Genomic DNA, 115,343 nt, shown 5'->3' on the forward strand with positions numbered 1-115,343 from the left:
ATTACCGCGCTCCCGAAAATTTATCATGAAGGGCCGAACTGTCGCACGTTGACAATCGAGAACATCTCAGTAAACGTTAAACGATAACGTTACAGCATTGCGTCACCGCCCGTTCAAGCACATTAAGTCAACGTTCAGAATAGATCGACGTCTTGTCCGTCACGATGGCGAAACATCGACTGTTAATCAACTTTAGTGTTTGTCGAATCAACGTAAGCATCCTTGACAATCGAATAAAATGATGTTACTTTATAAAACACAAGTTACTTTAAAAATAACAACAAGGATGGTCCTTAAATATGACAACATATGCAGTAACCGGAGTTACCGGTAAATTTGGTTCAGTGGCACTCAAAGTTTTAGCAGGGTTAGTACCAGCAAACAACATCATCGCCTTAGCGCGAAACGTTGAAAAAGCGCAAGCAAGTGTACCGGCTGGCGTGACAGTTCGACAAGGTGATTACACTGATGTTGAAGGCTTCAAACAAGCCTTAGCTGGTGTCGATAAGCTTTTGTTCATTTCATCACTTCCAGGCGGTGAAGTTTCTCGGCAAACCCAACACCAAAACGTGATCGATGCCGCAAAAGCAGCCGGTGTCAGCTACATTGCTTATACCAGTTACCCACACGCTGATACGGCTAAGTCACCATTATCCGAAGATCACAAGTACACCGAAAAGACACTTCAAGATAGTGGCTTAGCCTACAGCTTCTTACGCAACAACTGGTATTTGGAAAACGACGCCGGCGTGATTCAGGGGGCCTTTAAGGGTCAGCCATTCACTTACGCAGCTGGCGAAGGTAAAGTTGGTTGGGCACCAGAAGCGGATTACGCTGAAGCTGCCGCTCGGGTCTTAGCAACGGCTGATCCTAAAGCCATCTATGAGTTTGGTGGCCCGGCCATCACTTATGCGCAATTGGCTGAACAAGTAAAAGCCGTTTCTGACCAATCATTTGACGTTGCTTCGGTCAGTGAAGCTGATTACCAAAAGGGATTGGAAGCTGCTGGTTTGGATGCGACAACTGCTGCCGTGATTACCAGCATGCAAACCCTGATTCACAATGGGGATTTGGCCCAATCAGATGATACGTTAGCCACTGTTTTAGGTCGTCCAGTAACGCCGATTCAAACTGCACTTAAAGCGTTAAAGGCAAACTAGTGTCCACAAACCAAGCGCAATGCGTTAAACTGGAAGCACGATTAAGCGAGGTAAATTGATATGAAATACTCTCATAAATTAAGCGATGCCGTGCACGTCTTAGCCTACATTGAAATTTGTCAGGGCGAGTTTGACCTTTCCAGCAACGCGATTGCGCTCAGTATCAACTCTATCCGAGTCTGGTGCGCCGGCTCATGTCGTCGTTGGTAAAGGCAGGATTGTTAACGAGTCGGCCTGGGGTGGTTAAACCCAGTTTGGCCAAGTCGCCAGCCGACATCACGCTGTTAGACGTTTACTATGCGATCGATGAAGATCACAACCTGTTGCACATTGATGATAAAACCAACATGGATTGTCCGGTTGGTGCAAATATTCAAGGAACGTTAGAAGAGGCTTACGCCAAGGTTCAGGCGGATGCGGAACGCAGTATGGCCCAAATTACGTTGGCACAACTGGTTGACGATTTACGAGTACGGCGGGCGAAGTGGGAAATGGACACGCAGAGACGGACTCAAGAAACAGAATAACAAAGGGAATCATTAAAACGACTCTTCGTTGGCGATTTTACGCTGACGGAGGGTCGTTTTTGGGTTAGACTTATGGAAAGAATGGGAGTGATCGACATGGCTGATATGCGTAAATACAAGAGTCAACGTGATATTCAGGCGGCCCTGATAACTTGTTTGAATCGACGATCGTTTAATCAGATCACGGTTAATGATATTTGTCAGGAAGGATTAGTCGGGCGAAGTACGTTTTATCACCATTATCCAGATAAATACGCGGTTCTTAGTGAATTAGTTGAGCAGCAAGCAGCCCGTTTTGACGAACTACTGGATGCGCGATTGGTGGATCCGTTAGCTGATAGTGGGTTATTAGCACTCTACACGGCGTTATCGGAAGACGTTTTTATGATTTTACCGTTGTTGAAAGTCCATGAACCGGAAGGCGATTTAAGTGCGCGGTATTTAGCTAGTTTACGGCGACATGCAGCGCAATTATTACCTGAGGTATCGCAACCAGTACCGCAGGATTTTCTATTAGAAATTTACGCCTCTACTGCTTATACGGCAATCACTTGGCACTTCGGCGAGGAAGTGCGGATCAAATCTCAACCTTTATGAATGGACTGGTGAAATCGGTATTAACTGGTCAATCATAGGGTAATGATGTGAGGATCCGTTGTTGTATCGTGATTAGCCAGCGCTTCGATGCAGTTAGGGTCGTGGGCCTGTTCGCGTACCCAACCTAAACTAGTGATGGCGGCTTTTCGACTCGTACAAATCCCCGGTGTGAGCATCTCTTCCCAAGAGCGATTAGCGTAACCAACGTCAGCGGCCAAGAGAACATAGTGGCCAGCGTCATTTTGAATCAGAGTCGCCGACATGCCAGTGGCGTGCCCCGGTGTGTGAACTTGCAAGACACTGCCGTCACCGAAGACATCATAACTTTCACCAACGGGTCCGATACCGGAATCTTCGTACTGATAAGTGTCAACGTTAACGCCCCGCCATTCATGTGGCAGGTAGACTAGTGGGAGCCGGTTAGCGGTCTGCCATTCCGGTTGTGACACTAGGATTTGTTTGGCCTGGGCAACGTGCTTGAGGCCACTCACGTGATCGCAGTGAAGGTGACTGAGTAAGACTAAGTCGAGATCTTCTGGCTTGTAGCCGAGTGCGGCGAGTCGTTCGTCAACGGCCCAACCAGTTGGCAAGTAACCCGTATTGATTTGGACTTGGGGGCCCAGTTCCGCCCAATTACTTTGACGAACCTGTTTATGCCAACCGGTATCGACGAGAATTAGTCCCTTGGGATGTTCGATGAGGTAACTAGAAACGGGCAGGGTGACTTGGTTTTTATCGCTTCTGAAAAGGCCAGTAAAAGCAAGCGGGTTACGGTAGAGGCCATGAAAGGGAAGTGCCCGGTCGACTTTGACGAGACCAGTATGCATGACGTGAATTGTAATTTTAGCTGTCATTTTGGAAACCTTCTTTGTAATTGATGGTTCCAATCATAACGGGCTTGAGAGCGTTAGCCTAGAAGCAGTTTGAAACAGGCTGTATCTTAAGAGACACTCATTGGGAGAACTGTCTCTTAAGCTACAAAAATAATAAAGTTAATTGAAAAAGGACGTGACCACATGCTTCCCATCAACCTCCTCGTCACCGTTGACGAGCGATACATCCCACCATTGAAAACGATGCTGACATCACTGAAACGGCACGAAACCACTCCGGTTAAGGTTTGGTTGATCCATCGCCAACTCTCCGCTGATGTTTTAGCGGCTTTAGCAAGTTTTATCACCACCCAACTTGGTTTCAAGTTCCAAGCGATTCAAGCCGATGCGGCCAGTTTGGGCGACGTACCAGTAACCGACCAGTATCCGGTCGAAACTTATTACCGGTTGTTGTGCGGTGAGATTTTACCGAAATCAGTCCATCGCGTGCTCTACCTCGACCCCGATACGTTGATTTTAAATGCAGTGGCTGACCTCTGGCAATTACCACTAGCCGGCAAAACTTTCGCAGCCGTTGCGCACCAAGGCGACCAGAATAGCCGGGAACGGTTAGGGTTAGCGCAACCGTATTTCAACACTGGGGTCCTCCTGATTGATTTGGATCGTTTGCGGCAGTTAGTGGACGTTCAAGCTATCAACCAGTTCGTGGCCACGCATGACGCGTTACCATTAGTTGATCAAGACGTGTTAAATGGCCTGTATGGCGACCAAGTTGTTGAAGTTGATGACCGACTGTGGAACTTGGATGTGCCCAATTTTGCGCAGTATGAAGCGGCCGGCGTTACGGAAAATTGGGTCAAAACGCATACTAAGGTGCTGCATTATCAACGCCAACCAAAGCCGTGGCAAAGTAACTATCAAGGCCCATTGGCAACAATCTATCACGCAAATCAGTAGTAAAAAACGGTTGGGCCAGCGCCCAACCGTTTTTTAGTCCTGTAACTTTTTAAAAATTGTCTGAAGATTCGTTTCGATGCCATTTAATTCCTTCGCATAACCACGTAACTGATCGCCGTATTTAACGACCTTATCAGGATCAACGTCGGTTTTATAACGCAACTTGTGTTCCAAACTGGCCCACATATCCATGCCCACAGTTCGCAGTTGAATCTCAACCGGGGTGTCAACGGGACCGTCCGTCCGAAAGACCGGCACGGAAACGACGAGGTGTAAACTCCGGTAGCCACTTGGTTTGGGGTGGTTGATGTAATCCTTGCGCTTCAAAACGGTAATGTCGCTTTGACTCGTGAGCGCATCCGCCACGGTATCAATATCTGACAGATAGTTGGTGATCACGCGGATGCCAGCCACATCTAGAATGTGGTCGTGGATCGAATCGAACGTTTTGGGGAGTTGTTTTTTGTCCAGTTTTTTAAATAAACTAGCGGGCGCCTTCATCCGCGTTTCCATGTGGTGGATCGGGTTATGGTTATCGCGCATCTGGTATTCAGAATCGAGGTTATCTAACTTGGTGCCGATTTCGTTGGCACCAGCCTGACACTGCTGATAGTAGGCGATGAATTTACGAAATTCTTCGGTAGTTTCGGCCCCAACCAGTTCGCCCATCTGGCTAGAAATTTGGTCGAGGTTGGGAATGTTATCGCGTTGCAAAATCATAGGGGTTCCTCCAAGTTAAAACGGTAGTTAATACCCTTATCATACCTGTATCGGCAATGACAACCAAGTGACGATTCTGATAAATTCTCAGGACCTTCACCTTTTTAGCAAGTAGTTTCTCAGAAAAACACGCGTTATGATAGGCCCATCAAAACAACGAAGAAGGGAACCATTATGCGTGTTTTAAAACCAGAGGTGAACGAGGCAACGCTTCGACGCACCCGCTTTAAATCAGGGGTCGGGGACCTTGCCCCGGCACTCAGCTTCAGTCGGCTTGGTGTCAAAATGGGGGTCGCTAGCGTCCTCACATTGGCTGTGCTGGGACTAGTCTTTAGCTACTATCATGTGACGCCATTTGGTTCACGCAACCTATTGATTGGTGATATGTCGGCGCAGTACCTTCAATTTTTAACGTACTTTCGGCATGTCATTACAACGGGGCAGTTCGCAACGTATAGTTTTTCATTTGGGGTTGGGGAAAACCTTGTCCCGATGGTGGCGTACTACCTGTTGAGTCCGTTTAACCTGTTAGTTGGCTTATTTTCGGTCGGTCAGTTACCAATGGCCATTACGCTAATTTTGATGCTTAAAATTAGCGCTAGTGCGGCAGCCATGAGCTACTATTTAGCGCGACACACGCACCAGATGCGGTGGGGAATTGTCGCGTTTGCGATTGCTTACGCGCTATGCGGTTTTGTCACCGCCGATTTTGTGAACATCATGTGGCTTGATGGTTTGATCTATCTCCCATTGATTGCGGCCAGCATTGACCGGGTTCGGGATGGTCAGCGGTCACTTGGCCTGTTTGTTTGGCTAACGTTAACGATTCTGTCGAACTACTATGTCGGTTACATGACGGGGCTCTTTACGGTCATCTACTTCGGCTACGTCTTTTTGACGCGTCCCAATCCAACCGTGGCAACTGGCAGAATGCTGCTGACGTTCTTAGTCACTGAGGCCTGCAGTGTTTTAACCAGCATGATCGTCCTCATACCAACGGGACTGGGGATGTTGCTGACGTCGAAGTTATCGACCAATACCAACGAGTTTGCGATTCAACCGATGTATGGGCCAGAAATTTTGGCCCAACTCGGCCTCGGCGGCGAGAACTACACGAACCGACTGATTCACGCACCAGCACTTTACGCAACGTTGGTTGTGACCTTGTTAGTCATGAGTTACTTCGTTAATTCAAAGATTACTCAGCGCCAAAAATTGGGTGCAGCGGCAGTTTTCGGTATTTTACTCATCAGCATGTTTGTTCAACCACTAAATACAGCTTGGCACATGTTCCACCAACCTGCCGGCTCACCGTTCCGCTACGCCTTTTTGGTCAGCTTTATGGCAGTAATGATTGCCTATGAAGCTTGGTTAGCGCAACCACAGCAGTTAAAACGGTGGCAAAAATTAGCCATTCCAGCGAGTTTGATGGGGTTGCTAGTTGCTGGGTTCGGTTACTTACGGTTTGCTAAGCACAGCGTTGCACTAGCAGTCTTGACCCACCAATACCATCAACTACAACCCAATTCAGCGAAGATCTTACTCTTAAATCTGCTGATTATTGGGGTGGATGCCGCGATTATCTTCACCACGTTCCAACGTCACCAACTCATGACACTGGCGTTAACGGCTGCGTGATGGGTGAAGTGTCGCTTAACTTTGCCGACACCCTCCGGTCAGCACCGCTGGCGAGTCAGAGTGGTTATCAGACGGATGTGGCACAACAGACAAAATTGATTACGCCACAAACGTCACAACGGCAATTGTACCGTGTGAACTATGCGGGACCATCGTTGGCACAAACGTATGCCAAGACTGGCTATATGGGCTACAACGATGCCCAAATCTATAACTTCAATGGCATTAAACAGTATGATTCAACCATGAACGAACAAACCCGGGAAGCACTGATGGCACTGGGTCTATACAGCAAGAATGCTCGTCGAATCAGTAACCAAGGTGTGACGGCGATTTCGGAACTGCTGTTGGGCGTTAAGACGTCCGTTAATTCACAAACGGGCGCGAAGTCGAATCCGTACTACCTCGGCATGGGCTTTCCAGTCAACAGCCGATTCGTTCAATTTAAGCTACAACGGTTTGCGATTTTTACGAACTTGGAGACGATTTTGCAACGCATTCAGCCAATCAACGGGCGGTATTTACAACCCGCTACGGTAACGGCAACTCACCAGGCGGCAGCTTTGACTGCTTCTGGTCGTCACCGGTACCAGTTGCGGGTGACGACGCAAACGAGTGGACCGTTGTATTTGGAAGCGGCTGACAAACGAATTTCAACCGCAACCATTACCGTTAATGGGCAGGCAATCAAGAGCATGGTCACGAAGAATAACCACGATCTGATTCGTTTGGGTAACTACGCCAAGGGCGCGCACGTGGTGATTGGCATCTCTGCCCCAACTCAGGCATCAACGCATAAAATTCATCTATTGAGTTTGGATGCCGCCAAGCTCCAAGCACTTACCCAAGGGCGGCAACAACAAGCCTTCAAGCCAACAATCAGCGGGAACCAGGTCAGTGGCACAGTTACCAAAACATCGGCGACGAACAACTGGCTATACACGGCGATTCCGTACGATAAAGGTTGGGCAGCAACGGTTAACGGCAAAGCGGTTCAGACGCGTCAGGTACTGGGCAACTTTACGGCGGTACCATTGACCCAGAAGACGAATCACGTGACGTTGCAGTACCACGTGCCGGGATTAGCGTTGGGCGCAGGACTGTCAGTTATTGGATTGCTAAGTTTTGGTGGTTACGACTGGCTACGACGTCGTCGGCAACAGCGAACGGATGAGGTGGCTTAAATGACGGCTGAAAAAATGACGGGCGGTGAGACGCGGACAGCGGTGCGCCAACGACATCACGCGCAACGAATCGATTGGCTAGACATTGCGAAAGCTTACGGTATCATCGCGGTGGTGCTGGGTCATCTGCTAAGTGGCAGTATAACGGCCCACTTCGTTTATTGGTGGCACATGCCGCTGTTCTTCATTATCGGTGGGATTTTTTTAAAACCACTGCCTCATTTAGTAGACTGGCGTCGATTCTGGCGCCGGCGACTGCAGGGCGAATTGTTGCTGTACGTGGTGATGGGATTCCTACTGATCAGCGCCTACGTGGTGCTCCACCATCAAACGGTCCTGTTTTGGACGCAACACTTGATGGACCTGATTTATGGTGGTCGCACGCTAAACTTTTACACTAGTACCTTTTGGTTCATTAACGCTTACCTGATCACGATCGTTGTGGTGACGGCGGTGATCACGATTGTTCGCCAACCGCTGCTGCAGTTCGCAGTTGCGTTAGCCGGCTTACTGCTGGGCACGAGCTATCAGCAGGTGACCTGGATGCACATTAACGGGTTTGCGATGATGCCTTGGAGTCTGGATACGGTGCTGGTCACGGCATTTTACACGATGATTGGTTATCTGCTGTTTCATGCACACCTTAATTGGATTACGCATCCGGCAGCCATCATCGGCATTTTAACCAGTTCGGCGATGTTGATCTGGTGGCATTTTATGGGGGGCTTTACGTTCCACTTTTCGTTAAAATCCCACCTGATTCAAAGCTCATTACCCGCAGCGTTGACTTTAGCGGTGGTACCGGTATTGCTGACATTGGCGGTGATGGTGCTTGCCTACCTCACCTCGTTGATGCCGTTACATGGTTGGTTGACCGTTATCGGCCGCCACACGTTGGCAATTATGTATGGGCATAAGTTGTTCTTAGATGTCTGTCTGCTGGTTGGCATCGTCAATCATCCGGTTCTCCGGTTGATTATCGCGGTTGGCGGGCCGTTACTCATTGCGTTAGCGATTCAGTGGCTGTTACCGAAGTGGCACCGGTTCAGGCCGGTCAACGCAAAGTTAATGATTGGCTAAAGCGAGACTAAAAAACGGCTTCTTGGCAAGTTGCCAGGAAGTCGTTTTAGTGGTTGGTGAGTGATAATCGGGTCGTTTGCCGGAGCTGGCGGTCGCCCCAACCATCTAGATTCAGGAGTACTTGTTGAAAGTACTGCCCATCCAACGTGAGTTTGTACTGGTAGTCGCTGGTATCGGCGACCAGTCCGAGACGCGTTAAGGTGGCGAGTTTGATCAGTAGCTTAAAGGTGCCGATGCCGCGCACACTTTCACGCAGGGTCATAAACCTTGATAGTCGCCGGTTAGATTGAGTAAAATGAGGGCAGACCATTTGTCTGAGATAACGGCAAGACCGGCCTTGGTCCCCATATTGAGGTCACGCATGACCATTGTAGATCACGATCCTTTATTTTGGAGTCTGTTTTCCAAGTTTAAGGGCTTCGACGTTAAAATACCAGTAAAGACACTTCAACGAGTTTTAGAAAGGGGCGCAACGATGGAACTTCGGTTATTACACTACTTTTATACGATTGCGGAAACGGAAAACATTACCCAGGCTGCGGCCCAATTACACATTACCCAGCCAACGCTCAGTCGCCAGTTAAAGTCACTGGAACGCGAGCTTGGCACAACGTTATTTACCCGTGACCATAACCAGTTAGCGTTGACGGAAGCGGGGTTGTTTTTGAAGAGTCGGGCGGCTGAAATTTTGTCGCTGACCCAGCAAACCACTCAGGAATTTAACGACCGCCGGCAACAGCTTTTCAGCGGCCACATCGCGATCGGCTGTGTGGAGGCCGATAACTCCGACACGTTGGCGATGATGCTGGAGGATTTTGTAAGTGACTATCCGCAGGTGACCTTTGAGATTTTTAGTGGCACCAGCGACATTATTAAGGAACGACTGGAGAAGGGGCTGCTGGATGTCGCCATTTTATTGGAGCCGGTCAACACGGAAAAATACCATACGTTAACGTTGCCTAGAACGGAACGTTGGGGGTTGCTGGTTAGCAACGAAAGCTTTGCTGCCCGGAAGGCCGACATTGAACCCGCTGACTTGCCCGGCATGCCCTTGATGATTTCGGGGCGGCCTGAAGTGCAACAGCTCTTAGCTGATTGGGCTGGTGTAACACTGGATCAGTTAAACGTGATTGGTAACTTTAATCTGAGTTTTAACGTCATTCCACTGGTGGAACATCAAGTTGGCGCTGCCGTTAGTATTGAAGGGGCAGTGAGTGGCCGTCAACCTAGCGATGTGACGTTTGTGCCGTTAAAGCCTGCGATTCAGACCAGTTGTGTATTGGTTTGGCGCCGGGAACGGATGCTGACGCCGGTAGTTGGGGAGTTCATTCGCTACTTCCGGGAAGCCTTTGCTTAACTAAAAGTTGAACGAAACGGGATTCATGCTTATCAGGCATGAATCCCGTTTTTTTAGGTATTAGACGAATGCCAATGTCGGCCTTAAACTGAATCTTGTTAACTTAACCAGAACGGAGGTGATCGCGTGGCGGTCGTGGTTTACTTTTCACATCGGGGTGAAAATCTCGTTAATGGGCAACTTCAGTCGTTGACGGTCGGCAATACCGAATGGGTGGCGCGGACGTTAGCGGAGCGCTTAGCCTGTCCGTTAGTTCAGTTGGTGCCGCGAGAGCCGTATCCGATTAACTATGCGGCAACGGTGGCGCGAGTTAAAGTTGAACAGCAACGAAATCAGTTGCCGGCGTTTCAGCTGTCAACTTCACCGGCTGAGTTTGAGACGGCAACCCGAATTTTTCTGGGGTATCCCAACTGGAACGGCACGTTGCCACCGGTTGTGACGGCATTTTTAAAACAATGGTCGTTTGCGGGGTGTGAGATCTTACCGTTTTGCACCCATGAAGGTGGCGGCTTGGGGAATAGCGTTGCGTTGATTCAGCAATGTTGTCCGGATGCCAAGGTCCGAACTGGACTACCCATTCGGGGTTCTCGGGTGACACGATCGGAGCGCGCGGTGACCTACTGGTTAAGGCAGATTGAAGTCAGTACGAATTAAAAAGGAGATTAATTAAATGACAGTTCAAAATAAAGTAGTTGTAATTACCGGGGCCTCTTCAGGAATCGGCGAAGCGAGCGCCAAATTGTTGGCCGCGAATGGCGCCAAAGTTGTGTTGGGCGCGCGGCGTGAGGCCAAGTTACAGGCCATTGTGGATGCCATTCAGGCTGCCGGTGGCGAGGCGACCTACCAAGTAACTGATGTAACGAAGATGGCTGATGTCCAGGCGTTGGTTGCTAAAGCGAAGGCGACTTTCGGTGGTATCGATGTGATTTTCAACAACGCTGGCATCATGCCAACCTCACCAATCAGCGCGTTACACACGGATGAATGGGACGCCATGATTGATATTAACTTGAAGGGTGTGTTAAACGGCGTTGCAGCGGTAATGCCAGATTTCACCAGTCAAAAATCCGGTCAAATCATCACGACCTCATCCGTTGCGGGGATCAAGAGCTTCCCGGGGTCTGGTGTTTACGGTGCCACCAAGTTTGCGGTTCGCAATTTAATGGAAGTCATTCGGACCGAAAGTGCGCAGGAAGGCACCAACATCCGAACCGCAACGTTGTACCCAGCCGCCATTAACACGGAATTGTTGAGTACCATTACGGATCAGGACGCTTTGGCTGGCATGAACCAGCTTTACGATGCCGTTGGCATTACACCGGATGCGATTGCGCGGGTCGTGAACTTCGCTATCGATCAACCAGCGGATGTGAACGTCAATGAATTTACAATTTACCCAACTCGTCAAGCCTAAGGAGGCTGCTTAATATGACTAAAAACGAACAAGTACAACACGGTATCTTTGAAATGGGTCCCAAGAACGATGCCTACGCCAAATACTTTGTGGGTCAAAGTTACTTACAGGGCTTAGTGAACGATCCAGCCGTTAACGTTGGTGTCGGAAATGTAACTTTTGAACCTGGTTGTCGCAACAACTGGCACATTCATCACGATGGGTTTCAAATTTTATTAGTGACTGGCGGTGAAGGTTGGTATCAAGAAGACGGCCAACCAGCGCGCCACCTCGTACCTGGTGACGTTGTGGTGACTCACGATGGCGTTAAACACTGGCACGGCGCAACTAAGGATAGCTGGTTCTCACACATTGCCATCACTGCTGGCACGCCAGAGTGGTTGGAAGCCGTTAGTGACGACCAGTACGCTGCCGTTGAAAAGGAGTCGAAGTAATGGTGAAAAAACAAACTGCAGGACGCGATAACTTGGGCGAATTTGCGCCTAAGTTCGCGGCTTTAAACGATGATGTGTTATTCGGAGAAGTCTGGGCGCGTGAAAAGCAGATGTCAGCGCGTGATCGGAGCCTGATCACCTGTTCAGCACTCATGGCGCAGGGCCTCTTTCCACAACTAGAAGCCCACATGAAGATGGCTAAGGAAAACGGCGTGACGAAGGGTGAAATGGTGGAATTGATCACCCAACTTGCCTTCTATACCGGTTGGCCAAAGGCGTGGTCGGCATTTGGCATCGCTAAAGAAATTTTTACTGATTAAAATCACCGAACAATTGAGTTGCGTACTTAACGGTTGTGTCATCGACAACACAATTGAAAAGGAGCAACATCATGAATTTACTCAAACAAGGGTTATTGCTGTTGGGCATGTTGGGGGATTAGTGACTGAGCCGCTATCGAGTCGGGCTAAGTTGGTTACCCGAACAGAGTTTGCTCGAGGGCAGCTACCACGGATGACGCAGTGGTCGCAGTTTCAGTCAGCAGATCGGACAACCGACCGCGCGCCTTTAGCTGTAGGGCCGGTTTGGACGCCAGCAACGCAACGTTGGCAGCAAACGACGATCACGTACCGGTTAGCCCCGATGTCGGCATATTACCGTCAAATTTGGCGTTCAGCGGCGAGACATTGGAGTCGGGTGAGTTTAATTAACTTGGTTGAAACAAAGGCGAAATCAGCGGATATTACGGTTCAGACGAAGAAGCAACCGGCGCACGTTGCCCCAAGCATCGTGGGGATGACGACTTCGCGGCATTATAGTCGGACGAAGCTAGCCAATCTCAACGTACTCGCAACGGCGACCGCTACGTTATATCGAGATACAACGAAGGCCTTACGCTACACGCGACTACAACGGATTCACGTTGCAGAGCATGAATTTGGTCACACATTAGGCCTACAACATGCGCCATTTCAGCAAAGTGTGATGTACTACGTGACTAGGGACCGCACGATTACGGTTGCGGATATTCGTGGCATTCAACGCGCTTACGCAAATTAGGTTGAGTTTGCTGATTATTTTGAGATAAGTAATTGACAATTCTATAATTCGGCGTATCATATTTCTCAACTTATGACCGCTTGAAGGGAGCTGGGCACGTGAAAAGAACGTGGATGATTACCGGATTAAGCAACGGCTTTGGCCAAAAATTGATTCAAAATTTAATCAAGAAGGGTAAGCAAGCAACCACTAATGCTCAGCAAGAACTGAAAGTTAACAGTTCGCGCAATCAGGGTAGGGTGGATGTGTTAATTAATTTGCGCTAGAGTGCGGAACGAAACGGTTTGAGAGCGGCGTGTAAGGGTAATCCGGTGAAAGCCCCGGGCCTGGGGTTTTACCGGGTTACCCTTACACATAGCTCTCAGTTTCGTGGAGCACGTTTCGGCTCGAGGACAGCAACGAACCAAGCATAAAAAAATTGAATTTGAAAGAACTGTCGATCATATCGGCGGTTCTTTTTTTGTTGATGATAGTTGTACGTAACGGTAGAGGAAACGCGTAAATTTAACGTCACTTAAACAGTTATTTTCAAGATTCTTAAAACAACAGAAAATTACCAACCACGCGCTTTTCGACCATCGTTCCGCACGTTGTCACAACAGTAACTCAACCGTTTTCAATGAACAAAAAACCAAGTGATGTTGATTGACAAATCACCGATATGCTTGTATTGTAATCAGTTAGTTAGCTAACAGTGTCGGCTAAGTTGACACTGTTCAGTAAACGTTTTACGTTAATTAGGAAATTGGAATGAGAGAAGGCAGAAGTGGTGTTAGAAAAAACGGTTTATCGGCAATTACTGAGTCGGGCATTTGACATTCCCGTTACAGTAACCTATTGGGATGGTAAGCTAGAAGCTTATGGTGAAGGCGAACCGGTTGTTCAAATCAAGATCAACAAGGAAATTCCGTTGAAAGAAATGACGGATAAGCCAACCTTAATTTTAGGCGAAGCTTACATGAAAGGCGACATTGAAATTGACGGTTCAATTCAAGAACTCGTTGCGTCGGCCTATCGTCAAGCAGGGAGTTTCTTGAAGCAAAACTCATTCTTGAAGCACTTGCCAAAGATGTCTCACTCTGAAAAATCTAGCCAAAAAGACATCCAAAGCCATTACGATATCGGTAACGACTTCTACGAAATGTGGCTTGATGATACGATGACTTACTCATGTGCCTACTTTGAACACGATGACGATACGTTGGAACAAGCCCAATTGAACAAGGTTCACCACATCTTGAACAAGTTGCACCCAGAATCCGGCAAGCGGTTGTTGGATATTGGGAGTGGCTGGGGTACTCTGTTGTTCATCGCCGCTGAAGAATACGGCTTGAACGCTACCGGGGTAACGTTGAGTCAAGAACAATACGATTACACGAAACAACAAATTAAGGAACGCCACCTTGAAGGTAAGGTTGACGTCTTACTCGAAGACTACCGTGAAGTGAACGATCAATTTGATTACGTCACTTCCGTTGGGATGTTCGAACACGTTGGGAAGGAAAACCTTGGGTTATACTTCCAAAAAGTGGCCGACTTCTTGGTACCAGAAGGTCGCGCGTTAATTCACGGGATCACTGGCCAACACGAAGGCGCTGGGGTGGATCCATTTATTATCAAATATATCTTCCCAGGTGGCTACATTCCTAACGTTTCCGAAAACTTGAAGCACATCATGGATGCTAAGTTACAGTTCTCTGACATCGAACCACTCCGTCGTCACTACCAAAAGACGTTGGAAATGTGGTATGCCAACTACGAAACTGTCCGTGAACAAGTGATTGCCAAGTACGGCAAGGAATTTGACCGCATGTGGTCACTTTACCTGCAAGCTTGCGCCGCTTCATTTGAGGCCGGCAACATTGACGTTATTCAATACTCATTGGTTAAAGCACCAAGTGGTACTGGTTTACCAATGACGCGGGATTACGTTTACGAAGAAGATAAGGTTAAAGCTTAAGTATTATGAATCGCTCTCCGATTGAGGGCGATTTTTTTGTGCTGTCGTTTGTGTCCAGCGTAAGTGTGCGGAGCGAGACGGGTTGAGAGTGGTGTGTAGGGGCACTTCGGTGAAAGCGCCCGGGCCTGGCGGTTTTATCGAAGTGCCCCTACATGCAGCTCTCAGTCTCGCGCAGCACCATTCGGCGCGGTGGCCAGAAAGCGCGTGGTTGACAAGTTTCTACAACTTCAGGAACCCTGGAAATAACAGTTTAAGTGGCGCCGAATTTTGTAGCCTGAGAGCGCCGGTTTCCATGCGGCTTTGGCGAGCGAAGCGACGACAAACAGTCAACACCCAAATCTCACCCAAATCTCACCCAACACTTACGCTGGACACAAGTGACAGCAAAAACCACCATCACCCGGGAAATAACAGGTAATGGTGGTTTTATCATTAATTCAAAAAGTAACGCAATTATTCCGTCCGTAAAGCAGTCGCCGCATCCTTTTTAGATGCCATTCGTGCCGGAACGTGACCACCAAGTACGGTCAGAACCGTACTGATAATAATCAGGATAATCGCATGCATTGGGTTCAACTGCGCAACGTTACTCAAGTCGGTCATGCCCTTCAGTACGGCGTTGATTGGGAAGGTTGCCAGCCATGCAATCACGATCCCGATGACCCCAGAGGCGACTCCAAGGATCGTGGTTTCAGCATCGAACACTCGGGTAATATCGCGTTTCCGGGCACCGAGGGCTTTGAGGACCCCGATTTCCTTGGTCCGTTCCAGAACGGAGGTGTAGGTGATGATACTGATCATGATCATACTTGTGACCAGCGAGATACCGGCAAAGGCCACTAAGACGTAGGTAATCGCGTCCATCAAGCCACCAGTCAGCTTCGAAACGGAGCCGGCCATGTCGGTGTAGATAACCTTGTCAGCCTTGGATTTGCCTTTGTTGTAGGCGTCTAGGTATGAGAGAACCTTATCCTTAGCTTGAAGTTGTTGGGGTAAATTAAGATGCTAGAAGGTGTTTTAGAACCGCCTAAGTAGCTAATGAGTTGTTCTTTGGCGGCGCTTGAATCAACCGTTGCGCCAGTCAGCACGTTACGGGAGCTGGCCTTTTGCGCCTTCACAATGTCCGAAGACGCGTTTTGATCAACAAGTTGCTTCGTTAAGCGATCACTGTAGGCAAATCCAGGGGAGAGGATGCCTTCCTCATTAGCGGATTTGACCCGCAGAACACCGACCACGTGGAGCGTCTTGTTAGCGCTGTTCTTGTACATTGAAGCGTAGTTGGTATTTGGCAAGAACATCGTTGCCGTTGGGTGTAGTAGGCGTTGTTGGAAACCGTCTTGAAGGTTGTGCCAACGATCTTGTTGAAGTTTAACTTTTGACCGTCTTTAACGGTGTAGCCAAGGTTCTTTAACGCGTTGATGTTGGTTGAATTATCCTTATTTACGATTAACACGACGTCAGTTGCCTTAGATGGGAAGCTCCCGGAAATCGCTTTATAGTGCTTTTTGAGGAAGCTGACCTTACCAGCATTGTCGGTTGGGTATGATGATACGCCGACACCAGTGCTGCTGGCCATCATGCTACTGTAGTCGACACCGTTGGCCTTACTTTGATCGGTGTTGGAGAGTTGAACGGGTTTGATTTTGCCGTTCACATTGCGTAGCAGGTTCATGCCGGTCGTGTAGGTGTAGCCAATATTTTTCCCGTATTTGGGATTCAAATCATTCACGTAATTGAGGTACTTTTGGGTTAATTTGTTGGTGTGCTGAGCCTTATCTGAATCGCTGATCTTAGCTACCACGGTGTTGTCCTTAGAGAAGTGCTCCTTCTTGTTGGCCATGCCCGTTTGCGAGGTAGCATTTTGCGAAATCGTGACCGGATATTGCGCCAAGGTGTTCGACTGCGTTTTGTCGATTTGGCGTTGGAAGCCGTTAGATAACGCTAAAACGATTGCGATGCCGATGATCCCGATGCTGGAGGCAAAGGCGGTCAGGAACGTCCGGCCCTTCTTCGTTCGAATGTTATTGAAGGAGAGTTTGAGGGCGGTGGTGAAATGCATCTTGGTCTTCTTCAATTCAAACTGATCGGTACTTTCAGCTTCGTTGTATGGGTTAGAATCCTTTTGAATCTTCCCGTCCGCAAATTCAATGATTCGGTCCGCGTACTGGTGCGCCAAATCTGGGTTATGAGTAACCATGATGACGAGGCGCTCTTTAGAGAGTTCCTTGATCAATTCCATGATTTCAACACTGGTGACGGTGTCTAACGCGCCGGTTGGTTCGTCACAGAGTAAAATTTCGGGGTCGTTGGCAATTGCCCGTGCGATGGCGACCCGTTGCATTTGCCCGCCAGAGAGTTGGTTGGGCTTCTTATGCATATGATCGCCCAAGCCAACCCGTTTAAGGGCGGCGATGGCCTTTTCTTTCTTTTCGGCAGCGGGGACACCACTCAACGTCATCCCTAATTCAACGTTATCGATGATGCCGAGGTGCCCAATCAGGTTGTAGCTTTGGAAGATAAAGCCAACCGAGTTGTTCCGGTAGGCGTCCCAATCAGAAGCACTAAACTTCTTGGTTGATTTCCCTTTAATAATCAAATCGCCGGAATCGTAAACGTCCAGTCCGCCAATGCCGTTCAGCATCGTAGTCTTCCCAGACCCACTAGGGCCAAGAATCGCGACAAATTCCTGCTTCCGAAAGGCAACGGAAACGTCGTCTAACGCTTTGGTGACGGTGTCGCCAACTTCGTAGTATTTTTTAATATGTTGTAGTTCAAGCATGTTTTGTAGCCCCCGTTCTTAGGTTATTATACGGTAGTAAAGAGAGTGGAGCAAGGCGGTTAGAGAGCGGAGCCTAAGGGACTCTCGCCAGAAACTCCGGGTTTTGGAGTTTGTGGTGAGAGTCCCTTAGGTGCAGCGCTCTGTCTTGCGGAACTCGTTTCGGCGCAGTTGCCGAAAGGCAGTAGCGTTAGCAAGTTTCACAATCCAATCGATCACGGACCAACTAAAGCCTAATTGGCGCCGAAAATAAGTAATCGCAATGCTCGTCGTCAGTACCACTATAAAGTAATGAAGCTCCCGATTTTTGGGGATTTGTGGTGGGCGGGACTTAGGTACGCTCCTCACAGTAGACAGCTAATCAACACCTCACCCCAAACCATCACCCAGGAAATACGCCACCACCAACAAAACCCAACCCACAAAAAAAATCACCATCCCAAACCGCCGCGGGCAGTCCAGAATAGTGATCATTAAAACGGGTTATTCAAATTCGCCACACCAGCGAACTTTAAAGTTAAGTGAATGATGAAACGTTACTTCTTCCGCTTTGCGTCCCGAATAATCTTCATCGCGCGTTTGCGGGTCTTCAAACTGGGACTCTTCAGTCGGCGGTAAGCACTAGCTAAATCAGTTTTTTCCATCGAGATAACCTCCTACCAGCTGGCTTTACGAACCCCAGGAATTTGGCCCAAGTGAGCGTACATTCTGAAGTTCAGACGAGACATGCCAAATTGACGCATGTAACCACGAGGGCGACCATCTAAACGGTCACGGTTCCGCAGCCGGTTAGGGTTGGAATCCTTAGGCAGGCGTGCCAATGCGGCGTAATCACCCTTAGCCTTCAGTTCCTGACGTAGCTCAGCGTACTGAGCGATAAGCTGTTGTTGCCGGTGAAACTTAGCAATCTTTGATTTTTTTGCCATAACTACTCCTTTGACGTTAACAAGTGAAATGATTAGAAACAACCACTTAAATGAGCCACTTACAATTTGTCAAGAAACTTAATATAGCAGATTAATTAGTATTTGGCGACTAATTTGACTCAAAAATATGTAAAACGTAAAAATTACTATTTACATCGTTGACTGAATTCGTTATTATTTAAATCGTTATCATTACGATTTGAGAGAAGGAGTTTGTTATTTTGAGAAAAGAATGGGTAAAGTTAAGTGGGTTATTGATTGCAGTAATCGTGATTGGACTTGGCATGAGCGGCTGTGGCCAGCAAAGCAAGTCAGCAACGAACAAGCAACTTAATGTTGTTACCAGCACTGACTTCTATGGTGAGGCGGCGCGGGCGGTACTGGGCAATAAAGGAACCGTAACGTCGGTGATCAATAACCCGGCCACGGATCCGCACGATTATGAACCCACACCAGCAGTTGCTAAGAAGGTGCATCAAGCTGACGTGGTGGTTGCGAATGGCGTGGGATACGATAGCTGGATGACGAAGTTGACGGCTGATGGTGACTCAAGTCGCGTTATTCGCGTTGGTGAGGATCTGATGAACAAGCAAAACGGGGATAATCCGCATTTGTGGTACCAACCGGCAACGATGCCGAAGTTAGTGACGGCATTAGCAGCTAAATACGCAAAGAAACAGCCGCAAAACAAACGGTATTTTGAAAAAAATGCCAAGGCTTATGTGAAATCACTCCAGCCCATTACCCGGGAAATTGCTAAGATCAAGCAGACTGTGGCACATACGGGTAACCGGAACGTCTACGTCAGTGAACCGGTTTTCGACTACGCACTGACTGCGATGGGCTTTAAAGTTGCGAACCACGAGTTTGAAGAAGCCATTGAAAATGAAAGTGATCCATCACCAAAATCAATTGCGGCTATGCAGGCAGGGATTAAGTCACACAAAGTTGCGGTTTTTGTTTACAACAAGCAAGTCAGCAGTAAAACTGTCACCAACTTAGTTAAGCTGGCCAAACAGCACAACGTGCCGGTGTTGCCCGTAACTGAAACCTTACCCAAGGGCAAGACGTATCGAACTTGGCTGTTGAGCGAGTACCAAGCCTTAGCTAAGTTACTCGCTGCCGATAATTAACGTGGTCAACACTCCTAGTGACCGGTTATAATAAAGCCAGAAGTCACACTAAATTGGGGGATAAGCAGATGGACTACACAATTACCGAAGGGGCAACGTTTCCATTGGTCAACTTGACGTTAGCGCAAAACGAGACAGTTCAAATCGAATCGGGTTCAATGGTGTATCACGATGGCCGGGTCAGTCTTGAAGGGTCCATGAATAGCAACGGTAAGAAGGGGTTTGGCGGTTTGATGAGTGCCATCGGCCGTTCCGTGACCAGCGGTGAAAGCTTCTTTATTACCCGGGCAATTGGTCAGGCAAACGGTGTGCAGTTAGCGATTGCGCCGAAAACGCCGGGTGCGATTAAGGCGATTCAACTGGATAGCGCCCATCAATGGCGCCTGAACACTGGTGCATTTTTAGCTGGTAGCGATGGCACCACGTATTCGATGACCCGTCAAAAAATCGGTGGCGCCATCTTCGGCGGGACGGGTGGACTGTTTGTGATGGAAACCGCGGGTGCGGGCGAAATGCTAATCAACGCTTACGGTGACATTCAACTGTTACACGTGACGCCTGGCGCACCGCTAGTTGTGGATAACGACCACGTGATTGCTTGGTCGAGTACGTTGGATTACGAGATTAAACCGGCGTCCGGATTAGTTGGCTTTACGACTGGTGAAGGACTTGTGAATGCCTTTACCGGGACGGGCGATGTTTATATTCAAACCCGGAACTTGCGTGGCTTGGCGGAGTTGTTGAAGCCGATGATGCCGAGTGGTGGGAGTAGTAACTAGGGTTAAATAAGAATTAGGAAGCGGCACTAACATCGCGGTTGGCTATCAAACGTGGTGTTGGGGTCGTTTTTAGGTTGAGGGCCTTTTTTGATTGGTTGTGGAGCTTGGCGGTTCGTTGCTGTTACATAGTTGAAACGTGCTAAAAATCGCAGGCCCTGGCCATATAAGCAGGATAACAGCATGAATCCCAAAGAGCGGGTGCTGTTACAGTTTAATCCTTTTACATAGCCGAAACGTGCTAAAAATCGCAGGCCCCGGCCATATAAGTAGAATAACACCATGACCCCCAAGGGGCGGGGGCCATGGTGTTATTCTACTTATATTCTGGGGCCTAACCGCGATTTTTAGCACGCTTGCATTTTACCCCCTAACCCCTTAAACTTACTTAACATAGACAGAAAAAACACTAGGGGTGCCACTTGTGGCTGAGATGGGCGTTGCCCGATCCCTCGGAACCTGTTAAGTTAGTGCTTGCGAAGGAAAGTGTTGAAATCATCGGGATCATTAAATGATGGCCTTTCGTGCACAATGTTCATTGTCGCGATGGGCTTTTTTTGTCGAAAAAGAGTGGAGGTTGTTTAGATTGGGAAACACGAAGTTAAGCGGACTGTTCCTACTGTGGATCGGTGCAGCAATTTCGATTGCTGAAATCGTGACGGGGACGTTGATTGCACCGCTGGGGTGGCAAGTTGGGTTAATGGCAATTATTCTCGGCCACGTGATTGGCTGCTTTGTTTTCTTGCTGCCAGCGGGGTATTTATCAGCTCAACAGAACCGAACGGCAATCAAGGCAACGAAAACGGTGTTCGGTGAATCCGGCGTGACGCTGTTTTCACTGCTAAATGCCGTGCAGTTGCTCGGCTGGACCGCAGTCATGATCGTTAACGCGCAATTAGCGATGAACGGCATTGCCAAATCACTGTTTCACTACCAATCCGTGGTGGTGATGTCGGTGATTGTTGCGGTGATGATCATCATCTGGTTGCTGATGAACCACAATTGGCTGTTTAAGATCAACAACGTCATCGTGGTGTTGCTAGCGATTGGATGGTACTGATTCTCTTTACGATTATCGGCGAAGGCCGGTTGAAAGTCGGCGCCAACTTAGCGCCCATTAGCTTTGGGAGCGCCGTTGAGTTGAATGTCACCATGGCCTTGTCGTGGTTGCCATTGATCGGTGACTACACGCAACACACCGACCGGCCATTTAAGACCAGTTTGGCCAGTGTGAGCGGGTACTTTGTTGGGAGTATCGCGATGTTTGCGCTGGGACTATTCACGGTGATTTTGACGGGGCAATCCGATTTCACAACGGTCTTATCGCACTCCAGCATGGGGCTAGTGGCACTGCTGATCATTGTGTTTTCAACGGTCACAACGACCTTCATGGACGCCTACTCAGCTGCGACGAACGTGGCGAACTTAGTTAAGACGAAGCGGGTCAACGTGATTGCCATCGTCATCACGGTGCTGGGCTTACTGATTGCGCTGTTCGTTTCGATGGCGTACTACCAGAACTTCCTGTACGCGATTGGCGCGGTCTTCACACCGTTATTTGCGATTCTATTCGTCAGTGTGTTTTGGATGCATCAACGGTTATCGATCACGCTCAACTTTGTGTGGTGGGTGATTGGCGTTGTGGGCTATTCTTGGTTACAGCGGTTGGACTTTTTCTTGGGCACAACGTTCTTCTTGCTGCTCGTGCTCAGTATCGGGGTGTATTTGACGAGCCTAGTTGCGCCGAAATACCCACTAATTGAAGATTAACTAACGTTGGTGTAAGGGAGCGAAGACGATGACAAAACGGGTTTATTACATGACCATGACGTCGATTCTGGTGGCATTGGGCGTCATTGGGGGCAGCTTTTTCGAGTTTACGGTGGGCGTGGCTAAAGTGGCGCCGATGCAACATTTGATCAACTTGATCTCTGGGGCACTGTTGGGTCCTTGGTGGGCGTTAGCGCAGGCGTTTTTGACGTCGTTGATTCGTAACATCATGGGAACGGGGACGATTTTGGCCTTCCCGGGAAGCATGTTTGGTGCGTTTTTGAGTGGCTTGATGTTTCGTTACACCAAAAAATTAATTGGCGCCGTGTTCGGTGAACTGATTGGCACGGGCATCATCGGCGCCATTGCGGCGTATCCAATCGCCAGCTGGTTGTTAGGGACCAAGGGCGCGCTGTGGCTATTTGTGCCAAGTTTCTTCTTGAGTGCGTTGGTTGGCGTTGTGATTGGGTATGCGTTGTTGAAGAGTATTTGGAAGACTGTGATTGTGCCGCAGATGAAGAAGTAGAGAGAGTGGAGAAGGGCGGTTAGAAGGTGGGTGTATAAGGGGAGAAAGGCGAAAAGCCCTGGGCTTGGGGCTTTTGCCTTTCTTCCCTTATATGCAACCTTCTGCCCTTCGGAACTCGTTTCGGCACGGTGGCCTCAAAGCGGTAACGTCTGCAAATCAGCCGAAGCTTCCCGAGGTTAAGGAAGGTTTGTCTGTTTCCGCCTTACACGCAGCTCTCTGCCCTTTAGAACTCGTTTCGACACGGTGGCCTAAAAGCGCCGTCACGCCACCCAACTCGGCTCCCACAAATATCTCATTCAAGTTACCTTTAAATTAAGTTTCCATCAAATCCACCATTTACCAGCCGATACCATGCTAAACTAGACATACTCTGTGAAAAAAGGACGGTCAAAAGCATGGGACAAACACGTGCGTTAAGATTCGGGCTGGTTGGTATCGTTGGCAGTTTAATCGGTTTGAGCACTTGGCTCGGCATCCGGTTATACGCCGTAATCCATTACGCGCCCGTTATTTTGACGATTACTGGCGTTGCGGTTGTGGTGGCGTTGGGCTTACTACTATACGTGGCTTATTGGTTAAACCGAATTTTAAACTATATTGATATGAACGTTGCGTTCTCGGAAGCGTCACTTGAGGCGTTACAGAAGATTAAAACCGCGGTATTGCGGATGAGCGTGGTGTTGAGCACCACACTGATTGCGTTTTATCAGGCGTCAGCGTTAAGCGGTTCATTTGGCATTTTGATCGTTGGTATGGGCTTTGTTGTCGTGCCGTTTGCGGTCTACGTTTTCTGTTCCGTATTGGAAAAATTGTTGGAACGGGCCATTGAAACCACAGGCTTGTAAGCATCAATAAAAACGTTCTGGATCATCTCAAATTGAGATGATCCAGAACGCTTTTTTTGATGCTAAATCAAATGGTAAGTGTCATCAGTCAACTGGAACCGATCCGTTAAGCCAGAGGTGATGGCAACCTTAAAGTCGCGCGTCACGAAAATGGCTTCCAAACCGGGTTGCTTTTCAATCAACGGAATGCCGTTTTCAATGTCTTGATAGAAGCCCTCAGTCGTCCAAATATCGCCGTCGATTGAGTCATCGCTGACGATAGTGACGCTGGCGAGGTCGTTTTTGATGGGATAGCCGGTCTTCGAATCAAACATGTGGTGGTAGTTATGACCGTTGATGACCAAGAACCGCTCGTAGATACCGGAAGTCACAATGGATTTGGCCGTTGTGGTCAGGACACCCAAGGCAACGTTGCGTTTTTGAACCGGGTTTTGAACTCCAATTCGCCAGAGACCGTTGGGATGTACGCTGTTGCCAACCAGCAAAATGTTACCGCCGAGGTCGATGATGCCAGTTTGAACGCCGCGGCTCTCCCACAACGTCCGAATCGCGTCGGCAATGTAGCCCTTCGCAATGGCGCCAAGGTTGATTTCCATTCCCGGTTTGGTGAGAAATACCGAACGTTGGGCGTCATCGAGCTTGATGTCATCGGGGTTAATCAGGTTCAGTCGTTCTTGAATATCAGCGTCAGCTGGTAAGTTTGCGCCGTCAAAGCCAATTTTCCAAAGCTTGACTAATGGTCCGATAGCGGTGTTAAAGCCTAACCGCCACTGACTGACTTCAACCGCCCGTTTGATGAGTTGGTAGACGATGTCAGAAACCGTCACCGCGTGCTGACCAGCAGCGTGATTGACCGACATCACTTCTGATTCGGTACGGTTCACGGTTAAAAGATCTTCATAGTGCTTGATGAGGTCGTTTCCTGCGTCAAGATCCGCCTCAGTCGCTGGTTCGTTGACGGAGAGGTTAATGGCGGTGCCGAGCCCGTAGTACGTTTTATGGAGCATAAGTCAAAGTCACGCCTTTCGTGGTTAAATGCAGAGTATATCTCGATGTTAGGCGCAAATCGGTGAGCGTCAAGCGGGATATTTGTGGGCGTTGATTGATAACCGAACACGGTTAGTTAAGTGTTTGCCGAACATGTTCGGTTGCGGTAACCATTCGTTGTAAGCTCCGGGTCACTGCTACTTCCGGCAGGGTTTTAAGCCCACAATCGGGATTGATCCAGATGCCGTTATCTGGGAGCGTATCGTGAATTTGACGAATTTTGGTTTCGATCGCGGTCTCAGTCGGTAATTTGAACCGGGCAGTGTCGAACACGCCAAGGCCAACGGGTGTTTCGAAGTGTTGGGCCTTAAGCGCTGGTAAGAGGTTTGGATCGGTAAATGCCAGTGAAAGGACGTCCGCATCCAACTGGTCAAGTTCGGGCAAAATATCGGTGTAGTGACCTTCGCAGATGTGAATCTGAACCTGAGTAGTGGGTTTAAGCGTGGCGGTCGCTAACCGAATCACCGGAATCGCCCAATCGAGGTAGTTGGCTTGCCAATTGGCGTGACGGAGTGGCAACCGGGTGCGAAAGGCGGGTTCGTCCAACTGAATAATGCGATGCCGTGCTGTTCGAGGGCGGTCGCCTCATCTTGTAACGCTAGTGCGATTTGGGTGGCGCTGGTTTTTAAATCGAGATCTTCACGGGGGTAGGCCCAACTAGCGAGGGTCATGGGGCCAGTTAAAACACCCTTGACTGGTTTTTCCGTCAGGGTCTGCGCGAAGGCCGTTTCTGCCACGGTAATCGGGTGCTGCCACGCAATGTCACCCCAGATGATTGGTGGTTGAGCACAGTAGGTCCCGAACGATTGAATCCAAGCGTGTTCGGTAAACAAAAAGCCGCTCAGTTGGTGGTCGAAGTGGGTGATCATGTCCGTTCGGGTGTATTCGCCGGTCACGAATACGTCTAGGCCGAGCTGTTTTTGAAGGGCGATGCCGTCACGGATGCGCTGCTTCGTGTAGGCGTTGAAGTCTGATTCAGATAAGCTTCCCTGAGCGTAGTCCGCAATGGTTTGCCGGTCTTGTTGATTGGTTGGAAATGAGCCAATCGTTTGGGTGGGTAATGCCGGGAAGTTGAACCGTTGTTGCTGTTGTGGTGCCCGTTGCTGGCGTGATTGTTGTCGCCGCATCTTTGCTGGCGCTAAATTAGTGATCCGTTTCTTAACGCTGAATCGGGCTGAATACGTGGTTGATCGAATAACGCTTGGTTCGCTGCGAGTTTACTGGTATCTGGCGTTTTAAGCAGGGTGTCCAAGTCAACTAATTCTTCCAACTTTTCTTCAGCAAAGGCGAGGTACTGGCGAGTATTTGCCGGTAACTGGGTTTCGGTCGCTACCGTTACTGGGACGTGCAGTAACGAACACGAGGTGGTTAACGTGAGCCGTTCGGCCGGCAGTGTCTGAAGGCGCGCTAATCGGTCAGCATAGTTGGTACGCCAGATGTTTTGACCGTTAATGATACCAGCGAAGAGATGCTTGTCATCAGGTAGGGGCTGTTGTTGAAGTAGCGCCAGTTGTGAGAATCTGGCAGTAAGTCTAATCCCAGACCATCAATGGGTAATGTGATGAGGTGCGAATAGGCTTCCCGAACGTCGCCGAACGCGGTTTGAATGAGTACCCGTAACGTTTCCTTTTGAGAAAGGAGTGGTTGGTAAAGTTGGTCGAACAAGGCGAGGTCCTCCTGCGTTGGCGCCAGCACCAACGCAGGTTCGTCCAACTGAATCCAGTCCGCATCCAGCACCATTAAGCGGCGAAAGAGGTCGGCGTAGGCGTTCACGAGGTCGGTGACGTAATCGGCGGGGGCCCGTTTACCAGTGAAGGTACTGCATTTAAGTAACGTATACGGGCCAATTAAAACGGGGCGAGCATCGTAGCCGAGGGCCTGCGCATCGCGAAAGGCGTGGGTGAAGCGGGTGCCAACGAGGTGCGGAAAGGTGTAGTCGTCAAATTCCGGAACGTAGTGGTTGTAGTTAGTGTTGAACCAGCGATGCATCCGTAACGGAGCAGCCTGTTGCTGACCGTCATCGATTCCCGCAGCTAACGCAAATGACAATTCTAGTGGTGGTAAATGCAGTTGCCGAAATCGCTCAGGTATGAGGTTAAACAACACGGCCGTATCCAAAAAACGGTCCAGTAATGCGAAATCGTTAACCGGAATCTGATCAATGCCGGCTTCATGAAGCGTTGCCCAGTTTTGGTGTTGCAGGTCAGTTGACTGTTGAATCAGTTCTGTGATGCTGATTTGGTGCGATAAGTAGTGATCAACCATGGTTTTGAGTTCCAACTGGCGGCCAATTCGGGGGTATCCGGTAATCGTTGTGGTCATAATATGTAGTGGCTCCTTTTCAATTAGATTAACGTTAGTTTAGCGCATTTAACGGTGATAAAACAGGGTGAGTTAGGTAATTGAGAACAACAAAAAACGGCAACTCAGCCTCACGCTAAATTGTCGTTCGAATAGTTGTTCAGTTCAGATTCCAATCATGCGTTCAGTGCCAGCCCCGAAGCTCGTTTGGCCAACATTTCTTTAATCAAATCAGCCAGGTAGGCCCCAGCTTCAACCGCTGGCACCCCGCCCGGATGAATGTTTGAAACAACCGTGCGGCGCGCTTCCGGCATGCCCACGGTTGGCCGGTAAGCAAGGTAGGCACTCATGGATTTAGCAGTTACCAGCCGGTCGTTCGCCAATGAGGAGGCAAACCACGTCAGCTTGAGTGGCTTCACCAAGGTAGTCTTCGGTGCCAACTCGGGCAAAACGGATGAAGGGAATCGGCCCGATGGTGAGGTGATCCAGTGCTAAACCTTGAGTGATAGCGGGGATGACGTCGGCGACGTTCGCTTCGATAGCGGCCGAACTCAGGCCATCACCAACGGCAATCAAAACCCGCGGATTCGTGGGGTAGAGCGCCTGAACCCGTTTAAGTGTATCGGCTGATAATTGTCGCCCCCGATCCGGTCGGGTCAAATACTCGCTTTCGCTCTCGCAAACGGACTGAAATGGCACAAAGCCTTGCTGTTCGATGAAATTGGTTGAAACATCGGTCCAAACAGCGTCCCGAGCAGCGGCGTGGTCAGCACGGAGCCGGAGAACGGAGTGGGTCGTGTAGCGGGTACCAACGCGGCCTAATCCAAGTCTTGCGGTCGTGCTGGCTTTCAAAAACCGGTAACCGGCCTCGTCTGCTGGGTGGTCAACGTTGAGTAATTGTTGCTGGTCTTGGGCGCGTAAGTCGATAATGGCGCCGGTATCGTCAGTGGGAAGTGGGGTGATGTTCGGTGCGATAAAGTTCATTTGACTGCCTCCTTAGTGAGAAAAACGGATGCATCGCCGGCCTTGCTGGTGAGGTGGCCATCGTGGCTTAACCCCAGTCGTTCTAGCCAAGCGTCAAATTCGGGAATCGGGCGTAAGTTGAGCAACTCACGGATGGTGGCCGTTTCTTGGTAGCCGGTAGACTGGTAGTTCAACATGACGTCGTCTGCTTGTGGCACGCCCATGATGTAGGTGCAACCAGCGTTGGCGAGTAACATGGCCAAATTTTCAATATCGTTTTGGTCGGCCTGCATGTGGTTGGTGTAGCAAACGTCGCAACCCATCGCTAAGCCACTGAGTTTACCCATAAAGTGGTCTTCCAAGCCGGCACGCGTAACTTGTTTGGCATCGTAAAGGTATTCGGGTCCGATGAATCCCACAACGGTGTTGACGATGAACGGATCAAAGTGGCGCGCGAACCCGTAACACCGAGCTTCCATCGTCACCTGATCAGCACCAAAGTTCGCTTCAGCGGAAAGTTCGGACCCCTGACCAGTTTCAAAATACATGACGTTCGGCCCACTATTGTGTAGCTGTTCGTGTCCCAATTGGTTCGCTTCTTCAATCAACTGCCGGTTGATCCCAAACGCAGTGTTGGCCTTTTCCGACCCGGCAATCGACTGAAAAATCAGTCCGGCTGGCGCACCCTGTTCGATGGCCTTCATTTGGGTCGTCACGTGACCTAAAACACATGTCTGGGTGGGGACTTGCCAGGTTTCACAGAAGTCGTGGAAGGTCGTGAGAATCCGGGTCAAGTTATCAACCGTGTCGTTAACGGGGTTCAGACCAATTACGGCGTCCCCGATGCCCATGCTGAGGCCTTCCATGGTTGCGGCCATGATGCCGCGTAGGTCATCGGAAGGGTGGTTCGGTTGCAACGTGATGAGAAGGTCCCGGGACGCCCAATCGTGGTGTTCGCGGTTTTTTCATTGTGGATTTTTTTAGCAACACTAATCAGATCGAGATTGGTCATCAACTTGCAGACGCCCGCAATCATTTCAGCGGTTAAGCCACCAGAGATGGCGTGGATCATTGCGCTGTCAGTCGTGGGGGCCAACAGCCATTCGCGTAACTGTTCGAGGGTCCAGTTCTGAATTTGTTGAAAGACTGTTGAATCAAGGTCGTCGATGATCAGGCGGGTGACTTCATCTTGATCGTAAGGGACTGCGGGATTTTCATAGACGTCTTTTAACGTCAGCTGAGAAAGAACGATTTTGGCGGCCACGCGTTCGGCCGTGGAACTAGCGGCGATGCCGGCGAGTTGATCCCCGGATTTGACCTCGTTTGCTTTTGCGAGGACCTCCTTGACGGTATTGAAATTGTAGCGTTGGTTACTTAGGGTAACGGTAAGATTCATGAGCGAGTTCCTCCTTTAAAACTAGTTGAAAATCAGGGTTTTGACGATAACGGGAACGGTTTGGCCGTTTGCAACGGGGAGGCCAATGTCGAGGTAGTCATCGCTGGTTGCTGAAACGTTGTCGAGACAAACCAGTGGGTAATTGGGTGGTAATTGACTTCGCAGACTATTGCCTAAGGCCTTGGCGGCGTTCGGCTGCATGATGATCACAAGTGGCGTACGTTGCACAATTGCGGTGGCCATACCGGTTAGAATCAATTGCGCCCATCGTTGCAGTTCCGCGAAGGTGACGGCGATATTGGGAAGTGCCAACGCTACTGTTTCATTGGGATAGCGGGCTAACTTGGCCGTAATAGCTTTGACGGTATCCCTAGTGGACGCTAGTTGTTCAACGGTGATCACCGGTACGTTTTGAAGTGGTAAGGTCTCGGGGGTGTAACTAATCGTGCTGCCACTGATCATCATGGTTTGGGAACCCGCGCCAACAACGGTCGCCTGAATCGTTTCATCGGCCTGATGAACGTGGCGTTCGGTGAATAACCGCGATTGGCGAACGGCGTAACCCAATAAAGGACCAACATCGCCGTACCGAAACGGATCGACTGGCAGTTCAGTGGTTAAACAATCGGCAACGCCACCCGAGAACGTCAACGTTGTAGGTGTTGGCGTCGGCGTGAGCGATTTGTCAGTAACGAAATGCTCAAATTCCGGTGCCGGCACATCAATGCCCACCGCACGTTCTAGGACATGCGTCATCGCTTGAATCACGGGCATGAGTTCGGCAACGGTAGTTCGTTTACCAAGCTGTAATGTCGGTTGCACCCGGTCAATCAGCGGTTTAAGTTTCGGCGCTAAGTAGGTAATACGTTGTGATTCATCAAGCCGAATCAACCGACCACCAATGTCGAAACAGGCCGTGTCCTGACACTGGCCGTTCGTGAAGTAAGCGAGGTTACTAGTGCCGCCGCCAATATCAATATTAATGACTGGCTGCGGGTTGGTGACCGTCAAAAGAGAATGGGCCGCACTTTTAGCGGCAATCAAACTCTCTAAGCCGGGACCGGCAGTCGCACAGACAAACCGACCAGCGTAGGCGCTAAGTGCGTGGAGCACCTTATCAGCGTTAACTTTCCGAGCAGTTTCGCCCGTCATAATGATGGCGCCAATCTTAAACTCGTTTGGGTCGGCGTGGGCTAATCGGTACTGTTCGGCGACGAACTGGCGAATGCGTTGTTCGTCAATCCGAACGTGATCAATTAATGGGGTAAAAATGACCGGACTACGATAGGTAATTTGTTTATCACTAATCGTTAGGTGTGGCAACGAGAACCCGGAGGCGGTGTTCTCGATGGTCAAGGTGGCAATGATCAGGGAGGTTGTTGAGGTTCCGATATCAATGCCGACAGTTTGGAAAGTGTCACCCAAGTGTTCTCATCTCCCTTTAACTTATGTTATAAATAGTAACATCATTTGAAATTAATTCAACTAATATTCGGTAATTAAAGTAATTCAGCTGCTTTTAACCGTGACATAAGCCTGAATAAAGGTAAAAAGTGAATGTAAATTAAAAAGAAATGAGAATTATTTTGTGAAAACACTTGAAAATCAAAATCAATGTTATATAATCTAACACGTAAACAACGATTGTCCGTTAGACTTGATTGAGAGGAACGTGAAAGCATGATTATTTTAGGAATTGTCATTTTTGGATTAATGCTTGTGATGATGGGATTTATTGGTGTCCAAGCAGCACGTTCGGTTCGAGCCGCACGGGGTCAAGCTGAAACGACCACCAAGTCGTTCGGCTACAAACAAGAATTGATTCGCGATATGGGTGGGTTTTCAAACTTTGCCGTGTCGTTTTCGATTATTTCGATTTTAACTGGGGCCGTTTCCTACTATGGTTACGGCTTTAGCCAAGGCGGTCCCGCCATGATGGGGATTGGTTGGCCGTTAGTAACCTTCTTCGTTCTGTTCGTTGCAGCGGCAATGGCAGAATTGACGTCGGCGATTCCAACCTCGGGTGCGATTTATCACTGGGCATCGATTTTGGGCGGCCCAACTTGGGGCTGGTTTACCGGTTGGTTAAACATCGTTGGGCAAGTAACCATCGTTGCCGGGATTGATTACGGCTGTGCTACTTTCGCCTCAAATTTGTTATTTACGAATCCTAGTAAGCTGCCTTTTTTGGAACTTACGCCGTGATTTTGATCAGCCACGCACTATTAAACCATTTCGGAATTGATTTGGTATCGAAGTTGAATTCAGTTTCAGCGATTTATCACGTGGTAGGGGTGTTACTCATTATCGGCGTCTTGATTGCAGTAGGGCCACAACACCACGTCAGCTACCTTTATAGTACCTTTTCAACGCAAACGTCATCGTCAATGCCATACTGGGGTGCCTTCCTAGTTGGCTTGCTGCAAGCACAGTGGACGTTGACCGGCTACGATGCCTCCGCTCACACAAGTGAAGAAACGTTGAATCCGCGGGTTCGCGCACCATGGGGCGTCTTCCTTTCCGTAGCGATTTCCGGGATCTTTGGCTTTATCCTGTTGGCCTTAGTAACGATGTCGATCAAAAATCCAAATGCGGTCGCAGCTGCCGGCAACAACGCCTTCATCGTGGCGATTCAACAAGCGGTTGGGACGCGGTTCAGTGGCGTATTGCTATGGCTAGTCACGATTGCGATGTGGTTTTGTGGCTGTTCGTCAATCACGTCATCGTCACGGATGGTCTACGCCTTCAGTCGTGATAATGGCTTACCATTTTCAAAATACTTGAAGCGCGTCTCAGCTAAGTTCCATACCCCAGCGATTGCGATTTGGGTCGTTGCCATCATTGCGTTTCTTTCCGGGATCTCCAACGGCATTTACGCTGTGATTGGGACCATGAGTGTGATTGGGTTGTACAGTTCCTACTTCGTTCCGATCGCGCTGAAACTGCGGGCGCAACTTCGAGGAATTTGGACCAGTGCGGATAACGGGCCATGGCATTTAGGCAAATGTAGTGTGCCGGTCAGCATCGTGGCGAGTCTCTGGGTGATCTTCTTGATTGGCCTGATGGTCTTATCACCAACTGATGTCCAGTTGACGTCACACCTCGTCTTGCACTATGCGACTGGGAAAATCATCTTCGTTGTACTGGTTGTGTTAATCATTGATTACGTGGTTTCAGCCCGTCACAGCTTTGCGGGACCGAAGTTGGGGTCGTATGAGCAGTTAAGTGCGCGCTTGACCCACCATGAAGCTGGCTTCAACCGGCCTACGGTGGACGCCGTTCAGTTGAAGCAAACTAAGCATGATCAGTGGTAATTAAATGACTGTGAATTGAAAAGGTACCGAAACGTCAGAATAGTCTGGGGTTCCGGTACCTTTTTAGTTGGTGCATCAGGGTGAGAGGGCCTGATGCTGAGAAAGCTGAATTTGCACTTCATTAACGCTAGTGAAACTATGTAGGGTTCCTTTGAGGTGGATCACTGTAATGTGGTCACACCACTGTTTTCAATCACTTCCAATTCTTCAAAACTAAATGTAATCAATATGTAAGCTAGTCGTGTTATAATAACCTCCTCCCTACTAAAGGGTGAACTTAACACAAAAAGCCGGTAGCTGTTTTGAACAGCTACCGGCTCGACACCACCGCTGCCCGCAAACTTGCGGGCACCTCAAACGGCCCGCTCGTCAGATTAAGACGGAACGGACAACGCGGATTTGAGTTGTGAACGTGCGTGATGTCATTGTTAAGATCTCCCTTGAGTAATGTGGATTTACTGTAACATTAAAATAAAGTAAATTCAACCATTAAATTTTAATTTTATTGAAGCTAAAGCGAGGTTTCTTATGCAAATTGAACAACTTACGCAACTAACTGACGATGTCTTAGACCAAATCATGGCCATTTGGCTGACCGGTAACCTAGATGCGCACACGTTTGTACCAGCTGATTATTGGCGAGAGGCGCAGCCCGAAGTGACCACTCAGATCCGCGAGGCAACGATTTACGTTGTTCGGGATGACGATGAGACGATTGTGGGGTTTGCCGGGATGGTGGACCGTTATTTGGCGGGACTATTTGTCAAACAAGGCTACCGCGACCAAGGCGTGGGCAGCATGTTGCTGTTTGCGTTGAAGTCGGACTACAAGCTGATCAAGTTGAACGTGTACGAGAAGAACGAGCAGGCAGTCAAGTTTTACCGCAAGCACGGGTTTGAAGTTAAGGACCGCCAGATCGATGATGAAACGGCGCAGGTTGATTTGATGATGAAATATACGGCATAACAACAAAAAGCGGACCCTCTCAGTGGTTCGCTTTTTTGATGTGCTAGTTGATTGGTGGTATTAAAAGACGTTTAGAATAGGGGACTGCGTTGACTGATATTGGGTGACGTTGAGTGATCATAGGCAACTTCCTTTCTAAATTGAGGTGTTGAACGGATTGTTCGAGGTTCAGTTTAGTAGGAAGGGCTTAATTAGAGCTTAAAGCGAATTGAAGAATTGTTGAAGGTAGTTAAGATCGGTTAAAGGGTGGTCAATGTAAGGTGCTGACTGGGCTAAATAAGACGTTGAAGGCCGTATCGTTGACGAGTCAACTCGATTTGAGACAGTAACACCTTAATGTTAGTTATGTGAAGCAGTCGAAATATGAAAATATCATATGAATTCATGATTATTCATTAAGAATCGGCAAAATATGCGTTTCTTAAAATAACTTCTAGGTAAAATAATCATGATACTGCGCCATTTCGAGTCGAATAAATCCTTGTTTTAAAAGGGTTGATGGAACTTGTTGCGGTTGGTTAGTAGCTTCTTAAGAAAATCTTAACATTTAATCGTATTTTAATATAAAAATTCGATATTCGGTTGCTATATCAACGTTTTGTTCACATTTACACGTTACGGAGGACGTTTATTAGTCAACATTGATGTGCTATACTCAATACAACGTTTAACAAGCAACGTTTAATGAACCCTAATTCCGTGACAATAGAGAGGACCGATATCGATGACAGCAGCTACAGATTATTTTGCATCAGTTCGCGCCGAAATTGAACGGCGTGATCCAAACCAAACCGAATTTTTAGAAGCAATTGATAACTTCTTTAAGACGTTGGAACCCGTATTTGAAAAACATCCCGAATACATCAAGACCAACATCTTGGGTCGTTTGACCGAACCAGAACGGGCATTCCAATTCCGGGTGCCTTGGGTCGACGATGAAGGAAACGTTCAAGTTAACCGGGGCTTCCGGGTTCAGTTTAGTGGCGCTATCGGTCCTTACAAGGGCGGTTTGCGGTTCCACCCATCCGTTAACTTATCCATCGTGAAGTTCTTGGGCTTCGAACAAATCTTCAAGAACAGCTTGACCGGCCTACCAATCGGCGGTGGTAAAGGTGGGAGTGACTTCGACCCTAAGGGCAAGTCCGACGGCGAAGTCATGCGCTTCTGCCAAAGCTTCATGACTGAATTACAACGCCACATTGGCTTAGACATTGATGTGCCAGCCGGTGATATTGGTGTTGGCGGTCGTGAAATTGGTTTCTTATACGGCCAATACCGTCGTTTACGCGGCGCAGAACGTGGCATCTTAACTGGGAAAGGCTTAAGCTACGGTGGTAGTTTAGCCCGGACCGAAGCCACTGGTTTTGGGTTGCTTTACTACACTGAAGCCTTATTAAAGGCCCAAGGTGATAGCATCAAGGGTAAGACGGTTAAGGTTTCCGGTGCCGGGAACGTGGCCATCTACGCCATTCAAAAAGCCACTGAATTAGGCGCCAAGGTTGTGACGGCTTCTGATTCAAATGGTTTCGTTTACGATCCAAACGGGATCGATTACAAGGTAGTTCAACAAATCAAAGAAGTTGAACGGGGCCGGATCAGCGATTACGCTGAACGGGTTGCAACGGCAACCTACCAAGAAGGCTCAGTTTGGGACTTTGACGTGGACTACGACGTGGCATTGCCATGTGCAACGCAAAACGAAATCGACGGCGCGAAGGCTGAAACCTTGGTTAAGAATGGTGCCAAGTACGTGGCCTGTGGTGCAAACATGCCATGTACCCCAGACGCCGTTCAAGTCTTCAAGAAGGCTGGCGTACTGTTAGGTGCCGCTAAGGCTGCTAACGCCGGTGGGGTTGCTGTTTCAGCACTTGAAATGAGCCAAAACAGCGAACGTTTGTCATGGACCTTTGAAGAAGTGGACAACCGCTTAAAGGACATCATGGAAAACATCTTTGCCGAATCACAAGCCGCTGCTGAAGAATACGGCTTGGGTAAGGATTACCTTGCAGGTGCTAACATCGCCGGCTTTAATAAAGTGGCGGATGCGATGATGGCGCAGGGGATTATTTAGAGAGCGTAACAAAACGGTTAGAGAGTGAAATATAAGGGCGCCCCGAGTAAACTACCGGTTTTTTGGTAGTTTTACTCGGGGCGCCCTTATATGCAGCTCTCTGTTTTGTGGAGCTCATTTCGGCGCAGGCTAATCAAAGCAGTGACGTTAGCAAACTTCACACTGTAGTCGATGATTGCCAACAAGGAGGTCGCGTGGCGCCGAAAATATGTAATAGTAACGAGCGTCGCCAATTCCACTCGGTATTCTTAACGCAGTATCCCAGGTTTTGGCCAGTAGTGCTTGGACGCCCTTATGTGCAACTCTCAGTTTTGTGGCGCTCATACATCGGTAATGCACATCGCCAACATCACTCAGTATCCTTAATGCAATACTCCAAATCTTAGCCAGTATCGTTTACACAACCCAAAACAGGTACAGTCATTCTAAAACCAATTTAACCTCACCCAAAAAGCCGCCATCCCGGAGAAAAATTCCCCAAAGATAGCGGCTTTTTCACCCCATTCCGGAAACTTTCCCATCAGATTAATAGCGTCCAGCCCCCAAATCAAGTAAGATAGGTCTAGACTGGCACAACTTGGTTTAAACGGGCATCGGAGGCGGAGAACCCATGACGACTGGTAATTATATCGTAGTAGCACTGGAAAATTCGCAGAATGCGCATCAAATATTTAACTATGCACTGCAATTAGCGAAGGATTATAATAAATCTGTATACGGCATTTACATCATTAACACGGTTCGAGAACTGGACTGCACCGTGGATCAGCGGGAGTTTTGGATCGACTCGCAGGAATCGTTGGCGAAGTTTAACATGGAAAAACGGAGTCAAATTGCGGTTCGGCAGGGACAGCACTTTATCTCAAGTATTACTTACGGCGATCCAGCAGTTCAGATTGCCAAATACGTCAATTTGGACAACGTTTGTCAGCTTGTGATGGGCCGCATCGGGGACCGCAATCTAGCTGATGATGAGCTGGGCCACAAGGTAGCGTCAATTTTAAAGGGGATTAAAAAACCGGTGACACTAGTATAGTGCCGTTCGATCGGTTTAAACGATATTTGGGGGATGAGACACATGGGATTGATTTTATTACTCACGTTTGGCTTTATGACGTTAATGGGGGTCTTGGCGTGGTGGTACGCTGCGCACTATGATGGCCTAGTGGGTACAACGCGGGCGTTGACGATTATTAGTGTAATCGGGTTGATTGGGAGCGGCGTGTACGTGGCCAAGAATGGGTTGACGTCGCACCATGCTGCCAGCACGACGACTTCGAAGCAGGCCAGCTTGAATTCCAGTCAGTATTTTGCAAAAAAACAATCGCAGGAAGCGGCGGATAAGAAGCAGGCACAAAACGAGCAGTACGTGTTGAAAAAGTTGCAGGAAGCCTACAAGGACAAGGTGGGGACGGTCAGCTTTGACCAAGCAACTAAGACCTACACGGTAACGCCAACGGTGGCTAGTTTTAAGACCGCAATTGGTAAAATTTGGAAATACCCAACGCAAAACAGCAAGTCCATCAAGCAACTGGAACAAAGTTACCTCAAGATGTCGGCGTCAATCGACAAAGCCTTGGGCGATGGCTATACATTACAGTTGACTAAAACGAGTGATGGTCCAGTGATCATTAAGGCGAAGGCGGGAAAGGTCACCGTTTCGGGATTGAATAACTAAATGAACGATAAAACGAGTTTTCTAGGCTGAATGATCAGTCTGGAAACTCGTTTTTTAGTTAAATCATTAATTGGTTGACACGCCGTTCACCTTTGCACCATCAAAGGCAATGCGGTAATGGGCATCCTTTACCCGGGTCAGCAACTGTACTGATGACGCACTGTCATCAGTTTGGTAACCAGCGTAGTAATGGTTAGCTACTTTAATGGGGGTTAACCGCTTCGTAAATGGCGTGGTCCCGAGACTTTGCGGGTCAGTGGTGATGACGTTCGCATCACCGTACTGAACGGTGTCTACCGGGAACGTTTTGAGATTGAAGGTTTCGCCGGTCGTCTGTTTCTTATCGGTAGTTAGGCTAGCCGTCAGTTGGTAGGGCGTTGGTGTGGTGTAGCGTTGTGGGTTGTTGCGGATGACTTGGTTAAGTTTCAGGTACTGTTTTAAGTCGGTGAGTTTATTGGTTTCGTAGCTGAGGAGCGCGCGTTGCTTAGCGGTAGCGTTCAGGGCATCGATTTGGCTCTGGGTACCCTTAATGCGGCTTGCAAGTGTTGCTTGTTGCGACTTAACACCCTGAGTGTAGGCTTGATGATCCTTTGCGCGAGCGAGGTCGATGACCCGATTTGTTGACAGTTGGTCAAAATGCTTCATCGTGAGTGCCTGTTTACCAGTTGGCAACATGTAAGTCGTTGCCGTTCGGTTTTGAACCACCACGAGGTAGGCGGGCTTAGTTGTGGACTTAGGTTGAGCAGCTTGGCCCGTAACGCCATACCAAACCCGGGGTTGTTGGGTTTGACCGGAGGCGACCAGTGATACCTTTGGGGCCGGGGTTGTTTGGTTAGCCTGGCGACAGGCACTCAAGCTGAAAACCAGCCCAAGCGCAAACGCACCAAGCAAAAAAGGTCGGGTGTGCATGAATGTCGCCTCCGTTGCGTGATCGTGTGAATAGTCTATTAGTTGTATTTTACGGGAAAAGGCATGGAAAAGATAGATTAGGAAAAAAGTTTTCATTGAAAACGCTTTTATATCAAGGCTCGTAAACCATCATTTACCCAACTTTGATTTATTTTTTGATAAATACTGATTTTTGTATTAATTATTGGTATAATCAAGGCGGAAAATTAAATTAATTAGAATTATTAGCAATTGGAGACTAGTTTGTGTCGGGGGACTACTCGTTAGAAAGTGCATGGGGATGCATGTTAAAGTAGTCAGCACAACTGGCACATGGGCAATCATATAGGAGGAGAGTCACATGACAATGGGGAAGAATCGCGCACAGCATGGTAAATGGTTAAGCACGTTAACAGTTTGTACAGCAGCACTAGGGAGCCTAGTGCTTTTAAGCGTGCCACAAATGGCGTCCGCTGCAACAACTGATACAAGTTCGGCAACCACTGGAGCTGCTTTAACGGGGGCACAACCGGCCACTACAACTGACACGGGTGCAGCTGAAAGTAATCCTGAAACGACTCAACCTGCGGGGACAACTAACGCAGAAGCACAACCGGCGGAAGAGGCAACTAACACCCCAACCACGGCGGAAAGCACCACAAATACGGACCAACTGAAGACGACCTCAGCAGATTTGCAGTCGGCGGTGGATACGGCTAAGACAACTGGGGTGGTTGTGACACAGAACCCGACTAAGACCGTGACGACGACGCCAGATAAGTTGGCCGATACGGTTAGTTCGGTGAAGGCGGATAATGATGCGCAGGCGCAAGCGTTGGCGGATGCGACGGCGACGCAAGTGGTTAATCAGAAGACGTATGATGATGCAAAACAAGCGGTTCAGGCTGGTACACTGACGATTACATCAGGTAACCAGACTAAGTGGCCGGCTGATCAAATTATTAAATTGTTGGTTGGTAATGGGGATGTTATGCAGGCTAATTCGGACACGGATCTTATGACGGGGGCTCAAGTATCTGCTGTAACCGATGCAGATAAAATTGCGGCATCGGATGAGGCTAAAGTGGCATCGCTTATTAACCTTGAAGAAGGACATAAACTTGTCTCAAATTGGGATAAGAGTCAACAAATTGGGACTAATCAACAACGTGGACTTATGAGAATGCCTTTACGGATGCTAGAACCGGCCGAAAAGTTAATGTCATTGAAACGGTAACGGGATTTACACAATTGAATGAAGCGGAGGTTGATAATCGAATTGAAGCAATTGATTCAAACGATATTGGGTTTCAGCCAACCAACATCGAAAATGTGACTGCTACCTTAAAATACGTATATGCTGATACTGGTGAGGACGCTACCATTGACGCAATTCTGGCGTTTTCAGATATTGATGGTGAGCAAGGCATTACGGTTAACAACGGCTACGCAAGTGCGTTAATGGGCAACCTCGTTGATAATATTGATGGTGTTTTTCGGGCTACCAACAATGATGGCCACCCTGCTGATGATCCTGATAATCAAATTTGGGTGTTACAAAAAGGGGTTACAGAAACAAGTTATACATTTTACGTGGGGCTTGATAAAGACGACGGCAAAACGGCTTCTAATATAAGGCCACTTCAATCTGTTGGTGGTATTGCCTTTGCTACGGAGCTTCCAAAAAAACAGGATTTAGTCCAAGAAAAAGCCACCTACACACCAACCACCATCCAAGTCACCACGAACTACACCGTACATTATGAAGGTGCCGGTACCGAAACACCTGCAGACGTTACCAAGACAGTAACGTGGACGGGTAATTACGATAGTGATACGGATACGTACACTTGGGCACCAGATAATAATGCCATTACAGCAGTAACGCCAATCGTTAACGACTATCGCGCAATCGTCTCAACCGGCTGGAATTTAAACTCGACGTCAACGGATCCAGCTAATCAAACGCAAACGGTGACCTATTACCAAGTCGGAAAAGTAGCTAATAATCCAACCACTAAGTTAACGGTCCACTACGTTGATACTGAGGGGAATGAACTCCAACCTAATCTGACGGATGACGGGACGCTTGGCAGTACCTTTACCCAAACACCTGCAGTGATCGATGGCTACAGAACGACAGACTCGGCAGTTAGTGGCACGTATAATGGGACAACTACGGATGTGACGTTTACCTACGTCAAAGACGGCGTGGTTGCCAACAACCCAACTGCGAAGTTAACGGTGCACTACGTTGATGGTGACGGTAATCAACTACTGCCTGATGATGAACCAATTATGGGTGCTTTAAATACGGCCTTCACCCAAAAGCCTAAACAAATTGAAGGGTACACAACGACTGATAAGTTGGTAAACGGGCACTACACCGGAACCAACATGGACTTAACCTTTACGTATTTAAAGGACGGCGTACCAGCAACTAATCAGGATACTACGATGACCGTGCACTATGTTGATAGCGATGGGAATCCGGTTGCTGAAGATACCACAGATAATGGTACGGTTGGTGGCGACTTTACCCAAACACCAAAACAAGTTAAAGGTTACACGACAGCCGATAAGACTGTAACGGGAACCTTCAAAGGCAATCACATGGATTTGACGTTTACCTACACTAAAGATGGTCAGGTCGCAACCAACACCACAACCGGCTTAATCGTGCACTACGTTGACGAACACGGCAACGAACTGATTCCAGCTACCAGCCAAGGTGGCCAAATCGGGACTGGCTTTACCGCTAATGCACCTGAAATTAACGGCTACACACCAATGAGTCAAAAGACGGTAACTGGCAAGTACCAAGGCAATCAGATGGTGCTGTACTTTGTTTACACGCCAAATCCGATTGAGACCACGACAGTTACGCCAATTGTTAAGACAACCGGTACGCCAACCAACACAACCACCGAAACGGCAACGAGTACCCCAACAACACCAGTGACTGGTACAACTACCGAAACACCAACGTCAGCTAATGGCACGGCGGTAGCTGGTGACCCAACGCCAACCACACCAGAAACCACAACCAACTCACAACAAAACGCAACGTCACAGGCCAGTCAGGGGACGAACGGCCAATACCACTTAATTACCTCAACGGCCAACGCCCAACACGCAACTTGGCAGTACGCTAAGACGCAAGCAACCGGCCAACGGACAACTAGTTCGGCTGCAGCAACGGCTCAGTTACCACAAACCAGTGACCAAACTGGCACAACTAGCACGCTACTGGGGCTAGGCTTGATGAGTCTGTTCCTCGGAATGTTTGGGATTACGCGGCGGAAACGGCAAGGATAAGACATAATTAAAAAGCGACTGATTGGTGATAGTTCACCAGTCAGTCGCTTTTGAGTTAGTTTAAGATAGAGATGTTTCACGTGAAACACTTTGAACTTCAAAAGCTTGAATGTTCCATGTGAAACATTTAGTTGGCAATCATCGAATTTAGTTAGGTTGCTATCTAGCTGGTACAAGTGTAGGCTAAAACTTATCAATAATTGGTAGTGACCAATTAACATAGGGGATTGTTTGACGTGTTTGATTTGAAGGATACAAGAACCAAGTTTTGGAACGGGTTGATGATTTTTGCCGGGTGTTATTTGCTGCTGATTCAACTGTTACCAGTAGTTATTAAGGTCATTGGACAAGTCACATCGCTCAGCAAACCGCTTTTGGCGGGGGGGTCAGATAGTCATCGTGATGGGGTACGTAATCAGCGTCGTCTACCTACTGCGCAATTACTTTTCAAGCAGTTGGCCGATTCTGCGTCGGTGGCAAACTTGGTTAAGTATCATCGTCACCATCCTAGCAAGTTTCGGGTACATGATTTTGTATCAACTACTGAGATTGCCGTACCCGACTAATCAAGCAAATGAGAACCACATGATGAGTCAGGTGGTCCACTTTCCAGTGCTAAATGTACTGTATTTGTTAACGGTGATTTTAGTGGTGCCCGTTGCGGAAGAGCTCGTGTTTCAGTATTACTTTCAACGGATATTTTTCCCAACGCTGCTCCGGCGATTTAACCAGCGCTACGCCCAACTAGGGGCAATTGTAGGTGCATCGCTGCTGTTTATGTTGTGGCACGTTGTTGGTGAAACGGGGCATCTGGGAACTGATTTCTCGCAACTCTTTGCTTATGGTGATCTGTTGTTCTATGCGATACTCTTTGCATTTTCGAAGCAAAATATCCTACCAGTTTGTATCGTTCACATTTTGTGGAATCTGATGGGGACGCTATTAGCGAACTAAGCGAAACTAACGGTGAGTTTTGGCACAAATCAGTGTCGAGACTCACCGTTTATTTAGTTGATACCATAATGAACCCCGATAACACGCAACTCAGACTATTATTATAAGCAATTCAAATAAGTCACCATCAAGTTGACTATGAACCCTGAAATAGCCTATGATAACGCCAATCAAACAAAAAGTGGGGCAAGCAATCATGGTAAAAACCCGAATTGAATCTGACACATTAGGTGAGGTCGCTATTCCGGCTGACGCACTCTGGGGCGCACAAACGGAACGGAGCCGACATAACTTCCCAACGCGCGAAAATGCCGCTGGCGCTGATTAAAACGTTGTTGCAGTTAAAGCGGGCGGCCGCAGTTGCGAACCGGGAAGCCAACGCGTTATCGGCGAAGAAAGCTGATTTGATCGTTAAGGCGGTCGATGAGTTGCTGGCTTTGGACGACGATGCGTTACGGCAAGACTTTCCACTCGTGGTTTACCAAACGGGTTCCGGGACGCAGACCAACATGAACGTGAACGAAGTTGTGGCGCATATGGCGGCGAAGTTGGATGATAGCGTGGCAATTTTGCCAAATGATGACGTCAATCACGGGCAAAGCTCCAACGATATTTTTCCAACGGCGATGAATATCACGGCAGCAGTGGCGGTTCAGGACTTGCTACAGGCGACGCAGCATTTAATTGATGAACTGACCACGAAACAGGATCAATACATGCAGACCGTTAAAATCGGCCGGACACACTTGCAGGATGCGACACCACTGACCTTTGGCCAGGAGGTAAGTGGATGGGTTGCTATGTTGGTGCATGATCAGGATTACCTGAAAACCTTGGCCCCGACGCTGAACGAACTTGCGATTGGTGGCACCGCTGTGGGTACCGGGTTGAACGCCGCACCGGGCTTTGCGGATGCGATTGCTGAGCAGATGGCGGACCGTTATCAGTTGCCATTCACGGCGGAAACGAATAAATTCGCGGGGTTGGCGGCCCATTCCGGACTCAACGTTGTTCACGGCGCCATTAAGACGTTAGCGAGTGATTTAATGAAGATTGCCAACGATGTTCGGTTCTTAGCTAGTGGTCCGCGGGCGGGGTATGGTGAATTAAACATTCCAGCCAACGAACCCGGATCATCGATCATGCCCGGTAAGGTGAACCCAACCCAGGCTGAAGCACTGACGATGGCGGCAGTTCGGGTGATGGGTAATGATGTCGTGGTCAACGTGGCGGCTAGTCAAGGGAACTTTGAAATGAACGTGTATAAGCCAGTGATCATTGATGCTTTTTTGGAATCGGTAACGCTACTTAACGGCACGATGACGGGCTTTGCCGACAAACTGATTGCGGGCTTAACGGTTAACGCTGAGCGGATGCAAACGCTGGTCGATCAGTCATTAATGACGGTTACGGCATTGTCGCCACACATTGGCTATCACGATAGCGCCGAAATTGCGCAGCAAGCAGAACGTGACGGGGTAACGTTGCGGGAAGCGGCGGTAAAATCCGGTAAGGTCACGGCGGCACAATTTGATGCTTGGGTCGATCCGCTGGCGATGACGAACGTGCAAAAATAACTAGTACCCCAAGCGTGAATTATGGTACGGTTATGGCAACATTTAAAAACGAGGAAGGTTTTTCAATATGGCAGATAAGTTTCGGTTTGAGCCGACGCCCCTAGATCAGTTGCAGTCCCACTACGACGTTGTAATCGTGGCTCCGGTGGCACTGGGCTGACGAGTGCGATTCGGGCGCACGAGTTGGGCCTGTCACCAGTAGTTTTGGAAAAAATGCCCCAGTTAGGTGGGAACACCACCCGGGCATCGTCTGGCATGAACGCCGCAGCCACCGAAGTGCAGCGCAAGCATCACATCAAAGATACGGTGGCTTCGTTCTACCATGACACCTTCGTCGGCGGTGGCGAGCAAAATAACCCCGAGTTGTTAAAATACTTCACGGAAAATGGTGCCGACGCCATCGACTGGTTAATGAAGCACGGCATCGTCTTGGATGACTTGACGATTACCGGTGGCATGTCTACGATGCGGACCCACCGACCAAGTTCAATGGCGCCAATTGGCGGGTATTTGGTCACTGAACTCCTGAAACTAGCTGACAAGCTGAGTTGCCAATCTTTACGGAAATGCACGTGGACCGGCTATTAACGACTGGTGATGCCGTGACTGGCGTTGAAGTGACCACCGGCGATGAGACGCACACCATTACGGCGGATGCGGTCGTTCTAGCAACCGGTGGCTTTGGCGCCAACGAAAAGTTGTTAACGCGATACCGACCAGAATTATCGGGCTACCGCACGACCAACCAACCCGGCGCGACCGGTGACGGCCTTCAATTAGCGCGGCAGGTTGGGGCTGAACTTGTGGATATGAAGCAGGTTCAAGTCCATCCAACCGTTCAACAGGATACGGACCACGCCTTTTTGATCGGTGAAGCCGTTCGGGGCGAAGGTGCGATTCTGGTTGATCGCCAAGGCAAGCGGTTCGTGAACGAACTAGCGACTCGGAAAGTGGTCACGGCGGCCATTGAATACCTTGATGAGAAGGGTGCTTACCTGATTTTTGATCAAAGCGTTCGTGATCGGGTGAAGGCGATTGAATTTTACGACCACGTTGGGTTAGTGACTACCGGTGCGACATTAGCGGAGCTGGCTGAAAAAATCGGCTTTGATGCTGAGACGTTGGCGGCTACGGTTACGACTTGGAACACGGCTGTTGCGACTAAGCACGATGGCGCCTTTGGGCGGACCACTGGGCTTGATCGTGAATTAACGCAAGCACCATACTTTGCGATTCACGTGGCGCCAGCAGTTCACTATACGATGGGCGGCGTTCGGATCAACGCTCAGACGCAGGTACTCCGCGAAGACGGCACGCCAATTACCGGACTGTTTGCGGCTGGTGAAGTTGCGGGCGGCTTGCATGGCAATAACCGGATCGGTGGTAATTCGATTGCGGAGACCGTGGTGTTTGGGTTGCAGAGTGTAGCAAAACTCGGTTAGGTCCCAGAATGTAAGTGAATAGTGCCGTAGATTCCCGATTTTGGAATCTGCGGTACTATTTGCTTACATGGCAGGGGCCTGAGTTTTGCGCACGTTTAGGCTAGATAGGCGGTTTACGGTAACGGTGACTTTAATTGAATTCTGAGTTAAGCAGAGATTTAATTTTTGTCGATGGTTGAGTTGCTGCGATGTTGAAGTAACGAAAGATATATTAAAAAGCGTCGAGAATTCTGGTTGGAATTTTCGGCGCTTTTTTGAGTGGATTATTGAGTATGTGATGGCGACACGCATTGCGATTACGTTGTTTTCGGCTTGGTTTGGGCTTTTATTTTCCGGAAGCCAGTTCAATTGAGAAGTTTGTCAGCATTAGTTCGTTCTGGCCACCACGCCGAAACGCGCAAACCGAAGCAAAGAGTTGCATACAAGGAAGGACCAGTAATACTACCCGATTTTTGGGTAGTATTACTGGTCCTTCCTTGTACTCCACTCTTTAACCGCTTCGGTTTGCGCTCTACTTCATCTTCAAATTAGCATCAAACAACTTAAACAACCGATCGTAATCAATCGCTTCACTATCCGTATGTTCGAGCTCCACCGCTAAATCGGCGAGTTGGCTTGTGCTGAAAGTGAGTTCGTAGTCGTTTAAGTCCGCTAGGGCAGCGACTGCGATAACTGCCGTTTGTAGGTTATTGGTACTAAATGGCTTGCCGCTGATGATGGCTGCTAACAGGAAGCCGGTTTTGTTGGCGACCATTTCTCTTAAGCTATGGTCGTAGAAGTTGGCTTGTGGGACGGCGATAATTTTATTTAATTGTTCGGCCTTAGCGATTCCGGGCTGTTTGCCTTCCTTGAGGGCTAAGTGGCTGTTGATGGCGACGAGTTCGTCGGCAGTGAGATAACGCATTAGGCTTCACCTCGAAGAAGGTCCAAAGACCCTTGATACTGATCCGTAACGGCGGTTAAGCTCTGGTAGAACTCATCGTCGAGTTGGATATCATTCCGGAACGCAACATCGATGGCATCGCCCCGTTGCAGCTTCAGTTTGTGCACGATATTAGCTGGAATTGTAATGGCCAGTGAATTACCCACTTGTATAATCTGACGCTGAGATTTAATTTCGTTCATCGCTTAACTCCTTCCGTTATAACAAATTCACATTATTAAGACACCCTTAGTATAGCATAGATTATCTTAAATACCTTGATAATCAGTCAAAATTAAAATTATGATTTATCAACTGTGGATTGGTAAGGGTCTGTCAAACTCCGGATAGGTACCGGCCGTTAAAGAACACAAAACGCCATCCACTTGCGCTGAAGTGGGTGGCGTTACAGGGCTATTTAACTGTTAACGTTAAGTTATTTACCTGGTTCGTAGCTATCGTCAATAATCAGAACTGGCTTAATGGTCTTGCCTGAACGAGAATCGGCGTTGGCTTCGTTAATTTCACTGAATTTGTAGAACTTTTCGGTCTTATCGAAGTCGAACATGCCTAACTTGTAGAATTCAATCAAGCGAGGGATGTCAACTTGTGGAATTGAATCGCCCATGTTAACACCAACGACCTTCTTGTCTTCGACACACAGGTCATTCCAAGTATCCAAGTCGATGTGGTTAGGGGTAACAGCGATGGTTGCGGTGGTCCCGCCTTGTGCGAGGACGCCGATAGAATCTTCCATAACCTTGGTAACACCAGTGGTATCAACGGCCCAGTCAACACCGTAGCCGCCAGTGAGGTCTTTAACGGCCTTCACAACGTCGATGCCCTTGGAGTTGATGACGTCAGTGGCGCCTAATTCCTTGGCTAAATCCAACCGGGAATCAACGATGTCGATCCCGATAACTTTAGTACAACCTGAGATCCGGCCAGCCATCATGGCAGCCAAACCAACGGCACCAGTCCCGAAGACGGCGATGGTGTCACCAGGCTTTGGCTTCAACGTGTTCAAAACGGTCCCGGAACCAGTGACGTAGCCGCAACCCAGAGGGCCGAGTTTCCGTAAATCAAGGTCCTTGTCAACCTTGACGGCGTTCCGTTCACGAACGATCGTCGTTGAAGTAAACGAACTTTGGTCAAACATGTCAGCAACTTTCTTGCCGTTTTCAGTAAAGTGGGCGCTACCATCTGGCCGAACACCGGACAGGTTATTGGCAGCGTAGTTTTCACATTGGGTTGGAATCCCCTTCAAACAGCTCTTACAGTTACCACAAGCGTAGAAGCTCAAAACAACGTGGTCACCGGGTTGGAATTGGGTGACTTCTGGGCCAACCTTTTCAACGATCCCGGAACCTTCGTGCCCTAAAACGATAGGGTAGTCGATAACGGCATCCCCAATCCGAAGGGCTTCGTCAGAGTGGCAGATTCCACTGGCGACCATGTGTACTTGGATGTCATCGGCGCCTAATTCGGCGAGATCGACGTCCTTAATCTCAAAATCGGCATTTTGCTTTTCAACAACGGCTGCTTTAATTTTCATAAGGTTTAAACATCCTTTCATGTTTGAATTCATTGATCATTATCGCACAATCCCGAATAATTGCAAGCGGTTTCATGAATGCTGGACATGAAATTTTGGCGGTGTTAGGAATGAACTAATGTGCAGCAATTTGGACTAAAAAGGGGGGTTGTTGGACGAAGAAAAATGAATTTTGATTATTTTCAGAAATTTTTCATTTAGAAATTGAAAACATTTGCAAAAAATGCCCACAAGCCATCAACGGACTGTGGGCATTTTAGCGCACTAACACCAATCAAATCGAAGACACCAAATAAAAAATTCCCGCACACCCAATAAACACGTAAATCACGCGCCGCACCAACTCCAAATTCATCCGGTTCAACAAATGGTTCGCCAAAGTCGTCCCTAAAACGGCCCCGACCACCCCAAGCGCAATCACCGGAATCGTATCAATGGTCAGAATGTGGTTCGCCACCCGGTACAGCGTAACGTAGGTCATGTCGATCAAAAAGAAGGTCTGAATCGATGCCATGTACTCGTCTTTCGTGCGGGATAACGAGAGAAAGTACAGCGCCATTAGTGGGCCACCGATCCCAAACAAGCCGTTAAAGAACCCGGAGATTATCGTAAACACGATCACAACGGGTAATGGATAGTGCCGGTCACCAGCGGATTTATTAAGCAGAAAGTAAATCGACAGGGCGGTCAGCAAGCCACCTAACATCAGCTTCAAGACTTGAACGTCTAACAGCTTACCGATGTGAATCGAAAAGGAGGCCACGGTCGCATAAATCAAAAACGGCCAGATCAGTCGTTTGAACTGAAGCGCGTGCCGATAGCGGTGCACCATGATGCCAATCGACACCATTGGAATCAGCGCAGCTACCCCGGCACTCTGCGCCATGGGCAGGATGCTGGGGAGAAAGATCATGAGAATGATGCCAGTTCCGAAACCGGTGAGTCCCTGAACGAGACCAGCGAGTAGGGCCGGAATGATGACGAATAGCCAAGACATGGGGAAACTCCTTTTTAGTCAAACGTGGTTTTATCGAATTAGAATTGAGTACGAACAGGATAGTTATCCCGAATCAACTCAGGAATGATCACCTGATAAAGTTTGTCATTTTATTAATAATTATACCAAAGCAACCATCTTTTTAAGTGGTTGCAGTAAAATTAAAATAGTGATCGTTTTCATGAAAAAAGTGTTAGAATTAAGATGTCTAGACCAATACGACACATTGTTTAATGTTACATTGGTTGTATAACCATTAGATAAAACCGGAAAATGAAGGTAAAGGAGCAATCACTCACATGATTAAACCAATCACACAGCGTATCGGTATCCTGATTCCAGCACTTGATCCGGATCAAAACTTGGTGACGTTAATCGGGCAACTCTTGGCGACCAACCAGTTTGATCAACGAATCATCATTGTGGATGATGGGAGTGCGGATAAGCAAATTTTCCAGCAACTAGCAACCCAGTATCACGAGCGACTTCGCATCATCTATAACACTGATAATCACGGGAAGGGGACGGCGCTTAAACAAGGGTTTACGGCCTTTATCCAAGATTATCCAGAGGTTGTTGGCATCGCCACGATGGATTCAGATGGGCAACACACGGTGCCTGATCTACTCAATTGCATCGACTTATTTGCCAAACACTCGGATGATATGGTGACCGGGCAGCGGACCTTTCCGAAATCAGTGCCGCTAAGAAGTCGGTTTGGCAACCTGCTGACGAACGCACTGGTAAGAGGACTAACCGGCTTACCTATTACGGACACGCAAACTGGGCTACGGGTGATCCCAATCGCCTATGCTAAAACCGCGCTAACGTTTACCGGTCAGCGCTACGCCTTTGAGTTTGAGATGTTGTTACAAGCTAAGGCCAACCACGTCGGCATTCATGAACAGCCCATTCAAACCATTTACATCGACAACAACTCGGCCTCCCACTTCCGGGTGATTCGTGATTCGCTGTCGATTTACCTGCGCTTCATTAAATTTGCGTTGAGTGGGCTGTTGTCGTTTATCGTCGACATCGGCCTATTTGCCCTGATCGTACATATTACCACCACTTATTCACTGGACACGGTACTTTCGGCCACCATCATCGCGCGGCTGTTGTCGGCCATCGTCAACTATACGGTCAACCACCACATGGTATTTGACCGCCAAGGACACGCTACGTTGATCAAATACATCCTATTAATGTGCGTTCAAATGCTGATCTCCGGCTACGCCACGCACGCATTGAGTGTCATGGTTGCATCAGGGCACAGCTTAACGTTGATCACCACCGGTGTTAAAGTGGTGGTGGATTTCTTGCTGTTCCTGGTGAGCTATCAGGTGCAGAAACGCTGGATTTTTAAGAAGGAGTCGTCGCATCATGGGCATGAGCAGAAAGCGTAAATTCGTATACTTTATCGCCATTGGATTATCGGTGCTATACCTGCTGTGGCGGATTTTCTTCACGATTCCGTGGGGCACTAACTTACCGGTGCTGATTTTTGGGTTAGCGTTGGTGATCAGCGAAGTGGTGTCGAACCTGACTGCTACGTACTGATCATTTTTCGGTTGCTAGAATCTCAGAGTCAAGAAGACTTTATCATCCCGGATTATGATCCGACACAACCGGTGCCGCGCGTTGATATCCTCATTGTGACGCATAACGAGGACGTTGAGTTGTTGCAAAAGACGATCAACGCTGCCACCTTCATCGACTATCCTGAACCAGAAAAGGTCAACATCGTGGTCTGTGACGATGGTAACCGACCAGAAGTCGCGACCTTAGCAGCTAAATACCACGTGCAATATATTGGCATGGAAGGCAACCATGAAGCCAAATCAGGTAACATCAATCATGCTTTAGCACAGTTGGATGCGCCGTTATTTGCGTTATTTGACGCGGATATGATTCCATTTTCAGGCTTCCTGAAAGATACGGTGCCGATTTTCTTGCGGAACTTTCGGCGGTTAGAAGAAGACCCAGACCATACGAAACCACTGGGCTTTATCCAAACGCCTCAGAGTTTTTATAACGCTGATATTTTTCAATTTAACCTCTTTTCAGAAAAAATCGTGGCTAACGAACAGGACTTCTTTTCCCGGGACGTTAACATTCTAAACGGCCATAACCAAACGGCGCTGTTTACGGGGTCCAACGCAATGTTTCTCCGGAAGGCCGTTGATGAAGTTGGTGGCTTTCCAACCGACACCATCACCGAGGACTTCGAGTTGGGGTCCAAGATCAACATTGCGGGGTATTCAAGTTTCGCGACCACGCAAGCTCAGTCTAGCGGCACGACGCCGATTGATTTAAAGGGCGTGATCAAGCAACGGACGCGGTGGGCGCGGGGCGTGATTCAGAGTTGCCAAAACCTGCACATTTTTACGAACCCGAAGATTCCATTGCTTAACCGAATTATCTTGATCAACACCTACCTCTACTGGTGGTCGTTTTTGCGACGCTTGATTTACATTGCAGCACCAATCTTGTACGCGTTGTTCAAATTCCAGGTGGTGAACGCTAATTTCTGGGTGCTGATGATCGTTTGGGCACCAGGGTACTTCCTATTACACTACGTCTTAAACGATGCTTCCAGCGAAATTCGAAATGAGCGCTGGGGCGAGGTGCAAGAAACCTTCTTTGCGCCGTACCTGTTTTTCCCAGTCATTTTGGAAACGTTGCGGATCCGCGCGAAGCATTTTAAAGTCACCCAAAAGAAAGTCAGCTTTTCCATCAAGGATAAGCTTTACATCCTGCCTTACTTCTTCATGTGGTTAGTCACGCTGATTGCCATCGTGAAGTTCAACTACGGTAAGTGGGGCGCCGAAATCATGGTGGGAAGTGTCATCACGTTCTGGCTGATGATGCACTTTATCAACCTTAGTTTCTGCGTGTTCATTGCCATGGGCCGAAACGTGTACCGAAATGCCGAGCGGTTCGACCGCCACGTGGTGGGCCGAATCAAGGCAACGGGCACCGACCACTGGCTGGTGATTCACACCAACGACGTCTCGGATTCAGGTTTGTCGTTTACCACGAAGGACGTGACGCAGGTACTGAAAGACCAGCAGGCCTTCGAAGGCGTCATCTTCCACGGCAAGGTGCCAATCCACTTCACCGGCAAGATTATCCGCCTGATTCAAAACGACGCCGGCGAGGTCACGTATGGCGCAACCATCGTGATGAGAGCGCAAAAGGACCGCAACCACTACATGCAAATCATTTATGATGGCAGTAACGGCGAGTTGCCAAAGGAGCAGGATGCGTGGGTGACGCCGTTTGATGAGTTGAATATGAATTTGACGATGCGGTTGAGGACTTTGGAGAGACGGGTTAGTGTGTTCAGGAATAGAGCGTGAGGAGAAGCGGTTAGAGAGCGGAGTATAAGGCGACTTCAGCTAAAACGCCTGGGCTTTGGGCGTTTTAGCTGAAGTTGCCTTATATGCAGCTCTCTGCTTCTCCGAACGCGTTTCGGCGTGGCCGAGGGAACAAGTTGTGAAATAGTAATTTCATAGTGATTAATTCCCGGGAAATATAATTTCAAGTGGCGCCGAAAAGAACGTTGCCAGAAAGCACGTCGCCATTAATACACGGTAATAGATAAAACGCAAAACGCAAAACACAAAACAAAGTTCCACCACCCCAAAAATCAAAAAAGGAGGCCCCACCCATGTCCATCCTCGGCATCGCAATCTACATCATCAGCTTAATTGGTTTCACCGGAATGCTCCGGATGCTGGGCGTCAACCAGTACCTCTCATGGATCACGGCCATGTTGACGCAAACGCTGATCATGTATGGCTTTGCGATGATGAAGTTGCTCAACCTTGGCTTCAAAGTTGTCATCGGCTTGGGGATTGCCTTTTTCATCATTCGGATGATTCTGGTGCTGTTTAAGGGTAATCGGTTTCGGTTCAAATACGAAGGCATCCACTACTTCGATATCTGGATGGTGTTACTGGGCCTATTAATGATTCGAATCCTCTATGCTAGTCCGTTGATCCACTACGATAACTATTCCCACTGGGCGTTGATCGTTAAATTTTTGCTGTTTGAGGGGCATTTACCAGCAGCTGCGGATGCGTCACTCGTGACCTTTACGTCGTATCCGCCTGAAATGGCGTTGTATATCACCTACTTCGTAAAATTGGTCGGGTTCAGTGATGGCGCCATGATCGTGGGGCAGTTTCTGATTATTTGGTCATCGCTCTATGCGCTATTTGGCGCCATTCGAGACCGCACGCGGGGCTTGATGTCGTTCATGCTTTGCTTTGTGATCGCGGTGACTAACGTGTTTAACATTGCGATTCGGATGAATAATCTGCTGGTGGATTACGTCTTGCCAGTATTAGCGGCAGCGGGGATTATCGGGATTTACGTTTACCGAAAAGAGCCGGTTCGGCAATGCCTGCATACGATGTTGTTTGCGAGTGCCCTGTTGCTGATCAAGAACTCAGGTGGCTTTTACGTGGCCATTTTATCTGGCTTCCTGCTGTATCAACTGGTTGTGAACCAGCGTGGCCATTGGTGGAAGCGGGTGCCGGTTGCGATTTTTGGAACGGCGCTTTCGGCTGGTGTCGGCTTTCTGCCGTTTTACTGGTGGGATAACCACGTTAAAACGGTATTTACCACGGTGTCCAAGCACCAAATCAGTACCAAGGCTTACTCGCATCAATTGGCGAGTGAGGGTGGCAAAGTCGTTGCTAAAATCGGGCACAAATTCTTAGAAGCGATTTTTAGCGGTAACTCATTGTCGACTAAGGGTGTGTTGTTGATCAACATCACGTTACTAGTCGCTTGGCTGGCAATCCGGTTCATCAGTCACAAGCATAACAATTTGCTGAAAACGCTGATTGCCATCGACTTTGTGTTCGTCAGCTACTACATCAGTTTATTCGCGATGTACGTGGTGTCGATGCCGTACGCGGAAGCGATTGTTCTGGACGGTTTCGAGCGCTACATGTCTAGTATGGTGATCTTGAACCTGTTAGTTGGGGTCGTTGCAATGGCGATTGCCATGGACCGCGCGTTTATGGAACAGCGAATTGAAAAACGCAGTATCCGTTCGTTCCAGTCGATCATTTCGAAGAACGTGTACCAAATCTCGGCCTTTGTGCTGATGATTTTCTCCGTGATTATGATGTTCTCAGAAATCAACGGGATTCAGTACAACAACTCGATTGGTGAAAATGAGTTACCAGTTCAAATGACCCGCATCGCGCACCAGAGCTACCAGGATAACCATGTGAAAATTCTACTGGTGGATCCGCATCCCACTGACGTTGATAATTATTTCGCGGGTTATGTTGGCCGCTACTACTTCTTTTCGGATAAGGTGATCGGCCAAGAGAACTTTGATATGCCGGCAAAGCAGTTCCATACGACACTCAATCAGTACCAGTATGTCGCCATTCCGGAGTGGCACCGGACCTTTACCGTGATGGTGGGGAAGGTTTATCACCAACACTTTAAGACCGGGCTGTACCGGGTGACGCCGAATAAGTTGGTTAAGGTGTCTCGAATAGCAGTTAAATAACATAAAAAATGACTCTGGATTTAAAATCGAAGTGCAACACTTAGTAAAATATTTTAAGATGACAGCAAAAAACACCAACCAATAAGGTCAGTAACTGACTTCTTGATTGATGTTAATGATGCTATTTTGGGTGCCGTAGCCGGTACTTTTTTCGTTCGTTTAGCCACAATATCCAGAGGTCGATGACGACGTTAATAAAAATAAGCACACCGGTTAGGAGACTTAGCCATAACGGGTGATAGAATATCGTAACGATCATCAGAACGAACGTTGCGATACTAAAAGGGCCAATTCGGCGATTCCAGGTGGCATATGGTTCAATCAAAACCCGTGGTGTTTTTTGCGGTGCTTTCAATTCAATTTCCCCCAATTGCGAGCTGTTCGAAATGATAAAACGTTCGCAATTTTAGGGTACACGCTTTTCACGGCAGTCACAAGTTTAGAAATACTAATCTAATCATATTATAACTAAACGTTAAGCTGCTGCCAGCGGTAGTTATACCAAGCAATAACCCATTGCGTCAAATTAAACCGTGCATTCATCATATTTCCGGGGTTATAATGATACTGATATCAAAAAATGAACCGGAAAGGTGGTGGCGGCGACCCGTGCCTCTTCATATTATAATCATGTCGTACTTTTCATCGTTGATTGCTAACGTGATCGTGATGTTGGGTGCGATTTCAATTTTTGTATGGCTAAAAGAAGATACGACGAACACGTGGATTCGGCGCCATCGCAACGCCATCATGGTAGTGGGCGGCATCTTATTCATGCTGTTTGTTCAATCGGAATCGTGGACAAATGCCCACCTTTCAACCGTCATGATGGGCTTTCACTGGACGTACCTTAACCTCGAAATGATCGCACTTTATAATTTCACGCTTCAGACACGAACGCGGTGGCAACTGCTGAGCACCCTTGGGTTAACAACGATGTGGTTCGTTTACAATACCAAAACTTATACGGCAAATGCGATTTTATTTTACGCCCTCGTCATAGTGGTCGAAATCGCCATCTTTGCGGGCTCGCGGAAAATTCTGCATAGTGGTTGGCTGTATTTTGGCGGTCTATGGTTGCTGGCAGCCTCGGCCTTTAAGCTAACCACGGTTATTTACGCCCACCAAGATCTGCTAAGCTGGGTACGTCAGATTAGCGCACTGTTGATTTTGCAACTGGGGTGCTTCCTTTATGGCCAGTCACTACTGTCAAAAATTGCGTCAACGGAGCGCAAGGCGCGGTTTGATGAACTGACGGGGATTCATAACTTCGCCACGTTTAACCAAGATTTGGAACAACTATTTGACGACTTTAAACAAAACGGGCACGCCTACGCCATCTACTGCATGGACATTGACTGGTTCAAGCGGATCAACGATACCTATGGTCACGTGGCCGGCAACGATGTGTTGCGGGCGGTGGCGCAGTGCTTGAGCCGAGAAGTTGAGTCTGTCGAGTATGAAGCCGTGGTTTACCGAACCGGTGGCGAAGAATTTACCGTGATCTTGAAAAACGTCATTACGGACCCCAAGCGGGCCGCCGAAGTCTCGTTGCAGTTGCAGCGGGCGGTTCGAAAGTTGCGGTTCGACTTTGCGCCCGAAATGGAAGTCCATATTTCCATCGGGCAGGAGCGGGTCGTTCCCAGCGATACCAGTTATCTAGAAACCTATAAGCGGGCGGATAAATACCTCTATACATCAAAGCGGAGCGGTCGCAACCGAATTACGGTTCGGGGCGAAACGTTGGCCGAAGATATTTAGGTTATTCCCCGGGAAATTAAGACAAAGATTAGGTCGTGCCCAACGCAAGGTTGAGCGCGATTTTTTTGTCTGTTATGCTGGGAGTAACGAGAATGAGGGGAATGAAAATCGATGAGCGCCATTGCACAACAACTGAAAGCAGCCCGCAAGCAGACGGGGTATTCTCAAAGTGAGGTGGCGACGATTCTGCACGTCACGCGCCAGTCGATTTCAAAGTGGGAAACCGGGCGGAGCTATCCGGATATTGATAATTTAATTCAACTGAGCGACTTGTATCACGTGTCGGTGGATGCGCTGGTTCGAGCAGACCATGAGGAGGCGCCTAAAGCTGATCAACCGCAACCTGAACGGTATCAGAACCGAGATGAGGGGTTATTACTGTTGGTGCTGACGCTGGCGTCTGGGTTGATTGCGCCAGTTGGAATCCTGATGCCAATTTATACGATGTGGCGAAATACCAAGTATAACAGTCTCCATAAACTGATTTATGTGATTGGGGTTGTGGTGATGCTGGTGAGTTTGTGGGGGACTTACGTCATGGTGTCGGATAATTTTGGGCCGACGGAGACGACAGTTTATCGGGTGAAGTAGGGAGGCGCTTTACTGTTCTCTAGCTGAAACGAGTTCCAAAAGGCAGAGAGCTGCATGTAAGGCCGACAAGGTAAAAGCCCAGACCCATGGCTTTCACCTTGTCGGCCTTACACACCGCTCTCTAACCGCCTTTTTCCACTCTCTGCAACGTTTCCTTTCCCCCACGCACGCAATAGTTGCTAGTGTATTTCCGCCAACCGGCTTACACTAAAAGAGTTCTGATAGGGGGAAATTCGCATGCAACTGAAACGACAGCAACACACCCAACCTAAAGTCTCAGCAACAACGCCACCCGCGACGCTTAATTGGGTTGGCGGGTTGCTGACCGTCTTGTTAACCGGCGTAGTCGTGGGGACGACATTACCTTGGTTAGCGCAACGGTTTAGTTTTACGGGCCCCGTGACCGGGTTGACGGGATTGATTCTAGCGGCACTCATTGGCATGGGCTTGCTAGCTGGATTCAAGCATGTCGATGGATTGGTGGTACACGTTAGGAGTCGTCAGCAATGAGGATTAGTCGATTGTGGGCACCACGGACACGACCGTGGTGGCTAGCGTTAGGAATTATTACTTCAGGGATTTATGCCATGGGACTCAGTGACCAGATCCTAGTTAAGCTGGGACTTTGGTTACTGTTTGGGGGCATTAATGTCCTTGCGGTGATGTTAGGGTTCAAATACCCGAAGATTTTGGACAGTGGACAAATGGGCAACTTCGGTGAAATGTTCGGCTACATGTTGGTCGATGCGTTTGTTGCCGTCGTTTATTTCCTAGGTAATACTCACTTGACCGGAATTGCCAAAGTAATCTGGCAGATCGGTAAGTGGGGCTGTTGCTTTGGCGGACTGATTTTAGTGATGGTACTGTTAACGTTATGGTATAATCGACGACATTGAAAGAGTGGTTCAAGCGAGTTCTAGCAAGGGTTAGAGCGAGGTTGAATCACTCTTTTTGCATGAAAACTTAATAATAAAATTAAAAATAAATAACAAAACGTCTTGACAATTCTCACTAAAATAACTAATATGAGTGTCAATCAAACAGAACACGCAATGAGAAAGTTGAGTAGGCGTGGTGGACCTGTCAGTGAGCTTCGATTAGTGAGAAGAAGTGAGGTTGCCACGGTGAACATCCCTTTCGAGCGATGTACCGAATTTAAGTAACGTACATTGGTGGCACCCATTATCGTGCTAGCGTATCGCCTGTGGGCCGTACGTGAAGAGGTCATATCAGTGATGGTATGACAATGTAAGGTGGTACCGTGCAATTAAATTAACTGCACCTTTAGTTCGATGTCGAACTGGGGGTGCAGTTTTTGTTTTCTAATGGATGCACACCACTCAACCAACTATTGCGAGTCAGGAAAGGAAGTGAGGGCTTTGGAAGATCAGATTGGTCCGATTCAGATTAGTCAGCATCAGAGAAACGTTAACTTTATGGGGGTAACAAAATATGGAACAATTACACGATTTAAATCCAAAGCCGTTATCGGTCAAACAGTATCTGGTCGTCAGCTCAATGCTTTTCGGACTCTTCTTCGGGGCTGGTAACTTAATTTTTCCAATTCACTTGGGGCAGTTAGCGGGCGCCACTGGGGTCTCGCAACGGTTGGTTTTTTGGTCACTGCGGTGGTTTTGCCATTATTGTCAGTTTTAGCCGTTAGTGTCACACATTCAAAAGGGGTCTATGATATCGGTAAACCACTGGGTCCGGTATTTGCCCTGGCCTTCATGGTCTTGATCCACGCTACGATTGGCCCGCTCTTCGGGACACCCCGGACCGCGACGATTCCATTCTCAGTTGGGGTTCAACCACTTTTGCCAGCTAACCTCGCTCATGTCGGCTTGCTGGTCTTCTCAGCCTTGTTCTTCGGCGCCGCATTCTTAGTCAGCTACCGTGAATCCAACATCATGAGTAGTGTGGGCAAGGTGCTCAATCCATTATTCTTGTTGATGCTTTTCGGGGTGTTCGCCCTCGGGTTCTCATCACCAATGGGCAACGCAGCGCACCAGAGTGTCACCGCGGCTTACCAACACGCTTCATTCTTCAACGGTTTCTTGCAAGGCTACAATACCATGGACGCTTGGCCGGGTTGGCCTTCGGGGTCACGGTCGTTACCGCTGTGAATCAACTTGGCAAGACAACGCCTAAGAGCAATGCGAAAGTCACTGCGCGTGCTGGGGTGTTGGCAACCGGGATGATCGGGGTCATCTACGTTGCTTGATCTACTTAGGGGCCACGACGTTAGGTCACTACAAGGTTTCCGCTGATGGCGGGGTCGCCTTCAACCAATTAGTGACCTATTACCTGGGTAATTTAGGTCACGCGCTGTTAGCCACGTTGTTGACGGTCACTTGTTTAACGACGGCCGTTGGTTTAGTTGCCGCTTTCGCCCAAGATTTCCACAAACACTTCAGTCGGGTCAGTTACCGGCAATGGTTAGGGTTCATGTGCTTGGCGTCATTCTTGACCGCTAACTTCGGTTTGGATACGATCATCTCATGGTCAACACCAATGTTGATGTTCCTCTACCCATTCGCGATGGTCTTGATCCTGCTGTCGATCACGTCACCACTCTTCAAACGGGACCCAGTTGTTTACGCCTTCGTGGTGGTCTTCACTGCTGTTCCAGCCTTATTGGACATGGTGGCTGCCTTCCCAGCCGTTGTCAGTCAGAGTGCCTTTGGGAAAGCTTTAGGTGCCTTTCAACAAAGCTACCTGCCATTCGCCAGTCTCGGTATGGACTGGGTCGTCCCAGCCGTTGTTGGTCTGGTATTAGGCTTGGGGGTCCACGTTTTACGCCCAGCCTTCGCTGGTCAACGGGTCTCAACCCGCGGCTAGGTTGATCGAATCATCTAAATAAATCGTTAAGAAATCACCCGCAACTCCAGTTTAACGCTGACTTTGCGGGTGGTTTTGCTATAATGAAGCTCATAGGACAGGAGGACGACAATGACAATTTTAGCAATCATTCTAGACATCGTTGCATTCGGTGGCTATCTCTTTCAAGTAGGTAACGGGGGCACAACGGTTTACGTGATGGGCTTGGTGTTGCAAGTCATTGTCACGTTGGTCTTGATTCGGTTCTGTTTCCGCTTTGGTGGCCAACGGCATCGGAATCCGTGGATCTTTGGCTGGTTCGTGGCCACGTTCCGGTATGGGGTGATCCTGATTTCCACCGCCATTAATGCGCTGGTGCTGGTGATGTACGTGATGAACATCCTCGGGATCAATAACGTCATTTTCGCGAACTTGTGATGACGTGGGAGCGCTGGGGTTATTTTTCAAAATAATTGAAATCGAAACGCACTTTTTCTTACCAAAAGGTGTATTTTTCTTATCGTAACGATAAAAATACAAATTGCTATGTTTTAACGTGTCATCCGATTTACTGGGAAGCAAACCAGTGCTGTACGGAATTTATATAGAATAAACTAATTCTACTCATAATAGATATATTAATCACGTTCCGGAAAAGCATGGTATACTCGCAATGTAAGCGTTTTACACGGTGCTTGTTGACCACCAAGACCAACCTCCGGGAACACGATTTCCGCACGGTATTTTCCAATGATTAAAACTTCCTTTTTGGTAAAACTGGCTGCTGGCTTTTTCGACTACGGTTACCGGTTGTTTGGTCTGGTGGGGGATGGGCATGCTGTTAAACGCTGAATCCCAGTAATTAAGGGATCTTTCATAGTTGCCTAAGATGCAACCAGTACGATGCAATTAAGGACAACAACCTAAAAAGTAGCTCACTGCAACCCAATTAATGGGTACAGTGAACTACTTTTTAGTGCGTTATGATTCGGGGTCTACCAGTCGTTCCGGCGCGCGAAGCACGAAGTGGCCGATCAGTGATAGCACGAGGAAGCCAACGGCCACCCAGCACACGCCGGCCCATTGGGCAACGCTCCAAGCCCAAGTGGCGAACATCGTGCCCAGTGAACCGCCTAAGAAGTAGCTGAACATGAAGACGGAATTGTTGCGGCTACTTTGCTGGCGGTTGAGGGACTGAACGATAGCTTGGTTGGACACCTGACTGAACTGGGTCCCGAGATCAAGCAAGACGATGCCAATAATCAGGCCCAACATCCAGTGGCCAATGAGCCAGAAAATCAAGAAACCTAGACTAGAGAAGCCAATGGATAAGCCCAGCGTTAGCCGGGGTGAACGGTGATCGACTAAGTTGCCGATCATTGGTGCGGCTAAGACCCCGGCGATGCCCAGAAGACCCAGTAACCCAGCCACGTTACTGCCCAAGTGGTATTGGTCAGCGAGGTAGAAGCTAAGGTTGACCACAGCACATTGGAGACGCCGAACATGCAAAAGCCGTTGAGGGACGCGCCTGCAAGGGTTGTTGGCTGGTCAGCAGGTGGGGCAACGAGCGAATGACCTTGATGTAATTCAGTTGCTGGTGGCCACGTGCGTCCCGAGGCATTTGCCAGTGGACGACTGCTAGGAGCAGTAAGTCTAGGACGGCCGCAATCAGGTAGATGGCTTGCCATGGGACGAGGCTGCCCAGTAAGCCGCTGAATGAGCGGGAGAGCAAGATCCCGGTTAAGAGGCCGCTCAAGACGGTGCCCAGCACCTTGCCCCGTTGCAGGGACGGCGCTAAGAAGCCGGCGTACGGGATGATGATTTGAGGCGCCACTGAGGTGATGCCAATCAGCGTCGTGGCTACCGCGAACACGGCGGCATTTGGCGCTAAGAAGGCCACTAATAACGAGATGATCGACAGGCCCATCATGAACTGAATCAGGTGGTACCGGTCGAAAATGTCACCTAGTGGGACGATCAGTAGCAGCCCAAAGGCGTATCCCAACTGGGTCAGCATGGCGAGGACGCCCACCGCGGCCTTCGAAAGTTGAAAGTCAGTGGCAATTAAGCCTTCGATGGGTTGAATAAAGTTTAAGTTAGCAACGATAACGCCGGTAGTGACCGCCATCAAAAGGACGGTGCGGCGTGAAATTGAGACTGGTTCTGACATGGAGAGTCGGACACTTCCTTCATTTAGATTAGTGCGTGGTAAGGTCCGTCCCGCGAAACGGGTTTTCCGTTCGCATGATCAGCCAGTGAAAGCGTTGATGATCCACGAAAATCCCTCCTAATTGATGTGTTATGGCTCACGCAGCGTCAAGCCGACGCCTGCGAAAATCAACAGGCAGCCGACGACAAAGCTGACGTGCAGCGCCTCGCCCAGTACGAGCCAGCCCAACAAACTGCCAACGAGGGGCTGGAAAAAGAAGAAGAGTCCGGACTGACTGGCACGTAAATACTGCAGGCCCTTATTCCAGAGCACGAAGGCCACGGCGGTTGAGATGATGCCGAGGTACAGAATGCCGGCACCAACTTTGGGGGTAGTGAGCACCGCCCAGTTGAAGTGCGGGTAGCCGATGAAAATCATCGGGGTTAAACCAATCAACGCAACGGCAGTGCCAACGGTGGTTACTTGGAGCGCTGGGTAGCGCGCGGGCACCTTCTTCAGCAAGACGGACATCAGGGCCCAGGTCAGGGCGGCAATCGTCAGTGAACCGACGCCGAGTAGCTGTTGCGGTTTCACGTGAAAGCCGCCACCGGCCAGTACCACGCCAGTCGTAGCGCTGGTAACGGCAAGTAGTTGCTGCCAGCTGAGCTTTTCTCTGAGCAACCAAGCGGCGAATAGCGTCATGAACGCTGGGGTCGTTGCGGTGACAATCGAGCCAATTTGCGCGTTAGCCAGCATGGTTCCGGTTTCTTGAAAGACGATACTAGCGAGTTGCCCAATCAGGCCGATGCCGATGAGTAATGGCCAATCCCGTTTAGCGATGTGCCAGTCGACCTTTTGTTGTAAGCAAAATAGCACCAAGGCGATAATGGCGATCAAATACCGCGACCACACCAGAATCATCGGCGGCACGCTGGGCACAACGATTTTCACCACCACAAACATCCCGCCCCAGATACTAGCGGCGATGGTGAGGTAGAGGCTGCCCTTGAGTTTATCGTGGGCGGATTGAGACGCTGATTTTAAATTTTGAGACATTGTAAGTCACTCCGTTATTTTAGTATAGGCAAACTGGTTAGGCCTAACAGAGCGATGACGGCCGTGTTAGGCGATTAGCTACGGATGGCACGTCGTTTTCGAATTGGGTTGCAAATAACATGTGATAGCCTCCTTGCGATAAGTTCAATAGGGACTATTATACGGCATTTTTTAACTGATTTCACAGGCTTTCAGGAGGCTGGGTCACTGCTAAGCGCTTTCTTCTTCGAAAAATTTGGCGTAAGATAACTGCGAGGTGATAAATGATGAAATTAGCAATGTTACATAACCGCCCATTTGTGATTGAGGGCGAAACCACTGGTCGAATGATCAAGAACGCCGCAACGATTCTGGAAGCGCTGGAGGTCAAAGCGACTTGGCAGTTGGGTGAGATTCAACCCTACACGATGGCCGAACTGGACGCGCCGATTCAAACGCCCCAGCAGATCTTTGCGGTGGGGATGAACTACCGGGATCACTCGGCGGAGATCCACATTGAGTTGCCGAAAGCGCCAAGTATTTTTACTAAATTCAGCAGTTCGATTGCAGCGCCGGTGGTGGACGTTAAGGCTCACGGTCCGCAAACCGACTGGGAGACTGAAATCGTGGCGGTCGTTGGCCAAACTGGCCGTGACATTGCGACTGAAGACGCCATGAACTACGTGGCTGGTGTGATGGTCGGTGAAGACCTCTCCGACCGGGAAGTTCAATTCCAAAACGCCAAGCCCCAGTTTTCAATGGGCAAATCCTTTGAAAACTACGCGCCAATCGGTCCGTGGCTGACAACCGTGGACGAGTTGGGTAACCTAGACGACGAAGTCATTACCACCAAGGTCAACGGGGCCGTGATGCAGGAAGCCCCGTTGAGTCAGATGATCTTCAAGATTCCAGAACTGGTGCACTACCTCTCGACCGTGGTTGAACTCCGACCAGGCGACTTGATCTTCACTGGGACGCCAAGCGGGACTGGTGTCGGGCACGAACCACAGATTTTCTTGAAGCCCGGCGATGAGTTGACGGGTGAGATTACGCATCTGGGGCAGTTGCGGATGACGATTAAATAAAAGAGCGGGCCAAAACTCGGTTAGGTTTCAGAATATAAAAAGTACAAATAACCGTAGATTCCTGATTTTGGAATCTGCGGTTATTTGTGCTTATATGGTCGGGGTCTGAGTTTTGGATAGATAACAGTCTCGAATAGAAATAAAATTTTTAATTTATTTTGAGTTAAGAAGTGGGGTCGATCCTGACCAATCTAAAACTTTTTAAGCCTTTTGAGCTGACCATATCACTTATATGCTGTTAGTTTTCTTCGAATCGATATGCTACGATGAGCTTATTAAAACGTGAAGGACGGGTGTTGGTCACGGCCAACTGGAGAGGAATTCTAATATGACATCAACGTTAGGTGCTCGGTTAAAAACTGCTCGAAAGCAGGCGCAACTGTCTCAAATTGAAGCTGCTAAACTGATGAATGTTTCTCGGCAATCGTTCTCAAAATGGGAAAATGACTACAATTATCCGGATCTTGATAATTTGGTTAATTTAAGCGAGCTGTATCAGGTGTCATTAGATGATTTGCTGAAAGGCGGCGCAGACGGTAGTGAGTCAATTAGCTAACTTTTTGTTTAGTGTGAAAAAGTCGACTGCCTTCAATGAAGGTCGCACCATAAAGCAATGTCAGGATGATTAACGTACCGATAAGTAATACCCAACACCCATGCTGCCACGAAATGGCGGTATTAGTTAGCGTGACCGCCGTTTTTCCCGACACGATATCGGCAATGCTGAAATAAGTCATTGGTAACCAATCCGCAATCGGCGCTAATGGTGCGAGTAGCGTGGTTAGTACGTTGATTCCCGGTAGTAATAATAGCGAGACAAAAACGGTCGGCAGTGGTTTGCGAAGACCTTTAGCCACTAAGTTAACTATAGCTACGATAAAGCCAATACTAAGCACTTCAAGCAGAACGATTGGGCCAATGCCGCTACCTTGTTGGTGATAGGTGATGCCATGGTGATGCATTTCCCAGGGATAGGCGACTGAGCCAACACCAGAAATGATAGTTGCGGTTATCAACGAGAGACCGAATACAACGCCGGCACTAATCAGGGCGACTAACCAGCTACTGAAGAAGGTTTGGCTAGTTAACATTGCCCGGGAAATTGGCAGCAGGGATGACTGATCAACACCTGCGTTGTAGGCCTTAGTTGCCAATTGAGCACAAATTAAGATGATCATTGATGTGATGAGAATTGGCGCTATCCAAGTTGCCAGCCAAAGGGTAAAGCCGATTCCAGTGGTTGGGTAGGCGGCTGATACTTCGGGTGTGTTGAGCTTAGCTAAAGCGGTATACCAGTTGTTTTCTTGAATTAGACCGGCTCTAAGTGTGCTGTCATGATTACCGCTAGCCTGTCGATCATTTTGAATGAGTGTTTGGTTTTGGCTGATTCGGAGATGATATGCGGCGGCCCACTTGTGTTGATTTAAAAGCGTGATAATCCGCTGATTGGTTTTGATATCGGTTTGCTGGGCCTGAATGGCTGATTTATTGGTTGAGGTCGAGGATTGTTGCATCGACTTTAGTTGTTTAGTTTGAAAGGTGAGTTGATGTTGAACGTTAGACCGGAGTGTATCACGTTGTCGATTTTGAAAATTAAAACCAAAACAACTTAAACTGATGAGTAAGACGATTAGCGTTATCAGGCCGGTGACGGGATCTTTATAGGTTGATTTAACGAGAAATTTAGAATAGCTCATGCTGGTAGAACCGCCATTGTTTGATTTTTGAGTTCGAGAATTTGGTCGGCAATTGGTGCGATTTCGTTGCGGTAATGGGAAGTTAGGAGGATACATTTAGCTACCGATAACGTTTGGAGACGATCCAATAGTTTTTGACGACTGTTATCGTCGAGGCCGTTACTGATTTCGTCCATGAATAAGTAGCTGGCATCGCTGATGATGTACATTGCGATGAGTAGTTTTTGTTTCATGCCAAGCGAATATTTCTTTATCGGTAGTTTGATGTAATCGGTCATTTGCCAATAGCGGATTTCCTCGGCGATGTTAACTTGCGACTGCCAGAGTTGTTTAACGAGTTTGAGATAATCCATTCCCGCCATATTTGGGTCAAACCAGTTTGATGATTCGTAATAAAAGACCCGCTGTTTTTGTTGCGTGAATGGTTGCTCATCAAACGTGACGGTGCCTTGGTCGATTGGGGTTAGGTTGACGAGTGCCCTAAAAAGGTGGTTTTGCCAGAACCATTAACTGCGGTGATCAAGTAGAGCTGCCCTAACTGAAATTGATGACTGAGATTTTGGAGAATGGGTTGGCGGGTTGAGAGGGTGAGGTTTTGGATACTTAACATGGTGACCTCCTCGTGAATTTATCCTAAGTGTAACCTGAGTTCGTAGTTGAAAAAAGAACGGGTTAGTTGACATATTGAACAACAAAAAAGCGGTACCGCCATTCTTCTGCAAGAATGCAACGGCACCGCTTTAAGTCTAATTAATCTTCATCATCGTCGTCATCATCAACTTCAACGAGCCCTTCCCAAGCGCTCTTGCCAAGCACAGCTTGGAGTTGTTGAATCGCGTAGTTGTTGGTACCCAGAAGCTTGGTGAGGGTGGCGGCCAAGGCTGGTCGGTCTTCCTTTTCAGCTAACTTAATTGCCCGGGTAATAAACAGGTTTTGGGTGTTGAAATCGTGAGCGGTGATGTCGACGATTTCGCTGGCGCTGAGGTACTTGTTGCGACCGTCTTCACTCAGCATCTTGTAGTTGTTGTATTCTTCAGTGGTCGAAGGTGGTAGTTCGTTTTCGTCCAAGAGGGCGTCAGCGACCATGTCGTAGTCGTGACGGGCTTGGTCGATGAATTGGTCGTAGAGTGGCTTAACGGCGGCACCTTCGAAGCCCTTTAAGAACCACTTGGCTTGGTGTAACTTAACGTCGTGGATTCGTAAGTTGGCAACGATGTGACCGGTCATGGCCCCGGCGGTTGGGGTGTGGTGGTCGATGTCGGCTTGTTTAACTTCTGCTTGGTATTTGGCTTCAATCGCTTCTGATGTCATGGATGTGATCCTCCTAGAAAGTGAGTTTGATGTTTGGGGAAAATGCTTGGTGAGGGCTGCTTGCTTGAGTTTTTGAGAAATCGGGCGCGGCACTTCAGTAACGGAGTTAGGCGGTGACTTGGTCCTTGACCTTGATCTTCTTAACTTCGTAACCTAACTTGTCAACGACTTGAGCGAGTTCGTCGGCTGAGACTTGACTGTCATCGAAGTCGGCCTTGACCTTGCTGGCGTTAAAGAGGACTTGGACCTTTTCAACCCCGGCCGTATGTGAAACGGCACTTTCGATTTTAGTCATACATGATGCAGGTGAGACCGTCTAAGGTTAAGATTGCACGTTTTGTCATAATTGAATTCCTCCTGTTGTTTGAGTTACGTATGGTTCTATTGTAGCGAGCTTGGCTGAATTTGAACTTGACGCATATCAAGTTGGTGAAACTTTTTTAACTTAAAGCGTGAGATGACTTACCTTGCAGCTGTGGGGTGACCTTCAAGTTGCCGTAGCGAATCAGACGCATTGCGTTGAAGATGACGACCAGGATGCTGGCTTCGTGGACGAACATCCCGCTGGCCATGTAGATGAAGCCGAGGATCAAGCCGAGCAACAAGAAGAGGACGACGCCAATGGCGATAACGATGTTTTCCTTGGTGTTGCGAACGGTCTTCTTAGAAAGGGCGTAGGCGTGAACCAACGCTTCAAAACTAGATTGCATCAGACAACGTCGGAAGTTTCGATGGCAACGTCGGTCCCACTCCCCATAGCGATCCCAATTTGAGCCGTCGCAATGGCGGGGCTATCGTTGATACCATCGCCGACAAAGGCAACCGTACGACCGTCAGCCTTGAACTGTTTGATGTACTCGACCTTTTGTTCTGGTAGGAGTTCGGCGTGAACTTCGTCGATGCCAACTTGTTCGGCAACGTACTGGGCGGTGATGTGGTTGTCACCGGTTAACATAACCAAGTGCTTAGCACCGTGGTCGCGGAGGGCTTGGAGTTGGGCTTTAACTTCGGGACGGATGACGTCTGAGATGCCTAAGGTTAAGGCGAGGACGTTGTCAACGGCCACCATGATGACGGAGCTGCCAGTCGCTTGAACGCTGGCGAGGTCGCTTGATTGGGCAGCGGTCAATTGCACGTTGTTGGCTTGCATGAGTTTCAGGTTCCCAACGAGGACGTGGTGTTGGTCGATGTCGGCCACGAGGCCTTGACCCTTGACCGTATCGTTATCAGTGACGTTGAGTTGTTCAAAACTGAGGTCCTTACCGTTGACGTAGTCGATCACGGCTTTGCCAAGTGGGTGATCGGAGAGGCGTTCTGCCCGGGCAACTAAGGCGAGGGCGGTGTCAGCGTTGTCAGTGTAAGTCTTAACGGCGGAAACGGCGGTGTTCCCTAAGGTCAACGTCCCGGTCTTATCAAAGACGAAGGTATCGACTTTAGCGAAGTCGTTCATGACCGCGCCACCCTTCAACAGGATGCCGCGCTTGGCGCCGTTACCGATGCCGGCAACGTTAGAAACTGGGGCGCCGATAACCAAGGCGCCGGGGCAACCAAGAACCAGAACAGTGATGGCCGTTGAGAAGTTCCGGGTAAAGATGTAAACCAGCGCTGCGATAACTAAGACGGCTGGGGTGTAGTACTGAGCGAATTTGTCGATGAAGGATTCTGCTGGTGACTTGGCGTCTTGGGCGTCTTCCACGAGTTCGATGATCTTACCAAAGGTGGTGTCTTCACCAACTTTGGTGGCTTCGACAGTGACGGTCCCGTTTCCAAGGATGGAGCCGGAGAACACATCGTCACCTTGATGTTTAGCAACTGGCTTAGATTCACCAGTGATGACGGCTTCGTCCAAATACCCGGAGCCGCTGACGATTTTGCCATCAACTGGCACTGAGGCGCCGGTCTTAACGAGCACGTGGTCGCCTTCGTCAACGTCGTCGATGTCAACTTCTTCTTGGCTGCCGTCTTCGTTGACGAGGATGGCGGTGGCTGGGGCCATTTCCGTTAAGGATTTGATGGATTCACGGGTCTTGCTGAGGGTCCGTTGTTCCAGGTAACTCCCAAAGAGAAACAGGAAGGTGACGATGGCGGATTCATTGTACTCACCGATGATGAAGGCGCCGATAACAGCGATGCTGACCAGTAATTCGATGCTGATGACTTTCACCCGAAGTGCTTGGTAAGCGTGGATCATAATTGGCACTGCGGCGATAATTGAAGCGAGGATAAACGACCAGTCGTAAACGATGGTTGAGTGAAGGACAAACTTTGCGAAAAATCCGAGGGCAATTAAAATGGCACTAGCGAGCGTGATGTGGGTTTGGTGTTGTTGGATAAAACGTTGGATTTTCATGTTGAACCGCTCCTTTATTGATTGATTGACTATAGTTTAAGCGGTTTCTGGTAGAAACGAATTGACGGGTGTCAAGTTGGGAGAAGAAAAGCCATCTTTTTAGAAATGAATTGAGATACTCAGTCACGTTAATCGGCTGAAAGCCTTGATATGACGGTGAAAATAACGATTCACGATTTCCAATCATTCACCTTGACGTTCGCCAGTAATTCCCCGAAAATAGAGACTGAGATAGATAAGTTAGGGGAAAATCATGGTTAAACAAGACAAACAAGCAACACCCCGCGGAGCGCAGCCTGCGGTCACGGTACGACGGGAAGCCGTGCCAACCGATGGCGAAGTGACGGTGAAGATGACCTTGCCTGCGCGGGTTGTCGATCAACTGAAGGTGTCAGCGGGCGACACGGTTAAATTAGAACTCCGGAATCACAACGTGTTACTGCAGAGTGCGGATAGTGAACGGTCGCTGTTTCAGCGAATCTCACTTTGGTGGTACCTTGCGCCGGGACTGTTCTGCAGTATCCTGTTCAACATCTTTTTTGCGGTGAAAAATCAGAACCAGATCCCGCTGTCTGGTGAGACGTCCTTAGCTACAACGGTGATTTTGATGGGTGTCATTATGGGAACGATTTTATTCGGCATCTTCTTTATTCGTGAGCGGCGTAATCAGACCAAACGCCTTCTCAAAAAACGTTTATTGGCGAAATTTTCCGGTCGTGATTTTATCCTTTGCGCTTATTTTAGGGATTGCCTGATGGGTGTTTTTTGGCTATTTAACGCCATTTTTAACGGCGCGACTTTTGACCGGTTAACGGCGACGATTATCTTCTTTGTGTTCGAAACGATGATCAACTACGTCATGATCTTTGCGGCGTTTTCGCTGTCTTCGCGAACGCTGATTCGGCTGTTTACCGCGGTGATCGTTGGCGGGGTCGTTATCTCGATGGCGACCAATAGCTCGCGGCGCTGGTGGCAGTATAACCTAAGTTTTCTCGGGACGCATTTGGCGCAAAATAGCTGGCAGTTTAATATGACCTTGATGTTTTCGGCGTTGTTGATGGTGGCGCTGACCGACTACATTTTCGTCTCATTGGCGGCGATTTATCCTCGTTCGCTGCGGTTGTTGACGTTGCGGATCGTGATTACGCTGATGGCCGTTGATCTTGGCGCGGTGGGGTTCTTTCCGAATAACCAGCGTTTTCACTTCCTGCATGATCAGGTGGCGGGATTCTTGGTTTACTTCATTATTGGACTGATTGTTGGCATTCGCTGGTTGTTGCCCGGCATCAGTAAGGAATTTTTGCGGATGTCTTACACCGTTGGCGCTATTTTGGTGGTGGCGGATGTGTTGTTTCAGTTCGTGGGGTATTTGTCGCTTACGGCCTTTGAAATCATCGGCTTTGCGTTGGCCTTTGGCTGGGTCATCGTCCTGTTTCAGTTGTTACAGGAGCTGATCGATCAGGGGACCCGGTTGTTTGAGGTTGAAGTGGAATAATTAATAGGCGTCTAGAGCAATTGAGTAAAAGCTCATGCTTGCATGTTATAAAACATAACATGCAAGCATGAGCTTTTTTATTTTCAAAATTGGCATAAATGCTGAAAAAACAATGGATTGACAAATTGGTATAGGTAATCAGCAGCTGACATCGACCCTGTTTTACCTAAAATAACCTTGATTAATTTACTTAATGGTCTATTATTTCTAACAAGATGTTATATTATCTAACGTCTAATTAACGAATAGGGGCGATTGTATGCGCATTGAACAGGATTGTATTGGTCGATTAGCAATAGATGATCAGGCCTTGTATGGTATCAACAGTGTTCGGGCGGCTCAAAACTTTCCGATTTCAACCGAGAAACTAAATCCGCTATTGATCGAAAGTTTGGTTCAAATCAAAAAGGCCGCCGCTCAAGTTAATCGCGAAGCCGGGACGTTATCACTGGCAAAAGCCAACGCCATCATCGCGGCTTGCAATCAGTTATTACTTGGCCAACACGCTGACGCATTCATTGCGCCGGCGATTCAAGGCAGCGCAGGGACTTCAGCGAATATGAACGTCAATGAAGTGGTCGCCCACTTGGCTGAACGGTTGAACCCGGGTGTTAAAGTGCACCCAAATGATGACGTTAACCAATCACAATCAACGAACGACACGTTTCCAACCGCTGGCAAAATGGCAATGTTAAAAAAGCTGCCGGCGTTGATCAAGAGTGTTGAACTGCTGCGAACGGCCTTGCAAGATCGGGCTACTACATTTGATGACGTCATTAAAGTGGGACGAACGCAACTACAGGATGCCGTTCCCACTACGTATGGTCGTACTTTTCGTGCTTATCACACGATGTTTACTCGAGATTTGGAGCGATTGAAAGCTGCTAAAGCTGGCCTAGAGGTTGTCAACCTTGGTGCAACAGCGATTGGGACGGGCGTTAACGCTACCGCACAATACCAAGATACAATCGTTCCGGCGGTTAATGCCATTTCACGACTCAGTCTTACGCAGGCAACGGATCTCGTTGATGCAACTCAAAACTGCGATGCCGAGGTCGTCTTCTCTGGGACGTTAAAAGCACTGGCAGTGGATCTTTCTAAGTTTAGCAATGATCTTCGACTGTTAGCGAGTGGTCCGCAAGCTGGGTTGGGTGAACTGCATTTACCCGCGCAACAGGCTGGTTCGTCAATCATGCCGGCCAAGGTTAACCCGGTGATTCCAGAGGTTGTGAACCAGGTGGCCTTTGAGGTGATCGGTAACGATACAACGGTGACGTTGGCTGCTGAGGCTGGGCAGCTGGAGTTGAATGCATTTGAACCCATTATGTTTCGGGATATTTTAGCAAGCGAAACGTATCTGGAACGCGCAATCAGTACGTTGGCAACGCGGTGTGTATCGGGGATTGAGGTTGATCGAGAACGCTGTGCAACTGAAGTCGATCGTTCTGCCATAACCGCAACGCTGCTGTCACCATACTTGGGTTACGCTAAAACCACGGCCATCGTTAAACGAGCGGTGCGTGAAAATTGCTCGGTTCGTAGTTTATTGCTGCACGAACAGCTTATGGCACCGGAATTGGTTGATAGCTTGTTATCACCGGCAAGTCTCACGGGTAGTAGAAAACCAACTGATTCGGCACACGTTTCTGGTCGGTAACCCTTGATTGACAACATTCGACTTGGAGGTCATTAAATATGGAAGAAAACCAACTGAATCCAGACGTTTTAGCAGTCACCCCGTCAGCCCTTCGTCAGTTTGATCATGAAATCAGCGCAGATCCCCAAATCGTAAAGCTGACCCTTGGCGAACCGGATTTTAACGTACCAGAACACATTCAAATTGCGGCAATTCGGTCAATTAAAGCCAATCAATCGCACTACCCCTATTACTGGGGCATTCAAACGTTGCGTGAAGCTGCGTCAACCTATTACCGAGACAAATTTGGCTATCGTTACTCGGCTGACCAAATTATCTGTACGGTTGGCGCAACGGAGGGACTATCCGCAACGTTCAAAGCACTATTTCACGCGGGAGATGCCGTGCTGATTCCTACGCCGGCTTATCCGGTTTATCAAGCCCTGGCCATCTTAAATCACGTGACGCCGATTCTTGTCGATACCACCGAAACTGGCTGTGTGCTAACGCCGCAACAAGTCACCGCTGCCATTAAGTCACATCTGGAAGTGACGATTAAAGGCGTTGTGATCACTGATCCGTCTAACCCAACGGGGGTTGTTTACACCGAACAACAATTAGCTGATTTAGTGCCAACGCTACGTGAAAATCAACTTTGGATCATTAGCGATGAGATATATGGCGAACTCACGTATGGGGTTGCACACTACTCACTTTCACGTTGGTTACCAGACCCAACCATTATCATCAACGGTTTGTCGAAATCCCACGCTATGACCGGTTGGCGGATCGGCTTTGTTTTTGGCCCTAGTAACGTGATCGGTCAAATTGCGAAAGTGCACCAGTTTATGGTGACAACACCAACTTCGATCGTTCAATACGCGGCTGTTGAAGCCCTGACAAATGGGCAAAACGATGCGGCGGTGATGCGCAAAGTTTATCAAAAACGGCGAGATTATTTGAAAAAGGCCCTGACTGAGTTGAACATGACGTTTGTTGCACCGATGGGCGCATTTTACATTTTTGCTAAAATTCCGACGGCTTATCATCAGGATAGTTTTGCGTTCGCCCGCCAATTGGCGCGTGACTACCACGTTGGCGTCATGCCCGGTACGCCATTTGGTGACCCGACAGCCATTCGAATCAGTTATGCGTCAAGCGATGAGAACTTACGGGCTTTGGTGGCGGCGCTGGCGAGTTTGAATCGGGCGAAGCGGGTGGCTGAACGCTAGGCGCTATTTAAAATATGTAGCGAGTAGCTAACCGCTAGGGCCTAAGTCGAAGGGAGTTTCAAAATGACCATTAAATTAATTCAATTTGAAAAGCCGATTCCAATCGTAACTGATTCTTGGGACTGGCAACGTGCGCACCAACCTAAAATTATCGAATGTCATGAACCGTTAGTTAATGCAGGATTTTGTCCCGAACGGATTGTTGCTAGTCCTGAATATTTTAATCAAGGCATCGGCGGCACAACGGCCACAACCTACAGTCGTCGGAATGTTTACCGTCGTTTAGTCTTAGCAGCTAATCAGTTGCCAGTGGGGTATAAATTGGTTCTACTGGATGCTTGGCGATCTAATGAAGCCAGACGCAATTATTTGAACTATTGAAACAAACGCTCACCGAGCAAAGTCCCGATTTAACTGAATCCCAAGTGCTGAAACGAACTTTGACCAACGTAGCACCGCCGACAAGCGACATCGTTCACCGACCGGCACCCCATAATACTGGTGGCGCAGTTGATTTGCTAATTGTTGACGATTTGGGGGTGCCGCTTGATTTTGGAACCCCGTTTGATGACCATACCGAAGTTGCCCGCACATCGTATTTTGAAGAAAAACAGACCCGGACTGAACTTGATTCGGCCGAAATTGCTTATCGTGATCATCGGCGGTTGCTCTACAACGTGATGGTCAGCGTTGGGTTCACGAACTATACGGATGAATGGTGGCACTTTGATTATGGTAACCAAAACTGGGCTTGGCAATCAGGTGCCGACCATGCGATTTATGGCACGATTGAGCCACCGTTTACGTGGCGGAAGCCGTATTAGGTGATGGATATTACAGTGGATTTCTGGTTACTCAAGAGCATGCAAATACATCGAAAAAATAGATAGTTAAGTGATCTGCACTTACAAAAGAGACCGCCTCAAGCTTTAATGAGGCGGTCTTTTTTGTTGTCAGGAGGGTGTTGTTAAAAACGGCTATCACGGTCGTTAGATGTTGCGTTCACGGTTGGGTGAATTGGTGTGATTAGTAATAGTGAACGACTGTTCAAAGCGAGTTTGAGCTTAGCGGATGACTTAAATGAAGACCAAAATACGCGCTTACAGCGTGAAAACCAAGTTTGGTAATGATTGTCATGATAGCGTTTGGAAGAGTAATGGCGGGCTAAATGATGGCTAAGGCGAGCGGAAATTAAGAAGCTTTGAATTAGTCTAACGCTGAGCATATTTTTGAATGGCATATCATTTGGACACTAAAACTCAGGAGTCTAAGGCGGCGTTGATGCTAAAATGATGCAAAAAAGAATTGTGGCTTTCTAAATCAGGAAGCGACAATTCTCATTAGTTTTTCAAATATTAGTTATTTAACCATGAACGAGTTTCGAATTACCGCTCCGTCGACATTGTCGGCACCGTTGATTTCTCCCGTGATGCGAAGAACCCGAAGCCGGCACACCAGACGATACCTAAAACGGCAGGAACGAGGTTGCTGGTATCGAAGAAGAGGCTAAGATAGATGACGCCGAAGAAGACGATCAATAGCGGATCAAGGACCTTGTAGGCGGGCATCAGGAAGCCGTCTGGCATAAAGTCCGTTGATTGGCGGTAGCGATAGTGGGCAACAACGGTGAGGGCGTAAACAATGAGGTAGAGGTCGCTGGAAGCGGCCGTGATCAAGCTGAAGGCATTTGACACCGCTGGCAAGGCACTGATCACTGGGGCAAACAGGATCAACACTGCTGAAATTAAGATGCCGTTAGCCGGAACACCGTGCGTTGAAATCGTTTTGAAATGGCGCATTAGTGGGCTGTGTGATTCGGTGGCCAGCTGATAGAAGTGACGTCCGGATGAGTAGATCATGCTATTCAGCGATGAGGCGGCAGAGGTTAAGACTACGAAGTTGATGACCGCGGCCGCTGCTTTTAGCCCAACTAACGCGAAAACTTGGACGAACGGACTTTGGTTCGTTGAGAGACTGTGCCAAGGATAAATCATCATAATGACGAGTAACGCACCAATGTAGAATAGTAGGATTCGGTAGATGATCTCGTTGATTGCTTTGGGTAAGACGTGTCGCGGATTCTTCGTTTCCGCCGTGGTGATGCCGATGAATTCCATGCCGAGAAACGCGAAGAACACCATTGGAAATGCGCCGATAAAGCTGTGAATACCATTTGGAAAGAGCGTGAAGCCGGTCGTCAGATTGCTCAAGCTGACCTGACCAGTCGGCGTTTTGAATTGAGAAAATACCATGAAGACGCCGGTGGCAATCATTGCCAAAATAGCTACGATTTTAATCATCGCAAACCAGAATTCGGCTTCACCGAAGAGTCGGACGGCAATCAAATTAACGCTGGTTAACACAGCTAGGAAGATGACTTGAATCACCCAACTAGCTGCATGGGGGAACCAAAACTGAACGTAAGTGGCAACGGCCGTTAACTCAGCCATGCCGACAAAGATTAACCCAATCCAGTAGGTCCAACCCGCAAAATAGCCGGTGCGTTGCCCCAAGTAACGACTAATAAACGCAATAAACGTATGTTGTGACGGGTCCTGGTAGAGCATTTCGCCAATACCGCGCATCATTAAGAAGAAAAAGAAGCCAATAATCAAATAGACCAAAATGATCGACGGCCCAGTTTTAGTAATTGACGTACTTGCCCCTAAGAAGAGACCGGTGCCAATCGTGCCACCAAGCGCAATCATTTGAACGTGTCGGTTAGATAAAGTCCGTTTCGTGCCATCAACATTTGTATCCGAATGTTTATCCATAGACTCACTCCTTTTAATTAAGCTTATTTAATCACTAAACGGTAAAATATTCAATAACTAAATTAAAAAATAATTAGAAATATTAATAGAAACATTGAAGATAATTTGTTATAATCCCTGTTAAATTAGCATTTATTAGATATTTAACCGCAGATTAATTTAATTTTAATTAAATGGTCAATCATTTTTATATGAATAATTAGTTACATTGGCGTGTGAGGTTCCGTTTCAATCTGGTTGAATCCGATAGTCCTTAAACCCGGTCGCTTTACCTTGAAAGCTAATCATCGATTGAAAGCAGTCACGCCCCGTGGTCATGTCATGAGTGTTGTTCCACGGATGATTTCGACTTTAAACGGGTAGCGTGATAAAAAATTTCAATCACGCGATAGAGATGATTGGCCAAATCTCGATGAGTTAGGTAAGATGAAGACAACGCAATGGTTAAACGAAAGTGGGGGAATCATTTTGAAACAATTTAGGGGCCTCATCGCTGGCACGACGGTCTTAATCGCCGGACTGGTTTTAGCTGGCTGTGGGAAGAGCAGTACGCAGTCAAGTAAGCAAAGCATTTCACTGATGCAGACGTCCGACCTGACCAGCTTGGATAACACGAATCAGGCAACGATGCCGGAGTTCAACACGTTAACGAACATCTCAGAAGGCTTGTATCGATTAAATGACAAGGATCAACCGGTGGCTGCTATGGCAACGCAAGTGGAAAAGCCAACGAATAACGGGACGAAGTACACTTTCCACATTCGTAAAACGGCTAAGTGGAGCAACGGTGACCCAGTAACGGCTGCCGACTTTGAATATTCTTGGAAACGGTCGCTCAATCCGGCCAATAATCCGGTGTATACCTATGTCTTTAGTGGTATCAAGAACGCCGATGCCATTATTGCTGGTAAGAAGTCTTACAAGACGCTGGGCATTAAGGCAACGGCCAAGCGGACGCTGACGATCACGCTGGATCACCCGATGGCCTACTTCAACAAGCTGGTCGCCATGCCAGTCTTCATGCCGCAGGATAAGACTTTCGTGCAAAAGGTTGGGGTTAAAAAATACGGGACCAACGCAGCCAACACCGTGTCTAACGGCGCCTTTAAAATCAGTGGCTGGACTGGGACTAACTCCAGTTACAAGTTGGTTAAAAACAACTACTACTGGGACAAAAAGGCAATTAAGCTGGATCAGATCAACTATCAAACGGTTAAGGACGCCAATACTGCGCATAACCTGTTTACTTCGGGTAAACTGGACGACGTCACGATTTCTGGGGTGACGGCGAAGAACCTTCAAGGCAACAAAAACTTGAAGCGAGTACCAAAGGCTTGGACCTACTACTTACAGTTGAACCAACGTAACGGCCAACCATTGGCGAACCAAAAGTTGCGTGAAGCACTCTCGTTGGTCATCAACAAGCGTCAGTTAGTGAACCAAGTCTTGGCAGATGGCTCTACCGCTGCCAGCAGTTTTGTCAGTCCGGGAACGGCAACTGACCCAACGACTGGTAAGGACTTCAGTGCCGAAACCAGTACCAGCACGGCACGGAATGTGACGCGGGCTAAGCAACTCTGGGCACAAGGGCTTAAGGAAGCTGGCATCAGCGGCACGGTCAAATTGTCAATTATTGGTGACGACCAAGACGTGACCCGAAACGTGGCCCAATTTGTTCAGAGTCAAGTCCAAGAAAATCTCAAGGGTGCCAAGGTCGACATCAACAACTTGCCAGATAAGGGTTTCCAGGATCGGAAAACGACTGGGAAGTTTGCGATGAGTCAGTGGTACTGGTTGGCGGACTTTGCGGACCCAATCAACTACTTGGGCATCTTAACGAGTGGCAATGCATGAATCCAGGTCACTATAGTGATAAGGTTTACGACAGTTACGTGGATAAGGCTAAGTCAGCAACGACGACGGCCGCTTACTGGTCAAACCTGCGTCATGCGGAAGCACGGTTGCAGTCACAGGCGGGGATTATTCCACTGTACTACGTGAAGGAATCACACTTGGTTAACGACAAGCTAACGGGGGTTGCCTATCATATGGCGGGCTTTGCGGATTATACGCGGGCGTCGAAGTAACGCATTGTTAGCGTGAAAATTGGAAAATAAAAAGGCTAGTCCTGAATACCTCTTTTGAGATATTTAGCGACTAGTCTTTTTAAATTTTAAAATCGATTTATTTAAATGCCCGCACGATCTCTGGCACAAACCATGTCAGCCAACCACCAATCGCGAAAATCAACCACCAGTATTTGGCCGCAAATTCCCAGAAGTTCATGTGGTGTTCTGGCATGGTGGAGGTAGTTGGTGCGGTAGCTGCTGGCGATGCTGGTGCATCAACGCCCTTCACCAAACTATCCAAACTCACTTGGAACAGGTCGCTCATCTGAACGAGCCGTTCAACGTCGGGGTAGGCGGTGCCCAGTTCCCACTTGGAGATTGCTTGGCGACTAATGTTGAGTTTGTCGGCTAGGGCGTCTTGCGTCCAAGCCAACTTTTCCCGTTCCGTTTTGATGCGTTGTCCTAGTAGCATCGTGTCGTCCTCCTATAAGTTGTTGGTATCTTCATTATCACGGACGGGTGGGGAAAATGCACGCGATTTGCTGATGCGTTTTTTGCCACCTGCAGTTGCGCTTATAATCGTTGAGTTACCAGTGTTTTAACGTGGTTGCGCAACTCAAAATAGCGTGAAATGGTGAACTCGTGATAGAAATATTAGAAGGGGGTTTACTTTGACGCGAAAACTTTCTAAACTGATACTCATGACATTTTAATTTAGAAAGTGAGGTGGCACGGATGACGGATAAAACAAAGGGCCTGTGGTTAGCGATTTCTGGTTGTACTTGTTGGGGCATGTCAGGGGTTGCGGCGCAGTATCTATTCACCAAAACGACGGTTACACCGATGTGGTTGGTTGGCGTTCGACTCTTCATCGCGGGCATCTTATTGATTATTTGGGGCCTGGTGACATCACCCAAGACAGTTTTCGGTGTCTGGCGGCACTGGCAAGACGCCGTAATGATCGTGGTGTTTGCGTTTTGCGGTATGATTCCGTCCCAGTTTTCGTATTTTATGGCGATCAAATACGGTAATGCGCCAACTGCCACCATTCTGCAGTTCCTCGGACCACTCTTCATCATCGCCTACATCGCCATTGCGCACTGGCGGTTACCGCGGCGAATCGATGTGGTGTCGATGGCAATTGCGCTGTTCGGCACCTACCTGTTGGTGACCAAGGGCCAATTTGACAGCCTAGCGTTAGCGCCAATTGCGGTTTTCTGGGGCGTAATGGCTGCAGTTGGTCAGGCATTGTACACGTTAACGCCGATTCGGTTACTAAAGCAGTTCGATGCCAAATTGGTGACCGGCTGGGCAATGTTAGTTGGCAGTTTAGCGTTTATGCCCCACGTGGTAATCGGCCCAATGCCGCATTTATCTGCGTTAGGCTGGGGTGCAGTGCTGTTTGTGGCGACGATTGGGACGATGCTGGCGTACATGCTTTATCTGCAGAGTCTCAAGTACATCTTGCCGGCAACGACTGGGATGTTAAGCTCATTTGAACCCCTCACCGCAACCGTGTTGTCGATCCTTATTCTACATACGGCGTTTGGTTTGCCGGAGATGCTGGGTGGCTTATTCATCCTAGCCACCGCATTCATACAGGCGTGGGCGGTGCACCGGGTACCAACGGTTAAAAAGAAGCGTCGGCCAAACCGCGTTTAGGTTCCGGAATATAAATAAAAGTGACGTTGTCCTTCGTTTATGGGAAGGCAACGTCATTTTTATTTTACCTGACTGGAACTGGTGGGTTGAACCCTATTTAGGCCAGATACTGAGACCGCTTATTTAATTAGATGAGCAGTATCGGTGTGCTTAAAGCCGTGCTTTTGGTAATAACTGTAGGAAGTTAGCTTCAGGTGCTTTCCCTTACGATAGATCATGTAGTTCTCAGTACCACCCAAGTACATGCCGGACTTGATACCGGTGCCTTGAGGTGGTAATACTTGCCACGCTTGACGTAGTAGGTGTTTTTAACCTTAACCTGAGGCATCCCGGAAGCTTGGTCAATTAGGTATTTGGCATTAATAGTAATGGTTTCGCCGAACCCGAGGGCGGAATGCTTTGGCAGATTGTACTGAAACTTGCCACGGAGTGCTTTGGGCGTGCCCTTAGTAACGGCACTGGCGGTGGTAGGTTGCTGAGTCTCAACGATGGCTAGGCCACCAACGAGTGCGACTAGGACTAACGAACCGGACAGTAGGTGCTTTGCTTTAATCATGTGATTTCCCCCAATGGTTGTAATCGCCGTAACAACGGCAACTTTATTATAGCGCCGATTGGTAACGGTGACGAAAGTGATTTACGCGTCTTTTTTGCTGCTCATAATCGCTAACAACCGCTTCAACATCGGGTTCGCATTTCCCGGGTTATGTAACGCGACAATCTGATAAGCCTGCGACACGTCACCCGCCATTGGCAAATACCGCACCTGCCCATCAGCACTCTGGTGGTTGTCAGCCATTAACCCACTAGGATAAAACGCGAACGCTTGGTTCAACGCGACTAATAGGTGCATCTGTTCCGCACTGCTGACCCGTTGAATCTGGTCGTAGTCGTGCAGAAAGCTCATACTGGCGAGAAAACTCTCCAGCAAAAAAGTGGAACTTTCAGGACTGTAGTAGAGGATTGGGCGTTCGGTCAGGTCTTCAGGCAGCAACTCGGCCTTTTGACTGAGCGGGTTCAGCGTGCTCACACCCATCACCATGGTGCTTTCGAACAGTGACTGTGAGACCAACTCGGAGGTCGTTTCAACCGCGGACTTTCCGTAGCTGATGGACAACGCTAAGTCGAGGTTCCCGTTGCGGACACTCTGAGTCAGGTGTTCGTTACTGCCTTCAGTGACAGTCAGCGACAAATCGGGAACTTCTTTCAATAGCGTAAATAGCGGTTGCTGCAGGAGTGGTTGCTCGAAAGCGGAAAAATAGCCCACCCGTAATGTGTGCTGGGTATCGTTAAATTGTTGTAAATCTGTAAGCGCACTCACGTAATGATTCACAATGTCTTGCGCGGAAGACAGGAAGAGGTGGCCCTGTGGGGTGAGGGTGATTTTGTTTTTTCCTCGCCAAAACAGCGTCACTCCAAGTTCGACCTCTAGCTGGGTAATTTGTTTGGAAATGGCGCGTTGTGAAATGAATTCACGTTCAGCAACTTGTTTGAAACTACCATATTGTGCAACTTTAAGAAACGTTTGGAGCCGGTTAATATCGATAAGGAGTCACCCACTTTAGTAGAACTAAAAGTTCGCCTGAGGAACAATTCGGCGGTTTAAGTCCGTCACCCGACTCGGTATGATTGAGGAGAAATCAAGTGAGTGACGGTTACCATTCATTATACGGATGTGTTTTTTTAGCGTCAAATGCTCACTAATACACTTACCAATCAGGAGGACTCATCCATGTCATTTACTAAACAGGAACGCTACGATGTTGTCGTTGTCGGCACCGGTGCCGCCGGAACCAGTGCTGCGTTAGAAGCTGCCCAACACGGTGCCTCAGTGCTGTTGTTAGAAAAGGGCCGTCACACGGGCGGTAGCAGTAACTACACCGAAGGCCTGTTTGCAGTTGATTCGTATTTGCAAAAGGAACAGGGCATCAAGGTTTCTGGGACCGATGTGTTGAAGGAAGAAGTCGAATACTCGAAGTACAAGGCCGATTCTCGCATCTGGCGCAACTACGTGGATGACAGTGCCAACACCGTGCAATGGTTGAAGGACCAAGGCGTTAAATACGAAGCGTTCAAGCCATGGGTGCCGGCGAAGCCACTTGGCACATCTACGAAGGCATGGGCCAATCAGTGTTACACGATGCGCTCTTACCTCAAGCAGAAAAGTTAGGCGTTGAAGTCCGGACGTTGACGACCGCCATTGCGCTTCACCAGGATGCCGATGGTGCCATTAACGGTGTGACGATTCGCGATGAAGCCAGTCAAGAGACGCAAGACGTTGCTACGGGCGCAGTTGTGTTAGCCGCCGGTGGGTATTTGAACAACCCCGACATGATGGCTAAGTTGACCCAGTACGACACATCACGGTTGATCCCAGTTAGTTCTGGTAAGGGAACCGGTGATGGCTTGCAATTAGGCTGGAAGGCTGGTGCAAAGCAATACGGGACCGGGATGGCCATGCTGTTTGGTGGTTACTTAAAGGATCCAGACGAACCCTCATTTAAGTTCATGGCTTCGCAAATGAATACGGCCGCTGGCCAACAACCACTGCTGTGGGTCAACGAGCACGGCGAACGGTTCGTGGATGAATCCGTTGTTTATAACTTCTCATACGCAGGTAACGCACTGTACACCCAAAACCAAGTTTACAGTATCTTAGACCAAGGCGTGATCGACAAGATGGCCAAGGACGGGAACTTCATGGGCTTAGGTGTATACGTTAAGCGTGGCGAAAAGATGGACAAGTTACAAGCTGAAATCGATGGTGCGGTTGCAGCTGACAAGCCATTCATTTTCAAAGCTGATACCATCGAAGCATTAGCCGAAAAGATGAACGTGCCAGTTGACCAATTGACTAAGACCATCACTGACTACAACGATTACTGTGAAGCCGGCGATGACAAGGCGTTCGGTAAGGATACTGAATACTTAGTTAAAGTTGCAGAAGGCCCATTCTACGGCTTCAAGTTAAACGTTGGTGCGTTCTGTACCATGGGTGGCTTACAAGTCACGACCAGCAACGAAGTGTTAGCTGAAAACGGTTTGCCAGTGGCTGGCTTATATGCCGCTGGGAATGACGCTGCCGGCTTGACCGGTGACACTTACGGTCCTAACATGCCCGGAACTTGCGTGGGTTACGCCTTCTACTCAGGCCGTAACTCAGGAAAGCACGCAGCCGCCTACGCCAAAGCAGGGGTGACAGCATGAAGTTAATTGGATTAGTCGGGAACAACGCCAGTCAGTCCTATAACCGGATCTTGTTGCAGTACATGGCTCGCCATTTCGGCCCAGAAGTCGAGATTGAAGTTCGTGAAATACAGGACTTACCACTGTTCAACGAGGACATTCATGATGCACCAGCAGTGTCATGGACTTGGCAGCTGCAATCGAAGCCGCAGATGGCGTCATCATTGCGACACCGGAATACGATCACTCGATTCCAGCTTGCTTGAAGAGCTGCATCGAATGGTTATCGTACGCCGCCCACCCGTTGACCGATAAAGCTGTGATGGTCATTGGCACTTCGCTGGGGCAACAGGGGACGTCGTTTGCACAAACCCAACTTCGCGAAATTTTGAACTCACCCGGCGTTAACGCACGGGTGTTGTCCGGTCACCAGTTTATGCTGGGATTTGCCAAGAAGCAGTTTGACGAGGAACAAAACCTGATGGATGCCCGGACGGTGTCGTTCTTGGAACAGTGCTTTGACGCGTTCAAGGCGTTTGTCAACGCTGTGCCGGTAACTGAATAGCGTTTTTGGCTAGATAGCGGTCACTAAATAATTATTGCTATTGCTTACAAGCATACAAAACTGCCCTCAGACAATTTGGTCTGAGGGCAGTTTTGAGTTAAAGGTTATCGGATCAAGGGTTGTCGCAAAAACGTTTGAATAAACGATGAATGGCTTAACTAGCAGTGTGTTTCAAACGCGCAATTTCTTTTAAGCCCGCGTTCATCAATACGAAGACAATAATCCATGCAACGATAATTAATAAAATGTATTTCGAATAGCCGCTGCCTAGAATTGGAAGATCCCAATCCCAAACGGCATGCAACGCAATGGCTAACGCAAAAAAGATTAAGAACCTTGAATCTAATAATTGGCTGAATCGGAACGGTTTTTCACGTTTAACAACTAGAAGCGCACCGCCGGCAATTGCTGCCCAGACAAGGTGGCCACCAACTGCAGTCCAACCTCTTACAATAGCAACACTAACCAAATCATTACCAGCGCGATAGATGTAGCCAGCGGTTTCGAAAGCGGCAAATCCGGCCCCGACCGAGGCGCCGACTAGCATGCCGTCTAAGATATGACTGACGTTTAATTGACTAATAAAGTAACTTGTAATTAAGACTTTACCTAGTTCCTCCACAACGCCAATTGAAACCGCATCTCGAAGTTCTAAATTGCCTGTCATTTGGCTGTAGAAGCTAAAGTGAACGAATTCGTAGAGGAATAGGGTAATGAGTAGTGAAAAAATACCACCAATGAAAAAGATTTTGATCACTTGAAATAAACTAATGTTTTTAAAGGCGTTCGCTTCAAAAAAGAAGACCAGGCCAGAGAACGGGACTGCAAAGGCGCCAACTAAAATTAAGCCGGGAATTGCGTTGTCATTATCGAACTGAGTCGCCATATACAATAACGCGATGAATGCGATTAAAAAGCCGCATAAAATTCGAGAGAACAGCCACGGCTTTGCCCATTCATCTGAAACGGCCGATAACGGTGGCGTAGTCGTCTTTGTACCAGCAATAAAGATTTCCTCAGCTTCATCCTTTGAATGGTGTTTGAAAACCTGAGAGAATAAATCGCTTAAGTTAACCGACACATTCCCGGTTTCGCCAGTATAATGGGACAGCGATTCAGTTGCCGCAGCGTACAAAGAGCTTGGGGTGGCTTGTGGTGCCGCTGGCTGGGTCGGCTGAGTTGGTTGAGTTGGCGTCATTGCCGGGCCTTGAGTTGTTGGACTCGTCAGTGTGGGAAGCGCATTCCCACACTTTGAGCAGAATTTGGCACCTTCTTTAACCGGGCTGCCGCAATTTGGACAAAAATGCATGTAACCACTTCCTATTTTTCTAAGATTGTTTGATACAACTGTTCGCCTAACTGATTCATGGCACTGATTTGCTCATCACGATGGCCGTTTTCGGATAGGACGACAACAACAAAGGCACCGTGAGTATTTTCGATAATCGCAGCATCGTTTTGAATACCATAATCGTCATACTCACCAGTTTTGTTATAGACCTTGGCCGTACTTGGTAAGTTCTGTGGCAGTTTGTCGTGATCATTGTTGGCTACCAGTATCGACAGCATCTCGCTATCAGCCTTCTTTGACACGAGTTGATGATTATAAAGTCGCTTGAGTGTCGTGCCCATATCTCGAGCAGAGGTCATATTATCAATGCCGTTATCTAAAGCGTCTGTGTCCATCATCATCCGCTTGAGTTTAGTACCAGTATCCCCCAAACTCTTGATTTTAGCGTTAATTGGATCGAAACCACCCAGTTTATCAATCATAATGTTAGCGCCAGTGTTATCGCTATCTACGATCATGTGCCGTAAAATGTCGCGATAAGTTAATTTAGTGCCATCTGCCATGTTTTGAATAACGCCAGTTCCGCCAACCTTGTCACTAGCAGTTAGGGTATAACTATCGTTGAGGTTAATGGTACCGGCTTTTTCCATCGCATACGCAGTTATCAAGATGAATAGTTTAATGCTACTAGCAGCGCTTTGAGAGCGATTGACAGTGAGAACGTTTTGCTGACCATTTACCGGAGACACGTATACAGAATTGGTACCCGCAATGTTACCCACTGTCTGATTGACGATGGTCTCACTTGCCCCTTATTGAAGGTAAGTGACGACTTAGCGGCTTTTGGTTGCTGAGCGTCAGATGATGATGATGTGATTGAACTAGTTGCTGATTTTGATCCCGATTGATGAGTTGATTTGTGATTAAATAATAGATACCCACCAACAACCAGCACTAAAAGAATGACCACACTAGCCAAGATGTTGAGCCAACGCCGGGGTGGCGTTGATTGTTGAGGTGCTGGTACCGACGTCGTTGGCGGGGTTGGGTTAGAAGCTGTTGAATCTGCTAGGGGTGGTTCAGTTGGTGTCACGCTGGCCGTTTTTTCAGGAACGGTGGCGTCGTTAACTACCGGTTGAGGTTCAGATTGAATGGTGTCGTTAACCACCGAGTGAGGTTCAGGTTGAGTGATGGGTTCTGGCTGAATAGTTTGAGCCACTGGTGTCTCGTTTGAAGGCTTGGGGTCCGGATTGTTCACTGGAACGTCAGAATCGTTAACTGATTGCACCGGTTCAGCGGTAGTTGGTTGCACGACCTGACTCTCCGTTGATGCTTGCACAGGTGTCAACGGATGCCCACAATTTTCACAAAATTGACTGCCATCTGCACTAACGTGGCCACAATTTGGACAAGTTAATGGCGTTGAGGTGGTAGGGAGTTGTTGACCACAGTTTTCGCAAAAAGTCGCCGTTTCATCGTTTGGTGTCCCACAATTTGGACAAAATTTCACGTTGTTGCCCCCTTAATCTTGGGCCGATGACACAAATGAGTGACCACAATTTGGACAGAATTTACTTTCAGCAGGTACTGATGCTTGGCAATCAGGACACGTAATTGTTGCTGGTAGTTCGGGTTTGGAGGTTAAATCCGTGCCACAATTTGGACAGAATTTAGCGTTTAAACCTACTTGAGCGTGACAGTTGGGACATTCTTTCCCTAAGCTAGTCCCGCATGAGGCGCAGAACTTAGCTGACTTATTATTGACTGCCTGACAGTTTGGACAAACGACCTGATCATCACTGACGTCCGTTTCAGTAGCCATTGACACCGTAACGGATTGGCCACCGCTAATAATAAATTGTTCAATAAATGCAAATAATTCATCAGGAAGTTTCTTTTGATTCCAAGCACCAATTGCTGCAGTGACAGCCAGTGGTGCAAACACGATCATCCCCACTGTGGCAGCGCCGGCCTTATCAATCCACTTACCAGACCCGATGTTGACCATAATTTGATCATCACCAGATTTGAAAATTTGAATTTGAATGGCGGTATCCATTCCCATAAACTTCTTCCAACTATCTTCTTGCTTAGCTTGGACTAAGTAGCCTTGATTGGTAGGCATGCCTTCTGCATGGAGTTGCTTTTTTTCACGTAACCAGCCTTGGATGCCAATGCCGATGTTTTCGATTGTAACGTCATTCGTTAATTGAAAAATTCTTGAATCTGCCATTATTGGTTCCCCCTCGTTATATGGATCTAACACTTATTGCAATAATCAACCCTAATCATTGTTGTTCCTGTTCTTCCCATCATTTTTGGCGCAGTTATACTATCGAGTGAATGATTAAGAATCCCCATTTAAGTCATCAACTGAAGTTGTTCTTAAATCACTTACGATAATATAAATGTGATGGTAAGCTGAGCCGTAACTTTTTGGATTCAATTTAAATTGTCAGCATCATCTCCAACGTTAATAGTCCCGTAAACTGCTTGTCTATTGGGTATAACAACTTATGATTGACTTGTAATTTCACACGTTGGCCTCCCCGTACTTAGTCTAAATTAAGTTTACCAATAATTAATGATTTAGTAACTATAATTAATGGATGATTTAGCAATTAAATTCAATATCATCTTAGTTGTTAGAAAATAATCGTTACATTAGTAACCTAATTGCGAGCATTAGTTAACTTACCTGCTATTATCAAGTAAGTTCATACTCGTCAATTCAGGATGATTGAGGCTAACTCACACAAAAATATCACCTGAACGATTAGGTTTAGGTGATATTTTGAGTTTAAATTGAAATGGTCGTCCCGTTATAACTTACGCTGAATCAATCGGTTCGGCTTCAATTGTGGGGACTTTCCGGTCCATGATTAAACGTACAAGCAAGTCCAGACTTTACAAACTGCGTTGGAAGGCATCACTGCCAAAGAATTTTGACAGCAATCACCCCTCATACCTGTCATAATAAAGACAACGAAGGGAAGTGAGCACCATGCGGTTAGGGAGCGTATTGGTTGAATACCGAAAGCAGGCTGGGTTGTCTCAGGAAGCGTTGGCGGAGAAGTTGTACGTGTCTCGGCAGACGATTTCTAACTGGGAAACGGGCAAGACGTATCCGGATGTGCAGAGTTTGGTGTTGTTGGCGACGATTTATCATACGACGGTGGATGTGTTGATCCATGATGATGTGGGAGAAATCCAACGCCGGGGCATGCAGCAGCGGACGCGTTGGTTGATGATTGGGGTTCTCGGCTGTATCGTGGCGACTTATCTAGCGTTTTTGAGTCAACGGTGGTTATCACCGGTCATCAGTGCGCTGCTGATTGGGGCGTTCACAACGATTGGTATTGCGCTGATCGTGATCGGGAGCTTAACTGCTAAACGACTCCAGTTACACACGATGCGGCAGATTGCGGCTTATCTCAATAACGAGCCGGTGCAAGCGCACGACAAAGTGTCCCGAATTCGGGTTATTTCCCAGGCAATCTTGGGAGCCATTATCGGGTTAGCGCTAGGTGGCGGCTTGCTTTGGTGGTTGGCGACCACGTTTCTTGGGTGGTCATTTTAACAACAATAACGACACGCAAAAAGGGTACCACCCGGTATATTTCCCGGGTGATACCCTTTAAACTTTATCAATTAACGCCCAGTAACCTGAGCGGTGGTTTCAGAAGTTGACTCAGTTTCGGTTTCAGTTGTTTCAACAGGCACTTTACTGCCCATAACTAAGTTCAAAATAATGGCGCTGATGGCGGCAATCGTAATTGGCGAACCCAACAGGTACTGCAACATTTGTGGGGCTTCACTCACGACCTTGCTTGGAATCAAGACGAGGGCCATGGTCAACACGATTGGGATGCCGATCACGTAGATGGCACTTTCGCTGGTCTTCAAGTCACGGATCACGTTCAAGCCGTTTAACATGATGATGACGCAGATGATGGAGTAAACGCCACCGATAACGGGGGCAGGAACGGCTGCGAAGAAGGCCGATAACTTACCGCAGAAGCCAAGGATCACGAACCAGATCCCGGCAGAAACGAAGACCCGCTTGCTGGCAACCCCAGTCACGGACACCACGCCGGCGTTGGTTGAGTAACCCGTCATTGGCGTTGCCCCTAACAGGCTGAAATCAAACAGCTCAGGCCTTCACCAATGATGCCCATGTTCCACTGCTTTTTGCTGATCTTTTCACCGGTAACGGCACTCATGGCGAACCAGGTCCCGGTGGTTTCGGTGGTTAATACTAGATAGATGACTACAAAGGTTAAGATGGCAGGAACATTGAAGTTCAAGCGTAATGCAGTGAGGTGAATTTAGGTAAACTGAACCAATGGGCTTGTTGCACCGTTGACCAATCGAAGCGGCCCATGGCGGTTGCAACGGCTGAACCCACGATCAAGGCGATCACAATGGAGCTAACCTTGAGGGCTTTTTTCAGTTGTGGGACCCGAAGACTCAAAATAATGGCAATTAACATGACAACGCCGGTGGTCCCAGCAATAATAATGTTTTGGTTGACGTTACCGGTTGCTTCAAAGATGTTGTCGTTTAAAGCACCAGGCAGAAGGGATAGTCCCACGCAGGTGATAATTGTGCCGCCAACGATGGCCGGCACAAGTTTGGAAATCACCTTTTGGAAGACGCCGGAAACCCCTAATGCAATCAGTAAGAACGAACCAACGACTAATGACTAATACCGTCGCCATACCGCCATGAGCCCCGCCATTTGCGAGGTAGATGCCGGCAACGGCGCCAACGGGAACGAAGGATGGTCCTTGTGAAACGGGCAACTTCATGAAGAATCTAGTTTGTAAGATCGTGCCGATCCCACACGCGATAAAGGCGGCTTGTAAGAAGCCGGTCTTTTGCGCAGCGCCCATCGATAACAGTCCCGCCATGATGATTGGTGCGACGTAAACGTCCATCGCCAACACGTGTTGCAAGCCTAGAAAGCCGGATTGCACAACGGGTAACTTGTCTTCTGGTCCATACAGTAAGCCATTTTGTTTGCGGTTCATAATTTAGTTTATTCTCCCTTTATTTGACGGTTTTTCCTTGAACAAATACATGATCAATCGTGTGCTTAGTCGTTTGAATCATTAGCTTTTCAAAGATGGCCGAGGCGCTATCAGGTGGAATGGGGGTCGATAGTGAGACGACCTGTAAGTCGGCTAAGTAGCCGGGGGCGATTCTGCCAGTTTTGAGGTGCAAACTTTCAGCACCGCCCACAGTTGCGAGGTAAAACGCGGTTCGAAGGCCGATTGCACTATCGGCAACCCCGCGGTTAATCGGTGATAATTGGTTGTCAACGCCGTCAGTCAACTGTCTTGAGGACAGAACGGCTTGACGGATGTTTTGGTAGAGACTGGGTGAATAGCCACCAGAAATGTCAGTGCCGAGGCCCAACTTCACGTGGTGCGCCATGACCCGCTTAACGGGCAACACAGCGTTACCGAAGTAGACGTTTGAGATGGGACAGTGTGCGATGGCAGTCTGTCGGTCGGCAAATAACTGGTAGTCGGTCTCGTTCAACATGGTGCCGTGCGCCATCACCGCTTTATCGGTCAATAACCCGTAACGGTCTAACACTTCAGCATCCCGGATGTGATAGTGCTCCCGGGCGTAACCATCTTCCCAGTCGCTTTCGCTGGCGTGGGATTGAACCGGCAAATCGTATTTGCGGGCTAAATCACCTAAACCAGCGAGGCTTTCTGGCGTGCAACTTGGCACGAAGCGGGGCGTGATGACCGGCGTTTGTTTGAGGTCGGTCGTCCGGTTCAGTTCAGTTAGCTGTTGAATGAACTGTTCGGTGTCGGCAACCGCGCTGGCAGCTGACGCGTCCCGGTAGTACTCGGGCGTCTGGTCGGGGTTATCCATGGCCACTTTGCCGATGAAGCCCCGTTGACCATTCTGGATACAAGCCTTGGCCAGTTCCAGATTAGCCGGATTGTGCACCGTGCCAAAATACAGCGCGGTGGTGGTCCCGTTGGCCAACAGTTCATGCACGAGATCCGCGTAAACCAATTTGGCGAAATCAGTGTCCCGATACTTGGCTTCTAATGGGAAGGTGTAAGTATCGAGCCATTCATTTAGCGGTCGGTCTAACGCAAGACCGGCATTGGGCCACTGGGGCGCATGAATGTGAAGGTCGATGAAGCCGGGAAGTACGTACTGGTCATCGCGAAGCTCAGTCAACGTCTCGGCGTTGGCGGCCGCTTGCTTGACCGATGCATAATCGGCTTCAGATGAATCAATTAGGCGGGCGATATAACCACTCTCGTCAAAACAAATCAGTTGGTGCTGTTGAAACGCCACTTCAGTCGCTGATAGTGGTGTAAAAAAAAGAACCTGCAATTACTCTTGAAAACGAAATGGGTCGTCGCCTCACTTTAACTTGAATTAAAAGCGCCGGGTATGAAAAAAGAGCCGAAGTTACGATCTGTATCCCCAACTCTTGGTTGACTCGGTTTTATAACCACGAACAAATAGAACTGATGCGAACGATTTGTTCGTAGAAATGCTTTGCAAGCTATTATAGACACTATTTGATGACCGTTCAATGCAATTTCACGAACTATTTTGAATTCTAATTTGAACTGGTTTTTATCCTAAATTGAAAATTTTTTTGAGACCGTTTTAGCCGTTAGTGACAAGGGTTTAGACCACTTTTGTTGAAAATAATAAATAGTCGTTTCTTGAATAATTAGCCAAATTAGATTAGAATATTCTCTAATCTAATTTTAATGTTTTTTAGGAGGTGCCGATACATATGGATAATCCAACGGTTAAACGAAGTGAACGACAAATTGCAGCGAACATTTTTAAGGGCTCGCTGGGCAACATGATCGAATGGTTTGATTGGTACGTGTATGCGTCATTTGCGGTGTATTTTTCAGTGGCGTTCTTTCCCTCAGAGAATAAAACGGCAGAGTTGCTGTCAACGGCGGCGGTTTTTGCGGTTGGGTTCTTGATGCGACCACTGGGCTCATTTATCATGGGCCGGTTTGCGGATCGCCATGGTCGGCGGGCTTGCTTGACGTTGTCAGTCTCGATTATGGCGGTGGGGTCACTGATCATTGCGGTGACGCCGGCATACCGGACGATTGGTATCTGGTCACCAATTATTTTGGTGTTGACCCGGTTGTTCCAAGGCTTGTCACTGGGTGGTGAGTACGGAACTTCAGCAACGTATTTGTCAGAAATGGCCTCACCTAAACGGCGGGGATTCTATTCCTCATTCCAGTATGTCACGTTGATTTCAGGTCAATTGGTGGCTTTGTTGGTTCAAATTGTGTTGCAACGCCTATTGACGGATGCGCAACTATACGCGTTCGGCTGGCGGATTCCCTTCGTGATCGGGGCCTTTGGCGCAGTTGGCGTTCTCTGGTTGCGGTTATCGATGGAAGAATCCGACCAGTTTACCGCGAAAAATAAGAAGAGCAAGAAGGCTGGGACGTTGACGTTACTGTTCCAGTACCCCAAGCAGTTCTTCACGGTGGTTGGACTGACCTTTGGTGGGACGATCTGCTTCTACGCTTACACAACCTACCTGCAAAAGTTCATGATCAACACGACGGGGTTAAATACCCGGGTGGTCTCTGTCATCAACTTCTTCGCTCTGTTGATTATGCTGATCCTGCAACCAATCTTCGGTCACTTGTCAGATAAGATTGGCCGGAAACCACTGCTGTTGTGGTTCGGGATTGGTGGTACGTTGTTCACGGTGCCAATTTTCACCTTATTGGCGCACGTGAAGTCTGCTTGGGCGGCCTTCTTCTTGATGTTGGCTGGGGTTGTCATCGTGTCCGGGTATACGTCAATTAACGCCATCGTAAAGGCAGAACTGTTTCCAACTGAAATTCGGGCGCTGGGCGTTGGCTTCCCTTATGGCCTGACGGTTGCTATCTTCGGTGGAACCGTGGAGTACGTGGCCTTGTGGTTGCGGGCAGCTAACTTGGAGTCACTGTTCTTCTGGTACGTGGCCTTCGCAACGCTGGTATCGTTGTTCGTTTACTGGCGGATGATTGAAACGTCGCACGTGTCGACGATTGATGCGGATGATGTGGCGCAGTCGACGGAAGTGCAGCGTGGGTAGATTATAAAATGAATAATGAATAAAAATGATGCTGACGGTTGTTGGAGTTGACCGTTGGCATCATTTTTTGTGACGTGAAGATGTGAGGTATTAATATAGTAGGTTTTTATGTTTGATGAAGGTAATTTTTATAGGATGAGTGGTTGTGGGTGTTGAGAGTTGTTGGCGATGTGTGCTGCGGTTACTTGGGGTTCGAGTCTCTTGAAATTGGCTATTGTGCTTAATGGCAGCATAGAAGGGATATTCGTTTTTATTTCACACTCAATATAAAAAGCCCCACGAGAAAATTTCGTAGGGCCTCTCTTATTACATCAGCTAGTTAACTGAAGTCTCCGTAGCTGATGCTATAAGACATATTCCTGTTGCCAAATAGCATCACCTCCTTTTTGAATTGTAGCTATAATAACGCCTCCAATTCTGGAAGTCAATGGTTTAGCTCGAAAAAGTTGTGAAAATTTACACAATTAATCAAATTCCTCGTATTCGTTAGGATCTTGGTTGGTTGTGCGGCCATCTGGCTTGGTTAACGCGTTGATGGCGGTCATTTCGTCTGGACTTAATTCGAAGTCGAAGAGGTCCAAATTCAAACGTTGGTGCACCAAGCTGCTTGACTTAGGTACCGGAACTATTCCACGTTGCGTGTGCCAACGCAGAATGATTTGGCCGACGTTCTTACCATACTTAGTTGCCAATTTTTGAATAAGTGGTTCTTGCAACACGGAACTGCCGCGGCCTAAGGGACTCCAAGCTTCCGTAACGATGCCACGGTCAGCGTTGGCTTGCACGTTCTTGGCGTTGATCCAGTAGGGGTGAATTTCGATTTGGTTCACAGCTGGGGTAACGCCGGTTTCGGTAATGATGCGGTCGAGGTGTTCGGGTTCGAAGTTGGAGACGCCGATTGACCGGATGAGCCCCAGCTTTTGAGCCGCAATCAAGGCCCGCCAAGCTTCAACGTAGTGGTCACGTTTTGGCAGTGGCCAGTGAATCAAGAAGAGGTCGAAGTAGTCCAGCCCCATCCGCGCTAGTGATTCTTGAATTGCCATTAAGGCGTCGTCATAGTGGTGGTATTTCCCGGGTAATTTTGACGTGACGTAGAGGTCACTGCGAGGCACCCCGGACCGGCGAATGGCTTCGCCCACGATGCCTTCGTTATCGTAGTTTGTGGCGCTATCAATGGCCCGGTAGCCATCGCGAATGGCGGAAACGATTTGGTCGATGCCTTGACCGCCACGAATCTGGTAGGTCCCCAGACCAATCATCGGCAGTTGGTGACCATCGTTGAGTAATACGTTTGGAATTGTCATGCTGTAAGGCCTTCTTTTTTTAGTATGGGTTTAGTGTACAAGTTAGAGGGGGGTGTAAGTCAAGAGAGCAGAGCGATGCAAAACTCGGTTAGGTCCCAGAGTGTAAGCCAGTGAGGCCGTAAATTCCCGGACTTGGAATTTGCGGCCTCACTGGCTTACATGGCCGGGACCTGAGTTTTGCATCGCGTTTAGGCTAGATAACAGTCTCGAAGTTCATTGAAAAGTTTAACTGATTTCGAGTCAAGAAACCCAGTTCGATCCTTTTCAATATAACCGACCGATTGACCACCAAATCCAAATTAAATTCAACAAAAAACCAACCAATAAAGTCCCGCTAAAATGCCGTTATACCAGTCTTCAAACCCAATCAAAATTTTACAAGCACATTAATTGACTCACGGGTCATTGACTTACCGGTCAACGAGATTTATACTATCGGTGAAATCAAAATACAACCTGGTTGAGCGACCCAACTGCCGCTCCCCATAGGAGGGATTCACAATGACACAAACGGTATTAAGTATTCAGCATTTACAAAAACACTTTGGTAAGTTTCAGGCATTATCCGACATTACGTTCGACGTGAACGCGGGGGAAGTTTTCGGGTTTATTGGGCCAAACGGGGCGGGTAAATCGACGACGATCCGGGTGCTGTTGGGAATCTTGAAGGCGAGCGGTGGCCAAGCAACGATTTTTAATCAAGATGTGTGGTCGCAGGCCGTATCGATCCATAATCGAATCGCCTACGTGCCCGGTGACGTTTATTTGTGGCCGAACCTGACTGGTGGTGAGATGATCGATTTCTTGTTGAAGTTGAATCATCAAAAGCATACTGCTAAGACGGATGCGTTGATTAAAGAGTTTGAGCTTGATCCTAAGAAGAAGTCGCGGACCTATTCGAAAGGGAACCGGCAAAAAGTCGCTTTGATCGCGGCATTTTCAACCGAAGCCGATTTTTACATCTTTGACGAACCAACGAGTGGGTTGGATCCGTTGATGGAAGAGATTTTTCAGAAGCACGTGTTGGCATTGAAAGAAAATGGTAAGAGCGTGCTACTATCCAGCCACATTCTGTCCGAAGTGGAACGGATGTGTGACCGAATCGGCATTATCAAAGCCGGTAAGATCGTTGAAACCGGGACACTGGACGAAATGCGTCAGTTGACCCGGACCCAAATCACGGTCGCTACCCAGCAACCACTCGACGCAGTAGCCCAATTAGCAGGCGTTCACGCTTTACACCAGACGCCACTACCGCCAACAAGGCGACCTTTGCGGTGGATACGGCTCAGGTGGGTGCCGTGATGAGCCAGTTGGCGGACTACCAAATCGTGACCCTACAAAGCACGCCACCAACACTTGAAGACCTGTTTATGCGTTACTACAACGCTGAAGGGGAGGGCGATTCTCATGAAGCGTAACCAAGAAACCGCGCAAACCGGGTACCTGACGCGGATGTATTTGCGCCGGGACCGAATTGCTATTTTAATCTGGTTGTTAGGGATCGTTGGCGGGGCTGCTTCCGGTGCCAGCAAAATCATCGGTCTGACTGGCAACGATAAAGCGGTAGCGTCACTGGTCCACACGATGGATACGCCTGCGATGGCGGCGATGTTTGGGCCGTTCAAGGCCACTCAGTCTGCCAGCACAGCGTCAATTTTTTCAGCCACGATGATGGTGTTCATGGGACTCGCCATTGCCATCATGAACATCTACTTCGCCATCCGTAACACCCGAACCCAAGAGGACAATGGGGTGTTAGAAATGGTGCGGGCGCACAGTGTTGGTCGTCAGAGCTCGCTGTTGGCAACGTTGTATGAACTAATTATCATTAACCTACTGAACGGCGTCCTCATGAGCGTCACGCTGCAAGCAATGAACATGGACGGCGCTGATGCGACCGGTAACTGGCTGTTTGGCATGGGCTTAGCCGCTTGCGGCCTGATGTTTGGCGCCTTCACGCTACTGATCGCCCAACTCGCCAGCAACGCCCGTGGTGCCACAACAATGAGTTACAGCTTACTTGGCATTCTGTACATTCTAAGAGCGTTAACCGACGTGCAAAATACCGACTATACTTGGTGGACCGTATTCGGCTGGGTTGAAAAATTCGGCGTGTACGGCAAAAATAACTGGTTGCCGGCACTATACATGATTGCTCTCGCAGCCATTGTCTTAGTCATCACTTTCGTGGTCAGCGCACAACGGGACTTAGGCAGTGGCCTGTTACCAGACCGGCCCGGTCGTGCTCACGCTAGCGCCTTTTTAGCCGGCCCAACTAGCTTGATTTTCCGGTTGGAACGCACGAGCTTGATTGCGTGGGTTGTTGGCCTGTTCATTTATGGCGCCAGCATGGGGTCATTATTTGATACAATTGGTGATATGATGAATAGTAGTCCAATGGTCGTTAAGATTATCGGTCCTGCAGCGGCTCAGGCGGCTGGGCGGACGATGACCTTGGAATTTGCGTCAATGATGGCAACGGTGATGGCGATTGGGGCGAGTGTCCCGGTGATTGCCACGTTGCTTCGGTTAAATAGTGACGAGCAAAAGGGCTGGTTGGAGTCGATGCACGCTCGGCCAGTATCGCGGTTCCAGTTATTTGGGGCTTACAGTTTAGTGGCAACGGTCATTGGTTTGTTGACATTGTTTGCTGGTAACATTGGCATGGCAATCGGCAGTCAGGGCATGAAGCACGCCTTTAGTGTTGGCCGGTTGATGCGCGCCTTTTGGGGCTTTTCGCCAGCCATTTTAATGACGGTCGGTATTGCGGCAGTCGTTGTTGGTTTGTTGCCTCGGCTGCAGAAGCTGGCTTGGATTCTCCCGATTTACGCGTTGCTATCAATTTACTTGGGCGGTCTGTTGGACTTCCCAGAATGGACGAAGAAAGTAACCCCGTTTGGCTGGATTCGCAAAGTACCGCTACACACGGTACAGTGGGATCAAGTGGGCTTGCTGGTCGTGGTCAGTTGTGTGCTGGTCTTGATCGGCTACAGCCTGTACCGCCGGCGGGATTTGATTGAAAACTAACCCAATTTAAGAAAGGACGTTGTGATGTTAGCCCTAAATCCAGAAGTACCCAAGGATCCGGAAAAAGTTGACCGGATCATGAAAAGTGCCACCCATATCTTTGCAGAAAACGGCTACCTTCAGGCGAAAACGGCCGACATTGCGAAAGCAGCGTCCGTGTCGAAGGGCATTGTGTTTCGGTATTTTGGTGACAAAGGCCACCTGTATTTGGCCACGGTTGAATACGTGATTGAGCACCTGACGTCGATTGCGGACTTCAGTGTGTGGCGCGACGCCAATGATTTAGGCGATATGATCGAACGAGCGGTTCGCTATAAAATTGAGCTACAGCTACAGTACCCGGACGAGTTTACACTTTCGGTGCGCTCGTTTGGTGAACTGGGCAGTTTGCCGGAAGAGATTCAGGGCGAGATTGCCGAATTGTGGCGCAATCAAACCACGATGGGGATGCTGGAACTAGAGCAACCCGTCATTGACCGAATGCCGATTCGAGACGATGTGGATCGTGGCACGCTGCAACGCTTATTATCAGCGGTAGCGGACCAGGTCTTCGGCGATGCACAGCAGTTTATGCAGCAGCACCCGAAAGCCAAAATTGAGGATTTTGAGCCTATTATTCGACAGATTCAGGATGAGTATCGGATATTGGAGCATGGATTTTTGAAGTAGAGTGCGGAACAGGACGCCCTTATATGCAGCCTTCTGCTGTGTAGCACGTTTCGGCTCGAGGACAGCAACGAACCAAACACTCAAACCCAAAAAGTGAGGTTAACCACCAACCAATGGTAGTTAACCTCACTTTTTGAGTTAAAATTCACCTAAACCGTCGGCGTCCCATCCCCCGAAGGCTTCACCCGGAAGTTATGGGTCAAATGCGGCCAGATCAATTTATCCGAGGTCGCAATCAAAATGCCATTACATAAGATTGAGAACACGGTCGCCACGTTGACTGACAAAATTTGGCCAGTCGCAAAGAAGGCGATGATGATCACAATGATCGGTGGCGCAAAGTCCAACAGTTGTGAGGCAGTTGCGTTACCCTTAACGTACATGAACCGCAGAATGTTAGTGGTGTCATCGTTGGGGTGCATCACGATGTTGGCCCGTTGATAAAGCGAAATGCCAACACAGAAGACCACAACCCCACCAGCACTGATTAGAATCCGCACTGGAATCGAAGCGGTGTTCGCACCTAAGCCGTCCAGCCAACCCGCAAAGAATTGGACAAATGAACCGTAGAACATAACAAAGATGACTTCGCCAATTAGTCGTTTCGGATCAAACCGCCGAATCAAAAGTTGGTTAGTTAACGCATTAATGATCCCGATACAGGTCAAAATCAAGCCCAGACTGACACCAGTCCAGTTATGTAAGTTCACCGCGGAAGCTGACCAGACCCCGCTACCCATATTACCGGAAATGGACATTGCATTCCCGAACGCGTTGATGAATAAGCCCGCAACCAGGCCGATCCACCGTTCTTTTAGCGTGTTTTTCAAATTGTTCGCCTCACTTCGTATGTTGATTAGTTTAGCATGCATCGCGTCAGATTTGAATGGTTGAGCGAGATGTTGAAATATTGAGCAAACTGGTTTGAAGCGAATTTGACGGCAGTTGTTGTCGCTTGTGCCCAGCGTAAGTGTTGGGTGTGATTTGGATGTAGGCTGTTTGTCGTCGCTGCGCTCGCCAAAGCCGCATGAAAACCGGCGCTCTCAGGCTACAAAATTCGGCGCCACTTAAACTGTTATTTCTAGGGTTCCTGTCATTATAAGAACTTGTCAACCACGCGCTTTCTGGCCACCACGCCGAATGGTGCTGCGCGAGGCAGAAGGTTGCATGTAAGTTCGCCCCAGCCAACCTACCAAAGCCCGGTAGCTTCGCTGGGACGAACTTACACTCCACCTTCTAACCGCCTCGCTCCGCACACTTACGCTGGACACAAACGACAGCAAAAAGCCCTGGAGAAAAACGTCCAGGGCTTCTGATAACTAGTTTTCAGTTAAATTGTTCAACAGTTCCGTCAACCAACTCACATAATTGCGTTCCCGCTGAATCCCACGGGTCAACGTGAGGTAGTGGCCATAGTGCGCCTGAACCTCAGCATCAGTTGGAAAAACGATTTGTTGGCGCCCCTTAAGGTACTCGAGACGTTCGGTACTCAACTGCAGTTGCTGTTGCAACAACGGCTTCAGTAACGGGCTATCCGGCTGATCCAAGAAAAACAGCTTCAGCGGAAATAACTCAGCAGAAGCTGTCGTCAACGGCTCCGCCAGCCAATCATGGAGTACCGCTTGACCAGTAGTGGTGAGCTGATAGTAAATTGGGTTTCGCTTGGAATCGGAGTTGGATGACAACGTCACAGGCGTCAACCAACCATCATCGGTCATGCGTTGGAGCTCTGGGTAGATTTGGCTGTGAGAGGCCGTCCAGAAGTCACTGATTTCGTTTTTGAATTCCTGCATGATTTGGTAGCCAGATAACTGGTGGTTACTGTTGATCAGCCCCAGCAGGATGTAGGGGAGGGTACGTTTTTTTGGCAAGGGTCATCGCTCCAAAATTAGGATTTAATCCCATTATGGCAGGTTTTGGAAGTGGTGACTAGTTACTTGTTGATCCGCTTGTAGTCAGCGTCGAAGTAACGGCCTTCACGGATGTCGTCAACGATGCCATCGTATGGGGCTTCAGAGATCACGTCTTCGTTGTTTTGACCGGCGTTACCCATGTAAGTGATGTGGGCAAATTCTGGAACAACCAGCTTAGGATAAGTCTCGTACTTTTCACGAGATTCTTCCATCAAGTCGATGTGTTCGTTTTGGTAAGTGACGGTGATTTCTGGGTGATCTTGAACCCACTTGGGGAAGAAAATCGTGCCGTTCAACTTGAGTTCGTTTGGCACGAAGTCGAGCGCAACGTCAGTCCCGGTTGGTTCCGTCCAAGCAACTTTGTAGATCCCTTCAGTCAACATGGCGATGTGGGCTTCTTGGTCGGTTACCCAACGGCCAGCAACCATCCCGCCGTGGATCCGGTAGTCAACGGTGTGGTCGTTCTTCGCGTACCATTCGTATTCCCAACCGTTGTCGTAAGTGTAAATAAAGTGGGTGCCAAGGAAATCGTCTAACGTCTTAAATGTTTTCGTCATGTTTAAGGGCCTTCTTTTTGAATTGATATGTCTATAACGACACTAATTACTATAAGTCGTTATCGACATATAGTCAAGCAAAACAATTTTTTAAATTTTTTTGTCATTAATTTAGATTGCGCAAAATTAAAGCGGCCGTAAGCGTGAGCACGGATCGTGATTCAAAAATTTAACCTCCGTGATTAAAAAACTTTAATTTAATCTTGACACTTACTCATCATCGCGCCATAATAAGCACCAGTCATTTATACGAAACGAAACGCAAGGATGAGTAAGTTACCGATGATCTTAAGAGAGCACCGTTTGGTGAAAAGGTGTGTTGATCGTTAACCGAATATGGTCCGTTAGCGCGTTCCACTGCTGAACCTGTTGGGCAAAGTGGTGGCGGGTACGCCCGTTACAGGGTCAGGGTATGCACGTAACAGTAAGTACTATCACCGTTAGTTTGTCGCGTACTCAATGAGGAATTGCCTGTGAGGGCGATTTAAACTAAGGTGGTCCACGGAAGCATTTTCGTCCTTAAATCAATTGATTTGAGGATGGAAATGCTTTTTTTGTTTTTATCAAGTTAAACGGGGAGGCAACAACGATGAGTGAGAAAACGGAACGTTATGAACTATTAAAATTACAGGCAGCGGGCCTTCTAGAAAATGAATTTGACCTGGTTGCCAACATGAGTAACTTGGCATCGTTGATTTTCAACAGCCTGCCAGACTTGAACGGGACCTCGTTTTACCGCTTTAAAAACGGCGAGTTGATCCTCGGTCCGTTCCAAGGCAAGCCAGCCTGTATGCATATCGCGGTTGGATCCGGCGTGTGCGGCACGGTGGCGCAAAACTTGAAGTCGGAAGTGGTGCCAAACGTGCACGAGTTTAAAGGTCACATCGCTTGTGACAGTGCTTCAAATTCTGAAATTGTTGTGCCGATTTTCCATGATGATCAGTTCTGGGGCGTACTTGATTTGGACAGTCCCAAGTTTAATACCTTTGATGAAATCGATAACCAATACTTAAGCGACATCGCCCCGATCGTCTTCGGGGTCGCAACGAAAGGACGTGAGTGAGATGCCAGAAGCAACCCAAAACGCAATTGAATTAAAGGACATTTCAGTCACCTTCAAAAACAGTGGTCAGGAACTCCACGCGGTTGACCACGTTGATGTTCAAATCAAACGCGGTGACATCTACGGCATCATCGGATATTCCGGTGCCGGTAAGAGTACGCTGGTTCGGGTGATCAACCTGTTGCAGCGGCCGACTGAAGGGACCGTTACGGTGAACGGTGAGGAGATTCAAAACTTGCCGGCTGCCGGGTTACGTCAGGCGCGTAAAAAAGTTGGATGATCTTCCAACACTTCAACTTGATGAAGTCCCGAACCGTGTTAGGCAACGTTGAGTATCCGCTACTGAGTCAAAAAATTAGCAAACGTGATCGCATCGACCGAGCTCAGGAGTTGCTCAAGTTGGTCGGCTTGGAAGAATACGCGGATACCTATCCTAGCAAACTTTCCGGTGGTCAAAAGCAACGGGTCGCCATTGCGCGGGCCCTGGCCAGCAACCCAGAGATCCTGATCTCTGACGAAGCCACCAGCGCCTTGGATCCTAAGACCACGAAGTCGATTCTGGAACTATTGAAAAAGCTGAACGATGACTTAGGTTTGACCATCGTGTTGATCACCCACGAAATGCAGGTGATCAAGAGTATTTGTCACAACGTGGCCGTCATGGACGCGGGCCGAATCATCGAACGTGGGCCGGTTGCCAAGGTCTTCACTGATCCACAGGCACCGTTGACTAACGACTTCGTGGAAACCTCCACGAACGTCAAGGACGCTATCGAGCGGATCACGAGCACAATCGATATTGAAGGCTTCAATGATGACCAAGAGTTGATGTATTTCAACTTCATCGGCAATTCGACGCAGCAAGGGATCGTGTCGCAGTTCTCGCAACAGTACAAGGTGGACGTCAATATCTTGTTTGCCAACATTGACCAAATTGATGGTCAAAACGTGGCTACATGATCGCCGTGATCACCGGGAACCTTGAGGTGTTCAACGATGCGATCCGCCAGTTGAAGGGTGAAGGCGTGAAGGCCCGCATCCTCAACGGCAAAGCAACGAAGGGGGTTGAGGTTTAATGGCAGCGTTAATTCCAAACGTGTTAGCAATGAAGGGCGAATTTATTCAGGCAATCTATGCCACGTTGTACATGACCTTCTTTTCAGCAATCGTTTCAGCGGTATTGGGGTTACTCTTCGGGGTTTTACTGGTGATCACCCAACCAGGTGGCATCTTGGAAGACAAGCTGACCTACTCGGTACTGGATAAAGTGGTCAACCTGTTGCGGTCGATTCCGTTCATTATCTTACTGGCCGTGATTTCACCAGTCACCAAATTCCTGGTGGGGACCACCGTTGGGATGACAGCGTCACTGGTCCCATTGATTTTCGGGATCTTCCCGTTCTACGCGCGGCAGGTACAAAATGCCCTGCTGGACGTGGACCGCGGGGTGGTTGAAGCGGCTGAAGCCATGGGTTCTAGTCCGCTGGAGATCATTTTCCGAATCTACCTCCGAGAAGGCCTCGCCGATATCTTGCGGGTCTCCATCGTGACCATCATCAGTTTGATTGGGTTGACCACCATGGCCGGTGCCATCGGTTCTGGTGGGTTAGGGGACGTGGCTATCAACATCGGCTATGCCCGGTTTGAAAATGACATTACCTTTATGTCAATGATCGTCATTTTAATTTTGGTGTTTGCAGTTCAACTGATTGGCGACTGGATCGTCCGGCGAGTTGAGCGGTATTAAATAAGAGAATTTAAGAGAGTGGGAGTGTTGTATTATGAAGAAAAGTGCTTATTGGTTAATTGGAATTGTGGTGGTCATTATCGTGGCCGCCTTCGGGATTCACAGTATCAGCAGTAGTCATTCGGCAAGCAGTGCCAAGTCCAACAAGATCACCATCGGGTCTGAAGGCTCTGACATTGATATTTGGAAACACATTGCGAAAACGGATGATGCTAAGAAGTTAGGCTTGAAAATCACCGTTAAGAACATCGCTGATGGGGTTCAGTTGAACAAGGCCACCGCCGATGGTGACGTGGATGTCAACGCCTTCCAGTCATGGTCTTACTACGTGACTTACAACCAACAAAATAAGAGTAACAAGTTGGCCGCATTAGGGACGACCTACTTGGAACCAATGGGGATCTATTCTAAGAAATACAAGAACGTTAAGCAGATTCCAGATGGTGCAACGATTGCTATCGCCAACAACCCATCACAAGCTGCTCGTGGGTTGTTACTCCTTCAAAAAGCTGGTTTGATCACCTTGAAGAAGAACTTCGGCATGCTCGGAACGGTTAAGGATATCAAGAGTAACCCTAAGAACATCAAGTTCAAGGAAATCGACGATACCACTGGTCCTCGGATCATCAACGATGTTGACGCCGTCTTGATCTCCAACACGGTTGCCCTGGAAGGTCACTTACACGTATTGACCGATTCAATCTTCCACGAAAAGGTTGACCAAAGTACTAAGGACAACATCAACATCTTGGCAACGTCTGCAAAGAACAAGAACAACGCCAACTACAAGAAGCTGGTTAAGCTCTACCACAAGAAGGACATCCAAAAGTACATCAAGGACAAGTACTACGGCACCAAGATCGAAGTTAACAAACCATTGTCATACTTGAAGTAAGGTTAAATACGTTAACGAACGCCGCATCGTTTGCGGTATTTAAAAAAATTAGTCGCCTCGAGCGACACTAAATTAAAGGGAGATTTTAATTATGGCTAAAGTTGAAAGTTTTACGTTGGATCACACAAAGGTTAAGGCACCATACGTTCGGTTGATTACTGAGGAACACGGGACCAAGGGCGACCTGATCAGCAACTACGATTTACGGTTGGTTCAACCGAATGAAAATGCCATCCCAACGGCCGGCTTGCACACTATCGAACACTTATTAGCTGGCTTGCTTCGTGACCGCTTAGACGGCGTTATCGACTGTTCACCATTTGGCTGCCGGACCGGTTTCCATTTGATCACTTGGGGTCAACATTCAACCACTGAAGTTGCCAAGGCCTTGAAGGGCTCATTGGACGAAATTGCCAACAAGACGACTTGGGAAGACGTTCAAGGCACTGACATTTACAGTTGTGGCAACTACCGCGACCACTCATTGTTCTCTGCTAAGGAATGGTCAAAGAAGATCTTGGACGAAGGTATCAGTGACGAACCATTCGAACGCCACGTGATCTAGTTAATTAATTTAGAAAGAAGGTAATTCATAATGGCAAATGCAGACGCAAAACTCGCAATTATCACTGGTGCTGGTCAAGGAATCGGCGAGGGCATCGCCCACCGGTTAGCAAAGGACGGCTACAGTATCGCCGTCGCTGATATTAATGATGAAACGGCTCCCAAAGTCGCTGCTGATTTAGTGGCTGAAGGTTATCAGGCAAAGGCCTACCACGTTGATGTGGCCCACCGGGACGAAGTGTTTGCGTTAGTTGACGCCGCCGTGTCAGATTTCGGTGATCTGGCCGTCTACGTTAACAACGCCGGAATTGCCTTCATTGATAACTTCGTGGATTCAAAACCAGAGGACGTGGAACGCTTACTGGACGTGAACTTACGGGGCACGTACTGGGGCATTCAAGCGGCTGGCAAGCAGTTCAAGAAGCAGGGCAACGGCGGCCGCATTGTTAACGCGGCTTCATTGGCCGGCTACGAAGCCTCAGCACTCCAAAGTGCCTACTCAGCCTCGAAGTTCGCGATCCGCGGCTTAACCCAATCCGCCGCAAAGGAATTTGCGAAGGATAAGATCACGGTCAACGCCTACAACCCAGGTATCGTGCGCACCAAGATGCGTGACGCCATCGATAAAAAGACGGCCGCTATCAAGGGCAAGACGATCCCAGAACAACAAGCAGATTGCTTAAGTGAAATCGCGATCGGCCGAGAAGCAACCCCAGCGGATGTCGCAGAAGTCGTTGCTTGGTTCGTGTCACCGGCTGCGGGTTATATTACGGGGCAGTCGTTGCAGGTTGATGGGGGGATGAGATTCCATTAGAGTGCGGAGAAAAACGTTTTGAGAGCGGAGTATAAGCGAACCCGGTGAAAAGCCCGGGTTTGGCTTTTTACCGGGTTGCGCTTATATGCAGCTCTCAGTTTTTCGCAGCACGTTTCGGCGCGGTGGCCTAAAAACTACTCCGCCGACAAACTACCCAATGAAATCGATCACCCGGAAAGACGAGTCTAACGAGGCGCCGAAAACAAAGTAACAGCAGTGCTCGTCGCCTCAAACGCTCACTCAAAGATAATAGTAGTAAACCGCAACAACTTAACAACAAACCAAAAAGCGTGCACCATCCCAACCTAGGGACGGCGCACGCTTTTTATATAGGAAGTTTTTCGCCAAAACCCACGCCAAAACGATCATCCCACCCCAACCTCACATGCTCCTGTAATCTTTCACCTCAAAAAAGCGCCATGTAAGCGGTTATCTCCCCCGAAATGTCACCAACTAAGCACTAACAATCACGAAATATCCATTGCTCACAATCTAATTATTCATTTTGAAAGATGTAATAATTACTAACATCGCCAAAACTATTGATATAACAGCAATAACCGCCATATCACAAAATGAATGTTCTGAATAATAATGAATATCATGTAATAATATTTGATTTTAATTTATTTTTAATTTAGAATACAAGTAATCCGAAAGTTGACCCTAAGATAAACCTCATCTAATAACGATGACTAGTCAACGTTCCTAACGATCAATAATGACTAAAGTCCCCGGTTAAATAACCATGACGATGAATGAAAAGGAGGCCATGACATGTTGGCATATCAAATTTTACCCGCTGGTGATACTGCGGTGAACGTGACATTCGAGCGGCAGGTGAGTGTGGCGATCAATCAACAGATCGCGCAACTGCAACAGCGATTAGTCCAATTAGCCGTCCCAGGAATTCGGGGGTTTTTACCCGCGTTCCGGACGTTAACGATTTTCTATAACCCAGCTCAGTTGAACTTAAAACAACTGAAAGCGACCGTCAACACGGCGATGTTGGACGGACGCCAAGCAGCCGTGGCCACCGTTAAGCGGGTCCACATTCCAGTGTGCTACGACACTGAATTTGGCCCAGACATTGAAACGGTTGCCAAGCAGGCGCATTTAGACGCCGCAACCGTGATCGAACGGCATAGTGAACCTGATTACCTGATTTACATGTTGGGCTTCTTACCCGGATTTGCGTACCTTGGCGGGTTGGCGCCAGAACTGGCAACGCCACGGTTAGCAACGCCGCGATTGAAAATTGCGCCGGGTTCGGTAGGCATTGCGGGTGAACAAACCGGCATGTATCCAATTGAATCACCTGGTGGCTGGCAGATCATCGGTCGAACGCCGCTGCAACTGTTCCAGCCGGATAAGCGGCAACCGTTCTACTACCAAACCGGCGATTACATTCACTTTGATGTGATTTCAAAGGCCGAGTACAGCCATATTGCGGCGCACTTAGATGAGTATCAGGTGCTAACGGAACCGGTCACAGAAGAGAAGGTGCAACATGGCGCTTAAAATACTAGTGAGCGGGCCACTAACGACCGTTCAGGACCGGGGCCGAACCGCAACGCAGAGTAGCGGCTTTTCGGTTTCTGGTGTGATGGATCAGGATGCGGCCAACGTGGCGAACCGACTTGTCGGTAACGGGCTGGATGCGGCGGTCTTAGAAAGTAGTTTACAGGGGCCAACGTTGACCTTTACGCAGAGCAGTCATTTTGCGGTAACGGGTGCCAACGCAACAGTCACCCTAAACGGCCAACCGATTCAGGCTTATCGCAGTTACTTTGCGCGTCGAGGTGACAAGTTGGCCATCGGTATTTATACCACGGGGCGGTTTGGCTACCTTGCCGTCAGCGGTGGGATTCAAGTGCCCATTGTGATGGGCAGTCGGTCGACCAGTTTACGTTACCAGCTGGGTGGCTATCATGGCCGGCAGTTACAGGCGGGTGACTTATTGCAAACGGTACGCGATGTGATTGATCACCCCGCTTACCAGCAAGCAACCGCCTATCCGTACAGCCAAGAAGCTATCACGAAGATTCGGGTCACCCCCGGGCCACAAGCACGGGATTTTCCGAGTCAACAGCGGCAACAGTTTACCCACCAGACGTTTGAAATTAGTCAACAATCTGACCGAATGGGCGCCCGGCTAAGCGGCACGGCCATTGATACCAGTCGAGTGGCGGAAATGCTATCCGAAGGCACGGTGTTAGGTGGCATTCAAATGCCGCGCAGTGGCCAGCCCATCGTGCTACTTGCTGACCGCCAAACGACCGGCGGCTATCCCGTGATTGCGGTGGTCGCCCGGGTGGATTTGCCGAAACTGGTTCAACTGGTGCCGGGGCAACAGCTTCAATTCCAGTGGTTGGACTCAGAAGCCGGCCAACGATTATACACCCAACAGTGCGGTAGCGTTACCGCCATTGAAACGACCCACCAGTTCCGGACGGTGCCCATCACTACGCGGCAGGTCGCGGACCGGGTCGCCACACTCTTTTCGAATTAATAGAGGAGGATCACTTTGGAAATCACACAAATTGAACAATTGATGAAGTTGATGACGGCCAATGGCATCAACGGGTTAAAGTACAAGACTCAAGACGAAACCATTGAACTGTCACGAGGGGCAGCCAACGTCGCTCCGGTTGCGGCACCAGCAGTTGCACCGGCCCAAGCGACGCCAACTGCCGAACCGGCAACCAGTGCGCTCACCATTAAGGCACCGTTTGTCGGCACGTTCTACACGGCAGCTAGTCCAGACGATGCGCCATTCGTACAAGCGGGTGACACGGTGAAGGCGGGGCAGACGATTGCGGTTGTTGAAGCTATGAAGATGATGAACAACGTGACGGCAACGCAGGATTGCCGCATCGTGAAGGTGTTGGTCGATAACGAGGATCTTGTGGAATTTGATCAGCCGTTGTTTGAGATTGAGGCGTTGTAGCGGGCTAGCTCAACATAGCCGAAACGCGCGTAGGGAAGCAGGAGACTGCGTGTAACGGGAAATAAACGAAAATCCAAGACCGGGATTTTCGTTTATTCCCCGTTACACACTGTCTCCTAACCGCTTCCCTACGCGCTCTATTACAAGGAGTGTCACACATGGAAAAAGTACTAATTGCAAACCGGGGTGAGATTGCGGTGCGCATTATCCGAGCTTGTCAGGAGTTGGGGCTTAATACCGTTGCCGTGTACTCAACGGCCGACCGGGACGCGTTACACGTTAAACTGGCGGATGAGGCCGTTTGTATCGGTGCCGCTAGTCCGACCAAGAGTTATTTGAACATGACTAACTTGCTGGGGGCGGCCCAGATCACCGGTGCGGATGCGATTCACCCGGGTTATGGGTTTTTGTCTGAAAATGCCGAGTTCGCGGAACAGTGTCTGAAGGCCGGTTTGACCTTTATCGGCCCTCGTCCAGAAACGATGCGATTGCTGGGGGATAAGGCCCGGGCGCGTGAAGCCATGAAGGCCGTTGGCGTCCCCGTAACGCCTGGGAGTGATAAGGAACTCACTTCGGTGACGGAAGCGCAAGCCATCGCTACCGAAATCGGCTACCCAGTGATGGTCAAAGCCGCTGCTGGCGGTGGCGGTAAGGGGATGCGCTTAATTGAAACGCAAGCGCAGCTTCAAGAAGGGTTCACCATGGCGCAAAATGAAGCCGTGAAGGCCTTTGGTAACAACGAAATGTACCTTGAAAAATTCATCGAACGGCCTCGACACATCGAAGTTCAGGTGCTGGGATTAGCTGATGGCACCGGAATCGCGATCGGTGAACGGGACTGTTCGTTACAAAATCACCACCAAAAAGTGGTCGAAGAAGCCCCAAGCAACATCGATCCCGCAACGCGTGAACACTTATTAGAAGTCTCGAAGCGGGCGGTTGAAGAACTGCACTACCTTGGTGCGGGGACGCTGGAATTTCTTTACACTGGCCCAAACCAAGTCTACTTCATGGAAATGAACACCCGGATCCAAGTGGAACACCCAATCTCAGAATTGGTTTCTGGCTGGGATCTCGTGAAGGCCCAACTGTTGATTGCGGCCGGTAAACCATTGCCGGAGCGAACCGCCACCAACGGCTATTCCATCGAGTGCCGGGTCAACGCGGAGAGCGCCGGGACGATCACCGGACTGCATTTACCAGGCGGCAACGGCATTCGGGTGGACACCGCGCTGTATCAGGGTTACAAGGTACCACCGAACTATGATTCAATGATCGCTAAAATCATCAGCTACGCGCCAGACCGGGAAACCGCTCGCCGCAAGCTGATGGTGGCTATCAACGAAACGGTGATCAGCGGCATCCAAACGAACTTGGACTTTTTGAACGAATTACTGCAAACGGAACAGTTTAAGCAAAATGATTTCGACATTGACTTTATTGAACGCGAATTACTGCCGCAACAGGCGTAGAACGGGGAGGTTCTCATTGTGACACAGGTTGATTTAAATTGTGATTTAGGGGAGAGTTTTGGCCGTTACACGCTGGGACTGGACGAGCAGGTGTTGCCATACATTACGTCGGCCAACATTGCCTGTGGCTTTCACGCCGGTGATCCAGAAGTGATGCAAAAAACGGTTGATCTGGCCGTAGCGAACAACGTTGCGTTGGGCGCGCATCCGGGGCTTCGGGACTTAGCGGGTTTTGGTCGCCGGAAGATGCAGATTGCCCCCGCAACCGCCAAGGCGGAGGTCAAATACCAAGTCGGCGCCCTTCAAGCATTCGCGCCAACCCACCGCTTGCACCACGTGAAGCCGCACGGCGCGTTGTATAACATGGCGGCGAAGGATTACGACTTAGCCTACGCGATTTGCGAAGGCATCAAGGAAGTGGATCCTGAAATCAAGTTGGTGGGACTTGCTAACAGTGAGCTGATTCGGGCGGCTCAGGCGATTGGGTTGCCGTACGAACAAGAGGTCTTTGCTGACCGCGCTTATGAAGCGGATGGCAGTTTAGTGTCCCGCCAGAAGCCGGGCGCTGTGATCGAAGATACGCAAGAGGCCGTTGAGCGGACAATTGCAATGATCAAGACCCACCAAGTGACCACGATTGACGGACAGACGATTGCGATTGAACCCGACACGGTTTGCGTGCACGGCGACGGTGTGAAAGCTGTGGCCTTTGTGAAGCAGATCCATCAGGCGTTGCTGGATAACGGCATCAAGGTCATCGCAGGTTAGAATAAAGGAGCATGAGAATGAAAGAGACGACCCCAGTAACGAAGAAACGCTCGCCATTTAGCGTCGCCATGGGCGCGGCCTTTATGATGGCGATGGCCGCCGTTGGACCGGGATTTTTAACCCAAACTGCCATGTTTACCGGGCAGATGGGGGCTAACTTTGGCTTTGCAATTTTACTCTGTATCATCGCGGATATTATCGTGCAATTGAACATCTGGCGCATTATTATCGTGTCCGGCAAACGGGCACAGGTGTTGGCAAACGAAGTCGTTCCGGGCCTCGGCTATGTGCTGACGGGCCTCATTTTTATTGGTGGCTTCTTCTTTAACATCGGCAACATCGGTGGGGCCGGCCTTGGCCTCAACGTGCTGTTTGGCATCGACCCGAAGAACGGGGCGCTGATTGCGGCCGCGATTGCGATCACGGTATTTGTGGTGAAAAATGCCATGACGGTGGTCGATCGCACGGTGCAATTCCTAGCCGTGATCAAAATTGCCGTGTTGATCTACATCTTGGCCGTAACGACTGTGCCAGTGGCAACGGCCGTTCACCATACCTTTATGCCAACTGAGATTAACTTCTACTCCATCGTGACGATCGTCGGTGGGACCGTTGGGGGATACATTTCCTTCTCTGGTGGGCACCGCTTGCTGGAAGGTGGCGTGCGCGGGCAAGAAAACATCCGCTACGTCAACGAAGGTGCGTTAACCGGGATCGGGGTCGCTTCGGTGATCCGGGTCATGTTATTCCTAGCCGGTTTAGCCGTTGTGCTGGCGGGTCACACGTTGGACCCAGCCAACCCAGCAGCATCGATTTTCCAAATTGCTGCGGGTAACTTTGGCTACAAGTTCTTCGGTCTATTGTTGCTAGCAGCCGGGATGACCTCGACGTTGGGCTCAACCTTTACGTCGATCTCCTTCTTGAACTACTCCCAAAACAAGGAGTCATGGGTGAACAAGTACCGCTCAGCGCTGATCATTACCTTCATCCTCGCCTCAACGCTGATCTTCTACTTCATCGGTAGCCCAGCCAAAGTGCTGGTTGTTGTGGGCGCCATGAACGGGATGATCTTGCCAATCGCGTTGGCCATCCTGTTGGTCGCCGCTGTGAAGAAGAACATCATGGGCACTTACCGCCACCCAAAGTGGTTGCTGTTTACGGGCTGGATCGTTGTGGCCTTTATGGCTTATGCGGCGGTACAGACGTTGTTGACGATTAAGTTATAAGATTAAGTTTCAGCAGTCAAAATAAAAAATCGCGTGATCTCTTGTATTTAGAGGTCACGCGATTTTTGTTGATTGTCGTAAATGAAATAGCACAGCTTTTCGGTTAAACCTTAATTCGTTTTGCCAATGGCTAAGCTATACCAAGCCGTTTTTCCTTCACCATTGTTGTCAATAGAGATGTTGTTAATGTTATAAATCCCTAACTTATAATCAGTCAGTTTAGCGCGCTTAGCCGCCGGATAACCCGCTGCAGCAAGCAACTTCTTCACGCCCGCAATTTTAGTGGCATTTGACGCCGTTCGGTGATTGTACAAATAGGCGACAACCGATTTAAACGGCACGATGTCAGTATAACCCGATTGGTCGAGTGGGTCTAAATCGCTATCACCATCTTCGATGGTCTTTGCCCCATAGGTATACGCCGCAATTTGTGATAAACCGAGATCAACGGGAGTGTTTGGGAATAACGCCATTATTTCCTGAGTTAATTTTTGATACTTACTCTGTTTGATGTAGTCGAGATAGTTTGCCGTTGTTGCGAAGGTTAACGGATCCCGCGCCGTCACACCCGCGTAATAGGTTGAATAACCCTTCTCAACTAAGCTTGCAGAGACGTAACCCGAAACGTCGCCTTTGGCGGTTTTAACGGTTGTGTAGTAGTACGTTCCTTTTTGGCCATTATGTTGCATCACAACGGTATGGCTCCGAAGCAAACTTTGATTGAGATAGTGCTTCAAATTGACCCGTTTCTTGGTGTGAGACCAATCCCAGAGGTAGGCATTCTTTTGGGAACTAGTAACATGGTAGAACCCCTCACCGTAACAGGGGCCAAACCGCTTGCTAATAACTTGGTACCCCTGAGTGTTATAGCCTTTTTTTAAATAGCCGCTCCAAATCCAACCCTTGATCGTCTGAGACTCATTGGAAACTTGGATCCACTTGGCGTTGCCCTTCGTAGCTGTAGCCGTCTGGAACCAAGTGTAGGTTGGATGAGATTTAAGATTAGAAAGTTTCTTGGTGTGCGTGTCGTTCCAAATATAAGCTGACTGCTTAGTCGATTTTGCGTGGTAGGCGGTCACCTTCGTGTATTGGTTATACTCGAAGGTTGCGTCCGCTTTAATATTGCTAAATGCCGTCTTCGTAGTACTTGCTGAAGCTTGACTTGATAAGCCCGCTATACCAAGTGTGAGTGCAACCCCGCTTAAAATAATTGCTAACATTCTTTTCATGGTAAATCATCCCCAATTATTATAGATTTATCAGGTGAAGCATATCATTAAACCGGTTAACGGGGCTGATTTTAAAGCAAAATTAAAGGAATATTAAGGCCACTGCTGTCAGCAATTAATTTAGTGAGCGGTTAAATCAAACCTAGTATCAAAAAACGCAGAAGCGTACACTAATGGGTAGATTCAATTGATGAGGGGGAGACGCACATGCAAATCAAGTCAATCATCGGGCTAGCACTCACTAGCGCCGTATTAGGATTAGGTATCAGTTCAGTTAACAGCAATCAAGCACAAGCCAAAACAACCGGTACCACACCAACTGCCATTCGGGGGACGTTCTACCGCTACAATGGCGCGCATACGTGGTCGAAAATTAAGGTTGCAGCACATTCAGCTTATATTCAAAATCCGGGTGAATCAGCTTTTAAAATCAAGTCGACGAGTAAGTCTAACGCACACAAGTTGGCTTATTCCGGGAAGTTGACTGGCAAGAAGTATTTCACGCTGCAGGCCACCATCAAGGCCAGTTACCTGAGCCCGTTTCCGGAACTGGGTTTTCGGTTGACCAGTCGGAAAATTAAGGGGCACAGCTATAAGGTGCTTCGGGGGTATCAGGGCGGTTACGGCTTTGATTACATCAAAGGCAAGAAGATTAGTCGGGACTATTCGCACCGGGCGGATGGCAGTTATTAGCGAGTATTAAGGGACGACACGGGACTCAATTCGAGCACCGTGTCGTTTTTAGTTTGCTGTTGCATCATACATTAAAACTTTGTGATAAAACAAACAATTTTACATTAGTTCATCATAGATGTTTACAAATGTTCAAAAACACGATAAAATGTAACCGGTTACAAAAATACGCACGGCACCTCCGGATCGGGGCGCCAAAGGAGAACTACTTATGAAATTAGCTAAATACATTGACCACACCATTTTGAACGCCGATGCTACGCAAGCCGATGTCGATAAGGTGATCGAAGAAGCCATCAAGTACGATTTTGCGTCTGTTTGCATCAACCCATACTGGGTCAGCCGGACTGCCGCTGCGTTGAAGGATTCAACGGTGAACACTTGTACCGTTATTGGCTTCCCTCTGGGGGCAACCTCAACGGCCAGCAAGGTGTTCGAAGCCCAACAAGCCATCAAGGATGGGGCGGATGAACTCGACATGGTGATCAACATTGGTGAATTAAAGGCCAAGCATAACGATGCCGTTGAAGCTGATATCAAGGCGTTAGCTGACGCCATTCACGCTGAAGGCAAACTCTTAAAAGTGATTATCGAAACCTCATTATTGACCGACGAAGAAAAGGTTCGCGCTTGCGAACTATCAGAAAAAGCCGGCGCCGATTTCGTGAAGACTTCAACTGGTTTCTCAACTGCCGGTGCCAAGGTGCCTGACGTTGCTTTGATGCGCAAGACCGTTGGCGACCGTTTAGGTGTTAAGGCTTCAGGTGGCGTTCACTCAAAGGCCGAAGCTGAAGCAATGATCGAAGCTGGTGCCACTCGGATCGGTGCTAGCGCCAGCGTTAAAATTGTGACAGAAGACTAACGAAGGAGGTCCGTTGTGATGCGGTTTAAACGAGTATTTGGAATTGTGATCGATTCTGTTGGGATCGGTGAAGCGAGTGATGCGAAGGACTTTGGTGACGTTGGTGCAGACACTCTGGGCCACATTGGTGCCCACTTTAAGGGTGACTTGAACCTGCCAAACCTTGAG

At 48.6% G+C, this 115,343-nt stretch carries 102 protein-coding genes, 15 pseudogenes and 1 riboswitch (1 of these 118 running past the window's edge); of the genes and pseudogenes, 76 read left to right on the plus strand and 41 right to left on the minus strand.

The window, feature by feature from the left end; genetic code table 11:
* Window positions 1-299: 299 nt before the first annotated feature.
* The 3 genes and pseudogenes from JCM2765_RS00005 (at window position 300) to JCM2765_RS00015 (ending at window position 2,284) form a co-directional block, all read left to right on the plus strand.
* A complete protein-coding gene (locus JCM2765_RS00005; protein ID WP_054732232.1) occupies window positions 300-1,160 on the plus strand; it encodes an NAD(P)H-binding protein in 861 nt (286 codons plus the stop codon).
* Window positions 1,161-1,220: 60 nt separating this feature from the next.
* Window positions 1,221-1,687: pseudogene (locus JCM2765_RS00010) on the plus strand (Rrf2 family transcriptional regulator).
* 96 nt (window positions 1,688-1,783) lie between these two features.
* Window positions 1,784-2,284 (plus strand): TetR/AcrR family transcriptional regulator, encoded by a 501-nt coding sequence (locus JCM2765_RS00015; RefSeq protein WP_162231374.1) that lies wholly within the window; start codon window positions 1,784-1,786, stop codon window positions 2,282-2,284.
* Window positions 2,285-2,316: 32 nt separating this feature from the next.
* Here the strand turns inward: JCM2765_RS00015 and JCM2765_RS00020 are convergent, their stop codons facing one another.
* Window positions 2,317-3,138 carry an N-acyl homoserine lactonase family protein gene (locus tag JCM2765_RS00020; RefSeq protein WP_054732238.1) on the minus strand — a complete coding sequence of 274 codons (822 nt, stop codon included), beginning with the start codon at window positions 3,136-3,138 and terminating at the stop codon, window positions 2,317-2,319.
* Window positions 3,139-3,300: 162 nt separating this feature from the next.
* Here JCM2765_RS00020 and JCM2765_RS00025 point away from each other — a divergent pair, with 162 nt between their 5' ends.
* A complete protein-coding gene (locus JCM2765_RS00025) occupies window positions 3,301-4,074 on the plus strand; it encodes a glycosyltransferase family 8 protein (RefSeq protein WP_054732241.1) in 774 nt (257 codons plus the stop codon).
* Window positions 4,075-4,107: 33 nt separating this feature from the next.
* Here the strand turns inward: JCM2765_RS00025 and JCM2765_RS00030 are convergent, their stop codons facing one another.
* Window positions 4,108-4,794 (minus strand): GTP pyrophosphokinase, encoded by a 687-nt coding sequence (locus JCM2765_RS00030; protein ID WP_054732244.1) that lies wholly within the window; start codon window positions 4,792-4,794, stop codon window positions 4,108-4,110.
* Between the two features lie 174 nt (window positions 4,795-4,968).
* Here JCM2765_RS00030 and JCM2765_RS18545 point away from each other — a divergent pair, with 174 nt between their 5' ends.
* From JCM2765_RS18545 to JCM2765_RS00045, 3 genes are read left to right on the plus strand one after another with little or no spacing between them, the layout of a single operon-like run.
* Window positions 4,969-6,432, plus strand: a complete 1,464-nt coding sequence (locus JCM2765_RS18545) for a YfhO family protein (protein ID WP_054732247.1) — start codon at window positions 4,969-4,971, stop codon at window positions 6,430-6,432.
* A complete protein-coding gene (locus JCM2765_RS18550; protein ID WP_054732251.1) occupies window positions 6,432-7,616 on the plus strand; it encodes a YfhO family protein in 1,185 nt (394 codons plus the stop codon). Before JCM2765_RS18545 ends, JCM2765_RS18550 begins: the two co-directional genes overlap by 1 nt.
* Complete coding sequence (locus JCM2765_RS00045; RefSeq protein WP_225351894.1) at window positions 7,617-8,696, plus strand: acyltransferase family protein; 1,080 nt, start codon at window positions 7,617-7,619, stop codon at window positions 8,694-8,696.
* A 46-nt stretch (window positions 8,697-8,742) separates the two neighbouring features.
* On the opposite strand, the gene JCM2765_RS00050 is transcribed toward JCM2765_RS00045, so the two are convergent.
* A complete protein-coding gene (locus JCM2765_RS00050; protein ID WP_225351895.1) occupies window positions 8,743-8,958 on the minus strand; it encodes a hypothetical protein in 216 nt (71 codons plus the stop codon).
* Window positions 8,959-9,171: 213 nt separating this feature from the next.
* On the opposite strand from JCM2765_RS00050, the gene JCM2765_RS00055 reads away from it, so the two are divergent.
* The 8 genes from JCM2765_RS00055 (at window position 9,172) to JCM2765_RS00085 (ending at window position 14,920) form a co-directional block, all read left to right on the plus strand.
* On the plus strand, window positions 9,172-10,053 hold the full coding sequence (locus JCM2765_RS00055; RefSeq protein ID WP_054732501.1) for a LysR family transcriptional regulator: 882 nt from the start codon (window positions 9,172-9,174) through the stop codon (window positions 10,051-10,053).
* Between the two features lie 126 nt (window positions 10,054-10,179).
* Window positions 10,180-10,707 carry a flavodoxin gene (locus JCM2765_RS00060; protein WP_054732254.1) on the plus strand — a complete coding sequence of 176 codons (528 nt, stop codon included), beginning with the start codon at window positions 10,180-10,182 and terminating at the stop codon, window positions 10,705-10,707.
* A gap of 16 nt (window positions 10,708-10,723) precedes the next feature.
* Window positions 10,724-11,467 carry an SDR family oxidoreductase gene (locus JCM2765_RS00065; protein ID WP_054732255.1) on the plus strand — a complete coding sequence of 248 codons (744 nt, stop codon included), beginning with the start codon at window positions 10,724-10,726 and terminating at the stop codon, window positions 11,465-11,467.
* Window positions 11,468-11,481: 14 nt separating this feature from the next.
* Window positions 11,482-11,901, plus strand: a complete 420-nt coding sequence (locus tag JCM2765_RS00070; RefSeq protein ID WP_054732258.1) for a cupin domain-containing protein — start codon at window positions 11,482-11,484, stop codon at window positions 11,899-11,901.
* Window positions 11,901-12,221 (plus strand): carboxymuconolactone decarboxylase family protein, encoded by a 321-nt coding sequence (locus JCM2765_RS00075; protein WP_054732261.1) that lies wholly within the window; start codon window positions 11,901-11,903, stop codon window positions 12,219-12,221. Before JCM2765_RS00070 ends, JCM2765_RS00075 begins: the two co-directional genes overlap by 1 nt.
* Before the next feature lie 121 nt (window positions 12,222-12,342).
* A complete protein-coding gene (locus tag JCM2765_RS00080; RefSeq protein WP_156301619.1) occupies window positions 12,343-12,960 on the plus strand; it encodes a matrixin family metalloprotease in 618 nt (205 codons plus the stop codon).
* A gap of 98 nt (window positions 12,961-13,058) precedes the next feature.
* Window positions 13,059-13,226, plus strand: a complete 168-nt coding sequence (locus JCM2765_RS16945) for a hypothetical protein (protein ID WP_156301620.1) — start codon at window positions 13,059-13,061, stop codon at window positions 13,224-13,226.
* A 503-nt stretch (window positions 13,227-13,729) separates the two neighbouring features.
* Window positions 13,730-14,920 (plus strand): SAM-dependent methyltransferase, encoded by a 1,191-nt coding sequence (locus JCM2765_RS00085; RefSeq protein ID WP_054732265.1) that lies wholly within the window; start codon window positions 13,730-13,732, stop codon window positions 14,918-14,920.
* A gap of 453 nt (window positions 14,921-15,373) precedes the next feature.
* Here the strand turns inward: JCM2765_RS00085 and JCM2765_RS00090 are convergent.
* From JCM2765_RS00090 to rpsN, 3 genes and pseudogenes are all read right to left on the minus strand, one after another.
* Window positions 15,374-17,699: pseudogene (locus JCM2765_RS00090) on the minus strand (ABC transporter ATP-binding protein/permease).
* 533 nt (window positions 17,700-18,232) lie between these two features.
* Entirely contained in the window at window positions 18,233-18,340 is a 108-nt protein-coding gene (locus tag JCM2765_RS16950; RefSeq protein ID WP_156301621.1) for a putative metal homeostasis protein, read from the minus strand.
* A 12-nt stretch (window positions 18,341-18,352) separates the two neighbouring features.
* The gene (rpsN, locus tag JCM2765_RS00095) at window positions 18,353-18,622 is read right to left on the minus strand and encodes a 30S ribosomal protein S14 (protein ID WP_054732268.1); all 270 of its coding nucleotides are present in this window, start codon (window positions 18,620-18,622) and stop codon (window positions 18,353-18,355) included.
* A 221-nt stretch (window positions 18,623-18,843) separates the two neighbouring features.
* On the opposite strand from rpsN, the gene JCM2765_RS00100 reads away from it, so the two are divergent.
* The 6 genes from JCM2765_RS00100 to JCM2765_RS00120 all read left to right on the plus strand — a co-directional run bounded on the left by JCM2765_RS00100 (window position 18,844) and on the right by JCM2765_RS00120 (window position 23,672).
* On the plus strand, window positions 18,844-19,755 hold the full coding sequence (locus JCM2765_RS00100; protein WP_054732270.1) for a metal ABC transporter solute-binding protein: 912 nt from the start codon (window positions 18,844-18,846) through the stop codon (window positions 19,753-19,755).
* Between the two features lie 68 nt (window positions 19,756-19,823).
* Window positions 19,824-20,534: a TIGR00266 family protein gene (locus tag JCM2765_RS00105; RefSeq protein ID WP_054732273.1), complete on the plus strand. Its 711-nt coding sequence runs from the start codon at window positions 19,824-19,826 to the stop codon at window positions 20,532-20,534.
* Window positions 20,535-20,932: 398 nt separating this feature from the next.
* Window positions 20,933-21,033: riboswitch (TPP riboswitch) on the plus strand.
* An 84-nt stretch (window positions 21,034-21,117) separates the two neighbouring features.
* The gene (locus JCM2765_RS17685; RefSeq protein ID WP_225351896.1) at window positions 21,118-21,591 is read left to right on the plus strand and encodes an SLC5/6 family protein; all 474 of its coding nucleotides are present in this window, start codon (window positions 21,118-21,120) and stop codon (window positions 21,589-21,591) included.
* Entirely contained in the window at window positions 21,582-22,301 is a 720-nt protein-coding gene (locus JCM2765_RS17690) for an SLC5/6 family protein (RefSeq protein WP_225351897.1), read from the plus strand. The genes JCM2765_RS17685 and JCM2765_RS17690 overlap by 10 nt, the downstream gene beginning before the upstream one ends.
* A 28-nt stretch (window positions 22,302-22,329) precedes the next feature.
* Window positions 22,330-22,827 carry an energy coupling factor transporter S component ThiW gene (gene thiW, locus JCM2765_RS00115; protein WP_054732276.1) on the plus strand — a complete coding sequence of 166 codons (498 nt, stop codon included), beginning with the start codon at window positions 22,330-22,332 and terminating at the stop codon, window positions 22,825-22,827.
* Between the two features lie 395 nt (window positions 22,828-23,222).
* Entirely contained in the window at window positions 23,223-23,672 is a 450-nt protein-coding gene (locus tag JCM2765_RS00120; protein WP_054732280.1) for a DUF2975 domain-containing protein, read from the plus strand.
* A 62-nt stretch (window positions 23,673-23,734) separates the two neighbouring features.
* Here the strand turns inward: JCM2765_RS00120 and JCM2765_RS00125 are convergent, their stop codons facing one another.
* The 7 genes and pseudogenes from JCM2765_RS00125 to JCM2765_RS00145 form a co-directional block, all read right to left on the minus strand.
* Window positions 23,735-24,679 (minus strand): FAD:protein FMN transferase, encoded by a 945-nt coding sequence (locus tag JCM2765_RS00125; protein WP_054732283.1) that lies wholly within the window; start codon window positions 24,677-24,679, stop codon window positions 23,735-23,737.
* A gap of 112 nt (window positions 24,680-24,791) precedes the next feature.
* A pseudogene (locus JCM2765_RS18915) lies at window positions 24,792-25,846 on the minus strand (hypothetical protein).
* An 11-nt stretch (window positions 25,847-25,857) separates the two neighbouring features.
* Window positions 25,858-27,041 (minus strand): annotated as a pseudogene (locus JCM2765_RS16570) (hypothetical protein).
* Between the two features lie 155 nt (window positions 27,042-27,196).
* On the minus strand, window positions 27,197-27,403 hold the full coding sequence (locus JCM2765_RS18565; protein ID WP_263849265.1) for an ethanolamine ammonia-lyase light chain EutC: 207 nt from the start codon (window positions 27,401-27,403) through the stop codon (window positions 27,197-27,199).
* Window positions 27,375-28,004, minus strand: a complete 630-nt coding sequence (locus JCM2765_RS00135) for an ethanolamine ammonia-lyase light chain EutC (RefSeq protein ID WP_263849266.1) — start codon at window positions 28,002-28,004, stop codon at window positions 27,375-27,377. Before JCM2765_RS00135 ends, JCM2765_RS18565 begins: the two co-directional genes overlap by 29 nt.
* Window positions 28,001-29,379: pseudogene (locus tag JCM2765_RS00140) on the minus strand (ethanolamine ammonia-lyase subunit EutB). The gene JCM2765_RS00135 and the pseudogene JCM2765_RS00140 overlap by 4 nt, the downstream one beginning before the upstream one ends.
* Window positions 29,380-29,400: 21 nt before the next feature.
* Window positions 29,401-30,804: an ethanolamine ammonia-lyase reactivating factor EutA gene (locus JCM2765_RS00145; RefSeq protein WP_054732284.1), complete on the minus strand. Its 1,404-nt coding sequence runs from the start codon at window positions 30,802-30,804 to the stop codon at window positions 29,401-29,403.
* Between the two features lie 255 nt (window positions 30,805-31,059).
* On the opposite strand from JCM2765_RS00145, the gene JCM2765_RS18570 reads away from it, so the two are divergent.
* The 6 genes from JCM2765_RS18570 to JCM2765_RS00170 all read left to right on the plus strand — a co-directional run bounded on the left by JCM2765_RS18570 (window position 31,060) and on the right by JCM2765_RS00170 (window position 37,408).
* On the plus strand, window positions 31,060-31,584 hold the full coding sequence (locus JCM2765_RS18570; protein ID WP_263849267.1) for an amino acid permease: 525 nt from the start codon (window positions 31,060-31,062) through the stop codon (window positions 31,582-31,584).
* Window positions 31,581-32,693: an amino acid permease gene (locus JCM2765_RS00150; RefSeq protein WP_263849268.1), complete on the plus strand. Its 1,113-nt coding sequence runs from the start codon at window positions 31,581-31,583 to the stop codon at window positions 32,691-32,693. The genes JCM2765_RS18570 and JCM2765_RS00150 overlap by 4 nt, the downstream gene beginning before the upstream one ends.
* A gap of 528 nt (window positions 32,694-33,221) precedes the next feature.
* Window positions 33,222-33,659: a GNAT family N-acetyltransferase gene (locus tag JCM2765_RS00155; RefSeq protein ID WP_054732287.1), complete on the plus strand. Its 438-nt coding sequence runs from the start codon at window positions 33,222-33,224 to the stop codon at window positions 33,657-33,659.
* Window positions 33,660-34,383: 724 nt separating this feature from the next.
* Window positions 34,384-35,730 (plus strand): NADP-specific glutamate dehydrogenase, encoded by a 1,347-nt coding sequence (gene gdhA / locus JCM2765_RS00160; RefSeq protein WP_054732290.1) that lies wholly within the window; start codon window positions 34,384-34,386, stop codon window positions 35,728-35,730.
* A 610-nt stretch (window positions 35,731-36,340) separates the two neighbouring features.
* Window positions 36,341-36,766, plus strand: a complete 426-nt coding sequence (locus tag JCM2765_RS00165) for a universal stress protein (protein ID WP_054732293.1) — start codon at window positions 36,341-36,343, stop codon at window positions 36,764-36,766.
* 42 nt (window positions 36,767-36,808) lie between these two features.
* Complete coding sequence (locus JCM2765_RS00170; protein WP_054732296.1) at window positions 36,809-37,408, plus strand: hypothetical protein; 600 nt, start codon at window positions 36,809-36,811, stop codon at window positions 37,406-37,408.
* Window positions 37,409-37,474: 66 nt separating this feature from the next.
* On the opposite strand, the gene JCM2765_RS00175 is transcribed toward JCM2765_RS00170, so the two are convergent.
* A complete protein-coding gene (locus JCM2765_RS00175) occupies window positions 37,475-38,317 on the minus strand; it encodes a hypothetical protein (RefSeq protein WP_054732299.1) in 843 nt (280 codons plus the stop codon).
* A 340-nt stretch (window positions 38,318-38,657) separates the two neighbouring features.
* Here JCM2765_RS00175 and JCM2765_RS00180 point away from each other — a divergent pair, with 340 nt between their 5' ends.
* The 5 genes and pseudogenes from JCM2765_RS00180 (at window position 38,658) to JCM2765_RS00205 (ending at window position 45,587) form a co-directional block, all read left to right on the plus strand.
* Window positions 38,658-39,533, plus strand: coding sequence for a hypothetical protein (locus tag JCM2765_RS00180; protein WP_054732302.1), 876 nt, complete (start codon window positions 38,658-38,660; stop codon window positions 39,531-39,533).
* Window positions 39,534-39,547: 14 nt separating this feature from the next.
* On the plus strand, window positions 39,548-41,614 hold the full coding sequence (locus JCM2765_RS00185) for a MucBP domain-containing protein (RefSeq protein WP_054732306.1): 2,067 nt from the start codon (window positions 39,548-39,550) through the stop codon (window positions 41,612-41,614).
* Between the two features lie 402 nt (window positions 41,615-42,016).
* Complete coding sequence (locus tag JCM2765_RS00195) at window positions 42,017-42,568, plus strand: CPBP family intramembrane glutamic endopeptidase (RefSeq protein ID WP_082404917.1); 552 nt, start codon at window positions 42,017-42,019, stop codon at window positions 42,566-42,568.
* A gap of 196 nt (window positions 42,569-42,764) precedes the next feature.
* Window positions 42,765-44,145: pseudogene (locus JCM2765_RS00200) on the plus strand (class II fumarate hydratase).
* A gap of 67 nt (window positions 44,146-44,212) precedes the next feature.
* Window positions 44,213-45,587, plus strand: a pseudogene (locus JCM2765_RS00205) (flavocytochrome c).
* Window positions 45,588-46,098: 511 nt separating this feature from the next.
* On the opposite strand, the gene JCM2765_RS00210 reads toward JCM2765_RS00205, so the two are convergent.
* The 4 genes from JCM2765_RS00210 to JCM2765_RS00225 form a co-directional block, all read right to left on the minus strand.
* Window positions 46,099-46,491: a hypothetical protein gene (locus JCM2765_RS00210; RefSeq protein WP_054732313.1), complete on the minus strand. Its 393-nt coding sequence runs from the start codon at window positions 46,489-46,491 to the stop codon at window positions 46,099-46,101.
* The gene (locus JCM2765_RS00215; RefSeq protein WP_054732316.1) at window positions 46,491-46,712 is read right to left on the minus strand and encodes an AbrB/MazE/SpoVT family DNA-binding domain-containing protein; all 222 of its coding nucleotides are present in this window, start codon (window positions 46,710-46,712) and stop codon (window positions 46,491-46,493) included. Before JCM2765_RS00215 ends, JCM2765_RS00210 begins: the two co-directional genes overlap by 1 nt.
* A gap of 233 nt (window positions 46,713-46,945) precedes the next feature.
* Window positions 46,946-48,064 carry an NAD(P)-dependent alcohol dehydrogenase gene (locus JCM2765_RS00220; protein ID WP_054732319.1) on the minus strand — a complete coding sequence of 373 codons (1,119 nt, stop codon included), beginning with the start codon at window positions 48,062-48,064 and terminating at the stop codon, window positions 46,946-46,948.
* A 274-nt stretch (window positions 48,065-48,338) separates the two neighbouring features.
* Entirely contained in the window at window positions 48,339-49,061 is a 723-nt protein-coding gene (locus tag JCM2765_RS00225; RefSeq protein WP_054732322.1) for a sulfite exporter TauE/SafE family protein, read from the minus strand.
* 299 nt (window positions 49,062-49,360) lie between these two features.
* Here JCM2765_RS00225 and JCM2765_RS00230 point away from each other — a divergent pair, with 299 nt between their 5' ends.
* The 11 genes and pseudogenes from JCM2765_RS00230 (at window position 49,361) to JCM2765_RS00275 (ending at window position 60,210) form a co-directional block, all read left to right on the plus strand.
* Window positions 49,361-50,467, plus strand: a complete 1,107-nt coding sequence (locus JCM2765_RS00230) for a bifunctional glycosyltransferase family 2/GtrA family protein (RefSeq protein ID WP_054732325.1) — start codon at window positions 49,361-49,363, stop codon at window positions 50,465-50,467.
* Entirely contained in the window at window positions 50,445-50,621 is a 177-nt protein-coding gene (locus JCM2765_RS17700) for a hypothetical protein (RefSeq protein ID WP_225351898.1), read from the plus strand. The genes JCM2765_RS00230 and JCM2765_RS17700 overlap by 23 nt, the downstream gene beginning before the upstream one ends.
* Window positions 50,622-50,632: 11 nt before the next feature.
* Window positions 50,633-52,423: a glycosyltransferase family 2 protein gene (locus JCM2765_RS00235; RefSeq protein WP_225351899.1), complete on the plus strand. Its 1,791-nt coding sequence runs from the start codon at window positions 50,633-50,635 to the stop codon at window positions 52,421-52,423.
* 311 nt (window positions 52,424-52,734) lie between these two features.
* Window positions 52,735-54,600, plus strand: a complete 1,866-nt coding sequence (locus JCM2765_RS00240; RefSeq protein WP_054732326.1) for an ABC transporter permease — start codon at window positions 52,735-52,737, stop codon at window positions 54,598-54,600.
* Between the two features lie 609 nt (window positions 54,601-55,209).
* Complete coding sequence (locus JCM2765_RS00250; RefSeq protein WP_162231376.1) at window positions 55,210-56,361, plus strand: GGDEF domain-containing protein; 1,152 nt, start codon at window positions 55,210-55,212, stop codon at window positions 56,359-56,361.
* 111 nt (window positions 56,362-56,472) lie between these two features.
* Complete coding sequence (locus JCM2765_RS00255; protein WP_054732334.1) at window positions 56,473-56,952, plus strand: helix-turn-helix domain-containing protein; 480 nt, start codon at window positions 56,473-56,475, stop codon at window positions 56,950-56,952.
* A gap of 237 nt (window positions 56,953-57,189) precedes the next feature.
* The gene (locus tag JCM2765_RS00260; protein ID WP_054732338.1) at window positions 57,190-57,462 is read left to right on the plus strand and encodes a hypothetical protein; all 273 of its coding nucleotides are present in this window, start codon (window positions 57,190-57,192) and stop codon (window positions 57,460-57,462) included.
* Window positions 57,459-57,848: a hypothetical protein gene (locus JCM2765_RS00265; RefSeq protein ID WP_054732341.1), complete on the plus strand. Its 390-nt coding sequence runs from the start codon at window positions 57,459-57,461 to the stop codon at window positions 57,846-57,848. The genes JCM2765_RS00260 and JCM2765_RS00265 overlap by 4 nt, the downstream gene beginning before the upstream one ends.
* 622 nt (window positions 57,849-58,470) lie before the next feature.
* Window positions 58,471-59,176, plus strand: a pseudogene (locus JCM2765_RS18575) (branched-chain amino acid transport system II carrier protein).
* Window positions 59,173-59,793 carry a branched-chain amino acid transport system II carrier protein gene (locus JCM2765_RS18580; protein WP_263849269.1) on the plus strand — a complete coding sequence of 207 codons (621 nt, stop codon included), beginning with the start codon at window positions 59,173-59,175 and terminating at the stop codon, window positions 59,791-59,793. The pseudogene JCM2765_RS18575 and the gene JCM2765_RS18580 overlap by 4 nt, the downstream one beginning before the upstream one ends.
* Window positions 59,794-59,904: 111 nt before the next feature.
* Window positions 59,905-60,210, plus strand: coding sequence for a hypothetical protein (locus tag JCM2765_RS00275; protein ID WP_054732344.1), 306 nt, complete (start codon window positions 59,905-59,907; stop codon window positions 60,208-60,210).
* A 543-nt stretch (window positions 60,211-60,753) separates the two neighbouring features.
* Here the strand turns inward: JCM2765_RS00275 and JCM2765_RS00280 are convergent.
* Both JCM2765_RS00280 and JCM2765_RS00285 read right to left on the minus strand, forming a co-directional pair.
* Window positions 60,754-61,942, minus strand: a pseudogene (locus JCM2765_RS00280) (MFS transporter).
* 129 nt (window positions 61,943-62,071) lie between these two features.
* On the minus strand, window positions 62,072-62,977 hold the full coding sequence (locus JCM2765_RS00285; RefSeq protein ID WP_054732347.1) for a DMT family transporter: 906 nt from the start codon (window positions 62,975-62,977) through the stop codon (window positions 62,072-62,074).
* Window positions 62,978-63,243: 266 nt separating this feature from the next.
* On the opposite strand from JCM2765_RS00285, the gene JCM2765_RS00290 reads away from it, so the two are divergent.
* A complete protein-coding gene (locus tag JCM2765_RS00290; RefSeq protein ID WP_054732350.1) occupies window positions 63,244-64,041 on the plus strand; it encodes a fumarylacetoacetate hydrolase family protein in 798 nt (265 codons plus the stop codon).
* Window positions 64,042-64,369: 328 nt separating this feature from the next.
* The gene (locus tag JCM2765_RS00295; RefSeq protein WP_054732353.1) at window positions 64,370-64,597 is read left to right on the plus strand and encodes a helix-turn-helix domain-containing protein; all 228 of its coding nucleotides are present in this window, start codon (window positions 64,370-64,372) and stop codon (window positions 64,595-64,597) included.
* On the opposite strand, the gene JCM2765_RS00300 is transcribed toward JCM2765_RS00295, so the two are convergent.
* From JCM2765_RS00300 to JCM2765_RS00320, 6 genes and pseudogenes are all read right to left on the minus strand, one after another.
* The gene (locus JCM2765_RS00300) at window positions 64,590-65,738 is read right to left on the minus strand and encodes a hypothetical protein (protein ID WP_054732356.1); all 1,149 of its coding nucleotides are present in this window, start codon (window positions 65,736-65,738) and stop codon (window positions 64,590-64,592) included. The genes JCM2765_RS00295 and JCM2765_RS00300 overlap by 8 nt on opposite strands.
* On the minus strand, window positions 65,735-66,196 hold the full coding sequence (locus tag JCM2765_RS00305; protein WP_225351906.1) for an ATP-binding cassette domain-containing protein: 462 nt from the start codon (window positions 66,194-66,196) through the stop codon (window positions 65,735-65,737). Before JCM2765_RS00305 ends, JCM2765_RS00300 begins: the two co-directional genes overlap by 4 nt.
* Window positions 66,197-66,201: 5 nt before the next feature.
* Complete coding sequence (locus tag JCM2765_RS17705; RefSeq protein WP_225351900.1) at window positions 66,202-66,348, minus strand: ATP-binding cassette domain-containing protein; 147 nt, start codon at window positions 66,346-66,348, stop codon at window positions 66,202-66,204.
* A 140-nt stretch (window positions 66,349-66,488) separates the two neighbouring features.
* Window positions 66,489-67,049, minus strand: coding sequence for a ferritin-like domain-containing protein (locus JCM2765_RS00310; protein WP_054732359.1), 561 nt, complete (start codon window positions 67,047-67,049; stop codon window positions 66,489-66,491).
* A 106-nt stretch (window positions 67,050-67,155) separates the two neighbouring features.
* Window positions 67,156-67,393: pseudogene (locus tag JCM2765_RS00315) on the minus strand (heavy-metal-associated domain-containing protein).
* A 96-nt stretch (window positions 67,394-67,489) separates the two neighbouring features.
* Window positions 67,490-69,399, minus strand: a pseudogene (locus JCM2765_RS00320) (heavy metal translocating P-type ATPase).
* Between the two features lie 253 nt (window positions 69,400-69,652).
* Between JCM2765_RS00320 and JCM2765_RS00325 the strand changes: the two are divergent.
* The 5 genes from JCM2765_RS00325 (at window position 69,653) to JCM2765_RS17715 (ending at window position 74,586) form a co-directional block, all read left to right on the plus strand.
* Window positions 69,653-70,894, plus strand: coding sequence for a DUF998 domain-containing protein (locus JCM2765_RS00325; protein ID WP_225351901.1), 1,242 nt, complete (start codon window positions 69,653-69,655; stop codon window positions 70,892-70,894).
* 259 nt (window positions 70,895-71,153) lie between these two features.
* Window positions 71,154-72,551 (plus strand): aspartate ammonia-lyase, encoded by a 1,398-nt coding sequence (locus tag JCM2765_RS00330; RefSeq protein ID WP_054732363.1) that lies wholly within the window; start codon window positions 71,154-71,156, stop codon window positions 72,549-72,551.
* A gap of 38 nt (window positions 72,552-72,589) precedes the next feature.
* Window positions 72,590-73,762, plus strand: a complete 1,173-nt coding sequence (locus JCM2765_RS00335) for an aminotransferase class I/II-fold pyridoxal phosphate-dependent enzyme (RefSeq protein WP_054732366.1) — start codon at window positions 72,590-72,592, stop codon at window positions 73,760-73,762.
* 63 nt (window positions 73,763-73,825) lie between these two features.
* Window positions 73,826-74,143, plus strand: a complete 318-nt coding sequence (locus JCM2765_RS17710; RefSeq protein WP_054732369.1) for a hypothetical protein — start codon at window positions 73,826-73,828, stop codon at window positions 74,141-74,143.
* Window positions 74,140-74,586 (plus strand): M15 family metallopeptidase, encoded by a 447-nt coding sequence (locus tag JCM2765_RS17715; RefSeq protein ID WP_054732372.1) that lies wholly within the window; start codon window positions 74,140-74,142, stop codon window positions 74,584-74,586. The genes JCM2765_RS17710 and JCM2765_RS17715 overlap by 4 nt, the downstream gene beginning before the upstream one ends.
* A 561-nt stretch (window positions 74,587-75,147) precedes the next feature.
* On the opposite strand, the gene JCM2765_RS00350 is transcribed toward JCM2765_RS17715, so the two are convergent.
* A complete protein-coding gene (locus JCM2765_RS00350) occupies window positions 75,148-76,536 on the minus strand; it encodes an amino acid permease (protein WP_054732374.1) in 1,389 nt (462 codons plus the stop codon).
* Window positions 76,537-76,962: 426 nt separating this feature from the next.
* Here JCM2765_RS00350 and JCM2765_RS00355 point away from each other — a divergent pair, with 426 nt between their 5' ends.
* Window positions 76,963-78,390, plus strand: a complete 1,428-nt coding sequence (locus JCM2765_RS00355) for a peptide ABC transporter substrate-binding protein (protein ID WP_225351902.1) — start codon at window positions 76,963-76,965, stop codon at window positions 78,388-78,390.
* Window positions 78,387-78,623, plus strand: a complete 237-nt coding sequence (locus JCM2765_RS17720; RefSeq protein ID WP_225351903.1) for a hypothetical protein — start codon at window positions 78,387-78,389, stop codon at window positions 78,621-78,623. The genes JCM2765_RS00355 and JCM2765_RS17720 overlap by 4 nt, the downstream gene beginning before the upstream one ends.
* 97 nt (window positions 78,624-78,720) lie before the next feature.
* On the opposite strand, the gene JCM2765_RS00360 is transcribed toward JCM2765_RS17720, so the two are convergent.
* Window positions 78,721-79,077, minus strand: a complete 357-nt coding sequence (locus JCM2765_RS00360; protein WP_054732376.1) for a helix-turn-helix domain-containing protein — start codon at window positions 79,075-79,077, stop codon at window positions 78,721-78,723.
* Window positions 79,078-79,340: 263 nt separating this feature from the next.
* Between JCM2765_RS00360 and JCM2765_RS00365 the strand changes: the two genes are divergently transcribed.
* A complete protein-coding gene (locus JCM2765_RS00365; RefSeq protein ID WP_054732381.1) occupies window positions 79,341-80,267 on the plus strand; it encodes an EamA family transporter in 927 nt (308 codons plus the stop codon).
* A 214-nt stretch (window positions 80,268-80,481) separates the two neighbouring features.
* Here the strand turns inward: JCM2765_RS00365 and JCM2765_RS00370 are convergent, their stop codons facing one another.
* Together JCM2765_RS00370 and JCM2765_RS00375 are read right to left on the minus strand one after the other, a co-directional pair.
* Window positions 80,482-80,823 carry a hypothetical protein gene (locus JCM2765_RS00370; RefSeq protein WP_054732385.1) on the minus strand — a complete coding sequence of 114 codons (342 nt, stop codon included), beginning with the start codon at window positions 80,821-80,823 and terminating at the stop codon, window positions 80,482-80,484.
* A gap of 81 nt (window positions 80,824-80,904) precedes the next feature.
* Window positions 80,905-81,813 carry a LysR family transcriptional regulator gene (locus JCM2765_RS00375; RefSeq protein ID WP_054732388.1) on the minus strand — a complete coding sequence of 303 codons (909 nt, stop codon included), beginning with the start codon at window positions 81,811-81,813 and terminating at the stop codon, window positions 80,905-80,907.
* A 255-nt stretch (window positions 81,814-82,068) separates the two neighbouring features.
* Here JCM2765_RS00375 and vprA point away from each other — a divergent pair.
* From vprA to JCM2765_RS00385, 3 genes and pseudogenes are all read left to right on the plus strand, one after another.
* Window positions 82,069-83,474, plus strand: a pseudogene (vprA, locus tag JCM2765_RS00380) (vinyl phenol reductase); the annotation flags it as partial.
* Entirely contained in the window at window positions 83,471-83,719 is a 249-nt protein-coding gene (locus JCM2765_RS17725; protein WP_225351904.1) for an NADPH-dependent FMN reductase, read from the plus strand. The pseudogene vprA and the gene JCM2765_RS17725, both read left to right, overlap by 4 nt.
* Complete coding sequence (locus JCM2765_RS00385) at window positions 83,641-84,018, plus strand: NADPH-dependent FMN reductase (protein ID WP_263849270.1); 378 nt, start codon at window positions 83,641-83,643, stop codon at window positions 84,016-84,018. Before JCM2765_RS17725 ends, JCM2765_RS00385 begins: the two co-directional genes overlap by 79 nt.
* Window positions 84,019-84,172: 154 nt before the next feature.
* Here JCM2765_RS00385 and JCM2765_RS00390 read toward each other — a convergent pair whose 3' ends face one another.
* The 4 genes from JCM2765_RS00390 to JCM2765_RS00405 are packed head-to-tail and all read right to left on the minus strand — an operon-like array spanning window position 84,173 to window position 87,542.
* A complete protein-coding gene (locus JCM2765_RS00390; protein ID WP_054732391.1) occupies window positions 84,173-85,327 on the minus strand; it encodes a PrsW family glutamic-type intramembrane protease in 1,155 nt (384 codons plus the stop codon).
* A gap of 11 nt (window positions 85,328-85,338) precedes the next feature.
* Window positions 85,339-86,091: a serine hydrolase gene (locus tag JCM2765_RS00395; protein WP_369404019.1), complete on the minus strand. Its 753-nt coding sequence runs from the start codon at window positions 86,089-86,091 to the stop codon at window positions 85,339-85,341.
* The gene (locus JCM2765_RS00400) at window positions 86,046-86,819 is read right to left on the minus strand and encodes a zinc ribbon domain-containing protein (protein ID WP_054732398.1); all 774 of its coding nucleotides are present in this window, start codon (window positions 86,817-86,819) and stop codon (window positions 86,046-86,048) included. Before JCM2765_RS00400 ends, JCM2765_RS00395 begins: the two co-directional genes overlap by 46 nt.
* Window positions 86,820-86,831: 12 nt before the next feature.
* Entirely contained in the window at window positions 86,832-87,542 is a 711-nt protein-coding gene (locus tag JCM2765_RS00405) for a zinc ribbon domain-containing protein (RefSeq protein WP_054732400.1), read from the minus strand.
* Between the two features lie 771 nt (window positions 87,543-88,313).
* Between JCM2765_RS00405 and JCM2765_RS00410 the strand changes: the two genes are divergently transcribed.
* On the plus strand, window positions 88,314-88,889 hold the full coding sequence (locus JCM2765_RS00410; protein ID WP_054732402.1) for a helix-turn-helix transcriptional regulator: 576 nt from the start codon (window positions 88,314-88,316) through the stop codon (window positions 88,887-88,889).
* Window positions 88,890-88,960: 71 nt separating this feature from the next.
* Here the strand turns inward: JCM2765_RS00410 and JCM2765_RS00415 are convergent.
* Window positions 88,961-90,342 (minus strand): annotated as a pseudogene (locus JCM2765_RS00415) (uracil-xanthine permease family protein).
* Window positions 90,343-90,361: 19 nt separating this feature from the next.
* The gene (guaD, locus tag JCM2765_RS00420; RefSeq protein ID WP_054732404.1) at window positions 90,362-91,678 is read right to left on the minus strand and encodes a guanine deaminase; all 1,317 of its coding nucleotides are present in this window, start codon (window positions 91,676-91,678) and stop codon (window positions 90,362-90,364) included.
* A gap of 415 nt (window positions 91,679-92,093) precedes the next feature.
* Between guaD and JCM2765_RS00425 the strand changes: the two genes are divergently transcribed.
* Window positions 92,094-93,419 carry an MFS transporter gene (locus JCM2765_RS00425; RefSeq protein WP_054732407.1) on the plus strand — a complete coding sequence of 442 codons (1,326 nt, stop codon included), beginning with the start codon at window positions 92,094-92,096 and terminating at the stop codon, window positions 93,417-93,419.
* Window positions 93,420-93,883: 464 nt separating this feature from the next.
* On the opposite strand, the gene JCM2765_RS00430 is transcribed toward JCM2765_RS00425, so the two are convergent.
* A complete protein-coding gene (locus JCM2765_RS00430) occupies window positions 93,884-94,723 on the minus strand; it encodes an aldo/keto reductase (protein WP_054732410.1) in 840 nt (279 codons plus the stop codon).
* A 501-nt stretch (window positions 94,724-95,224) separates the two neighbouring features.
* Here JCM2765_RS00430 and JCM2765_RS00435 point away from each other — a divergent pair.
* The 3 genes and pseudogenes from JCM2765_RS00435 (at window position 95,225) to JCM2765_RS00445 (ending at window position 98,422) form a co-directional block, all read left to right on the plus strand.
* A pseudogene (locus tag JCM2765_RS00435) lies at window positions 95,225-96,144 on the plus strand (ABC transporter ATP-binding protein).
* On the plus strand, window positions 96,134-97,753 hold the full coding sequence (locus JCM2765_RS00440) for an ABC transporter permease (RefSeq protein WP_054732413.1): 1,620 nt from the start codon (window positions 96,134-96,136) through the stop codon (window positions 97,751-97,753). Before JCM2765_RS00435 ends, JCM2765_RS00440 begins: the two are co-directional and overlap by 11 nt.
* A 24-nt stretch (window positions 97,754-97,777) precedes the next feature.
* Window positions 97,778-98,422 carry a TetR/AcrR family transcriptional regulator gene (locus tag JCM2765_RS00445; RefSeq protein WP_054732416.1) on the plus strand — a complete coding sequence of 215 codons (645 nt, stop codon included), beginning with the start codon at window positions 97,778-97,780 and terminating at the stop codon, window positions 98,420-98,422.
* A 149-nt stretch (window positions 98,423-98,571) separates the two neighbouring features.
* On the opposite strand, the gene JCM2765_RS00450 is transcribed toward JCM2765_RS00445, so the two are convergent.
* The 3 genes from JCM2765_RS00450 to JCM2765_RS00460 form a co-directional block, all read right to left on the minus strand.
* Entirely contained in the window at window positions 98,572-99,252 is a 681-nt protein-coding gene (locus tag JCM2765_RS00450) for a DUF6198 family protein (RefSeq protein ID WP_476748589.1), read from the minus strand.
* A 489-nt stretch (window positions 99,253-99,741) separates the two neighbouring features.
* Window positions 99,742-100,293, minus strand: a complete 552-nt coding sequence (locus tag JCM2765_RS00455; protein ID WP_054732419.1) for a PadR family transcriptional regulator — start codon at window positions 100,291-100,293, stop codon at window positions 99,742-99,744.
* Between the two features lie 62 nt (window positions 100,294-100,355).
* Window positions 100,356-100,892 (minus strand): phenolic acid decarboxylase, encoded by a 537-nt coding sequence (locus JCM2765_RS00460; RefSeq protein ID WP_054732422.1) that lies wholly within the window; start codon window positions 100,890-100,892, stop codon window positions 100,356-100,358.
* 589 nt (window positions 100,893-101,481) lie between these two features.
* Between JCM2765_RS00460 and JCM2765_RS00465 the strand changes: the two genes are divergently transcribed.
* The 12 genes and pseudogenes from JCM2765_RS00465 (at window position 101,482) to JCM2765_RS00520 (ending at window position 112,391) form a co-directional block, all read left to right on the plus strand.
* On the plus strand, window positions 101,482-101,955 hold the full coding sequence (locus JCM2765_RS00465) for a free L-methionine (R)-S-oxide reductase MsrC (protein ID WP_054732425.1): 474 nt from the start codon (window positions 101,482-101,484) through the stop codon (window positions 101,953-101,955).
* A gap of 1 nt (window position 101,956) precedes the next feature.
* Window positions 101,957-103,031: pseudogene (locus JCM2765_RS00470) on the plus strand (methionine ABC transporter ATP-binding protein).
* The gene (locus JCM2765_RS00475; protein WP_054732428.1) at window positions 103,031-103,702 is read left to right on the plus strand and encodes a methionine ABC transporter permease; all 672 of its coding nucleotides are present in this window, start codon (window positions 103,031-103,033) and stop codon (window positions 103,700-103,702) included. Before JCM2765_RS00470 ends, JCM2765_RS00475 begins: the two are co-directional and overlap by 1 nt.
* Window positions 103,703-103,736: 34 nt before the next feature.
* Window positions 103,737-104,597, plus strand: a complete 861-nt coding sequence (locus JCM2765_RS00480; protein ID WP_054732431.1) for a MetQ/NlpA family ABC transporter substrate-binding protein — start codon at window positions 103,737-103,739, stop codon at window positions 104,595-104,597.
* Between the two features lie 91 nt (window positions 104,598-104,688).
* Window positions 104,689-105,162 carry an S-ribosylhomocysteine lyase gene (locus JCM2765_RS00485; RefSeq protein WP_054732433.1) on the plus strand — a complete coding sequence of 158 codons (474 nt, stop codon included), beginning with the start codon at window positions 104,689-104,691 and terminating at the stop codon, window positions 105,160-105,162.
* 30 nt (window positions 105,163-105,192) lie between these two features.
* A complete protein-coding gene (locus tag JCM2765_RS00490) occupies window positions 105,193-105,975 on the plus strand; it encodes an acetoin reductase (protein WP_054732437.1) in 783 nt (260 codons plus the stop codon).
* Between the two features lie 777 nt (window positions 105,976-106,752).
* The gene (pxpB, locus tag JCM2765_RS00495) at window positions 106,753-107,496 is read left to right on the plus strand and encodes a 5-oxoprolinase subunit PxpB (RefSeq protein ID WP_054732440.1); all 744 of its coding nucleotides are present in this window, start codon (window positions 106,753-106,755) and stop codon (window positions 107,494-107,496) included.
* Complete coding sequence (locus JCM2765_RS00500) at window positions 107,486-108,487, plus strand: 5-oxoprolinase subunit C family protein (RefSeq protein ID WP_054732445.1); 1,002 nt, start codon at window positions 107,486-107,488, stop codon at window positions 108,485-108,487. Before pxpB ends, JCM2765_RS00500 begins: the two co-directional genes overlap by 11 nt.
* 15 nt (window positions 108,488-108,502) lie before the next feature.
* Entirely contained in the window at window positions 108,503-108,925 is a 423-nt protein-coding gene (gene accB, locus JCM2765_RS00505; protein WP_054732447.1) for an acetyl-CoA carboxylase biotin carboxyl carrier protein, read from the plus strand.
* Window positions 108,926-109,083: 158 nt separating this feature from the next.
* On the plus strand, window positions 109,084-110,397 hold the full coding sequence (locus JCM2765_RS00510; protein WP_054732450.1) for an acetyl-CoA carboxylase biotin carboxylase subunit: 1,314 nt from the start codon (window positions 109,084-109,086) through the stop codon (window positions 110,395-110,397).
* A gap of 18 nt (window positions 110,398-110,415) precedes the next feature.
* Window positions 110,416-111,165, plus strand: coding sequence for a LamB/YcsF family protein (locus JCM2765_RS00515; RefSeq protein ID WP_054732453.1), 750 nt, complete (start codon window positions 110,416-110,418; stop codon window positions 111,163-111,165).
* A gap of 17 nt (window positions 111,166-111,182) precedes the next feature.
* Window positions 111,183-112,391, plus strand: coding sequence for an NRAMP family divalent metal transporter (locus tag JCM2765_RS00520; protein ID WP_054732456.1), 1,209 nt, complete (start codon window positions 111,183-111,185; stop codon window positions 112,389-112,391).
* A 110-nt stretch (window positions 112,392-112,501) separates the two neighbouring features.
* Here the strand turns inward: JCM2765_RS00520 and JCM2765_RS00525 are convergent, their stop codons facing one another.
* Window positions 112,502-113,620, minus strand: coding sequence for a hypothetical protein (locus JCM2765_RS00525; protein WP_054732460.1), 1,119 nt, complete (start codon window positions 113,618-113,620; stop codon window positions 112,502-112,504).
* 207 nt (window positions 113,621-113,827) lie between these two features.
* Here JCM2765_RS00525 and JCM2765_RS00530 point away from each other — a divergent pair, with 207 nt between their 5' ends.
* The 3 genes from JCM2765_RS00530 to JCM2765_RS00540 form a co-directional block, all read left to right on the plus strand.
* Window positions 113,828-114,313 (plus strand): hypothetical protein, encoded by a 486-nt coding sequence (locus tag JCM2765_RS00530; RefSeq protein ID WP_054732463.1) that lies wholly within the window; start codon window positions 113,828-113,830, stop codon window positions 114,311-114,313.
* A gap of 211 nt (window positions 114,314-114,524) precedes the next feature.
* Complete coding sequence (deoC, locus tag JCM2765_RS00535; protein ID WP_054732465.1) at window positions 114,525-115,175, plus strand: deoxyribose-phosphate aldolase; 651 nt, start codon at window positions 114,525-114,527, stop codon at window positions 115,173-115,175.
* Window positions 115,176-115,193: 18 nt separating this feature from the next.
* Window positions 115,194-115,343, plus strand: partial view of a phosphopentomutase gene (locus tag JCM2765_RS00540; protein ID WP_054732468.1) — the 5' portion only. Its footprint extends 1,041 nt past the window's final position; 150 of the gene's 1,191 nt are visible here — the first part of the coding sequence; the start codon lies at window positions 115,194-115,196; the stop codon falls past the right edge of the window.

Source organism: Secundilactobacillus similis DSM 23365 = JCM 2765, from assembly GCF_001311075.1.
GTDB classification, from domain to species: domain Bacteria; phylum Bacillota; class Bacilli; order Lactobacillales; family Lactobacillaceae; genus Secundilactobacillus; species Secundilactobacillus similis.

Coding starts and splice junctions, on each gene's coding strand:
- JCM2765_RS00005 (WP_054732232.1), top strand. CDS start 300: ATGACAACATATGCAGTAACCGGAGTTACCGGTAAATTTGGTTCAGTG.
- JCM2765_RS00015 (WP_162231374.1), top strand. CDS start 1,784: ATGGCTGATATGCGTAAATACAAGAGTCAACGTGATATTCAGGCGGCC.
- JCM2765_RS00020 (WP_054732238.1), bottom strand. CDS start 3,138: ATGACAGCTAAAATTACAATTCACGTCATGCATACTGGTCTCGTCAAA.
- JCM2765_RS00025 (WP_054732241.1), top strand. CDS start 3,301: ATGCTTCCCATCAACCTCCTCGTCACCGTTGACGAGCGATACATCCCA.
- JCM2765_RS00030 (WP_054732244.1), bottom strand. CDS start 4,794: ATGATTTTGCAACGCGATAACATTCCCAACCTCGACCAAATTTCTAGC.
- JCM2765_RS18545 (WP_054732247.1), top strand. CDS start 4,969: ATGCGTGTTTTAAAACCAGAGGTGAACGAGGCAACGCTTCGACGCACC.
- JCM2765_RS18550 (WP_054732251.1), top strand. CDS start 6,432: ATGGGTGAAGTGTCGCTTAACTTTGCCGACACCCTCCGGTCAGCACCG.
- JCM2765_RS00045 (WP_225351894.1), top strand. CDS start 7,617: ATGACGGCTGAAAAAATGACGGGCGGTGAGACGCGGACAGCGGTGCGC.
- JCM2765_RS00050 (WP_225351895.1), bottom strand. CDS start 8,958: ATGACCCTGCGTGAAAGTGTGCGCGGCATCGGCACCTTTAAGCTACTG.
- JCM2765_RS00055 (WP_054732501.1), top strand. CDS start 9,172: ATGGAACTTCGGTTATTACACTACTTTTATACGATTGCGGAAACGGAA.
- JCM2765_RS00065 (WP_054732255.1), top strand. CDS start 10,724: ATGACAGTTCAAAATAAAGTAGTTGTAATTACCGGGGCCTCTTCAGGA.
- JCM2765_RS00070 (WP_054732258.1), top strand. CDS start 11,482: ATGACTAAAAACGAACAAGTACAACACGGTATCTTTGAAATGGGTCCC.
- JCM2765_RS00075 (WP_054732261.1), top strand. CDS start 11,901: ATGGTGAAAAAACAAACTGCAGGACGCGATAACTTGGGCGAATTTGCG.
- JCM2765_RS16950 (WP_156301621.1), bottom strand. CDS start 18,340: ATGGAAAAAACTGATTTAGCTAGTGCTTACCGCCGACTGAAGAGTCCC.
- rpsN (WP_054732268.1), bottom strand. CDS start 18,622: ATGGCAAAAAAATCAAAGATTGCTAAGTTTCACCGGCAACAACAGCTT.
- JCM2765_RS00105 (WP_054732273.1), top strand. CDS start 19,824: ATGGACTACACAATTACCGAAGGGGCAACGTTTCCATTGGTCAACTTG.
- JCM2765_RS17690 (WP_225351897.1), top strand. CDS start 21,582: ATGGTACTGATTCTCTTTACGATTATCGGCGAAGGCCGGTTGAAAGTC.
- thiW (WP_054732276.1), top strand. CDS start 22,330: ATGACAAAACGGGTTTATTACATGACCATGACGTCGATTCTGGTGGCA.
- JCM2765_RS00120 (WP_054732280.1), top strand. CDS start 23,223: ATGGGACAAACACGTGCGTTAAGATTCGGGCTGGTTGGTATCGTTGGC.
- JCM2765_RS00125 (WP_054732283.1), bottom strand. CDS start 24,679: ATGCTCCATAAAACGTACTACGGGCTCGGCACCGCCATTAACCTCTCC.
- JCM2765_RS00135 (WP_263849266.1), bottom strand. CDS start 28,004: ATGAACTTTATCGCACCGAACATCACCCCACTTCCCACTGACGATACC.
- JCM2765_RS18570 (WP_263849267.1), top strand. CDS start 31,060: ATGATTATTTTAGGAATTGTCATTTTTGGATTAATGCTTGTGATGATG.
- JCM2765_RS00155 (WP_054732287.1), top strand. CDS start 33,222: ATGCAAATTGAACAACTTACGCAACTAACTGACGATGTCTTAGACCAA.
- gdhA (WP_054732290.1), top strand. CDS start 34,384: ATGACAGCAGCTACAGATTATTTTGCATCAGTTCGCGCCGAAATTGAA.
- JCM2765_RS00165 (WP_054732293.1), top strand. CDS start 36,341: ATGACGACTGGTAATTATATCGTAGTAGCACTGGAAAATTCGCAGAAT.
- JCM2765_RS00170 (WP_054732296.1), top strand. CDS start 36,809: ATGGGATTGATTTTATTACTCACGTTTGGCTTTATGACGTTAATGGGG.
- JCM2765_RS00175 (WP_054732299.1), bottom strand. CDS start 38,317: ATGCACACCCGACCTTTTTTGCTTGGTGCGTTTGCGCTTGGGCTGGTT.
- JCM2765_RS00180 (WP_054732302.1), top strand. CDS start 38,658: ATGACAATGGGGAAGAATCGCGCACAGCATGGTAAATGGTTAAGCACG.
- JCM2765_RS00195 (WP_082404917.1), top strand. CDS start 42,017: ATGGGGTACGTAATCAGCGTCGTCTACCTACTGCGCAATTACTTTTCA.
- JCM2765_RS00210 (WP_054732313.1), bottom strand. CDS start 46,491: ATGCGTTATCTCACTGCCGACGAACTCGTCGCCATCAACAGCCACTTA.
- JCM2765_RS00215 (WP_054732316.1), bottom strand. CDS start 46,712: ATGAACGAAATTAAATCTCAGCGTCAGATTATACAAGTGGGTAATTCA.
- JCM2765_RS00220 (WP_054732319.1), bottom strand. CDS start 48,064: ATGAAAATTAAAGCAGCCGTTGTTGAAAAGCAAAATGCCGATTTTGAG.
- JCM2765_RS00225 (WP_054732322.1), bottom strand. CDS start 49,061: ATGTCTTGGCTATTCGTCATCATTCCGGCCCTACTCGCTGGTCTCGTT.
- JCM2765_RS00230 (WP_054732325.1), top strand. CDS start 49,361: ATGATTAAACCAATCACACAGCGTATCGGTATCCTGATTCCAGCACTT.
- JCM2765_RS17700 (WP_225351898.1), top strand. CDS start 50,445: ATGGGCATGAGCAGAAAGCGTAAATTCGTATACTTTATCGCCATTGGA.
- JCM2765_RS00240 (WP_054732326.1), top strand. CDS start 52,735: ATGTCCATCCTCGGCATCGCAATCTACATCATCAGCTTAATTGGTTTC.
- JCM2765_RS00255 (WP_054732334.1), top strand. CDS start 56,473: ATGAGCGCCATTGCACAACAACTGAAAGCAGCCCGCAAGCAGACGGGG.
- JCM2765_RS00260 (WP_054732338.1), top strand. CDS start 57,190: ATGCAACTGAAACGACAGCAACACACCCAACCTAAAGTCTCAGCAACA.
- JCM2765_RS00265 (WP_054732341.1), top strand. CDS start 57,459: ATGAGGATTAGTCGATTGTGGGCACCACGGACACGACCGTGGTGGCTA.
- JCM2765_RS00275 (WP_054732344.1), top strand. CDS start 59,905: ATGACAATTTTAGCAATCATTCTAGACATCGTTGCATTCGGTGGCTAT.
- JCM2765_RS00285 (WP_054732347.1), bottom strand. CDS start 62,977: ATGTCTCAAAATTTAAAATCAGCGTCTCAATCCGCCCACGATAAACTC.
- JCM2765_RS00290 (WP_054732350.1), top strand. CDS start 63,244: ATGAAATTAGCAATGTTACATAACCGCCCATTTGTGATTGAGGGCGAA.
- JCM2765_RS00295 (WP_054732353.1), top strand. CDS start 64,370: ATGACATCAACGTTAGGTGCTCGGTTAAAAACTGCTCGAAAGCAGGCG.
- JCM2765_RS00300 (WP_054732356.1), bottom strand. CDS start 65,738: ATGAGCTATTCTAAATTTCTCGTTAAATCAACCTATAAAGATCCCGTC.
- JCM2765_RS17705 (WP_225351900.1), bottom strand. CDS start 66,348: ATGTTAAGTATCCAAAACCTCACCCTCTCAACCCGCCAACCCATTCTC.
- JCM2765_RS00310 (WP_054732359.1), bottom strand. CDS start 67,049: ATGACATCAGAAGCGATTGAAGCCAAATACCAAGCAGAAGTTAAACAA.
- JCM2765_RS00325 (WP_225351901.1), top strand. CDS start 69,653: ATGGTTAAACAAGACAAACAAGCAACACCCCGCGGAGCGCAGCCTGCG.
- JCM2765_RS00330 (WP_054732363.1), top strand. CDS start 71,154: ATGCGCATTGAACAGGATTGTATTGGTCGATTAGCAATAGATGATCAG.
- JCM2765_RS00335 (WP_054732366.1), top strand. CDS start 72,590: ATGGAAGAAAACCAACTGAATCCAGACGTTTTAGCAGTCACCCCGTCA.
- JCM2765_RS17710 (WP_054732369.1), top strand. CDS start 73,826: ATGACCATTAAATTAATTCAATTTGAAAAGCCGATTCCAATCGTAACT.
- JCM2765_RS00350 (WP_054732374.1), bottom strand. CDS start 76,536: ATGGATAAACATTCGGATACAAATGTTGATGGCACGAAACGGACTTTA.
- JCM2765_RS00355 (WP_225351902.1), top strand. CDS start 76,963: ATGAAGACAACGCAATGGTTAAACGAAAGTGGGGGAATCATTTTGAAA.
- JCM2765_RS17720 (WP_225351903.1), top strand. CDS start 78,387: ATGAATCCAGGTCACTATAGTGATAAGGTTTACGACAGTTACGTGGAT.
- JCM2765_RS00360 (WP_054732376.1), bottom strand. CDS start 79,077: ATGCTACTAGGACAACGCATCAAAACGGAACGGGAAAAGTTGGCTTGG.
- JCM2765_RS00365 (WP_054732381.1), top strand. CDS start 79,341: ATGACGGATAAAACAAAGGGCCTGTGGTTAGCGATTTCTGGTTGTACT.
- JCM2765_RS00370 (WP_054732385.1), bottom strand. CDS start 80,823: ATGATTAAAGCAAAGCACCTACTGTCCGGTTCGTTAGTCCTAGTCGCA.
- JCM2765_RS17725 (WP_225351904.1), top strand. CDS start 83,471: ATGAAGTTAATTGGATTAGTCGGGAACAACGCCAGTCAGTCCTATAAC.
- JCM2765_RS00390 (WP_054732391.1), bottom strand. CDS start 85,327: ATGCATTTTTGTCCAAATTGCGGCAGCCCGGTTAAAGAAGGTGCCAAA.
- JCM2765_RS00405 (WP_054732400.1), bottom strand. CDS start 87,542: ATGGCAGATTCAAGAATTTTTCAATTAACGAATGACGTTACAATCGAA.
- JCM2765_RS00410 (WP_054732402.1), top strand. CDS start 88,314: ATGCGGTTAGGGAGCGTATTGGTTGAATACCGAAAGCAGGCTGGGTTG.
- JCM2765_RS00425 (WP_054732407.1), top strand. CDS start 92,094: ATGGATAATCCAACGGTTAAACGAAGTGAACGACAAATTGCAGCGAAC.
- JCM2765_RS00430 (WP_054732410.1), bottom strand. CDS start 94,723: ATGACAATTCCAAACGTATTACTCAACGATGGTCACCAACTGCCGATG.
- JCM2765_RS00440 (WP_054732413.1), top strand. CDS start 96,134: ATGAAGCGTAACCAAGAAACCGCGCAAACCGGGTACCTGACGCGGATG.
- JCM2765_RS00445 (WP_054732416.1), top strand. CDS start 97,778: ATGTTAGCCCTAAATCCAGAAGTACCCAAGGATCCGGAAAAAGTTGAC.
- JCM2765_RS00460 (WP_054732422.1), bottom strand. CDS start 100,892: ATGACGAAAACATTTAAGACGTTAGACGATTTCCTTGGCACCCACTTT.
- JCM2765_RS00465 (WP_054732425.1), top strand. CDS start 101,482: ATGAGTGAGAAAACGGAACGTTATGAACTATTAAAATTACAGGCAGCG.
- JCM2765_RS00475 (WP_054732428.1), top strand. CDS start 103,031: ATGGCAGCGTTAATTCCAAACGTGTTAGCAATGAAGGGCGAATTTATT.
- JCM2765_RS00480 (WP_054732431.1), top strand. CDS start 103,737: ATGAAGAAAAGTGCTTATTGGTTAATTGGAATTGTGGTGGTCATTATC.
- JCM2765_RS00485 (WP_054732433.1), top strand. CDS start 104,689: ATGGCTAAAGTTGAAAGTTTTACGTTGGATCACACAAAGGTTAAGGCA.
- JCM2765_RS00490 (WP_054732437.1), top strand. CDS start 105,193: ATGGCAAATGCAGACGCAAAACTCGCAATTATCACTGGTGCTGGTCAA.
- pxpB (WP_054732440.1), top strand. CDS start 106,753: ATGTTGGCATATCAAATTTTACCCGCTGGTGATACTGCGGTGAACGTG.
- JCM2765_RS00500 (WP_054732445.1), top strand. CDS start 107,486: ATGGCGCTTAAAATACTAGTGAGCGGGCCACTAACGACCGTTCAGGAC.
- JCM2765_RS00510 (WP_054732450.1), top strand. CDS start 109,084: ATGGAAAAAGTACTAATTGCAAACCGGGGTGAGATTGCGGTGCGCATT.
- JCM2765_RS00520 (WP_054732456.1), top strand. CDS start 111,183: ATGAAAGAGACGACCCCAGTAACGAAGAAACGCTCGCCATTTAGCGTC.
- JCM2765_RS00525 (WP_054732460.1), bottom strand. CDS start 113,620: ATGAAAAGAATGTTAGCAATTATTTTAAGCGGGGTTGCACTCACACTT.
- JCM2765_RS00530 (WP_054732463.1), top strand. CDS start 113,828: ATGCAAATCAAGTCAATCATCGGGCTAGCACTCACTAGCGCCGTATTA.
- deoC (WP_054732465.1), top strand. CDS start 114,525: ATGAAATTAGCTAAATACATTGACCACACCATTTTGAACGCCGATGCT.